At 58.7% G+C, this 112127-nt stretch carries 113 protein-coding genes, 1 tRNA gene, 1 other RNA gene, 6 pseudogenes and 1 riboswitch (2 of these 122 only partly in view); of the genes and pseudogenes, 55 read left to right on the top strand and 66 right to left on the bottom strand.

Annotated features, from left to right (window positions below; all coding sequences use genetic code 11):
* Together GT756_RS12250 and GT756_RS12255 are read left to right on the top strand one after the other, a co-directional pair.
* On the top strand, positions 1-28 hold the final stretch of the coding sequence (locus tag GT756_RS12250; protein WP_049092420.1) for an NAD(P)H-binding protein. Its footprint begins 620 nt before the window's first position; only the last 28 of its 648 coding nucleotides appear in the window; its start codon lies off the left edge, out of view; the stop codon is at positions 26-28.
* Positions 29-103: 75 nt separating this feature from the next.
* Positions 104-1144, top strand: a complete 1041-nt coding sequence (locus GT756_RS12255; RefSeq protein WP_160124824.1) for a permease — start codon at positions 104-106, stop codon at positions 1142-1144.
* 121 nt (positions 1145-1265) lie between these two features.
* Here the strand turns inward: GT756_RS12255 and dolP are convergent, their stop codons facing one another.
* Genes dolP through GT756_RS12275 form a run of 4 tightly spaced genes read right to left on the bottom strand, consistent with a single transcriptional unit; the run spans position 1266 to position 4919 of the window.
* The gene (gene dolP / locus GT756_RS12260) at positions 1266-1841 is read right to left on the bottom strand and encodes a division/outer membrane stress-associated lipid-binding lipoprotein (protein ID WP_002918214.1); all 576 of its coding nucleotides are present in this window, start codon (positions 1839-1841) and stop codon (positions 1266-1268) included.
* Positions 1842-1850: 9 nt separating this feature from the next.
* Positions 1851-2441 (bottom strand): DnaA initiator-associating protein DiaA, encoded by a 591-nt coding sequence (gene diaA / locus GT756_RS12265; protein WP_002918211.1) that lies wholly within the window; start codon positions 2439-2441, stop codon positions 1851-1853.
* Positions 2442-2466: 25 nt separating this feature from the next.
* Positions 2467-2853: a YraN family protein gene (locus GT756_RS12270; RefSeq protein ID WP_004206155.1), complete on the bottom strand. Its 387-nt coding sequence runs from the start codon at positions 2851-2853 to the stop codon at positions 2467-2469.
* Positions 2811-4919 carry a penicillin-binding protein activator gene (locus tag GT756_RS12275; protein WP_064187864.1) on the bottom strand — a complete coding sequence of 703 codons (2109 nt, stop codon included), beginning with the start codon at positions 4917-4919 and terminating at the stop codon, positions 2811-2813. Before GT756_RS12275 ends, GT756_RS12270 begins: the two co-directional genes overlap by 43 nt.
* A gap of 63 nt (positions 4920-4982) precedes the next feature.
* Between GT756_RS12275 and rsmI the strand changes: the two genes are divergently transcribed.
* Complete coding sequence (gene rsmI, locus GT756_RS12280; protein WP_004144878.1) at positions 4983-5846, top strand: 16S rRNA (cytidine(1402)-2'-O)-methyltransferase; 864 nt, start codon at positions 4983-4985, stop codon at positions 5844-5846.
* A gap of 200 nt (positions 5847-6046) precedes the next feature.
* Here rsmI and garD read toward each other — a convergent pair whose 3' ends face one another.
* Positions 6047-7618, bottom strand: a complete 1572-nt coding sequence (garD, locus tag GT756_RS12285; RefSeq protein ID WP_043520972.1) for a galactarate dehydratase — start codon at positions 7616-7618, stop codon at positions 6047-6049.
* A 564-nt stretch (positions 7619-8182) separates the two neighbouring features.
* On the opposite strand from garD, the gene garL reads away from it, so the two are divergent.
* The 4 genes and pseudogenes from garL (at position 8183) to rnpB (ending at position 10500) form a co-directional block, all read left to right on the top strand.
* Entirely contained in the window at positions 8183-8953 is a 771-nt protein-coding gene (gene garL / locus GT756_RS12290) for a 2-dehydro-3-deoxyglucarate aldolase (protein WP_048295626.1), read from the top strand.
* Between the two features lie 26 nt (positions 8954-8979).
* Positions 8980-9870 (top strand): 2-hydroxy-3-oxopropionate reductase, encoded by an 891-nt coding sequence (garR, locus tag GT756_RS12295; RefSeq protein ID WP_004206137.1) that lies wholly within the window; start codon positions 8980-8982, stop codon positions 9868-9870.
* A 93-nt stretch (positions 9871-9963) separates the two neighbouring features.
* Positions 9964-10085: pseudogene (locus tag GT756_RS12300) on the top strand (glycerate 2-kinase); the annotation flags it as partial.
* A 32-nt stretch (positions 10086-10117) separates the two neighbouring features.
* An RNA gene (rnpB, locus tag GT756_RS12305) (RNase P RNA component class A) lies at positions 10118-10500 on the top strand.
* A gap of 341 nt (positions 10501-10841) precedes the next feature.
* Here rnpB and GT756_RS12310 read toward each other — a convergent pair.
* Positions 10842-11306, bottom strand: coding sequence for an OB-fold putative lipoprotein (locus tag GT756_RS12310; RefSeq protein WP_049093399.1), 465 nt, complete (start codon positions 11304-11306; stop codon positions 10842-10844).
* Positions 11307-11620: 314 nt separating this feature from the next.
* On the opposite strand from GT756_RS12310, the gene GT756_RS12315 reads away from it, so the two are divergent.
* A complete protein-coding gene (locus GT756_RS12315; RefSeq protein WP_049093398.1) occupies positions 11621-12031 on the top strand; it encodes a Spy/CpxP family protein refolding chaperone in 411 nt (136 codons plus the stop codon).
* Between the two features lie 73 nt (positions 12032-12104).
* On the opposite strand, the gene GT756_RS25880 is transcribed toward GT756_RS12315, so the two are convergent.
* Complete coding sequence (locus GT756_RS25880) at positions 12105-12272, bottom strand: hypothetical protein (RefSeq protein WP_004206134.1); 168 nt, start codon at positions 12270-12272, stop codon at positions 12105-12107.
* Between the two features lie 24 nt (positions 12273-12296).
* Positions 12297-12998, bottom strand: coding sequence for a pirin family protein (locus GT756_RS12320; RefSeq protein ID WP_064183238.1), 702 nt, complete (start codon positions 12996-12998; stop codon positions 12297-12299).
* Positions 12999-13102: 104 nt separating this feature from the next.
* Here GT756_RS12320 and GT756_RS12325 point away from each other — a divergent pair, with 104 nt between their 5' ends.
* Positions 13103-13999, top strand: coding sequence for a LysR family transcriptional regulator (locus tag GT756_RS12325; protein WP_004144865.1), 897 nt, complete (start codon positions 13103-13105; stop codon positions 13997-13999).
* Between the two features lie 40 nt (positions 14000-14039).
* On the opposite strand, the gene GT756_RS12330 is transcribed toward GT756_RS12325, so the two are convergent.
* The 11 genes from GT756_RS12330 to GT756_RS12380 form a co-directional block, all read right to left on the bottom strand.
* Complete coding sequence (locus GT756_RS12330) at positions 14040-14408, bottom strand: DUF805 domain-containing protein (protein WP_017900662.1); 369 nt, start codon at positions 14406-14408, stop codon at positions 14040-14042.
* 126 nt (positions 14409-14534) lie between these two features.
* On the bottom strand, positions 14535-15521 hold the full coding sequence (locus tag GT756_RS12335) for a glutathione S-transferase family protein (RefSeq protein WP_043520970.1): 987 nt from the start codon (positions 15519-15521) through the stop codon (positions 14535-14537).
* Between the two features lie 76 nt (positions 15522-15597).
* Positions 15598-15990, bottom strand: coding sequence for a DoxX family protein (locus GT756_RS12340; RefSeq protein ID WP_002917920.1), 393 nt, complete (start codon positions 15988-15990; stop codon positions 15598-15600).
* Between the two features lie 351 nt (positions 15991-16341).
* The gene (locus GT756_RS12345; RefSeq protein ID WP_017900664.1) at positions 16342-16638 is read right to left on the bottom strand and encodes a YqjK-like family protein; all 297 of its coding nucleotides are present in this window, start codon (positions 16636-16638) and stop codon (positions 16342-16344) included.
* Positions 16635-17033, bottom strand: a complete 399-nt coding sequence (locus tag GT756_RS12350) for a phage holin family protein (RefSeq protein WP_023291093.1) — start codon at positions 17031-17033, stop codon at positions 16635-16637. Before GT756_RS12350 ends, GT756_RS12345 begins: the two co-directional genes overlap by 4 nt.
* Positions 17034-17035: 2 nt before the next feature.
* Positions 17036-17341 carry a YqjD family protein gene (locus GT756_RS12355; protein ID WP_002917916.1) on the bottom strand — a complete coding sequence of 102 codons (306 nt, stop codon included), beginning with the start codon at positions 17339-17341 and terminating at the stop codon, positions 17036-17038.
* 45 nt (positions 17342-17386) lie between these two features.
* A complete protein-coding gene (locus GT756_RS12360) occupies positions 17387-17755 on the bottom strand; it encodes a DUF1090 domain-containing protein (protein ID WP_004206124.1) in 369 nt (122 codons plus the stop codon).
* Positions 17756-17904: 149 nt separating this feature from the next.
* Positions 17905-18282, bottom strand: coding sequence for an EnvZ/OmpR regulon moderator MzrA (mzrA, locus tag GT756_RS12365; RefSeq protein WP_074186567.1), 378 nt, complete (start codon positions 18280-18282; stop codon positions 17905-17907).
* Between the two features lie 8 nt (positions 18283-18290).
* A complete protein-coding gene (yqjA, locus tag GT756_RS12370; RefSeq protein WP_004206121.1) occupies positions 18291-18953 on the bottom strand; it encodes a DedA family general envelope maintenance protein YqjA in 663 nt (220 codons plus the stop codon).
* Positions 18954-19294: 341 nt separating this feature from the next.
* On the bottom strand, positions 19295-20071 hold the full coding sequence (gene exuR, locus GT756_RS12375; RefSeq protein WP_004206120.1) for a transcriptional regulator ExuR: 777 nt from the start codon (positions 20069-20071) through the stop codon (positions 19295-19297).
* A gap of 130 nt (positions 20072-20201) precedes the next feature.
* A complete protein-coding gene (locus GT756_RS12380; protein WP_004206119.1) occupies positions 20202-21503 on the bottom strand; it encodes an MFS transporter in 1302 nt (433 codons plus the stop codon).
* A gap of 480 nt (positions 21504-21983) precedes the next feature.
* Between GT756_RS12380 and uxaC the strand changes: the two genes are divergently transcribed.
* From uxaC to GT756_RS12395, 3 genes are all read left to right on the top strand, one after another.
* Entirely contained in the window at positions 21984-23396 is a 1413-nt protein-coding gene (uxaC, locus tag GT756_RS12385) for a glucuronate isomerase (protein WP_004206118.1), read from the top strand.
* A gap of 18 nt (positions 23397-23414) precedes the next feature.
* Complete coding sequence (locus GT756_RS12390) at positions 23415-24902, top strand: UxaA family hydrolase (protein ID WP_017900666.1); 1488 nt, start codon at positions 23415-23417, stop codon at positions 24900-24902.
* Between the two features lie 129 nt (positions 24903-25031).
* Entirely contained in the window at positions 25032-25586 is a 555-nt protein-coding gene (locus GT756_RS12395) for a YgjV family protein (RefSeq protein WP_004206116.1), read from the top strand.
* Positions 25587-25601: 15 nt separating this feature from the next.
* Here GT756_RS12395 and sstT read toward each other — a convergent pair whose 3' ends face one another.
* The 5 genes from sstT to GT756_RS12420 all read right to left on the bottom strand — a co-directional run bounded on the left by sstT (position 25602) and on the right by GT756_RS12420 (position 30546).
* Positions 25602-26849 (bottom strand): serine/threonine transporter SstT, encoded by a 1248-nt coding sequence (gene sstT, locus GT756_RS12400; protein ID WP_004206115.1) that lies wholly within the window; start codon positions 26847-26849, stop codon positions 25602-25604.
* A gap of 267 nt (positions 26850-27116) precedes the next feature.
* Complete coding sequence (locus tag GT756_RS12405; protein ID WP_004188496.1) at positions 27117-28088, bottom strand: TerC family protein; 972 nt, start codon at positions 28086-28088, stop codon at positions 27117-27119.
* A gap of 272 nt (positions 28089-28360) precedes the next feature.
* Positions 28361-29350, bottom strand: a complete 990-nt coding sequence (locus GT756_RS12410) for a Gfo/Idh/MocA family protein (RefSeq protein WP_049093396.1) — start codon at positions 29348-29350, stop codon at positions 28361-28363.
* 73 nt (positions 29351-29423) lie between these two features.
* Complete coding sequence (locus tag GT756_RS12415) at positions 29424-29924, bottom strand: M48 family metallopeptidase (protein WP_023319188.1); 501 nt, start codon at positions 29922-29924, stop codon at positions 29424-29426.
* Between the two features lie 19 nt (positions 29925-29943).
* On the bottom strand, positions 29944-30546 hold the full coding sequence (locus GT756_RS12420) for an XRE family transcriptional regulator (protein ID WP_049093395.1): 603 nt from the start codon (positions 30544-30546) through the stop codon (positions 29944-29946).
* A 43-nt stretch (positions 30547-30589) separates the two neighbouring features.
* On the opposite strand from GT756_RS12420, the gene GT756_RS12425 reads away from it, so the two are divergent.
* The gene (locus tag GT756_RS12425) at positions 30590-31297 is read left to right on the top strand and encodes a B3/4 domain-containing protein (protein ID WP_087770955.1); all 708 of its coding nucleotides are present in this window, start codon (positions 30590-30592) and stop codon (positions 31295-31297) included.
* Between the two features lie 85 nt (positions 31298-31382).
* Positions 31383-32513, top strand: coding sequence for a 23S rRNA (guanine(1835)-N(2))-methyltransferase RlmG (gene rlmG, locus GT756_RS12430; protein ID WP_065802869.1), 1131 nt, complete (start codon positions 31383-31385; stop codon positions 32511-32513).
* A 107-nt stretch (positions 32514-32620) separates the two neighbouring features.
* Here rlmG and GT756_RS12435 read toward each other — a convergent pair whose 3' ends face one another.
* The 3 genes from GT756_RS12435 to lsrR form a co-directional block, all read right to left on the bottom strand.
* Positions 32621-34642, bottom strand: a complete 2022-nt coding sequence (locus tag GT756_RS12435; RefSeq protein WP_160124825.1) for an NADPH-dependent 2,4-dienoyl-CoA reductase — start codon at positions 34640-34642, stop codon at positions 32621-32623.
* A 364-nt stretch (positions 34643-35006) separates the two neighbouring features.
* Positions 35007-36605: an autoinducer-2 kinase gene (gene lsrK, locus GT756_RS12440; RefSeq protein ID WP_017900671.1), complete on the bottom strand. Its 1599-nt coding sequence runs from the start codon at positions 36603-36605 to the stop codon at positions 35007-35009.
* 37 nt (positions 36606-36642) lie between these two features.
* Positions 36643-37614 carry a transcriptional regulator LsrR gene (gene lsrR, locus GT756_RS12445; RefSeq protein WP_087770953.1) on the bottom strand — a complete coding sequence of 324 codons (972 nt, stop codon included), beginning with the start codon at positions 37612-37614 and terminating at the stop codon, positions 36643-36645.
* A 218-nt stretch (positions 37615-37832) separates the two neighbouring features.
* Between lsrR and lsrA the strand changes: the two genes are divergently transcribed.
* From lsrA to lsrG, 6 genes are read left to right on the top strand one after another with little or no spacing between them, the layout of a single operon-like run.
* Positions 37833-39320: an autoinducer 2 ABC transporter ATP-binding protein LsrA gene (gene lsrA, locus GT756_RS12450; protein ID WP_160124826.1), complete on the top strand. Its 1488-nt coding sequence runs from the start codon at positions 37833-37835 to the stop codon at positions 39318-39320.
* A complete protein-coding gene (gene lsrC / locus GT756_RS12455; RefSeq protein WP_004206103.1) occupies positions 39317-40351 on the top strand; it encodes an autoinducer 2 ABC transporter permease LsrC in 1035 nt (344 codons plus the stop codon). Before lsrA ends, lsrC begins: the two co-directional genes overlap by 4 nt.
* Positions 40352-41356, top strand: coding sequence for an autoinducer 2 ABC transporter permease LsrD (gene lsrD / locus GT756_RS12460; RefSeq protein ID WP_117263783.1), 1005 nt, complete (start codon positions 40352-40354; stop codon positions 41354-41356). It begins immediately after the preceding gene.
* A complete protein-coding gene (lsrB, locus tag GT756_RS12465; protein WP_004206101.1) occupies positions 41353-42366 on the top strand; it encodes an autoinducer 2 ABC transporter substrate-binding protein LsrB in 1014 nt (337 codons plus the stop codon). The genes lsrD and lsrB overlap by 4 nt, the downstream gene beginning before the upstream one ends.
* 11 nt (positions 42367-42377) lie before the next feature.
* Positions 42378-43265 (top strand): 3-hydroxy-5-phosphonooxypentane-2,4-dione thiolase, encoded by an 888-nt coding sequence (gene lsrF / locus GT756_RS12470; RefSeq protein ID WP_004206100.1) that lies wholly within the window; start codon positions 42378-42380, stop codon positions 43263-43265.
* A complete protein-coding gene (lsrG, locus tag GT756_RS12475) occupies positions 43262-43558 on the top strand; it encodes a (4S)-4-hydroxy-5-phosphonooxypentane-2,3-dione isomerase (RefSeq protein WP_004181386.1) in 297 nt (98 codons plus the stop codon). Before lsrF ends, lsrG begins: the two co-directional genes overlap by 4 nt.
* A 70-nt stretch (positions 43559-43628) precedes the next feature.
* On the opposite strand, the gene ygjG is transcribed toward lsrG, so the two are convergent.
* Together ygjG and GT756_RS12485 are read right to left on the bottom strand one after the other, a co-directional pair.
* Entirely contained in the window at positions 43629-45008 is a 1380-nt protein-coding gene (gene ygjG, locus GT756_RS12480) for a putrescine aminotransferase (RefSeq protein ID WP_160124827.1), read from the bottom strand.
* 257 nt (positions 45009-45265) lie between these two features.
* Complete coding sequence (locus tag GT756_RS12485; protein WP_043520961.1) at positions 45266-45820, bottom strand: PadR family transcriptional regulator; 555 nt, start codon at positions 45818-45820, stop codon at positions 45266-45268.
* A gap of 240 nt (positions 45821-46060) precedes the next feature.
* Between GT756_RS12485 and GT756_RS12490 the strand changes: the two genes are divergently transcribed.
* A complete protein-coding gene (locus tag GT756_RS12490) occupies positions 46061-46837 on the top strand; it encodes a siderophore-interacting protein (protein ID WP_072140370.1) in 777 nt (258 codons plus the stop codon).
* Between the two features lie 163 nt (positions 46838-47000).
* On the opposite strand, the gene GT756_RS12495 is transcribed toward GT756_RS12490, so the two are convergent.
* The 5 genes and pseudogenes from GT756_RS12495 to GT756_RS26365 all read right to left on the bottom strand — a co-directional run bounded on the left by GT756_RS12495 (position 47001) and on the right by GT756_RS26365 (position 52228).
* Positions 47001-48650 carry a glycerone kinase gene (locus GT756_RS12495; protein WP_043520960.1) on the bottom strand — a complete coding sequence of 550 codons (1650 nt, stop codon included), beginning with the start codon at positions 48648-48650 and terminating at the stop codon, positions 47001-47003.
* Between the two features lie 74 nt (positions 48651-48724).
* Positions 48725-50146 carry a dihydroxyacetone kinase phosphoryl donor subunit DhaM gene (gene dhaM / locus GT756_RS12500; RefSeq protein ID WP_064183230.1) on the bottom strand — a complete coding sequence of 474 codons (1422 nt, stop codon included), beginning with the start codon at positions 50144-50146 and terminating at the stop codon, positions 48725-48727.
* A gap of 10 nt (positions 50147-50156) precedes the next feature.
* Positions 50157-50789 carry a dihydroxyacetone kinase subunit DhaL gene (gene dhaL, locus GT756_RS12505; protein ID WP_017899726.1) on the bottom strand — a complete coding sequence of 211 codons (633 nt, stop codon included), beginning with the start codon at positions 50787-50789 and terminating at the stop codon, positions 50157-50159.
* Between the two features lie 10 nt (positions 50790-50799).
* Positions 50800-51870, bottom strand: a complete 1071-nt coding sequence (gene dhaK, locus GT756_RS12510) for a dihydroxyacetone kinase subunit DhaK (protein WP_049093385.1) — start codon at positions 51868-51870, stop codon at positions 50800-50802.
* A gap of 173 nt (positions 51871-52043) precedes the next feature.
* Positions 52044-52228: pseudogene (locus GT756_RS26365) on the bottom strand (hypothetical protein).
* Between the two features lie 251 nt (positions 52229-52479).
* Between GT756_RS26365 and GT756_RS12515 the strand changes: the two are divergent.
* Together GT756_RS12515 and dhaR are read left to right on the top strand one after the other, a co-directional pair.
* Positions 52480-53577 carry a glycerol dehydrogenase gene (locus tag GT756_RS12515; RefSeq protein ID WP_049004695.1) on the top strand — a complete coding sequence of 366 codons (1098 nt, stop codon included), beginning with the start codon at positions 52480-52482 and terminating at the stop codon, positions 53575-53577.
* A gap of 101 nt (positions 53578-53678) precedes the next feature.
* Positions 53679-55604, top strand: a complete 1926-nt coding sequence (gene dhaR, locus GT756_RS12520) for a dihydroxyacetone kinase operon transcriptional regulator DhaR (RefSeq protein WP_017899728.1) — start codon at positions 53679-53681, stop codon at positions 55602-55604.
* Here the strand turns inward: dhaR and GT756_RS12525 are convergent.
* From GT756_RS12525 to GT756_RS12535, 3 genes and pseudogenes are all read right to left on the bottom strand, one after another.
* Positions 55582-55680: pseudogene (locus GT756_RS12525) on the bottom strand (cobalamin adenosyltransferase); the annotation flags it as partial. The gene dhaR and the pseudogene GT756_RS12525 overlap by 23 nt on opposite strands.
* Before the next feature lie 113 nt (positions 55681-55793).
* On the bottom strand, positions 55794-56099 hold the full coding sequence (gene hdeB / locus GT756_RS12530) for an acid-activated periplasmic chaperone HdeB (protein ID WP_004206087.1): 306 nt from the start codon (positions 56097-56099) through the stop codon (positions 55794-55796).
* Positions 56100-56125: 26 nt separating this feature from the next.
* Positions 56126-56701: an HdeD family acid-resistance protein gene (locus GT756_RS12535; RefSeq protein ID WP_004206086.1), complete on the bottom strand. Its 576-nt coding sequence runs from the start codon at positions 56699-56701 to the stop codon at positions 56126-56128.
* Positions 56702-56940: 239 nt separating this feature from the next.
* Between GT756_RS12535 and GT756_RS12540 the strand changes: the two genes are divergently transcribed.
* The gene (locus GT756_RS12540) at positions 56941-57603 is read left to right on the top strand and encodes a YfdX family protein (RefSeq protein ID WP_072140371.1); all 663 of its coding nucleotides are present in this window, start codon (positions 56941-56943) and stop codon (positions 57601-57603) included.
* An 89-nt stretch (positions 57604-57692) separates the two neighbouring features.
* Here GT756_RS12540 and GT756_RS12545 read toward each other — a convergent pair whose 3' ends face one another.
* Positions 57693-60935: a transporter substrate-binding domain-containing protein gene (locus GT756_RS12545; RefSeq protein WP_160124828.1), complete on the bottom strand. Its 3243-nt coding sequence runs from the start codon at positions 60933-60935 to the stop codon at positions 57693-57695.
* Positions 60936-60939: 4 nt separating this feature from the next.
* Positions 60940-61554 (bottom strand): acid-sensing system DNA-binding response regulator EvgA, encoded by a 615-nt coding sequence (evgA, locus tag GT756_RS12550; RefSeq protein ID WP_004205283.1) that lies wholly within the window; start codon positions 61552-61554, stop codon positions 60940-60942.
* A 300-nt stretch (positions 61555-61854) separates the two neighbouring features.
* Here evgA and GT756_RS12555 point away from each other — a divergent pair, with 300 nt between their 5' ends.
* Positions 61855-62220, top strand: a complete 366-nt coding sequence (locus GT756_RS12555) for an HdeA/HdeB family chaperone (RefSeq protein WP_075201815.1) — start codon at positions 61855-61857, stop codon at positions 62218-62220.
* A gap of 68 nt (positions 62221-62288) precedes the next feature.
* On the opposite strand, the gene GT756_RS12560 is transcribed toward GT756_RS12555, so the two are convergent.
* Entirely contained in the window at positions 62289-62561 is a 273-nt protein-coding gene (locus GT756_RS12560) for a hypothetical protein (RefSeq protein WP_004205279.1), read from the bottom strand.
* A 951-nt stretch (positions 62562-63512) separates the two neighbouring features.
* Between GT756_RS12560 and GT756_RS12565 the strand changes: the two genes are divergently transcribed.
* From GT756_RS12565 to GT756_RS12585, 8 genes and pseudogenes are all read left to right on the top strand, one after another.
* The gene (locus GT756_RS12565) at positions 63513-64004 is read left to right on the top strand and encodes a hypothetical protein (protein WP_160124829.1); all 492 of its coding nucleotides are present in this window, start codon (positions 63513-63515) and stop codon (positions 64002-64004) included.
* Between the two features lie 658 nt (positions 64005-64662).
* Complete coding sequence (locus GT756_RS26210) at positions 64663-65001, top strand: major capsid protein (protein ID WP_243817578.1); 339 nt, start codon at positions 64663-64665, stop codon at positions 64999-65001.
* 130 nt (positions 65002-65131) lie between these two features.
* Positions 65132-65380, top strand: a complete 249-nt coding sequence (locus tag GT756_RS26215; RefSeq protein WP_243813560.1) for a hypothetical protein — start codon at positions 65132-65134, stop codon at positions 65378-65380.
* The gene (locus GT756_RS26220) at positions 65337-65684 is read left to right on the top strand and encodes a major capsid protein (RefSeq protein WP_243813593.1); all 348 of its coding nucleotides are present in this window, start codon (positions 65337-65339) and stop codon (positions 65682-65684) included. The genes GT756_RS26215 and GT756_RS26220 overlap by 44 nt, the downstream gene beginning before the upstream one ends.
* A gap of 111 nt (positions 65685-65795) precedes the next feature.
* The gene (locus tag GT756_RS12575; protein ID WP_227668971.1) at positions 65796-66047 is read left to right on the top strand and encodes a head decoration protein; all 252 of its coding nucleotides are present in this window, start codon (positions 65796-65798) and stop codon (positions 66045-66047) included.
* 13 nt (positions 66048-66060) lie between these two features.
* On the top strand, positions 66061-66186 hold the full coding sequence (locus tag GT756_RS26330) for a hypothetical protein (protein WP_260204930.1): 126 nt from the start codon (positions 66061-66063) through the stop codon (positions 66184-66186).
* Between the two features lie 33 nt (positions 66187-66219).
* Entirely contained in the window at positions 66220-66564 is a 345-nt protein-coding gene (locus GT756_RS12580) for an AlpA family transcriptional regulator (protein WP_203558998.1), read from the top strand.
* Positions 66565-66846: 282 nt separating this feature from the next.
* Positions 66847-67334 (top strand): annotated as a pseudogene (locus GT756_RS12585) (terminase small subunit).
* Between the two features lie 198 nt (positions 67335-67532).
* On the opposite strand, the gene GT756_RS12590 reads toward GT756_RS12585, so the two are convergent.
* Positions 67533-67608, bottom strand: a tRNA-Ile gene (locus tag GT756_RS12590).
* A 124-nt stretch (positions 67609-67732) separates the two neighbouring features.
* Between GT756_RS12590 and mug the strand changes: the two genes are divergently transcribed.
* Entirely contained in the window at positions 67733-68239 is a 507-nt protein-coding gene (gene mug / locus GT756_RS12595) for a G/U mismatch-specific DNA glycosylase (RefSeq protein ID WP_004205266.1), read from the top strand.
* Between the two features lie 99 nt (positions 68240-68338).
* Here mug and rpoD read toward each other — a convergent pair whose 3' ends face one another.
* The 3 genes from rpoD to rpsU form a co-directional block, all read right to left on the bottom strand.
* Positions 68339-70180: an RNA polymerase sigma factor RpoD gene (rpoD, locus tag GT756_RS12600; RefSeq protein ID WP_004174339.1), complete on the bottom strand. Its 1842-nt coding sequence runs from the start codon at positions 70178-70180 to the stop codon at positions 68339-68341.
* Between the two features lie 219 nt (positions 70181-70399).
* A complete protein-coding gene (gene dnaG, locus GT756_RS12605; RefSeq protein WP_048295607.1) occupies positions 70400-72145 on the bottom strand; it encodes a DNA primase in 1746 nt (581 codons plus the stop codon).
* Between the two features lie 111 nt (positions 72146-72256).
* Complete coding sequence (gene rpsU, locus GT756_RS12610) at positions 72257-72472, bottom strand: 30S ribosomal protein S21 (RefSeq protein WP_001144069.1); 216 nt, start codon at positions 72470-72472, stop codon at positions 72257-72259.
* Between the two features lie 237 nt (positions 72473-72709).
* Between rpsU and tsaD the strand changes: the two genes are divergently transcribed.
* A complete protein-coding gene (tsaD, locus tag GT756_RS12615; protein WP_002916879.1) occupies positions 72710-73723 on the top strand; it encodes a tRNA (adenosine(37)-N6)-threonylcarbamoyltransferase complex transferase subunit TsaD in 1014 nt (337 codons plus the stop codon).
* A gap of 44 nt (positions 73724-73767) precedes the next feature.
* Here tsaD and GT756_RS12620 read toward each other — a convergent pair whose 3' ends face one another.
* The 8 genes from GT756_RS12620 to GT756_RS12655 all read right to left on the bottom strand — a co-directional run bounded on the left by GT756_RS12620 (position 73768) and on the right by GT756_RS12655 (position 80478).
* Positions 73768-75375 carry a cytosine permease gene (locus GT756_RS12620; RefSeq protein WP_004205264.1) on the bottom strand — a complete coding sequence of 536 codons (1608 nt, stop codon included), beginning with the start codon at positions 75373-75375 and terminating at the stop codon, positions 73768-73770.
* Positions 75376-75527: 152 nt separating this feature from the next.
* Positions 75528-76145: an urease accessory protein UreG gene (ureG, locus tag GT756_RS12625; protein WP_002916877.1), complete on the bottom strand. Its 618-nt coding sequence runs from the start codon at positions 76143-76145 to the stop codon at positions 75528-75530.
* Positions 76146-76153: 8 nt separating this feature from the next.
* Positions 76154-76828, bottom strand: a complete 675-nt coding sequence (locus tag GT756_RS12630) for an urease accessory protein UreF (protein ID WP_017899735.1) — start codon at positions 76826-76828, stop codon at positions 76154-76156.
* 1 nt (position 76829) lies between these two features.
* Positions 76830-77306 (bottom strand): urease accessory protein UreE, encoded by a 477-nt coding sequence (gene ureE, locus GT756_RS12635; RefSeq protein ID WP_017899736.1) that lies wholly within the window; start codon positions 77304-77306, stop codon positions 76830-76832.
* Between the two features lie 9 nt (positions 77307-77315).
* Positions 77316-79019: an urease subunit alpha gene (gene ureC / locus GT756_RS12640; RefSeq protein WP_004205260.1), complete on the bottom strand. Its 1704-nt coding sequence runs from the start codon at positions 79017-79019 to the stop codon at positions 77316-77318.
* Entirely contained in the window at positions 79012-79332 is a 321-nt protein-coding gene (locus GT756_RS12645) for an urease subunit beta (RefSeq protein ID WP_017899738.1), read from the bottom strand. The genes ureC and GT756_RS12645 overlap by 8 nt, the downstream gene beginning before the upstream one ends.
* A gap of 9 nt (positions 79333-79341) precedes the next feature.
* On the bottom strand, positions 79342-79644 hold the full coding sequence (locus tag GT756_RS12650; protein WP_002916871.1) for an urease subunit gamma: 303 nt from the start codon (positions 79642-79644) through the stop codon (positions 79342-79344).
* Between the two features lie 9 nt (positions 79645-79653).
* A complete protein-coding gene (locus tag GT756_RS12655) occupies positions 79654-80478 on the bottom strand; it encodes an urease accessory protein UreD (protein ID WP_160124830.1) in 825 nt (274 codons plus the stop codon).
* On the opposite strand from GT756_RS12655, the gene GT756_RS25885 reads away from it, so the two are divergent.
* A complete protein-coding gene (locus tag GT756_RS25885) occupies positions 80468-80614 on the top strand; it encodes a hypothetical protein (protein ID WP_032447021.1) in 147 nt (48 codons plus the stop codon). The genes GT756_RS12655 and GT756_RS25885 overlap by 11 nt on opposite strands.
* Positions 80615-80624: 10 nt before the next feature.
* On the opposite strand, the pseudogene GT756_RS26370 reads toward GT756_RS25885, so the two are convergent.
* A pseudogene (locus GT756_RS26370) lies at positions 80625-80726 on the bottom strand (hypothetical protein); the annotation flags it as partial.
* A gap of 149 nt (positions 80727-80875) precedes the next feature.
* The gene (gene plsY, locus GT756_RS12665; protein WP_004205257.1) at positions 80876-81493 is read right to left on the bottom strand and encodes a glycerol-3-phosphate 1-O-acyltransferase PlsY; all 618 of its coding nucleotides are present in this window, start codon (positions 81491-81493) and stop codon (positions 80876-80878) included.
* A 107-nt stretch (positions 81494-81600) separates the two neighbouring features.
* Between plsY and folB the strand changes: the two genes are divergently transcribed.
* Both folB and bacA read left to right on the top strand, forming a co-directional pair.
* On the top strand, positions 81601-81984 hold the full coding sequence (gene folB / locus GT756_RS12670) for a bifunctional dihydroneopterin aldolase/7,8-dihydroneopterin epimerase (protein ID WP_004150923.1): 384 nt from the start codon (positions 81601-81603) through the stop codon (positions 81982-81984).
* Positions 81985-82182: 198 nt separating this feature from the next.
* Positions 82183-83004: an undecaprenyl-diphosphate phosphatase gene (gene bacA / locus GT756_RS12675; protein ID WP_004205255.1), complete on the top strand. Its 822-nt coding sequence runs from the start codon at positions 82183-82185 to the stop codon at positions 83002-83004.
* 11 nt (positions 83005-83015) lie between these two features.
* On the opposite strand, the gene GT756_RS12680 is transcribed toward bacA, so the two are convergent.
* Both GT756_RS12680 and GT756_RS12685 read right to left on the bottom strand, forming a co-directional pair.
* The gene (locus tag GT756_RS12680) at positions 83016-84257 is read right to left on the bottom strand and encodes a multifunctional CCA addition/repair protein (RefSeq protein WP_017899740.1); all 1242 of its coding nucleotides are present in this window, start codon (positions 84255-84257) and stop codon (positions 83016-83018) included.
* A gap of 61 nt (positions 84258-84318) precedes the next feature.
* On the bottom strand, positions 84319-84939 hold the full coding sequence (locus tag GT756_RS12685) for a TIGR04211 family SH3 domain-containing protein (protein ID WP_004205252.1): 621 nt from the start codon (positions 84937-84939) through the stop codon (positions 84319-84321).
* A 214-nt stretch (positions 84940-85153) separates the two neighbouring features.
* On the opposite strand from GT756_RS12685, the gene GT756_RS12690 reads away from it, so the two are divergent.
* From GT756_RS12690 to hldE, 3 genes are read left to right on the top strand one after another with little or no spacing between them, the layout of a single operon-like run.
* A complete protein-coding gene (locus GT756_RS12690; protein WP_160124832.1) occupies positions 85154-86452 on the top strand; it encodes an inorganic triphosphatase in 1299 nt (432 codons plus the stop codon).
* A gap of 20 nt (positions 86453-86472) precedes the next feature.
* Positions 86473-89310 (top strand): bifunctional [glutamate--ammonia ligase]-adenylyl-L-tyrosine phosphorylase/[glutamate--ammonia-ligase] adenylyltransferase, encoded by a 2838-nt coding sequence (gene glnE, locus GT756_RS12695; protein ID WP_174562439.1) that lies wholly within the window; start codon positions 86473-86475, stop codon positions 89308-89310.
* 58 nt (positions 89311-89368) lie between these two features.
* Positions 89369-90802: a bifunctional D-glycero-beta-D-manno-heptose-7-phosphate kinase/D-glycero-beta-D-manno-heptose 1-phosphate adenylyltransferase HldE gene (gene hldE / locus GT756_RS12700; protein WP_064187774.1), complete on the top strand. Its 1434-nt coding sequence runs from the start codon at positions 89369-89371 to the stop codon at positions 90800-90802.
* An 80-nt stretch (positions 90803-90882) separates the two neighbouring features.
* Here hldE and GT756_RS25890 read toward each other — a convergent pair.
* Positions 90883-91029, bottom strand: a pseudogene (locus GT756_RS25890) (hypothetical protein); the annotation flags it as partial.
* Between GT756_RS25890 and glgS the strand changes: the two are divergent.
* On the top strand, positions 91021-91218 hold the full coding sequence (glgS, locus tag GT756_RS12705) for a cell surface composition regulator GlgS (RefSeq protein ID WP_004205248.1): 198 nt from the start codon (positions 91021-91023) through the stop codon (positions 91216-91218). The pseudogene GT756_RS25890 and the gene glgS sit on opposite strands and share 9 nt — an antisense overlap.
* A 34-nt stretch (positions 91219-91252) precedes the next feature.
* Here glgS and GT756_RS12710 read toward each other — a convergent pair whose 3' ends face one another.
* Positions 91253-91525, bottom strand: coding sequence for an accessory factor UbiK family protein (locus GT756_RS12710; RefSeq protein WP_048295602.1), 273 nt, complete (start codon positions 91523-91525; stop codon positions 91253-91255).
* Between the two features lie 120 nt (positions 91526-91645).
* A riboswitch (FMN riboswitch) is annotated at positions 91646-91797 on the top strand.
* Positions 91798-91902: 105 nt separating this feature from the next.
* On the opposite strand from GT756_RS12710, the gene ribB reads away from it, so the two are divergent.
* A complete protein-coding gene (ribB, locus tag GT756_RS12715; protein ID WP_017899745.1) occupies positions 91903-92556 on the top strand; it encodes a 3,4-dihydroxy-2-butanone-4-phosphate synthase in 654 nt (217 codons plus the stop codon).
* Positions 92557-92619: 63 nt separating this feature from the next.
* Here ribB and zupT read toward each other — a convergent pair whose 3' ends face one another.
* A complete protein-coding gene (gene zupT, locus GT756_RS12720; RefSeq protein WP_049093666.1) occupies positions 92620-93390 on the bottom strand; it encodes a zinc transporter ZupT in 771 nt (256 codons plus the stop codon).
* A gap of 186 nt (positions 93391-93576) precedes the next feature.
* Between zupT and ygiD the strand changes: the two genes are divergently transcribed.
* Positions 93577-94368 (top strand): 4,5-DOPA dioxygenase extradiol, encoded by a 792-nt coding sequence (gene ygiD / locus GT756_RS12725; protein WP_004205244.1) that lies wholly within the window; start codon positions 93577-93579, stop codon positions 94366-94368.
* Between the two features lie 44 nt (positions 94369-94412).
* On the opposite strand, the gene GT756_RS12730 is transcribed toward ygiD, so the two are convergent.
* The 3 genes from GT756_RS12730 to tolC all read right to left on the bottom strand — a co-directional run bounded on the left by GT756_RS12730 (position 94413) and on the right by tolC (position 97878).
* Positions 94413-95573, bottom strand: a complete 1161-nt coding sequence (locus tag GT756_RS12730; RefSeq protein WP_017899748.1) for a glutathionylspermidine synthase family protein — start codon at positions 95571-95573, stop codon at positions 94413-94415.
* A 5-nt stretch (positions 95574-95578) separates the two neighbouring features.
* Positions 95579-96250, bottom strand: coding sequence for a DUF1190 family protein (locus GT756_RS12735; RefSeq protein WP_002916849.1), 672 nt, complete (start codon positions 96248-96250; stop codon positions 95579-95581).
* A 167-nt stretch (positions 96251-96417) separates the two neighbouring features.
* Positions 96418-97878: an outer membrane channel protein TolC gene (gene tolC / locus GT756_RS12740; protein WP_004205242.1), complete on the bottom strand. Its 1461-nt coding sequence runs from the start codon at positions 97876-97878 to the stop codon at positions 96418-96420.
* Between the two features lie 196 nt (positions 97879-98074).
* Between tolC and nudF the strand changes: the two genes are divergently transcribed.
* Genes nudF through parE form a run of 5 tightly spaced genes read left to right on the top strand, consistent with a single transcriptional unit; the run spans position 98075 to position 102479 of the window.
* A complete protein-coding gene (gene nudF / locus GT756_RS12745; protein ID WP_004205241.1) occupies positions 98075-98707 on the top strand; it encodes an ADP-ribose diphosphatase in 633 nt (210 codons plus the stop codon).
* Entirely contained in the window at positions 98704-99126 is a 423-nt protein-coding gene (locus GT756_RS12750) for a DUF1249 family protein (RefSeq protein WP_004205239.1), read from the top strand. The genes nudF and GT756_RS12750 overlap by 4 nt, the downstream gene beginning before the upstream one ends.
* A gap of 24 nt (positions 99127-99150) precedes the next feature.
* Positions 99151-99978: a 3',5'-cyclic-AMP phosphodiesterase gene (gene cpdA, locus GT756_RS12755; RefSeq protein ID WP_004205237.1), complete on the top strand. Its 828-nt coding sequence runs from the start codon at positions 99151-99153 to the stop codon at positions 99976-99978.
* On the top strand, positions 99978-100553 hold the full coding sequence (gene yqiA / locus GT756_RS12760; protein ID WP_004205236.1) for an esterase YqiA: 576 nt from the start codon (positions 99978-99980) through the stop codon (positions 100551-100553). The genes cpdA and yqiA overlap by 1 nt, the downstream gene beginning before the upstream one ends.
* 30 nt (positions 100554-100583) lie before the next feature.
* A complete protein-coding gene (gene parE, locus GT756_RS12765; RefSeq protein ID WP_080936050.1) occupies positions 100584-102479 on the top strand; it encodes a DNA topoisomerase IV subunit B in 1896 nt (631 codons plus the stop codon).
* Positions 102480-102552: 73 nt separating this feature from the next.
* On the opposite strand, the gene GT756_RS12770 is transcribed toward parE, so the two are convergent.
* The 4 genes from GT756_RS12770 to qseB all read right to left on the bottom strand — a co-directional run bounded on the left by GT756_RS12770 (position 102553) and on the right by qseB (position 105642).
* Entirely contained in the window at positions 102553-102867 is a 315-nt protein-coding gene (locus GT756_RS12770; RefSeq protein WP_004205233.1) for a putative quinol monooxygenase, read from the bottom strand.
* An 81-nt stretch (positions 102868-102948) separates the two neighbouring features.
* Positions 102949-103530, bottom strand: coding sequence for an NAD(P)H-dependent oxidoreductase (locus tag GT756_RS12775; RefSeq protein ID WP_023319164.1), 582 nt, complete (start codon positions 103528-103530; stop codon positions 102949-102951).
* 106 nt (positions 103531-103636) lie between these two features.
* Positions 103637-104986: a quorum sensing histidine kinase QseC gene (gene qseC / locus GT756_RS12780; RefSeq protein ID WP_048295599.1), complete on the bottom strand. Its 1350-nt coding sequence runs from the start codon at positions 104984-104986 to the stop codon at positions 103637-103639.
* Positions 104983-105642, bottom strand: coding sequence for a quorum sensing response regulator transcription factor QseB (gene qseB / locus GT756_RS12785; RefSeq protein ID WP_023319162.1), 660 nt, complete (start codon positions 105640-105642; stop codon positions 104983-104985). Before qseB ends, qseC begins: the two co-directional genes overlap by 4 nt.
* Positions 105643-105791: 149 nt before the next feature.
* Here qseB and GT756_RS12790 point away from each other — a divergent pair, with 149 nt between their 5' ends.
* From GT756_RS12790 to GT756_RS12815, 6 genes are all read left to right on the top strand, one after another.
* Positions 105792-106199, top strand: coding sequence for a YgiW/YdeI family stress tolerance OB fold protein (locus GT756_RS12790; RefSeq protein WP_004205226.1), 408 nt, complete (start codon positions 105792-105794; stop codon positions 106197-106199).
* 77 nt (positions 106200-106276) lie between these two features.
* Positions 106277-107146, top strand: a complete 870-nt coding sequence (locus GT756_RS12795) for a GyrI-like domain-containing protein (protein WP_053809950.1) — start codon at positions 106277-106279, stop codon at positions 107144-107146.
* 120 nt (positions 107147-107266) lie between these two features.
* On the top strand, positions 107267-109525 hold the full coding sequence (gene parC / locus GT756_RS12800; RefSeq protein WP_004205224.1) for a DNA topoisomerase IV subunit A: 2259 nt from the start codon (positions 107267-107269) through the stop codon (positions 109523-109525).
* A gap of 191 nt (positions 109526-109716) precedes the next feature.
* Positions 109717-110454 (top strand): 1-acylglycerol-3-phosphate O-acyltransferase, encoded by a 738-nt coding sequence (gene plsC, locus GT756_RS12805; RefSeq protein ID WP_004205223.1) that lies wholly within the window; start codon positions 109717-109719, stop codon positions 110452-110454.
* Between the two features lie 83 nt (positions 110455-110537).
* A complete protein-coding gene (gene ftsP, locus GT756_RS12810) occupies positions 110538-111950 on the top strand; it encodes a cell division protein FtsP (RefSeq protein ID WP_004205222.1) in 1413 nt (470 codons plus the stop codon).
* Positions 111951-111983: 33 nt separating this feature from the next.
* Positions 111984-112127 carry the 5' portion of a YgiQ family radical SAM protein gene (locus GT756_RS12815; protein ID WP_072140373.1) on the top strand. It continues 2130 nt past the right edge of the window, so the window shows 144 of its 2274 coding nt (coding positions 1-144); its start codon is at positions 111984-111986; the stop codon falls past the right edge of the window.

Raw genomic sequence — 112127 nt, forward strand, 5'->3', positions numbered from 1 at the left:
GGAGCGTGCCGCGCGGCAGGCGGAATAGCGGTTTGCAAACGCAGGCTTCCGGCGTAGTATTCACGGCTTCAATTCATATCCACATTTCTTGCTGGGGAATGCTATGGCTGGTCAGTCTTCATCTCAGGCGGCGTCACCATTTCAATGGTGGAAGCCCGCGCTTTTCTTTCTCGTCGTGATTGTCGGCCTGTGGTTCGTCAAATGGCAGCCATACTACGGGAAAGCCTTCACCGCTGCGGAAACCCACAGTATCGGTAAATCCATTCTCGCCCAGGCCGACGCTAACCCGCTGAAGGCGGCGTGGGACTACGCGGTGGTTTACTTCCTTGCCGTCTGGAAAGCGGCGGTGCTCGGTGTGCTGCTCGGGTCGCTGATCCAGGTGCTGATCCCGCGCGACTGGCTGCTGCGCACCCTGGGACAATCGCGTTTTCAGGGGACGCTGCTGGGGACGATTTTCTCGCTGCCAGGCATGATGTGCACCTGCTGCGCCGCGCCGGTCGCGGCCGGGATGCGCAAACAGCAGGTGTCGATGGGCGGGGCGCTGGCGTTCTGGATGGGCAACCCGCTGCTCAACCCGGCGACGTTGGTGTTTATGGGCTTCGTGCTGGGCTGGCAGTTTGCGTTGGTTCGCCTGGTGGCGGGCCTGGCGACGGTGTTGATTGTCGCGACGCTGGTGCAGAAATGGGTAAAAGAGGCGGCGACGCAGCCTGCCGTGGTGCCTGAAGCGCAAGCGAAAGCGGCCCAGGGCGGCTTCTTTAGCCGCTGGCTGCGGGCGCTGTGGACGCTGTTCTGGAACACCATCCCGGTTTATATCCTCGCGGTACTGGTGCTGGGGGCGGCGCGCGTCTGGCTGTTCCCGCACGCCGATGGCGTGGCGGATAATACCTTGTTCTGGGTCATCGCGATGGCGATTGCCGGCTGTCTGTTTGTGATCCCTACCGCGGCGGAAATTCCGATTGTCCAGACGATGATGCTGGCGGGGATGGGCGTTGCGCCGGCGCTGGCGCTGCTGATTACGTTGCCGGCAGTGAGCGTGCCATCGTTGATTATGCTGCGCAAAGCCTTTCCGGCCAAAGCGCTGTGGCTGACTGGCGGGTTGGTGGCGCTGTGCGGGGCGATTGTCGGTGCGCTGGCGCTGGTGTAGTTTGCCGTAAACGTACGGATAGCCGGATGGGGTGTCGGGCGGCGGCTACGCCTTACCCGGCACACAACGGACAGGGGGCGGTGGCCCGGCTAAGCGTAGCGCCAGCCGGGAAATTGCAGCTTTATTTAATGTAGGTAAAGGCGGTGGTCACCCGGGACACACCGCTCACCCGGCTGGCGATATCCGCCGCCGCGCGGCCTTCACGGTCGGTCACCAGTCCCATCAGGAAGACTTCGCTGTTTTCCGTGGTCACCTTCACGTTCGATGATTTGACCTGATCGGTGCTCAGCAGCTGCGAACGCACCTTGGTGGTAATCCAGGTATCAGAAGAGGCGGTGCCTAAACCAATCGGCTGGCCCTGGCGCACTTCGTTAAACACTTCCGTGGTTCCTTCCACACCCATGGCGATTTGCTTGGCGCGGGCAGAGAGATCCGGCGTCGGCGACTGACCGGTCAGCAGGACTTTGCCCTGATAAGCGGTAACGTTGATGCGGGCCTGTTTCTTAATCTGTTCATCTTTCGACAAGGCGCTATTAACGCGCAGTTCCAGGGTGCTGTCATCGACCTGGGTTCCCACCGTACGCGGGTCCGTTGCGGCTTTAGTGCCGACTGCTGCCGTTCCGACTACCGCGGCGGCAACGCAGCCCTGCAGCAGTAGTGCTGAAAGCAGGATGGCGAGGGGCGAGAGAGCCTTCATGTGTTCTCCTTAATCGTCCTGGTGTGGAAAAAGAGTGTTATCTATCAAATCGCACAGACAGTTGACGGTCAGCATATGCATCTCCTGGATACGCGCGCTGCGGTGTGAGGGGATGCGGATTTCGACATCCTGCTGACCTAACAGGCCCGCCAGCTCACCGCCGTCATAGCCGGTTAACGCGACGATGGTCATGTCGCGGGTCACGGCGGCTTCCACCGCCTTGACGATGTCCCGACTGTTACCGCGCGTGGAGATTGCCAGCAGCACATCGCCAGCGTGTCCCAGGGCGCGCACCTGCTTGGCGTAAATCTCGTCATGCAGGCGATCGTTAGCGATGGCAGTTAAGACCACATTATCGGTGTTTAGTGCAATGGCGGGTAAACCAGGGCGTTCCGTTTCAAAACGATTAATCATGCTGGCAGCAAAATGCTGTGCGTTGGCGGCGGAAGTGCCATTACCACAACAGAGGATTTTGTTGCCGTTGAGCAGGGACTGCACGAGCGTCATCGCCGCCCGGGAGATGGCGTCCGGGAGTGCTTCTGCTGCGGCAATTTGGGTTTGAATGCTTTCGGTAAAGCAGGCTTTGATTCTGTCGAGCACGGGATCCCTTACTTCTGGTATTACGCTATTCGCCAAAGGCGTTTTTTAGCCATTGGATGTCGTTTCCGGTGAAGGCTACCACATCGAAACGGCAATCCACAGTCTCAAAGCTCCCATTCTGTCGGCAGAGCCACAAACGGGCGGCTTTAAGCAGGCGTTGCTGTTTTTGCGGGGTGACGCTGGCCGCCGCGTCACCGTACAGAGCGCTGCGGCGGTAGCGTACCTCGACAAAGACGGTGACGGCGCCGTCGCGCATAATGAGGTCAATTTCGCCGCCACGCTCGCGAGCATTGGCTGCAATAAAACGCAGGCCCTGGCTTTCCAGCCAGCGGCGAGCACGGTTTTCCCATGCATCGCCGGTCTGTTTGCTTAGCTGGCCGGGACGATTTGTCCCTGCTGGTATTTGAGCCATGACAGTTTCCTGGTAATCACGCAGTCCTGAGTCGCCGTCAGATCGCCGGTATTCCCGTTCAGCTCGAAGCCCGGCGTCTGGCGCATTTGCGTGAAGTGGTTTGCCAGCGACCAGGCGTCAGCGCCCATCGCATACAGACGCGCCAGCGAGTAGTCATTGCGCACCGCAGACAGCGCCTGCTGCATCAACGCCGGGTTGCTGCCAGCCAGCATCGGGATTTCGCTATACTGCAGGCCTTCCATCTCCAGACGGAAATCCGGACCTGCGGTGCCCTGTGCGCTGCGCGAGCTGGCGTACAGGGTGACATTGCTCTGGCTGCCGTTGCGCATCGCGATCATGGGTTTGATATAGCCAATCTGTTCCGGGGTGGCGAGGATATAGGCCGCGTCGACGCTGCCGCCGCTGCTAACCGGCATTTCATCCGCCGTGCCGAGGACGCTGTTCTGCGCTGATGGCAGGGTGGAGACTGGGGTGCCGCTCAGCGCAATGCCCCCTCCGCCGTTAACGCCGGCGCGCAGCTCCGCCGTGGAGCCAAAACGCTGCTGCAGGACGCTGGCGCCGCCCAGCTTCAGCCACTCGTCGGCAAACGCGTTGACCACACGATCGCCCAGCGCGCCGCGCGGAACCAGCAACAACGGCGTCTGTTTGCCCTGTTGATGGATGTGTCGGGCGGCGTCACGCGCTTCGTCTTCCGGTGACAGCGCGAAATAGCAGATATTAGCGCGGCCTTCGACCTTCTCCGGCTGGTTGAGCGCCAGCACGTTGAGCGGCGTATTGCTCTTGAGAACATCTTCGACATTCTCTTTTAGCAGCGGCCCGACGACGAGGGTGGCGCCGTCCTGCTGAGCCTGGGCAAGGAGCTGGCCGATCGGCTGGCTGGTGGTATCGTAAATTTTCAGTTCCGCAGAGGGATTGGCGGCGGTGGCGACCACTGGCTGCGGCTGTGCGGCCGGGGCGGTGACCGGCTGGGTGACCGGGGACGCGGTGGTCTGCGGCGTGGTGGTCGCTTCCGGCGCCTGAGCCGCCGGCTCCGCCGCTGGCGTTGCCTGAGTTTGCGCCGGGGCCTGCACCGGTTCGGCGCGACTTCCGGCAGCCGTCAGATCGCTAATTTCCGCCTGCGACGGGCTTACCACGTCATCGTTACCGGACGTGTTCGCCGCCTGAGCGACCTGAGCGGGAACCGCGCTGCCCGTCACCGACGGCGCGCCGTTTTTGGCGGCTTCGAAGCCCTGCTGGATGGTGCGGCCGAAGATCGAGGCCTGGCCGTTCAGCGGCAGGAAAAGCGCAATCTTGTTGATGGAGGCGGGCTTATAGTTTTGCATGTTCACCAGCGCCGTTGGCAGCATTTTGGCGCCAGGGTTTTGCGGGTAGCGCGTCTGCCAGTCTTTGACGCCGGCTTTCAGCAGCGTGGGATCGTTGCGGTTGTCAAACCACATCCGCTGCAGATCCAGCCAGCCCTGGAGGGTGTTTTCATCGGCATTGATCACCAGCGCATTGGCCTGATCCTGGGTCATCGCAGTCAGCGCTTGCCAGGTCGCGTCAATATTTTGCTGGCGCTGTTTGGCATCGCTCAGCAGCGGCTGCTGGGCGATTAAGGCGCGCAGCAGAGTCACCGAGGGTTTGCCCTGGCTGGCATCGATTTGCGCCTGCCAGTAGCGCGCCTGCTGAGGCTGCTCCAGGCTTGCCGGGTCAAGCTTAGCCAGCAGAGTACGGGCCCCCTGATAGTCGTTCTGCGCCAGCTTTACTTCTATTGCCAGCAGTGACTGTTCACGGGCCTGGGTGCTGTCCAGGTTTGACGGCAGCTGGTTAAACAGGTCGATGGCCTGCTGCTGCTTTCCTTCCTGCAGCAGTGCACGAATGGCGAGTAATTGCCAGTTGGTCTTGCTATCATTCGTGCTTTGCTGCATCTGCTGCAAGTAGAAACTGGAGTTGGCCTGCGACGTACCCTGCATAAACGCCGTGCTTTGATCCTGCGTGTGGGTGCCGCAGCCAGCAAAAAGAAGAGTCGCCAGCAATACGGGCAGACAGCGCGCGGGCTTAGAACGAAGAAATGTTGACGGTACCATAAGTGTCCAGTGATATTTTTTTGGCTCAATGCTCAATATTAAATCGGCAATACGGACGAGACAATGAAACAACACGAATCAGCGGATAATTCTCAGGGGCAGCTCTATATTGTGCCCACTCCGATAGGAAATCTGTCTGATATCACGCAGCGCGCACTGGAAGTGTTGCAAGCCGTTGATTTAATTGCTGCGGAGGATACCCGCCACACCGGTTTGCTGCTGCAACATTTTGCGATTAACGCCCGTTTATTTGCGCTTCACGACCATAACGAGCAGCAAAAGGCGGAAACACTTCTCGCTAAACTGAAAGAAGGGCAAAACATCGCGCTGGTCTCCGATGCGGGCACGCCGCTGATTAACGACCCAGGCTATCATCTGGTGCGTACCTGCCGCGAAGCCAATATCCGCGTCGTGCCGCTGCCGGGTCCTTGTGCGGCTATCGCCGCCCTGAGCGCCGCTGGCCTGCCTTCCGACCGTTTCTGTTATGAAGGCTTCCTGCCGGCGAAATCGAAAGGCCGTCGCGATACCCTTAAAGCGCTGGAAGAAGAGCCGCGCACCCTTATCTTCTATGAGTCGACCCACCGGCTGGTGGAGAGTCTGGAAGATATCTGCGCGGTACTGGGAGAATCTCGCTATGTGGTGCTGGCCCGCGAGCTGACCAAAACCTGGGAATCGATCCACGGCGCGCCGATTGGCGAGCTGGTGGCGTGGGTCAAGGAAGACGAAAACCGTCGCAAAGGCGAGATGGTGCTGATCGTCGAAGGTTTTAAGGCGCAGGAAGAGGCGCTGCCGGCAGCCGCGCTGCGGACTCTGGCGCTGCTGCAGGCGGAACTGCCGCTGAAGAAAGCCGCCGCGCTGGCCGCGGAAATCCACGGCGTGAAGAAAAATGCGTTGTATAAGTATGCCCTGGAGCAGCAGGGGGAGTGATCCTGTAGACCCAATTGAAGTCTGGCAAGCAGCCCTTCAGATAGTGAAGAGCTGCTTGAGCGTCATCCGACATGTCGGAAGAAATGTCGGAAGAAATGTTGGATGAAAAGTGCAGCCCCGCCTTCCTTGCCGCACAGCATTCCTAGCCAACAAGCCCGGATAAATCCGGGCTAAAAATGGTTAAAGCCTTACGCTCTCGATCAGGTCACCGGCGCCGGGTTGAATACCGCCAGTTGGTTATGCAAGCCCCACTGATCGGAGAAGGTTTTCTTGCGTCCGCTGGCGACGTCGAGAATAAATTCGAACAGCTTCAGCCCCACCTCCTCAATCGTCTCTTCGCCGGTGGCGATGGTGCCGGCGTTAATGTCCATTAAGTCATACCAGCGGTTAGCCAGCTCGGTGCGAGTCGCCATTTTTATCACCGGTACCGCCATCAGTCCGTAAGGCGTGCCGCGGCCGGTGGTGAACACCTGCACCGTGATGCCAGAGGCCACCTGCTGGGTGCCGCAGACAAAATCGCTGGCGGGGGTGGCGGCGTAAATCAGGCCACGTTTGGTCGGGCGCTGCCCGGGGGAAAGCACCTCAACGATGGCGCTTTTTCCTGATTTGGCAATCGACCCCAGCGCTTTTTCCACCACGTTGGCCAGGCCGCCTTTCTTGTTACCGGGTGAAGGGTTGGCGCTGCGGTCGGTTTTGCCCATATCGAGATAGTTATCGTACCAGGCCATCTCTTCCAGCAGGCGTTTACCCACCTCTTCGTTGATCGCCCGCGGCGTCAGCAGATGGATAGCGTCGCGGACTTCGGTCACCTCTGAGAACATCACCGTCGCGCCGCAGCGCACCAGCAGATCGGAAGCGTAACCCACCGCCGGGTTGGCGGTCACGCCGGAGAAAGCGTCGCTGCCGCCGCACTGCATACCCACCACCAGTTCAGAAGCCGGGCAGGTTTCCCGCTGACGCTGGTTGAGTTTCGCCAGATGGCGCTCGGCGACCTGCAGAATGTCATCGACCATCGATTTAAAGCCCACGTGCTTTTCATCCTGCAGGCTGACGATACTGGCGCTGTCCACCGGGATGCTTTTGACATCTTCCGTCCCCTGCAGCAGCCGCTCGGGCTGCAGCTTTTCACAGCCAAGGCCAATGACCATCACTTCGCCGCCGAAGTTCGGGTTAAGGGCGATATTGTGGATGGTGCGTATCGGCACCACCGCCGCTGGCGCATTAATCGCAACGCCGCAGCCATAGAGGTGATTCAGACCCACCACGCCGTCGACGTTGGGATATTTCGGCAGCAGGTCGCGTTCAATGAGTTTCACCACGTAATCGACCACGCCCGCAACGCAGTGCACGCTGGTGGTGATACCCAGCAGATTTTTGGTGCCCACGCTGCCGTCGGCATTGCGGTAGCCTTCGAAGGTGTAGCCTTCCAGCGGCGGCAGCGGGGCGGGCACTTTGGTGGCCAGCGGCAGGGTGTTCAACGGCGGGGCGGTGGGCAACGCCACTAACGACTCGTCAATCCAGCTTCCCTGGGGGATGTCGCGCACCGCGAAGCCAATGACTTCTCCGTAACGGATAATTTCACCGTGGGCTGGGATATCCACCAGGGCGACTTTATGACCCTGTGGAATGTGCTCGATGAGCGTCAGGCCGTCCGGGAAACGCGTTCCGGCGGTTAATCCCCGATCGTTGACAATAATCGCCACATTATCTGTCGGGTCAACTTTTATATAAAACGCGGTAGGCGATTGTTGTCGAATTGAAATATCAGCCATTGTCCAGTTATCTCCAAACAGGTGCTAAAAATATCATTAAATGGTAATTCTGGCGCTGTTAAGCGGAATAATGAAATAAAGCATGTCAGGTGTGTCGGCGTGAAGATGTGATCTGAATCACTCCTTGTCGCCATGGACGCGCGCGGAGGGTGGGGAATCGTAAGAAGTGTGGATTAGCGCCCATAGCTTAAGGCGATTGCCCAATTAAGGCTTTAAAAAATGTGTTTATATTGTGTTTATGCATAGTGTCTGGCGAGTGGGAGCTGACTATACTGAGTCGTGTTTTTGTGACGTCCGATATGCGCATGGTTTGCCTTTTAATCGCGGGTTAATAATTTAGCAGTCACCTAACGAATATTAAAAGATGGTTAATTTGCGATGGGCTTACATTTTCCAGACTCAAGGGCAGGAAATAAAAAAGGACACCCATTCGCTGGTTTATTCTGCGGATAATATTTGGGGTCAGGCGATACGCTTTTCCAGCCTAATGGGGCTCTCTCGCCGGGCTGGTGATATAACGAATGAATTGCAGAAGTTAGCAACGATTAACGCAAGGTAAAAATCATGGATAACGCAATTTTCCCGAACAAATTTAAGGCCGCGCTGGCGGCTCATCAGGTGCAGATTGGCTGCTGGTGCGCGCTGGCCAATCCGATCAGCACCGAGGTGTTGGGTCTGGCGGGTTTCGACTGGCTGGTACTGGACGCGGAACACGCGCCGAACGACGTCACCACGCTTATCCCACAGCTTATGGCGCTGAAAGGCAGCTCCAGCGCTCAGGTGGTGCGCGTGCCGACCAACGAGCCCATCATCATTAAGCGCATGCTGGATATCGGCTTCTATAACTTCCTGGTGCCATTTGTCGAGACAGCGGAACAGGCGGCGCAGGCGGTGGCTTCTACTCGCTACCCGCCGGAAGGGATCCGCGGAGTCTCCGTTTCCCATCGCGGCAATATGTTCGGCACCGTGCCGGACTACTTCGCCCAGTCCAATAAAAACATTTCCATTCTGGTACAGATTGAGAGCCAGACCGGGGTGGACAACGTCGAGGCGATTGCCGCGACCGAAGGTGTCGACGGCCTGTTCGTCGGCCCGAGCGACCTGGCCGCCGCGTTAGGTCATCTGGGCAATGCCGCCCATCCTGAGGTGCAGCGCGCCATCCAGCATATCTTCGCCAGCGCGAAGAAGCACGGTAAGCCAAGCGGCATTCTGGCGCCGGTAGAGGCCGATGCGCGGCGCTACCTGGAGTGGGGCGCCACTTTTGTCGCCGTCGGCAGCGATCTGGGGGTCTTCCGTTCCGCAACCCAGAAACTTGCTGATGCCTTTAGAAAATAATCACCAGGATGAAGAGAGAGAACAATATGACAATCAAAGTGGGTTTTATCGGTCTTGGCATTATGGGCAAGCCGATGAGCAAAAATTTGCTGAAGGCGGGTTACTCGCTGGTGGTGTCTGACCGTAATCCGGAAGCGATTGCCGACGTGATTGCCGCGGGCGCAGAGACCGCGGCCACGCCGAAGGCGATTGCCGAGCAGTGCGATGTGATCATCACCATGCTGCCGAACTCGCCGCATGTCAAAGAGGTGGCGCTGGGGGAAAACGGCATTATTGAAGGCGCGAAACCGGGCACCGTGGTGATCGACATGAGCTCTATTGCGCCGCTGGCCAGCCGGGAAATTAGCGAAGCGCTGAAGGCCAAAGGTATTGATATGCTGGACGCGCCGGTAAGCGGCGGCGAACCAAAAGCGATCGACGGCACCCTGTCGGTGATGGTCGGCGGCGACAAGGCGATCTTCGACAAATATTACGATCTGATGAAAGCGATGGCCGGCTCCGTGGTGCATACCGGCGACATTGGCGCGGGCAATGTGACCAAACTGGCCAATCAGGTGATCGTCGCCCTGAACATCGCTGCCATGTCCGAAGCGCTGACCCTGGCCACCAAAGCCGGCGTCAATCCGGATCTGGTTTATCAGGCGATCCGCGGCGGTCTGGCGGGGAGTACCGTGCTGGATGCCAAAGCGCCGATGGTGATGGATCGTAACTTCAAGCCGGGCTTCCGGATCGATCTGCATATTAAAGATCTGGCCAATGCGCTGGATACCTCCCATGGCGTGGGCGCTCAACTGCCGCTGACAGCGGCGGTAATGGAGATGATGCAGGCGCTGCGTGCGGACGGTCTGGGCACCGCTGACCATAGCGCGCTGGCATGCTACTACGAAAAGCTGGCGAAAGTGGAAGTGACTCGCTAACAAGAAGAGCCCCTGCGCGGCCTGGTGGTTATGCCTGGTGCAACAGTGCCAGACTGCTACGGGGGGCTAGCATGGACGCGGTATTGATGCCGTTTCCGCGTGTTAACCTCAGTTGTGACGCAGGAAGCGGCGTTTCGCGCGCGTTGGACAATATTTATCATGCATCGCGCAATATCGCCGCCACCCTGCTGGTCGGGATGACGACAGAGGGATGACAACGGGCGGTAAACCCACTATACTGCGCGCCGAAGCTGACCAGACAGTCGCCGCTTCGTCGTCGTCCTCCTTCGGGGGGAGACGGGCGGAGGGGAGGAAAGTCCGGGCTCCATAGGGCAAGGTGCCAGGTAACGCCTGGGGGGTGTCACAGCCCACGACCAGTGCAACAGAGAGCAAACCGCCGATGGCCCGCGCAAGCGGGATCAGGTAAGGGTGAAAGGGTGCGGTAAGAGCGCACCGCGCGGCTGGTAACAGTCCGTGGCAGGGTAAACTCCACCCGGAGCAAGGCCAAATAGGGGTTCATAAGGTACGGCCCGTACTGAACCCGGGTAGGCTGCTTGAGCCAGTGAGCGATTGCTGGCCTAGATGAATGACTGTCCACGACAGAACCCGGCTTATCGGTCAGTTTCACTCCTTAGAAAACCCCGCTTCGGCGGGGTTTTTGCTATCTGAATACCGGACGCAGGATGAATGACTGTCCACGACGCTATACCAAAAGCACGCGGCTTACCGGTCAGTTTCACCTCTTTATGTCAAAACCCCGCTTCGGCGGGGTTTTTGCTATCTGAATACCGGACGCAGGATGAATGACTGTCCACGACGCTATACCAAAAACACGCGGCTTATCGGTCAGTTTCACCTCTCTATACCAAAACCCCGCTCCGGCGGGGTTTTTGCTATCTGAATCCGTGACGTGAATGAATGACTGTCCACGACGCTACACCAAAAACCCGCGGCTTACCTGTCAGCTAGCGTTATTTAACCACCTTAGGATTCTGTAGCGTCGGTATCCTGGAATCTTGCACCTGATGAACCTGGCCGATAATCGTGGCGATGCTGCCGTTGCTTAAAGACTCGACGTCTGCGCTGTTATGCGATCCAAAATTAAAGGTCAGACGTTTATCCGTTTTATTCTGCTCATCGCGCATGGTCACGATAAAATAGTAGCTGCCGGCGATGCCGCTCATTCTGCGAATGTCGACAATCACGCCGCGCACCTTAACCCATTTACCCAGATAATCGCTGCTGGCCTTCGCCGGATTGAGAGTAAACGGCTGCAGAAACTGCGCGACGGAATACGTTTGCATCGAAGCGACGGCGTCATCTCCCGGCTGAAATAATTTATCGCCTGCGGAATAAAAGGCTTTAGAGGCCAGGCCGCAGCCGCTTAACAACAATATGAAAAATACCAACGGTAATACACGAAAGCGTAATAACATACCTATCTCCTTATTTATTTTTTTAATGATATCCCTGATTCACTGGATAACGTGATGTGCGCTGATTAAATTAAAGAAAAAGTCACCACTGTCAACTATTTGATCTGCTTCTTTAATTGAAAGTAATGAGTTAATGTTGTTGTATGGAGTGTACGAATTAACATAGTGACCTCATTCATGTAATTAATGTGTTTGGTGTTTTTATTCTTATCACGAATGAAAATAATCTTTAGGTATTATTTTTTACAATTATTCACTCCCGGCTGTAAAATAATAAACCGCTATTTCTGGCAATTTCACATCAGGATAAGACAATGAAATTAATAACCCGTATTGCGTTCGCCACCCTTCTGACCAGCGGTTTCTCTCTGACGGCACAGGCCGCGGACGTGCAGGCGGCGCCAGCGCCAGCGCAGGATCCTATTGTCCAGCACTTAAAACTCACCAGCGATCAGGTGGCGAAAATTAAAAGCCTGCATCAGCAGCTGGAAAATAATATGCAGCAGATTTCACAGCAAGACATTAAAGATGGCGCGCTGATTAACGTGATTGATTCCGGTAAATGGAATGAGAAAGCGGTGAAGGATCAGCTGGCGGCTTTCAGTAAAATCGATCAACAGGTACGTTATTATCGCGTGAAGTACTATTTTGATGTGAATCAGGTACTGACACCCGAGCAGCGTACCCAGGTGAAAAAAGATCTTGCCGACGCGCTGAGTGAATAATGCCATCGGCCCCTTTCGGGGCCGATATAAGTGGGAAGTCATCAAGGATAGCCGAATAATCCATACTGCAGGTTCAGGCGAGACTTTCTTCATCCCGCAGGCGAATCTCCGCCTCGGCAACAATGGCTTCCAGTTCGCTAAGCATCTCATCATAACCAAAGCTGACGACGCCGACGGTTTCCGGCGGCGTCGGGGCTAGCGGCGTCGGAGACGCCTTTTTTCTGTTTTTCTTCTTACTCACTGACAGACTCCATCACTTCCGTTGTTACACCGGTAAATCTATCAGCAAAGCGCGCAGCGGCGTATCGGCGACGAGGGTAATGTTAGCTTCGTCACGAATAAATGCCCCATCACCACAGGTGAGAGCCTGTTTTGATTGTTCCTGCGCGACGGCATGGACCGTGCCGTGGATCGACTGCAGGTAGGCGCGTGGCCCATGCAATTGCACGTTGATCTGCTCACCTTTTTCCAGCGCGATATGATAGACCCAGGCTTGCTGGCGAAGCTGGAGGCTATTATTCCCCCCATCCGGTGAGGCCAGCAGCTGTAGCGGCGCGTTGGCGACCTCGATTTTCTGCTGCAACGGGTTTTCCCGCTGCGGGCAGGCATCAAGCCACAGCTGCATCCGCGTTAACGACTGCTCTTTGCTCAGATTATGCTCGCTATAGCTCACGCCAGGCTGGGTGGCGATCAGCAGTGCTTCACCGGCTTTGGCCTGCACGTGGTTGCCGTCGCTGTCGCGATACTCCGCTTCGCCTTCCAGAATCAGGTTCAGGATATCGACTTTTGGGTACGTTCTGGCCTGGAAGGAAGCGCCTGGCGCCAGCACTTCCTGATTGAGAACGCGTAAGGACGCGAAGCCCAGTAATTTCGGGTCGAAGTAGTGGCCAAAGGAGAAGGTGTAGCGGGCCTGCAGCCAGCCGAAGTCTGCTTGTCCGCATTGTTTGGCTGTTCGGGTAGTAATCATGTTCTTGACCTCTCTTTACACTAAATCAATGGTAAAGGTATGGACGCTGTATTGTTAGCCAGATATTCTGCCCGGTATGTTCAAATTTCCTGAATGAGAAAGCGATGGCCAAAGAGAGAGCATTAACGCTGGAAGCGTTACGCGTGATGGATGCGATCGACCGTCGCGGGAGCTTCGCTGCCGCGGCTGATGAGCTGGGACGCGTGCCTTCCGCCCTGAGCTACACCATGCAAAAACTGGAGGAGGAGCTGGACGTGGTGCTGTTTGACCGCTCAGGTCATCGCACAAAGTTCACCAATGTCGGACGGATGCTGCTGGAGCGCGGGCGCGTGCTGCTCGAGGCGGCGGACAAGCTCACCACCGATGCCGAAGCCCTGTCACGCGGCTGGGAAACTCACCTGACGATCGTCACTGAAGCGCTGGTGCCCACGCCGGATCTGTTTCCGCTGATTGAGAAACTGGCGACCAAGTCTAACACTCAGCTGTCGATTATCACCGAGGTGCTGGCCGGCGCCTGGGAGCGGCTGGAGCAGGGGCGGGCGGATATCGTTGTCGCGCCGGATATGCATTTTCGTTCCTCCTCGGAGATTAACTCGCGCAAACTCTATTCGGTGCTCAGCGTGTACGTCGCGGCGCCGGACCACCCGATCCATCAGGAGCCTGAACCGCTCTCTGAGGTCACCCGTGTGAAATACCGTGGCGTCGCGGTGGCGGATACCGCGCGCGAGCGGCCCGTTCTCACCGTTCAGCTGCTGGATAAACAGCCGCGCTTAACGGTGAGCACCATTGAAGATAAGCGCCAGGCGCTGCTGGCCGGGTTAGGCGTGGCGACCATGCCCTATCCGCTGGTGGAGAAGGATATTGCCGAAGGACGCTTGCGGGTGGTCAGTCCGGAATATACCAATGAAATTGACATTATCATGGCCTGGCGACGGGACAGCATGGGCGAAGCGAAGTCCTGGTGCCTGCGCGAGATCCCTAAGCTTTTTGCCGGCAGATAGTCGAGGACGCTCCTCCCGCTAGCGGGAGGAGCAGGAAGATTTAGTATGAAAAGGGTTTTGGATCGGGCCCGAATCGGTTGTTGCCTTCCGTTCCGCGCTGGCAGTTAAAGATCAGAATCACCAGCCAGCCGATGACCGGGATCAACAGCAGCAGCAGCCACCATGCCGAGCGGTCGGTGTCGTGCAGACGCCGAAACTGCACCGCCCACCACGGTAAAAAGACCAGTATGCCATAGATGGTCGTCAGAATGCCTTCGCCGCCCGCCCGCTGCCAGCCCAGCATTTTATCGATGATGCTCAATACGCCGGTCAGGATGAGGTTGACCAGAATAAACATCCAGTACTCTTTGCGCCGCGCACGGCCGCCAAATCCTATATAGTTTTTTAATACCTTGAGATACCAGTCCATTTCTACGCCTCAATTAACCGTCAATCACTTGTTTTTTAAGCGATCGCAATAAGAATAGACGTGAATGAATGGTGGGTAAATATCTGTTTTCTGAATTATTGGGCGCCATCACTGGCGCCCGACGGATCAACGGAAGCGCTGGTCGCGACCGTGTGGTTCGCTGAGATCCTGCTGCGGCCCAATGGAGATGATGCCGGTAGGGTTAATGGTTTTATGGCTGCGGTAATAGTGGTGACGAATATGCGGAAGACTCACCGTCTCCGCGATACCCTGCATCTGGTAGATGTCGCGCAGGAAACCGTAGAGATTGAGATAATCGCTGATGCGTCGTTTGTCGCATTTAAAATGGGTCACATACACCGGGTCGAAGCGTACCAGCGTCGTCCACAGGCGAATATCCGCTTCCGTCAGCTGATTGCCCGTCAGGTAACGATGCTGACCGAGGATCTGCTCCAGCCGCTCCAGTGAGGTAAACACCGCATCCACCGCTTCGTCGTAAGCCTGCTGACTGGTGGCAAAGCCGGCTTTATACACGCCGTTATTGACGTTGTCGTAGATCCAGCCGTTCAGCTCATCAATTTGTTCCCGCAGCGCCGGCGGGTAGTAATCCCCGGCTCTGGCGCCCAGGCCATCGAAGGCGGTATTAAACATACGGATGATTTCTGCCGACTCATTGCTGACGATGGTCTGCTGTTTTTTATCCCAGAGTACCGGGACGGTGACGCGGCCGGTGTAGTGCGGGTCGGCGTGCAGATACAGCTGATAGAGAAAATCGTGCTGATAAAGGGTGTCACCGGTGGCTTCCGGGAAGCTGTCGTCAAAGGTCCAGCCGTTTTCCAGCATCAGCGGATGGACCACGGAGACAGGAAGAAAGGGCTCCAGTCCTTTCAGCTTACGCATAATTAACGTGCGATGCGCCCACGGGCAGGCGAGAGAGACGTACAGATGATAGCGATCTTTTTCCGCCGCAAATCCCCCTTCGCCACTCGGGCCGGCCGCGCCATCGGCGGTGAGCCAGTTACGGAAGGCGGAAACGGAACGCTTAAAACGCCCACCGGTGGATTTTGTGTCATACCAGGTATCCTGCCAGACGCCGTCGACTAATTGTCCCATCTTTGTTCCTCCTTCAGACTTCAGATAGCAAAAGCGAGGAGTGGTCTCCTCGCTTTTTTTATTCAGTATAGTGCGCTTACCATTTCTTATTCAGTACACGGTCGATGCTGAATGCGCCCGGTCCGGTAATGGCCAGCAGCAGGTAACCGCCAGCGATGGTCAGGTTTTTCATGAACATCAGAGAGTTCACGCCTTCCGCAAAGTTGCTGTGGAACAGGAACGCGGTCAACAGGGTAAAGCCTGCGGTGAACAGCGCGGTGGTCCGGGTCAGGAAACCGAACAGAATCGCCAGTCCGCCGCCGAATTCAAGGAGGATGGTCAGCGGCAGCAGCGCACCCGGTACGCCCATGGCTTCCATATACTGCTGGGTTCCCGCATAACCGGTGATTTTGCCCCATCCTGCAGTGATAAACAGAATCGGCATCAGAATGCGCGCTACCAGTACACCAACATCTTCTAATTTTTTCATTTCTTACTCCAGAAAACCCAAAGGGCGGCGGTTTTGTTTTTTAGCGCAATCCCGCGTAGTTACACGGTGTTGCTGTCGATGGAGAGGATAGTAGCGAGGCGGAGAGGGAATTGTTAGCAAGGAAAACTGTAGATCTAGTTCAAAGTTTCTGAGTAATCGTCAAGAGGGGGGGCGAAAGATTCCTGAACGCGATGGATCACTACCGCTCCTGGTATAGGCCTGGCCAGGCGGGTAAGAGGACTGGCTGACCGCGGATGGCGGCCAGGAGGCAAGCTGTTACGAACGGCGTTGCGTATCGGGCGGGGAAGTGGCAGAGCGGGACGCCGGGAAAAGCGCCCGCGCTCCGGGCGGCTAGCGGACTGTCGACTGGCGCAGGATCCCGCGGACCAGCCGCCAGGTACTCCATAAACCCAGTCCGCGTTTGGTCCAGCGCATTAAAAAATGCGGGTGCCGTACGGACCACACGGCCATCAGACCGCTGCCTACCATCAGCCACGAACGTAAACTGAGCAGCGTATGCCAGCCTCGGTCTAAGGGCGCAGTCGCATCCAGCCAGTGGCGGCGACAGGCGCTCAGCTCCAGCCGTTGCTGCTGGATCTGGCGCAGCAGTTGCGCCTTTTGCCGTTCACGCTCCTGTCGGCCATTCATGGTTTATCTTCCTCCAGAAGGGCACGGTCGTTCTCCAGCTCTCTTCGCGTGAGGCGCAGCAGCGTGGAGCGTCGCGCCTTACGTAAGGTAAGGATTCCGACAATCGCGGCGGCGAGTAGCAGCACGACGGTGGTGGCGATCATGACGTGCAGGCGGTACTGAGCGTCAACGGCCCAGATAACCAGCACCAGCAGACTCATGAGGCCAAACGCGGCAAACAGCAGCGTCAGTCCGGTCATGATCAGCAACTGGAAGAGGTTGGCTTTCTCCTCCTCCAGCTCCACGACGACCAGGCGCAGCCGTGTTTCCACCATTTCGACCAGCAGCGTAACGATACGCTGGCCAATGGAGAAGACGCGCTGACCCGGCCCCTGCGTGTGTTGTGTATTCGCCATAATCAGCGACGCGACAGCAGGACACCCAGCACCAGCCCGACGGCGGCGCCAATCCCGACCCCAGTCCACGGATTTTCGCGAACATAATCATCCGCTCGCGCGGCGGTCTCACGAGTTTGACGCAGAATCGCTTCGCTGGTCTCACCCAGGCGGGCGCGGCTCTCTTTCAGCGCGCTCTCCGCTTTACTGCGCAGTTTACCCATCTCTTCTTTCGACTTGTCCGCCGAGGAATTCAGTACTTCCTCCAGGGTGTCCGCCAGCGTTTTCAGTTCTGCACGAAGGTCGTCAGTCACATTCTCTTTAGCCATGTCGTTCTCCTGTAGCGTGGTCCGTATTGCGAAAGTTAATGGTGATTAGTAATCCCGAGACTCCAGCGTTTTCAACTCCTGTTGCGCTTCATTGAGTTTATGCTGGCGTTTGTTGATTTTGTCCGCATCGCCTTTCTTCCGGGCTTCCTGCAGATCGCGCTGACGTTCAGCGATCTCTTCCCGCTGTTTGGCAATTTTTTGCTGATGATCGGCTTTGAGTTTACTGTCGCTGCAGTTCTCCCGTACCTGACGTAGCGCGGTATTTAGCCCATCAATGCGACTTTGATTGTGATGCTTTTCGGCATAGCTGATCTCTCGTTGAATATCCTGCTCTTTTTCCTGGCAGGGAGAGGCGGCTATGGCGCTGGCGCTAAGTGAAGACAGGGCCAGAAGCAGAGCGATGCGGTGTTTCATGGATAGTACCTTCCATTGTCTTAGGGTATACCCGGAGGATAAACCCGTTCCCGTTGGTAAACGTGAATGCGTTGATTCACGCAGGTTTAAGCATAGTAACAAATGCGGGAAACCACCAGACTGCGTTGAAAACGCAGTCTGGTGGCCGTTTACCCGAGCCGATGCGGCGCGTCACGCAGGCGGGATAACCAGGCGGTGGGCGAGTTATCGTCCTCCAGCAAGGCGATAATATAACCATGTGGCAGAGCGCGACCGAGAACCTCTTTCGCCGCCGCGCCCTGGGCGGTGGAATCAAACTTAATCAGCAGGCCATCCTTTTGCGGCGTAATGCTCTTGAAGCGGATACCGTTAGCGTCGAGGTGATGCCAGACGGAGAAACCATCCGGCATACTGACGCCCTGGCCAACCGGACGGATCGCCAGCGTGGCCTCCTGCTGCTGCACCGCCAGCCAGAGCCAGAACAGCGAGCAGAGCAAAAGAGAGCCACCCAGCAGCCAGCTGAGCTGGCGCAGGGAAGGGCGTTTTATGACCATCATCAGCCCCGGCTTCTGTATTTTTTCTTCCACAGCACCACCAGCGAGCCGATCAGTCCGAAGACCAACAGCGCAACCGGCAGGAGCATCAGGCAGGACATCAGCTGATCTTCATACTTAAGGAATACCGGGGTTTTGCCCAGCAGATAGCCCAGCGAGGTCAGGATGAGCACCCACAGTAGGCCGCTCATCCAGTTAAAGAACTGAAAGCGGGCGTTATTGAGACCGGAAAGCCCGGCGATGGTCGGCAGCAGCGTGCGCACGAAGGCGATGAAGCGGCCGATCAGCAGCGCGGAGAGGCCATGCTTATGAAACAGGTGATGCGCGCGCTGATGATAGTGAGAGGGCAGATGCGACAGCCAGTTTTGCACGATCCGTGTGTTGCCTAGCCAGCGCCCCTGGATGTAGCTCAGCCAGCAGCCGAGGCTGGCGGCGGCGGTGAGCAGCAGCAACGTTTCCGGAAAGCCCATCGCCCCTTTGGCGATCAGCACGCCTACGAGCACAAGCAGGCTGTCCCCCGGCAAAAACGCGGCAGGCAGTAACCCGTTCTCAAGGAACAAAATCATAAACAAGACAAAATACAGCATGCCAATCATGGAGGGATTCGCGAGCGTTTCGTAATCCTGAGCCCATAAGGCATTCAATAACTGGGTTAATAGTTCCATTCACGATTCCTGGTACATCGGTTAACGGCACGTCTGAGCGCGTGGCATGTAGGGCGACAAGATTTTTATGAGATTATGGTCGCTGCTTCGGCGCTCTGAACGCTTCCCTGTATAAAACTGAAGTAAGTCAATACCTACTCCCAGAACGGCAAAATGCATCTAATTGTAACAAATCGCCTGACTTTCCGTCAGAGAAATTGCAAGGTGTTGCTCGTTGATTTTGCTGATTGCGGCGATGTGAGGCGAGAGGATTTACACAGGCTGACACTATATATGTTTTGCTTACCTCAGCCTGCCTGGGGAACAGGCGCGCAGGGGCCGCGCGCCGGGGGGATAAAGGCTTATTTCGCGCCGTTGGCCGCCGTATCGAGATGAACCACCGGGTTTTCGGCAAATAAGTAGCGATCGGCATTAAATTCAAAGTCGTCGCTGGTTTCGTTAAACAGCATTTGCTTGGTATTTTCCAGATGCTGCCACATCGCCAGTTTGGCGGCGTTCGGATCTTTTCGCAGCAGCGCCTTCAGGATCTGATCGTGGTCGTCGCACCAGTTATCGACGGTGCGCAGGTCGATATGCTCATGCAGCTTTTTCCAGTACGGGTTATGCACGCGCTGGGTCCACATTTTTTCCACGATCGCCGCCAGGGCGCTATTCTGCGTGGCCAGCGCCACCTGGACGTGAAACTGCAGATCCCACTCGGAGTCGCGGAAACACTTCTCGTTGCGCGCTTTCTCCTGAATCTCCATCAGCTTCATGATGTCCTGCTTGGTCACCTGAGTGGCCGCGAATTCGGCGATATTGCTTTCAATAAGCTGCCGCGCCTGCAGCAGCTCAAAGGGGCCATAGTTGGCGAACTCAAGGCTTTCATCGGCCACTTGCTGGTATTTCGGATGGTTGGAGATAACGTGAATGCCCGACCCTTTGCGGACTTCGACATACCCTTCCACTTCCAGCATGATAATGGCTTCACGAACCACGGTGCGGCTAACGTTTTTTTCATCGGCGATAAAGCGCTCGGCGGGCAGCTTATCCCCTACAAGGTAGACACCTTGTTCGATGCGCGTCTTCAGCTCAGCGGCAAGCTGCTGATAAAGACGGCGTGGTTCAATGATTTCCATATTCGCTCCCGCAAGATGGCGACAATATTCGATTTGTTATACCACTTTTACGCGATTTCCACCACTGGCAGGGATGAAAAAGCCGCCTGAGAAGGCGGCTTGGCAGGCGATCACCTCAGCATAAGCGTCTCTAACTCTGGGTGGCCGGTTTGCGGCTGCTAAGCGGCGGCGTGTCATCGTCAGCCGGTTTGTTTTTCAGCACCGTCCAGATGACCAGCGCGCCCAGCAGGTCAAAGACCGCCAGTACGGCAAACAGCGGGCTGAAGCCGATGGTGTCTGCCAGCGCGCCGACGACCAGGGCGAACATGGTGCTCGCCAGCCAGGCGGCCATCCCGGTCAGACCGTTGGCGGTAGCGACTTCGTTACGGCCAAAGACGTCGGAAGAGAGGGTAATCAACGCCCCGGACAGCGCCTGGTGAGCGAACCCGCCGATGCACAGCAGGGCAATCGCCACGTACGGGCTGGTGAACAGGCCGATCATCCCCGGGCCAATCATCAGCAGGGCGCCCATGGTGACCACCATTTTACGCGACACGATCAGATTGACGCCGAACCAGCGCTGGAACAGCGGCGGCAGGTATCCACCGACGATGCAGCCGAGGTCGGCGAACAGCATCGGCATCCAGGCGAACATGGCGATCTCTTTCAGGTTAAAGCCGTAAACCTTAAACATGAACAGCGGGATCCAGGCGTTAAAGGTACCCCAGGCCGGCTCGGCGAGAAAACGCGGCAGGGCGATACCCCAGAACTGACGGTTGCGCAGGATCTGCCACGGCGACATTTTCTTCGCGTTATTGGTCTGGTGTTGAGACTCCTGGCCGCCAATGATGTAGTCGCGTTCTTCGTCAGATAATTTCTTCTGATCGCGCGGGTGTTTGTAGAAGATCAGCCAGGCGATGGCCCAGGCGAAGCTCAGCACCCCGGAGATAATGAACGCCATCTGCCAGCTGTGCATGACAATCGCCCACACCACCAGCGGCGGCGCGATCATGGCGCCGATAGAGGAACCCACGTTGAAGTAGCCCACCGCGATAGAGCGCTCTTTCGCCGGGAACCATTCGGAGCTGGCTTTCAGCCCGGCGGGGATCATCGCTGCTTCCGCCGCGCCCACCGCGCCGCGGGCCAGCGCCAGGCCACCCCAGCTGCCGGCGAGGGCGGTCGAGCCACAGAATATCGCCCAGGCGATAGCGAAGAAGGCATAGCCGACTTTAGTCCCCAGAATATCAAGGACATAGCCTGCGACAGGCTGCATGACGGTATAGGCAGCGGAATAGGCTGCAATGATATAGGAGTACTGTTGGGTCGAGATGTGTAACTCTTCCATCAGCGTCGGCGCGGCCGCCGCCACGGTGTTACGGGTCAGGTAGCCCAGCACGGTGCCCAGCGTCACCAGTGCGATCATGTACCAACGTAACCCTTTAATTTTACGCATGTAAACCTCATCGTCTGTAATTTCTCCGCACCAGGTGCGGCCTCTCCTGACGGCGATACGCGGTCGGGAAAGCGAAACGGAGGGTTCAGGAGGGCGGTCCCCTCTGGCCCGAACCTTACCATCAGTTGTTATGTAAAAAGTCGGTATCCATTCCGTATAAGCCGATGCCATCAACACCGGTAAAGCATTCCGTCGGTTTATATGTTGCGACGGCAGAAAGATAACTTGTCATACAACTTTAAAAGTTGAGTGCTGTCACAAAAGTGGGAAAGTTAGTGTGGTCTTTATGACTGGCGAGGAAAGCCAGATACGGCGCGCCCTGGCGAGACGTTTGCCGTGGAGAGGCGGTTTTTTTTATCAGCGTTTATTGATCTAACTCACGAAAAACAGTTCGGTCTGTGGAAATTGGTGTGATAACTTTGTCAGCATTGTAGTCAATCATCTGAAAGGCTCCTGTTCCGGAGCGAAGAGGACACACGAATGACACCGTTTATGACCGAAGATTTTCTACTCGATAGCGAATTTGCCCGCCGCCTGTACCACGATTACGCGAAAGATCAGCCTATTTTCGACTACCATTGTCACCTTCCGCCGCAGCAGGTTGCCGAAAATTATCGTTTCAAAAATCTGTATGACATCTGGCTGAAAGGCGATCACTACAAATGGCGCGCGATGCGCACTAACGGCGTGCCGGAGCGTCTGTGTACCGGGGATGCCTCCGATCGCGAGAAATTTGACGCCTGGGCAGCCACCGTGCCTCACACAATTGGCAACCCGTTATACCACTGGACCCATTTAGAGCTGCGTCGCCCATTTGGTATTACAGGTAAGCTGCTGTCACCTTCCACCGCCGATGAGATCTGGGAACAGTGCAATGCGTTACTGGCGCAGGACGCCTTCTCCGCCCGCGGGATCATGAAGCAGATGAACGTGAAGATGGTCGGCACCACCGACGATCCGATTGATTCCCTGGAACACCATGCGGTTGTCGCCAAAGACACTTCATTTGATATCAAGGTGTTGCCGAGCTGGCGCCCGGATAAAGCGTTCAACATCGAGCAGGCGACCTTCAATGACTATATGGCTAAGCTGGGTGAAGTGTCCGACACCGATATTCGCCGTTTTGCGGACCTGCAAAGCGCGCTGACCAAACGTCTGGACCACTTTGCCGCTCACGGTTGCAAAGTCTCCGACCACGCCCTGGACGTAGTGCTGTTTGCGGAAGCGACCGACGCCGAGCTGGACGCCATTCTGGCGCGTCGCCTGGCTGGTGAAACCCTTAGCGAACGCGAAGTGGCGCAGTTCAAAACCGCGGTGCTGGTGTTCCTCGGCGCAGAGTATGCTCGTCGCGGCTGGGTGCAGCAGTACCACATCGGCGCGCTGCGCAATAACAACCTGCGTCAGTTCAAACTGTTAGGCCCGGACGTGGGCTTTGACTCGATCAACGATCGCCCGATGGCTGAAGAGCTGTCTAAGCTGCTGAGCAAGCAGAACGAAGAGAACCTGCTGCCGAAAACCATTCTCTACTGCCTGAACCCGCGCGATAACGAAGTGCTGGGCACCATGATCGGTAACTTCCAGGGCGAAGGGATGCCGGGCAAGATGCAGTTCGGCTCCGGCTGGTGGTTCAACGATCAGAAAGACGGCATGGAGCGGCAGATGACCCAGCTGGCGCAGCTCGGCCTGCTGAGCCGCTTTGTCGGGATGCTGACCGACAGCCGCAGCTTCCTCTCCTACACGCGCCACGAATACTTCCGCCGCATTCTGTGCCAGATGATCGGCCGTTGGGTGACGGCCGGCGAAGCGCCTGCGGATATCGCGCTGCTGGGCGAGATGGTGAAAAACATTTGCTTTAACAATGCGCGTGACTATTTCGCCATTGAACTGAACTAAGACCAGAGGTCGGTTGATATGCAATACATCAAAATCCATTCGCAGGATAACGTCGCGGTCGCGCTGGCGGATATGACGGCCGGTAGCGTGGTGACGATCGACAATGACCCGGTCACCCTCGGTCAGGATATCGTTCGCGGACACAAGTTTGCACTGCGCGCTATCGCGAAAGGGGAAAACGTCGTTAAGTATGGGCTGCCGATTGGCCATGCGCTGGCGGATATCGCGCCGGGCGAGCATGTCCATGCGCACAATACGCGCACCAATCTCAGCGACCTTGACGCGTATCGCTATCAACCGGAGCAGGTTGCCCAACCGCCGCAGCCAGCGGATCGCGAAGTGCAGATTTATCGTCGCGCCAATGGCGACGTCGGCGTGCGCAATGAGCTGTGGATCCTGCCGACCGTCGGCTGCGTCAACGCCATGGCCCGCCAGATGCAGAACCGTTTTCTGAAAGAGGCAAACGGCGCTGAGGACATCGATGGAGTGCATCTCTTCAGCCATACCTATGGCTGCTCGCAGCTCGGGGACGATCACCTCAATACCCGCACCATGCTGCAGAATATGGTTCGCCATCCGAACGCCGGGGCGGTGCTGGTGGTGGGCCTTGGCTGTGAAAACAACCAGGTGGAGGCCTTTCGCGAAACGCTGGGCGAGTATGATCCGCAGCGCGTGCACTTTATGGTTTGTCAGCATCAGGACGATGAAGTGGAGGCGGGAGTGGCGCATCTCCACCAGCTGTATGACGTGATGCGTCAGGATAAACGTCAGCCGGGTAAGCTGAGCGAGCTGAAGTTTGGCCTCGAGTGCGGCGGGTCTGACGGCCTGTCCGGTATTACCGCCAACCCGATGCTGGGGCGCTTCTCAGACTACGTGATCGCCAACGGCGGCACCACCGTGCTGACCGAAGTGCCGGAGATGTTCGGCGCTGAACAGCTGCTGATGAGCCACTGCCGCGACGAAGCGACCTTCGACAAGCTGGTGACTATGGTCAATGACTTTAAGCAGTACTTTATCGCGCACGACCAGCCTATTTACGAAAACCCCTCGCCGGGCAACAAGGCCGGGGGGATCACCACCCTCGAGGATAAGTCGCTGGGCTGTACCCAGAAAGCGGGCTCCAGCCAGGTCGTGGATGTCCTGCGCTACGGCGAACGTCTGAAGGTTCATGGTCTGAACTTGCTGAGCGCGCCAGGCAATGATGCCGTCGCCACCAGCGCGCTGGCCGGCGCCGGCTGCCATATGGTGCTGTTCAGCACCGGCCGCGGCACACCGTACGGCGGCTTTGTGCCGACGGTGAAGATCGCCACCAACAGCGAGCTGGCGGCAAAGAAAAAGCACTGGATCGACTTCGATGCCGGACAGCTGATCCACGGCAAAGCGATGCCACAGCTGCTGGAGGAGTTCGTGGATACCATTGTGGCTTTCGCCAACGGCAAACCGACCTGTAATGAGCAGAATGACTTCCGCGAGCTGGCCATCTTTAAAAGCGGTGTTACCCTGTAAAGGCGCATTCATATTGGCGCCCGGGCGGCGTTGATCGCGCATTGGCCTGATAGCGCAGCGTCATCGGGTAAGCAGCAGCGGCGTTTCAGCCTGTGAAGCGCCGTTTGTTTTTTCTCTCAGGGAGCTTTCATGACCGCGTATTGGCTGGCTCAGGGCGTCGGCGTCATCGCCTTTCTTATCGGCATTACCACCTTTATCAACCGCGACGAACGTCGCTTCAGGCTTCAGCTGGCGGTCTATAGCGCCGTTATCGGCGTCCATTTTTTCCTGATGGGCGCCGCGCCTGCCGGGATGAGCGCCGGGCTTAATGCGCTCCGCACGGTCATTTCCCTGCGCACCCGCAGCCTGTGGGTGATGACAGTCTTTATCCTGCTGACGTTGATCCTCGGCCTTGGCAAGCTGCAGCATGCTATGGAGCTGCTGCCGATTATTGGCACTGTCGCCAGCACCTGGGCGCTGTTTCGCTGTAAAGGGCTGACCGTCCGCTGCGTGATGTGGTGCTCCACCGCCTGCTGGGTGACGCATAACCTGTGGCTGGGTTCGATTGGCGGGACGCTGATTGAAGGCAGTTTCCTGATCGTCAACGGCCTGAATATCATTCGCTTCCGCCGGATGCAAAAGCGGGGTATCGATCCGTTCAGGGTTGAAAACGCGGTGCAGGAAGAGAGCCCCTCCGCGCGGTAGCGGAGGGGAAAGGCATTAACTGCGCAGGGCGTTTTTCGCCAGCTGGTCGTCTTCCGCCATGCAGGCGGCGGCGGTAAACAGGGCGTCGGTGGAGGAGTTCAGCGCGGTTTCGCAGGAATCCTGCAGCACGCCGATGATAAAGCCGACGGCAACCACCTGCATCGCCACATCGTTCGGAATACCAAACATATTACAGGCCAGCGGGATCAGCAGCAGCGAACCGCCCGCCACGCCGGAGGCGCCGCAGGCGCACAGCGAAGCGACCACGCTCAGCAACAGCGCCGTCGGCAGATCCACCGGAATGTTCAGCGTATGGACCGCCGCCAGCGTCAGCACGGTAATCGTGATTGCCGCGCCCGCCATATTGATGGTCGCCCCCAGCGGAATGGAGACCGAATAGGTATCGCGATCCAGGTTCAGCTTCTCGCATAGCGCCATATTCACCGGAATATTGGCGGCGGAGCTGCGGGTGAAAAACGCGTAGACGCCGCTTTCGCGCAGGCAAGTCAGCACCAGCGGATAGGGGTTACGGCGAATCTTCCAGAACACCAGCAGCGGGTTAATCACCAGCGCCACCAGCAGCATACAGCCCACCAGTACCAGCAGCAGCTGGGCGTAGCCCCACAGCGTTTCAAAACCGGTGGTCGCCAGGGTGGAAGAGACCAGGCCGAAGATCCCCAGCGGCGCAAAGCGGATCACCACTTTAACGATAAAGGTCACCGCGTGGGAGATATCGTTGATCAGGTTTTTCGTGGTGTCGTTACCATGGCGCAGGGCGAAGCCAAGCCCCACCGCCCACACCAGAATACCGATATAGTTGGCGTTCAGCAGGGCGTCGACCGGGTTGGACACCATGCTCATCAGCAGACTACGCAGCACCTCAACAATCCCCGACGGCGGCGTGATGCTGTCGGCGGCGGTGGTTAAGTGCAGAGTCGACGGAAAGAGAAAACTGAACAACACCGCAGTCAGCGCCGCGCTAAAGGTGCCCAGCAGATAGAGAAACAGAATAGGGCGAATACTGGTTTTTTGTCCGTGCTGATGGTTGGCGATCGAGGCCATGACGAGCATCAATACCAGCACCGGCGCTACCGCCTTTAACGCGCCGACGAACAGGGTCCCCAGCAGGCCGACGGCGATAGCCGCTGGCTTAGAGACCAGCGCCAGCAGCACGCCAAGCACCAGGCCGATTAAAATTTGTTTCACCAGGCTGCCTTGCGCCAGGCGGGAGAGCCACCCTGATGGGGGAGTGCGTGTTGTCATAATTCATTCCTTCCAGTGATGTAGCAAGCCATCCCAGCCACGTATTATTTGTTACGTTTATGTCAGGATGTAAATAGATGTTTGCATAGCCGAGTATACGGAAAGAAAGCCTGGCGGGAAGCGTAAAATACTGTGATTTTAATCTGGATCTTATTTTTTAACTACGCAGTAACATAATTGTGACATGAGCAGGCATTCTCGTTATGAGAAGGTCTGCTATAGCCGATTACCGCGCCGCCAGCGGGAGCCGACGGCGCGCCAGGCAGGTTATTCAGGCAGTTTGCGCTGCTTGTCGTGCTGCTTGTTGACCCAGGCGTTAATCAACAGCGTGACGGTCAGGATGCCGCCCACGACCCCCAGCGAGATGGCGACCGGGATATGGTAGAAGTCGACGATCAGCATCTTCACGCCAATAAACACCAGGATCACCGACAGGCCATATTTGAGCATCGAGAAGCGCTCAGCGACCCCCGCCAGCAGGAAGTACATGGCGCGCAGGCCGAGAATGGCAAACAGGTTCGAGGTCAGCACGATAAACGGGTCGGTGGTGACCGCGAAGATCGCCGGGATACTGTCGACGGCGAATATCACATCGCTCAGCTCGACCAGAATCAACACCAGCAGCAGCGGCGTGGCGAACAGCACCCCGTTTTTACGGGTGAAGAAGCGCTCGCTCTCGATTTTATCGGTCATTCGCAGATGGCTGCGGATCCAGCGCACCAGCGGTTTGTCGCCGATGCCGGAATCATCCTCTTTCGCCAGCGCCATCTTCACGCCGGTAAACAGCAGGAAGGCGCCGAAGACGTACAACAGCCAGTCGAACTGGGAGATAAGCCAGCTGCCGGCGAAGATCATAATGGTGCGCAGAACAATCGCCCCGAGGACGCCATACACCAGCACCCGGCGCTGCAGAGCAGGCGGCACGGCGAAGTAGCTGAACAGCATCAGCCAGACGAAGACGTTATCGACCGCCAGCGCTTTTTCAATCAGATAACCGGTGAGGAAGGCCAGGGCCTGCGGATCGGCGACGGCGCGGCCCTGGGTTTGCACCAGATACCACCAGAACGCGGCGTTGAACAACAGAGAAAGTGTGACCCAGAGGATAGACCAGCCAGCGGCCTGCTTCATGGTCATGCTATGCGAACCGCGTCGTCCCTGAAGCAGCAGGTCGATCGCCAACATGATCGCGACGACGACAGCGAATCCACCCCATAGCAACGGCGTGCCGACAGTATTCATTTGATATTCCTTACATAAAAACAAAAACGGCTGACGTCGGAAGACGGCAGCCGCTGCGCTTTTATGCATAGACCTCGCCTTCCGGCAAGGTCTCACTTACAACAACCAAAGTTCATCGCGATGGGCTTTGGTGATTGCCCGGCGACCGGATGCGGTATTACACGCATCGTAATGACGATCGGCCGGCAAGGAAGTTACTCCCCTTTGCTCGTAACAAAATATGTCACGAGGCGGTTTTCGTCAATGGCGGCCAGACGGGCCTTTACACTCTTTTACGCCAGCGGCTGCGTATCGGCCGGGAAGATCACCCCGGTCTGGCGACGAATTTCGCTCGACAGTTTCGCCGTGATACGGCTCACAGCCAGGCCCGGATGGTCGACATCCTCTGTTTCCACCAGCCGCGCGAAGGTCTCCGCCTCATACAGCATAGTATTGATATGCTGCGGCTGCGTCAGGTCCTGGGCTTTGCCGCCGCGCGGCACAAACGCCAGCTTCTGGCACTCGGAGATTTTTTCGATCACCAGTACCCCCTCTTCCCCCTGAATTTCGCTGGGGATCGCCGAGTCGCTCACCTTGGAATGATGCAGCGTCACGTCGAAGTCGCCGTAGCTCAGCACCACGGTGCCCTGGGCGTCCACGCCGCTGTCCAGCAGGCTGGCGGTGGCATGAACGGCCCGCGGTTCGCCCCACAGCGCCACAGCGGACGCCAGGCAATAGAAGCCGATATCCATAATCGAACCGTTGGAGAACGCCGGATTAAAGGTGTTGGGGTTTTCCCCGTCGAGGTAGCGCTGGTAGCGCGAAGAGTACTGGCAGTAGTTAATGAAGGCTTTACGCAGTTTACCCACTTTGCCGAGGGTTTCCTTCAGCAGCAGAAAGTTGGGCAGGCTGGCGGTTTTGAAGGCTTCAAACAGCACCACGTGGTTGGCTTTCGCCACCGCGATGGCCGCCTCGACCTCCTGTAGATTCGACGCCAGCGGTTTTTCGCAAATGACGTGCTTCTTGTGGCTCAGGAACAGCCGCGTCTGCGGGAAGTGCAGGGAGTTCGGGCTGGCGATATACACCGCATCAATGGCGTCGCTTTGCGCCAGCGCCTCCAGCGAGGTATACAGATGCTCGACCGGATAGTCATTGGCGAAGGCTTGCGCCTGTTCGAGGCTGCGGGAGTAGATGGCGGTAAGTTTATATTTGCCGGTTTCATGGGCGGCATCGACAAACTGCTTAGTGATCCAGTTTGTGCCAACAACTGCGAAACGTATCATAAACGGTGACGAACTCCATTAAAGGGAACCTGTCGCCACTCTATCATGCCCCCATGACAAAACCAGTGCGTGACTACGCAGAACGCTTCAACGAAAGGTGCGTCAGCCACAGGCGGGTGTCGAACTCCAGCTGGTGGTATTGCGGCTCCATATGGCAGCACAGCTGATAGAAAGCCTTGTTGTGATCCTTCTCTTTCAGATGCGCCAGCTCATGAACCACGATCATGCGCAGAAAGGCCTCCGGCGCGTCGCGAAATACCGTCGCCACGCGGATCTCCGCTTTGGCTTTCAGCTTGCCGCCCTGAACGCGCGAAATGGCGGTATGCAGGCCGAGCGCATTGTTCAGCACGTGGATCTTACTGTCATACATCACTTTGTTGATCGGCGCCGCGCCGCGCAGAAAGCGGTTTTTCAAGTCCTGGGTGTACTGATATAGCGCTTTATCGCTGTTAACGTCGTGCCCTTGCGGATAGCGCTTTTGCAGCACCTCGCCGAGGCGGTCTTGCTCGATTAACGTGGTCACCTGCGCCAGCAGCGATTCAGGATAGCCCTGTAAATAAATGAGTTTTGTCATCGTCTTATCATTACGTCTGTCAGGAGGGCAGTTCAGCCACGGTCATGGTAAAGACCAGCGGCGCAGTACCCTCATTGCGGTAACCGTGCTCTATTTCGGTGCGGGCCACCGCGGATTCTCCGACCGCCACCGTGCGGCAGGTCTCGCCAAGCGTCAGCGTCAGCGCGCCGGCTTCCACGTGCAGCAGCTCGAAGGTCGTCGCCGGGTGGCCGGGCGAGGTAAAGGCTTCGCCGGGCTGCATCTCCCAGCGCCACAGCTCAATCATATTCGGCCCGGCGGTGCCGGCGAGAAGCCTGGCGCTGCCTCCCAGCGGGCCTTGCCAGAGGGTGGGGATCTGCTCGGCGGGAATAATATGCAACGCGGGTTCGCTTGCCACATTGACGATATCCGCCACCGAAACGCCCAGCGCGGCGGCGAGTTTGCAGAGGATCGCAATGCTGGGGTTGGCGGCCTCTTTTTCCATCTCGACCAGCATACCTTTGCTGATGCTGGCCCGGCGCGATAGCTCGTCCAGCGACATTTTTTTCGCTTTACGGTAGGCCTTCAGCCGCGTGGCGACGGCGCGACTTACCTGGTCGACATCAGATCCTGAATCGGTCGTTATATTGACTTTTACGTTCATTGGTCACTATGATGAAACAAATTGGTCATTACAGGATTATCGAATGCGTAGCGTAACGCCGTCAATCGAATCTGCGGTCAGCCGCCTGGCGCCGGGCTTTCGGGCATTAAGTATTGTGGTGGAGAGTGCGCCGGTGGCCAACCCCGCCATCGCGGAGCAGGCGCTGGCCGAGGCCTGCCAGGCGGTGCAGCAGGATGATGTGCCCTGGGCGCAAGCGCACCTGGCGGCATGGGATGAAGCCTTCAGCGCCTTCGGCGCGAAGGCGAAACGTACCCCCTGTTCGGCGCAGGCGCTGCGCAAGCGGGTGCTGAAAGAGGGGAGCCTGCCGGCCATCGATCCGGTAGTGGATATCTACAACGCGATCAGCATTGGCTATGCCGTCCCGGTCGGTGGGGAAAATCTGGCCGCCTACCGTGGCGAACCGCGGCTGGCCATTGCCCGCGGCGATGAGCCATTCGATACGCTAAAATCGGCAGAGCCGGTGGTGGAATATCCGGAGCCGGGCGAAGTCATCTGGCGGGATGATATAGGCGTAACCTGCCGACGCTGGAACTGGCGACAGGGCGTACGTACCCGGCTGGACAGCGGCGCGCATACGATGTGGTTTATTCTCGAAAGCCTGCCGGCGATGCCGTTGTCGGCCCTGCAAGAGGCGGGAGAGCGGCTGGTAGGCTATCTGCAGCAGCTGATGCCCGGTGCCCGTGCGTCGATAACGCTGCTGCAAGCCGATGGCGAGGGCGATCTACGCTGAGCGGCGATGATCAGCGATCTCTCTTCAACTGGACAGGATTTGCGTATAAACTCGCGGGTTTTACTATTCCGGAGGCGGAGAGGCGATGAGCCAGGCAGAGTTAAACGGTGAGTTATTCACATTAGAGCGGTTCCCACCTAACGCTGAAGAAGAAGCGCTTCAGGCGTGGGAAGCGGCGGATGAATATCTGCTGCAACAGGTGAATGACGTCGACGGCCTGACGCTCATCTTCAACGACGGCTTCGGCGCGCTCGCCTGCGCGCTGGCGGAGCGCAACCCCGTCAGCATCAACGATTCCTTTATTTCCGAGCTGGCGACCCGCCACAACCTGCGGATGAACGGCATTGATGAAGAGAGCGTGCGCTTTCAGGATAGCCTGAGCCCGCTGCCGGCCTCGCCGGCGCTGGTGCTGATTAAGGTGCCAAAGCAGCTGGCGCTGCTGGAACAGCAGCTGCGCGCCCTGCGCCAAGTGGTGACGCCGGAAACCCGTATTATCGCCGCGGCGAAAGCCCGCGATGTGCATAACTCGACGCTGGCGCTGTTTGAAAAAATTCTCGGTACCACCACCACCTCGCTGGCATGGAAAAAAGCGCGTCTGATCCACTGCGTTTTCACCGCCCCTGAGCTGGCCGATGCGCCGCAAACCTACAGCTGGAAGCTGGACGGCACGCCGTGGACCATCCACAACCATGCCAACGTTTTTGCCCGCAGCGGTCTGGATATCGGCGCGCGCTTCTTCCTGCAGCATTTACCGTCTAATTTAGAAGGCGAGATCGCCGATCTCGGCTGCGGCAACGGGGTGATTGGCCTGCAGGCGCTGGCGCAGAACCCGAACGCGCGGGTCATGTTCACCGATGAGTCGCACATGGCGGTGGCTTCCAGCCGGTTGAACGTCGAGCACAACCTGCCGAACGATATCGACCGCTGTGAATTTATGGTCAACAACTCGCTCTCCGGCATTGAGCCGGACCGCTTTACGGCGATCCTGTGCAATCCGCCGTTCCATCAGCAGCACGCCATTACCGACCATATTGCCTGGCAGATGTTTAACGACGCCCGCCGCAGCCTGAAATACGGCGGCGAGCTGTACGTCGTCGGCAACCGCCACCTCGATTACTTCCGTAAGCTGAAGCGCGCGTTTGGTAATTGCACGACGATTGCGACGAACAATAAGTTCGTCATTTTGAAAGCGACCAAGGTGCGTAAGCAGCGCTGATTCGTGTTGCTGTTTCCCCGGCTACCGGCTGACGCCTTCGCCGGGCTAGCGTGCGGGATTATCGTGGTAGCCCGGGGAAGGCGCATCGCGCCGCCCCCGGGACACGGCTAAATCGTCAGCGCCAGCTTCGTGCCCTGGGCAATCGCCCGGCGCGCATCCAGCTCCGCCGCCACGTCGCAGCCGCCGATCAAATGCACCGTTTTCCCTGCCGCGCGCAGCGGTTCCGCCAGCTCGCGGCGCGGCTCCTGACCGGCGCAGACAATCACATGATCCACCGCCAGCAGCTGGCGTTCGCCGCCGATAGTCACATGTAACCCCTCATCATCGATCTTCTCATAGCTGACCGCCGGGATCATTTTCACGCCGCGCGCCAGCAGCGTCGCGCGATGGATCCAGCCGGTGGTTTTGCCGAGCCCTTCGCCCGGTTTGCTCGCTTTGCGCTGCAGCATCACAATCTGTCGCGGGCTTTGACTCAGCTGCGGGCCTTCAGGACGCAGCCCTCCCGCCGTTTGCAGGCTGGTATCGATACCCCATTCGCGACAGAACTCGCCGATATCCTGGCTGGTGGCCACGCCCGACTGGCTTAGGTACATCGCGGTGTCGAAGCCGATGCCGCCGCAGCCGATGATCGCCACCTTCGCGCCAACCGGCGCTTTGTCGCGCAAGACATCCAGGTAGCTGAGCACCTTGGGATGATCGATCCCGGCGATCGCCGGCAGGCGCGGGGCGATACCGGTGGCGAGGATCGTCTCATCGAAAGCCAGCAGATCATCTGCCGTAACGCGGGTGTTCAGGCGCAGATCGACGCCGTTAAGATCGAGCATGGTGCGGTAGTAACGCAGCGTCTCGTGGAACTCCTCTTTGCCAGGGATCTGTTTGGCGATATTAAACTGGCCGCCGATCTCCAGCAGCGCATCGAACAACGTGACCTGATGGCCACGGGCGGCGGCGTTAACGGCAAAGGCCAGACCGGCCGGCCCGGCGCCGACCACCGCCAGCCGTTTAGGCGCGTTGGCAGGCAGGACCGGCATCAGGGTTTCATGACAGGCGCGCGGGTTGACCAGACAGGAGGTGACTTTGCCGACGAAGATCCGATCGAGACACGCCTGGTTGCAGCCGATGCAGGTGTTGATCTGATCGGCACGATCGTTCTGCGCTTTTGACATAAATTCGGCGTCGGCGAGGAACGGGCGGGCCATCGATACCATATCGGCATCGCCGCGGGCGAGAATATCCTCCGCGACCTGCGGATCGTTGATGCGGTTGGTGGTGAGCAGCGGGATCGACACCGCGCCTTTCAGCTTGCGGGTGACCCAGCTAAAGGCGCCGCGCGGTACCGGCGTGGCGATGGTTGGAATGCGCGCTTCGTGCCAGCCGATCCCGGTGTTGATGATGGTCGCTCCCGCCGCTTCAATCGCTTTGGCCAGTTCAGTGACTTCCGCCAGCGTGCTGCCGTCGTTGACCAGATCGAGCATCGATAGGCGGTAGATGATAATGAAATCGTGACCGGCGCGCTGGCGCACGGCCTTGACCACTTCAACGGCGAATCGCATACGGCGCGCGTAATCGCCGCCCCATTGATCGCTGCGCTGGTTAGTGCGCGCGGCGAGGAATTCGTTAATCAGATAGCCCTCAGAGCCCATCACCTCGACGCCGTCATAGCCCGCTTCCCGCGCCAGCTGGGCGCAGTGGGCAAAATCATCGATCAGCGTGAGGATCTCGTCGTGGCTCAGCTCATGAGGGGTGAACCGGTTTATCGGCGCCTGCAGAGGCGAAGGGGCGACCAGCGCGGGCTGGTAGCTGTAGCGCCCGGTGTGCAGGATCTGCAGGGCGATTTTACCGCCTTCCTGATGTACCGCGTCGGTGATCTGGCGATGATGCGCCAGATGGCTGGCATCGTTGAGCACCGCGCCGCCGGCCATGGTCACCCCGGACGGGGCGGGAGCGATGCCGCCGGTGACGATCAGCGCCACGCCGTGACGCGCGCGCTCGGCGTAAAAGGCCGCTAACCGCTGCGCGCCGTCGGGCAGTTCTTCCAGACCGGTATGCATGGAGCCCATCAACACGCGGTTTTTAAGGGTGGTGAAGCCCAGCTCAAGCGGGGCGAAAAGCGACGGATAGCGGCTCATAATGGCTTCCAATGTAAAATTATTGTTATGTGGTCGGATGAGTTACTAATTTAGCCGTCGTGGAGAAAAAGGGAAAAGGGGAGTGCGGTGATTGTGATGGGATTCAAAGAACGGCGAAGCGTTGCCCCTCACCCCGGCCCTCTCCCAAAGGGAGAAGGAGAAAGGCGGACCAGCACTGGTATTCAGGTCAGCGCCAGACGGTTCCTTCTCCCGCCGGGAGAGGGTTAGGGTGAGGGCGAAGACGGGCACCGATATCCAGGCCAGCGCCAGACGGTTCCCTCTCCCTCCGGGAGAGGGTTAGGGTGAGGGCGAAGACGGGCACCGATATTCAGGCCAGCGCCGGACGGTTCCCTCTCCCACCGGGTTAGGGTGAGGGGGAAGACGCAACGCGCTGGCGGCGTTCCAGACCCGGCGCCTGCCACATCGATGTTGTCAGCCCGCTATCGACAAGACCAAGCTGATCGGCATACACCGACTGCCATTTACTCATCATCTCCTGATAAAGCTCGCGATGTTGCGGATTAGGGCTGAATTCGCGGTGCCAGCTCACTAACTTTTCTCCAGCGCTGGCCATATCGCCGTACAGCCCGGCGCCAGCGCCGGCGGCAATGGCGCAGCCGAGGGCAGTGGCTTCGCGGACCACCGGTACCCGCACCGGCAGGCCGGTGACGTCGCTGAGGATCTGGCTCCACAGCGCGCCTTTAGAGCCGCCGCCGGCAAACACCAGGCTGTCGAAAGTCACCCCGGAAAACTGCGAAATCTGCGCCAGGTTGCAGGCGGAGACAATCGCCGCGTTCTCCTCCAGGGCCCGGAACAGGGTGGCTTTATTGCACTTCTCCGGATCGATGGAGAGGTTAATAAACGATGGCGCAGCGTGGTACCACTGCTTAAAGTGCATGGCGTCGGAAAAAATAGGCATCACGCCGTGGGAACCGGCGGGTACGCGGCTGGCCATCTCCTCCAGCAGCGAATAGGCATCGACGCCGAGACGCTCGGCAATCAGCTTTTCTTCAGCGCAGAAGGCGTCGCGGAACCAGCGCATGGTCAGTCCGGTAAAGAAACTGATCGATTCCGCCTGCGCCATGCCGGGGATCACGTGAGGATTGACGCGGATATTCATCTGCGGGTCGGTGCGCACCTGCGGCAGATTGACCACCTGCTGCCAGAAAGTGCCGCCGAGTACCGCGCTTTGCCCGGCGCGTACCACCCCGAGCCCGAGGCAGCCGAGCTGCACGTCGCCGCCGCCCATCACCACCGGCGTCCCGACGCGCAGGCCGCTCTGCTGGGCTGCTGCTTCGGTGACGGCGCCCAGCAGCGTGCCGGTCTCTTTCACCGGCGAGAGCATATCGGCGCGCAGCCCGGCCATATCCAGCAGCGCCGGACGCCAGTCGCGGCTGAACAGATCGAGCATGCCGGTGGTGCCTGCGTTTGACGGGTCGACCGCCAGCTCGCCGGAAAGCTTCGCCGCCAGCCAGTCGCTGATCATGGTGATAGTCGCCGCCTTGCGGTAGATATCGGGACGATGGTGCGCCAGCCACAGCAGGCGTGGCATGGCGCTGAGCGCCAGCGTTTGCCCGGAGACCTCGTACACCTCGGATTCAAAACGATAGTCGTGGATCTCCTTAAGCTCCGCCACTTCGCGGCTGGCGCGGGCATCAACGTTGGCGCAGGCCCAGATGGCCTCGCCGTTGCGGTCATAGAGGACGATCCCTTCGCGCATCGAACAGCAGGCGACGGACTGAATATCGGCGGCAGAGAGCCGGGCGGCGTCGAGCGCCTGGCGAATGCACTGGCAGGCCAGCTGCCAGTTGGTGGTAAGGTCGAACTCCATCGAGCCGGGGACGTTATCGACGCTCAGGTGTTTCCATTCGGCCTGGCCCACCGCCAGCTGGCGGCCATTAAGATCGAAAATGACCGCCCGTATGCTGCCGGTCCCGGCATCTAACGCTAACAGGTAACTCATGACATGCGCCTCGCTGTTGTCGCGCGGCGCCGGGCCGTCAGGAGGCCAGGGTAAGCACCGCGCGTGCTGTTGTCTCTTCCGTTACCAGGCCATTAATGCGCTTGCCAATCAGAGCGGCATGAATCGCCTGCGCTTTTTGTTCTCCCCCGGCGACGCCGACGATGGTCGGCAGCTGCGCCAGCTCATCAAGGGTCACGCCGAGCAGTTCCCGATGGATCTCCAGTCCTTCTACCGGCCGGCCGTCGGCCTGCAGGAAATAACCTAAAATGTCGCCGACCGCCCCTTTGCGGGCGTACATCAGCTGTTCGCCCTCGCTGATATAGCCGGAGCGCAGAATGGTCGCGTCGCGCCGCTGATCGATAGCGCCAATGCCAACCACCGCCGCGTCCGCCGCCGTCGCCGCCAGCATCACATCGCGCACGCTGGATTCGCGGCGCAGGATCTCAGCGACCTCCGCCGACGAGACCCGCAGCGGCGCCGGAATAATACTGACGCTGCAGGCGGCATCCAGTTGGCCGATGCCGGTCATATAGGGGCCGACGCCGCCGGAGAGAGTGACCAGTCGCACCTGCTGTGAGCCGATAAAGCCGCTGAGATGCTGCAGGCAGCTCATGGTGGCTTCGCCGAAGCCGACCGCCAGCAGCTGTCCCGGTTGCAGAATGCCCATCAGCGACTGCGCGGCACCGATCCCCAGCCGGGTATTCATCGGCGGGGTGTTGAGCGCCGGCAGCACACGGGCAATCTTGAGGCCAAAGCGCTGCTGGAGTTCACTTTCCAGCGCCAGACAGCCCTCATAGCGCGAGTTGATCTGCACGCGAATCACCCCGGACTGGCGGCCTTTCTCCAGCAGGCGGGAAATCTTCAGCCGCGGCAGCCCCAAACGCTCGCCGATGTCGTTTTGCGTCAGGCCGTCGTGGTAGTAACACCACGCCACCCGCGCCACCAGCTCTTCCTCGGCTAACGCCAGCCCGGCATAGCGATGGTCTTCCGTAATGCGTTTTTCGCTCATAAATTGAACTCTTATAAAAATTTAGATCATATGTTCGCTATTGCGCGGCCGGAAAGTGTGAGCCGACTGGCAAAACGGATCTTTCATCTCTGGCCGCTTTTTTCCGGACGATCTAAAGCGCCAAACTGTGATCTTCGCACGGTTGTAAATATAGTTCACCGTCTACGCTTTTGAACATTATTAAATTTAAAAATCATTTGTTCAAACGAGGCGCGACGATGAAGCCACTGCTTGAAGCTCGCCAGATCCGCAAACAGTTCTCCGGCGTTGCCATGCTGAAGGGCATCGACTTTACGCTATGCGCGGGCCAGGTGCATGCGCTGATGGGGGGCAACGGCGCGGGTAAATCGACGCTGATGAAGATCATCGCCGGCGTCGAAACCCCGGATAGCGGTGAACTGACGATCGGCGAACGCGCGTTTGCGCGCCTTAACCCGGCGTTGGCCCACCAGCTGGGCATCTATCTGGTGCCGCAGGAGCCAATGCTGTTTCCCAACCTCAGCGTGCGCGAGAACATTCTCTTTCGTCTGCCGAAGCGGGCGGATACCACCGCGCGGCTGCAGGAAAAACTGCAGCAGCTGAACTGCCAGATCAACCTCGATGCCAGCGCCAGCACGTTGGAAGTGGCCGATCAACAGATGGTCGAGATCCTGCGCGGCCTGATGCGCGAGGCGCGGATCCTGATCCTGGATGAACCCACCGCCTCTTTAACGCCGGGTGAAACCGAGAGACTGTTTAGCCAGATCCGCGCGTTACAGGCGCTGGACGTTGGGATCGTCTTTATCTCGCACAAACTGCCGGAAATCCGCCAGCTGGCCAGCCATGTGTCGGTGATGCGCGACGGGGCAGTGGTGCTCAGTGGCGAAACGGCGGGCTACGGCGACCAACAGCTTATCAGCGCCATGACGCCGGCCAGCCGCGACCATGCGCTGAGCGACACGCAAAAGCTGTGGCTGGCGCTACCGGGCAACCGCCGTACCCAGGCGCAGGATTTTCCCGTGCTGCGGGTGGAGGATCTCACTGGCGAAGGTTTTATCGATCTCAGTCTGGAGATCCGCGCCGGGGAGATCGTCGGCCTTGCCGGGCTGGTGGGATCCGGGCGCACCGAATTTGCCGAAACCTTATACGGCCTGCGTCCGCCGCGCGCCGGGAGGATCTGGCTGGAGAACCGCGAGATTAGTCAGGAGAGCACCCGCGCCAGGTTGGCCAGCGGGCTGGTCTATCTGCCGGAAGACCGCCAGGTCTCCGGGCTGTTTCTCGATGCGCCGGTGCGCTGGAACACGGTGATGTTCAATCAGCCGTCGTGGTGGCAGCAGGGGAAACGGGAGGCGGCGGTGGTCGAGCGCTATCACCGGGCGCTGGGGATCAAGCTGGCCGATGGCGACCAGCCGGTACGCACTCTCTCCGGCGGCAACCAGCAGAAGGTGCTGCTGGCGCGCTGTCTGGAAGCTAATCCGTTGCTGCTGATTGTCGATGAGCCGACGCGCGGCGTGGATGTCTCCGCCCGCGCCGATATCTATCAGCTGCTGAAAAGCGTCGCCGCGCAAAATGTGGCGGTGCTGATGATCTCTTCCGATGTGGAGGAGTTCGTCGGCCTGGCCGACCGGGTGCTGGTGATGCATCAGGGCCGCCACAGCGGCGAGCTGGCGCAGCAGGCGGTGACCGTCGATCGTATGATGACCCTGGCCTTCGGAGGGCAGGCATGAAAACGTTATTCAAGAATCGCGAACTGAGCGCCTTTTTTGCCATCGTGGCGCTGTTTGCCGTGCTGGTGGCGCTCAATCCGGCCTATTTCAGCCTGCAGACGCTGGCGATGATTTTCGCCAGCTCACAAATCCTGTGCCTGCTGGCGCTGGGGGCGACGCTGGTGATGCTGACCCGCAATATCGACGTGTCGGTGGGCTCCACCGTTGGCCTGAGCGCCATCGCCGTTGGGGTAGCGCTGAACAACGGCTACGGGCTGGCGACGGCGATCGCCTTCGCGCTGGCGATAGGCGCGCTGGCCGGGGCTTTTAACGGCCTGCTGGTGGTGGGGCTGCGCATTCCGGCGATCGTCGCGACGCTCGGCACGCTGGGGTTGTATCGCGGGGTGATGCTGCTGTGGACCGGAGGGAAATGGATCGAAGGCTTGCCCGACAGCCTGAAATCGCTTTCGGAGCCCGCGTTTATCGGCGTCTCGCCGCTGGGCTGGCTGGTGCTGGCGCTGCTGCTGGCGGGCGGCTGGCTGCTGTCGCGCACCGCCTCTGGACGTGATTTCTATGCCGTTGGCGATAACCTCGCCGCTGCCCGCCAGCTGGGCGTGGCGGTCAATCGCACGCGGATGCTGGCTTTTACCCTCAACGGTATGCTGGCGGCCTGCGCCGGGATCGTCTTCGCCGCGCAGATTGGCTTTGTCCCCAATCAGACCGGCAGCGGCCTGGAGATGAAAGCCATCGCCGCCTGCGTGCTGGGCGGAATATCGCTGCTCGGCGGCACCGGTACGCTGCTCGGCGCGTTTCTCGGCGCCTTTTTCCTCACCCAAATCGACACCGTGCTGGTGCTGTTCCGCCTTCCCGCCTGGTGGAATGACTTTATCGCCGGCCTGGTGCTGCTCGGGGTGCTGGTGCTTGATGGCCGCCTGCGCCAGGCGCTGGCCCGCCATCAGCGGGCGCTGAAGTACAGTCGTTTCCAGCCCGGCAACAAAGGGGGCAAACAGGTTGCCCGCTTTCCCGAACGCAAAAGCAAAGAGGTGGCTTAAATGAAGCTGAAGCTTAACTGGGAAAGCGCGCTGCTGGCGTTATTAGTCGTGGAAATCCTGCTGTTCGGCGCGCTGAATCCGCGCATGCTGGATCTCAATATGCTGCTCTTTAGCACCAGCGACTTTATCTGCATCGGCATCGTCGCGCTGCCGCTGACGCTGGTGATTATCAGCGGCGGGATCGATATTTCGCTGGGCTCGACCATCGGACTGTGCGCCATCGCCCTCGGGGTGATGACCCAGGCGGGCTGGCCGCTGTGGCTGGCGGTGTCGCTGACGTTGCTGCTGGGGCTGCTGTGCGGGCTAATCAACGCCGCGCTGATCCACTACACCGGCATCAGCCCGCTGGTGATCACCCTCGGGACGCTGTATCTGTACGGCGGCGGCGCGCTGCTGCTTTCCGGCATGGCCGGCGCCACCGGTTATGAGGGGATCGGCGGCTTTCCCGACAGCTTCACCGCCTTCGCCAATTTAACTCTGGGCGGGCTGCCGCTGCCGCTGGTGCTGTTCGCGGGTATCACCTTTCTCTTCTGGCTGCTGGCCCATCGCGGGCGCTTTGGCCGCCACCTCTTTTTACTCGGGCAAAACCCGCGCGCCGCGCGCTATGCGGCGCTGTCGGTGAACGGCATCCCGTATGTGCTGTATGGCCTGGTCGGTATTGCCTCGGCGGTCGCGGCGCTGGTGATGGTCTCCTATTTCGGCTCGGCGCGTTCGGATTTAGGCCGTGACCTGCTGATGCCGGCGCTGACCGCGGCGGTGCTCGGTGGGGCCAATATTTACGGCGGCTCGGGATCGATACTGGGTACCGCGCTGGCGGCATTGCTGGTGGGGTATCTGCAACAGGGTTTACAGATGGTCGGCATCCCCAACCAGGTGTCGAGCGCGCTGTCAGGGGCGCTGTTGGTTGTGGTGGTGATGGGGCGTTCGCTGAGCCTGCACCGTGAATGGGTGCGCACGACCTGGCGGCGTCTTTTCTCGCGTAAAACAATCGGAGCACAACAATGAAAACAAAACGTATCCTGCAGGTCAGCGCGCTGGCGCTGGCGATGAGCGTGGCAACCGCGCAAGCGGCGGACCGTATCGCCTTTATTCCTAAGCTGGTCGGCGTCGGCTTCTTTACCAGCGGCGGCAACGGCGCGAAAGAGGCGGGGAAAGCGCTGGGCGTGGATGTCACCTATGACGGCCCAACCGAGCCCAGCGTCTCCGGCCAGGTGCAGCTTATCAACAACTTCGTCAACCAGGGCTACAACGCGATTATCGTCTCAGCCGTCTCACCGGACGGCCTGTGTCCGGCGCTGAAGCGGGCGATGCAGCGCGGGGTGAAAGTCCTGACCTGGGATTCCGATACCAAGCCGGAGTGCCGCAGCATCTATATCAATCAGGGCACGCCGCAGCAGCTCGGCGGCCTGCTGGTGGAGATGGCGGAAAAGCAGGTGACGAAGCCCGCTGCCAAAGTGGCGTTTTTCTACTCCAGCCCGACGGTGACCGACCAGAACCAGTGGGTGAAGGAAGCCAAAGCCAAAATCGAAAAAGAACATCCGCAGTGGCAAATCGTCACCACCCAGTTTGGCTATAACGATGCCACCAAATCGCTGCAAACTGCCGAGGGGATCTTAAAAGCGTATCCGGATCTCGACGCCATTATCGCGCCGGATGCCAATGCCCTGCCGGCGGCGGCGCAGGCGGCGGAGAACCTCAAGCGTCAGGGCGTGGCGATCGTCGGCTTTAGTACCCCCAATGTGATGCGCCCCTACGTGGAGCGCGGCACGGTGAAAGCCTTTGGCCTGTGGGATGTGGTTCAGCAGGGCAAAATTGCGGTTAACGTCGCCGATCGATTACTGAAAAAGGGCGATCTTAACGTCGGGGATAGCGTTGAGGTGAAAGATATCGGCTCGCTGAAGGTCGAACCGAATAGCGTGCAGGGCTACCAGTATGAGGCGAAGGGCAACGGTATCGTGCTGCTGCCGGAGCGCGTGGTGTTCAGCAAAGAGAACATCAACAACTACGACTTCTGACGGAGGAAAAGATGGCTGATTTAGACGATATCAAAGAGGGTAAGGACTTCGGCCTCGACCGCCCGCAGCAGAACACGCTGTACACCCTGAAAGGCTGCGGCTCGCTGGACTGGGGCATGCAGTCGCGGCTGGCGCGCATTTTTAATCCGCACAGCAACCGCACGGTCATGCTGGCCTTCGACCACGGTTACTTCCAGGGGCCAACCACCGGGCTGGAGCGTATCGACCTGTCGATTGCGCCGCTGTTCGAGGAGACCGACGTGCTGATGTGCACCCGCGGCGTTTTGCGCAGCCAGGTACCGGCGGCGACCAATAAACCGGTGGTGCTGCGCGCCTCCGGCGGTAACTCGATTTTAAGCGAACTCTCCAACGAATGCGTGGCGGTGGCGATGGAAGACGCGCTTCGTCTCAACGTTTGCGCGGTGGCGGCGCAGGTCTATATCGGCAGCGAATACGAACATCAGTCGATCAATAACATCATCAAACTGGTGGACGCCGGCAACCGCTACGGTATGCCGGTCCTGGCGGTCACTGGCGTCGGCAAAGAGATGGCCCGCGACGCGCGCTACTTCTCGCTGGCCAGCCGGATTGCCGCCGAAATGGGGGCGCAGTTTGTGAAGACTTATTTTGTTGAGGACGGTTTTGAGAAAGTGACCGCCAGCTGCCCGGTACCGATCGTCATCGCCGGGGGCAAAAAGCTGCCGGAGCATGAGGCGCTGGAGATGTGCTGGCGGGCGATCGACCAGGGGGCGTCCGGGGTGGATATGGGACGCAATATCTTCCAGTCCAGCGCCCCACGGGCGATGCTGAAGGCGGTGAAAAAGGTGGTGCATGAGAATCTGAACGCGCGCGAAGCGTACCAGTTCTGGCAGGAAGAGAAACAGGGAGAGCGGAAATGAACGTGACGCTGGTGGAGATCAATATCAAACCGGAGCGGGTCGACGAGTTTCTCGAGGTATTTCGCGCCAACCACGAAGGCGCGCTGCGGGAGCCGGGCAACCTGCGCTTTGATGTCCTGCAGGATCCGGAAGTGAAGACCCGCTTTTTTATCTACGAAGCCTATAAAGACGATGAGGCGGTGCTGGCGCACAAGAAAACCCCGCACTATTTAGCCTGCGTCGAAAAGCTGGAGGAGATGATGTCGCAGCCGCGGCAGAAGCGCAGCTTTATCGGCCTGCTGCCGCAGGTGTGAGAGAAAACCAGAGGAGAAGGTAACCCCGGCCCTCTCCCATGGAGAGAGGGTCGGGGGGAGGGGCAGTGTATTACGCCTCTGCAACCGAGACGCGCAGGGCCGCCAGCGCCTTACGCGCCGCCTTCAGCACCTGCTCGCACTGCTCAAGGGTGAGCGTCAGCGGCGGTTCAACGCGGATCGTCTTGGCGTTGTTTAACGTCCCGGCGACCAGCACCCGCTGTCTGAACATCTCGCTGGCAAAGTCGTAGCCAATCTCGTTATCGACAAACTCGATGGCCATCAGCATGCCTTTCCCGCGCACTTCATTCACCAGGTCCGGATACTCCTGCGCCAGCAGGCGGAAACCGTCCAGCAGCATATCGCCTTTCTGCGCCGCCTGCGCCGGCAGGTTTTGCGTCAACAGCACGTTGATGGTCGCCAGCGCCGCCGCACAGGCCAGCGGGTTGCCGCCGAAGGTGGTGGTGTGCAGGAACGGGTTGTCGAACAGCACCGAGAAGACCTCCTCCGTCGCCACCGTCGCGCCGATCGGCATCACGCCGCCGCCGAGCGCTTTCGCCAGACACAGGATGTCGGGCTGAACGTTCTCATGCTCGCAGGCGAACATCTTGCCGGTGCGGCCCATACCGGTCTGCACTTCGTCGAGGATCAGCAGGGCGCCAAACTCGTCGCACAGTTTGCGCACCGCCGGCAAATACCCCGTCGGCGGCAGGATCACCCCCCCTTCGCCCTGAATCGGCTCAAGGATCACCGCTGCGACGTCGTCACCGGTTTTATTGCACTCGCTCAGCATGGTGCGCATGGCGTTGATATCGCCGAACGGCACATGGCGGAAGCCCGGCAGCAGCGGCATAAACGGTTTGCGGAAAGTCGACTTGGCGGTGGCCGACAGCGCCCCCAGCGATTTGCCGTGGAAGGCGCCGCTGGTGGCGATGAAGGTGAATTTACCTCGCGGCGACTGATAGGCTTTCGCCAGCTTGATGGCCGCCTCTACCGATTCGGTACCGCTGTTGCAGAAGAAGCTGTACTTCAGTTTGCCGGGCGTTAAGGCCGCCAGGGTTTTCGCCAGCATCGCGCGTAGCGGGTCCAGCAGTTCCTGACTGTGAAGCGGTTGTTTCGCGAGTTGATTCTCGACGGCGGATACCACAACTGGATTACGGTGCCCTACATTGAAGATGCCAAACCCGCCAAGGCAGTCGATAAACTCCTGTCCCTGGGTGTCGACAAGCGTATTTAACCCTCCCGCTTGCCACTCTACGGCTCCGTAATCCCCGCCGGCTGTGACCGATTTTCGATACTCTAAAAACCCCGGATTCACATGCTCTTTAAAGTATTCTCTAACCTCCTGGTTAAGTGCTTTCATTTCCTCATGGTCAAGCGTGCGCTTTTCAATGAGATTCAGTGCGTGTGCGCTGCAGGCCAGAGCCGATGCGCTGGAAGGTAACCTGTTCAAAATGTGCTCCTGGGGCGGACGTATCACACGATACTGGATTAAGTATTGCAGGGATTACGCCAGTTCGGCAGAAGCGGTGAAAATCGGGATAAATGCAAAGTAAAAGACGAAATGTGTAAAATTTAATCTCATGGCGCCATTATTGGCACGTTTTATTCCTGAGCTGGCGAGATTTTCTGCCTTGTGGACTTTAGCGGGACGATCCGTCGTGGTGCGGGCTGCCCCAGCGCGGGGCAACCGATGGTGAGAAAAGAGGCTTAGTCTAGCTGGGAGATCTCCATCGCCGCTCGGTCGATAATGCCGATGATCTGCTTGAGCTGGGCGGCGCTGCTGGCCTGCTGGTTCACTTTCAGGTCGAGGACCGCTTTGAAATTCTCCAGCGCGCGCTTCATCTGCGGATCTCTGCGCAGCTCGCAGCCGACCATCCGCGCCTGCAAACGCTCCTGGATATGGGCCAGGTGCTCCTGGTTCTCCGCGTGCAGCTGTTTCCCCTCTTCGCTGATGACGATTTTTTTGCGTCCGTTGTCGTCTTCCACGCTGATAAGGCCCTGGTCCTGGAGCAGATCCAGCGTCGGGTAGATCACCCCCGGGCTGGGGCTGTAGTTCCCCTGGGTGAGGGTTTCGATCTCTTTGATCAGCTCATAGCCGTGGCTGGCGCTGCGACTGAGGATGTCCAGAATAATCAGCCGCAGTTCGCCGTGGCCAAAGAAACGCTGGCGACGTCCGCCGCCGCGGCGGCCATGTTCGCCGTGTTCGCTGGGATCGCTGTGGCGCCCGCGTGGCCCACGCCCCTCTTCATGATGATGTCGCATGGTTACCTCTCGTTGTTTTTTTTGATATATCTAATTTATATCTAAAAAGTGAATATTCGCAATGCAACTTACGATTTATTTTTTAATGCTTTGATATTTATATATTTATTTTTGATATGCGTATTTTAATGCGGTTTGTTTTGACTATATCAAAAAAAGACTTGCATTCTTTTTAGTTGGCAATCATTATCATTTGCATCGAGTTTAGATATATCTATTTACTGTTCACGAAGGCGATCGATGATGACAAAAACCAAAGCAGACAAGTACCCGCAGCGTGTCCGCAATGAGCTGCGTTTCCGTGAGCTGACGGTGCTGCGCGTGGAGCGCGCAGGCGCGGCCTTCCAGCGCATCGTGCTGGGAGGCGAGGCGCTGGAAGGTTTCGTTTCCCGCGGCTTTGACGACCACACCAAGCTTTTCTTCCCGGAGCCGGGCGCGGCGTTTGCGCCGCCGCAGGTGACCGAGGAGGGGATCGACTGGGGTGAGGGCGTGCGGCCTGCTACCCGCGACTATACGCCGCTGTACGATGCCGAACGCCATGAGCTGGCGTATGACTTCTTTATCCACGATGGCGGAATTGCCAGCCGCTGGGCGCTGGAGGCAAAAGTGGGCGATAAGCTGGTGATCGGCGGTCCGCGCGGCTCGCTGGTGGTGCCGGAGGATTACGCCTGGCAGTTATATGTCTGCGATGAGTCCGGTATGCCGGCGCTGCGTCGTCGCCTGCTGGGATTGCGTCAGCTGGCGGTGACGCCGCAGGTGACGGCCATCGTCACTATCGCTGATGCGTCATATAAAGATTATTTGGCGGATCTCGACGGCTTTAACATCGAGTGGGTGGTGGGCCACAATCCGGCGTTCGTCGCCGAGCGTCTGGCCCAGGTGAAGGTGCCGGCGGAGGATTATTTCATCTGGCTGACCGGTGAAGGCGCGGTGGTGAAATCGCTGCTGGCGCGCTTTGAAGATGAGAGCATCGATCAGCAGCTGGTGCGTTCGCAGGCGTACTGGCACAGCAAGTAAAGCAAGTAAAAAGCCATCGTGGTAAAACCCGGATAGCGGCGCGTAGTGCCTTATCCGGGCTAACCGCGATGCCGTTTTTTGTCGGGTGTCGGCTAACGCCTTACCCGACCTACCCTTCGGCGCTGTGACGTTGCCCCGGTAAGCGCAGCGCCACCGGGGAGGCTTATCGTTCCGCCAGCGCCTTAAACACCATCGCCACCGCGTGGGCGCCTGGGTCCATGTTGCCGAGCAGGCTGTCGCTGTTGAGATAGGACGCTCGTCCGGCGCCGGCTTTGCTCGACTGGCAGGTGCGATCCGCGCCGGCCTGCGCCGCGGCAAAAGCGGCCTGCAGGTTCTCCGGTTCGGCCAGCAGCGCCGTCAGCGCCGGCTGCAGAGCATCGATCATTGTCCGGTCGCCTTCATCGGCGCCGCCGTAAAATTTCATCTGCTCCAGACCAGCGTTCAGCGCCTCGGCCACGCTGGCGCCTTGCTCCAGTTTCTGCCCGGCAGCGGTGAAGAAGATCGACATCAATACCCCGCTGGAGCCGCCCATCACCACCGTCAGGCGTTCGCCCGTCAGCGCAAACAGCGTGGGCAGGTCGTTCAGCGGCAGCTGCTGGCGCTGCAGCAGGTCGGCAATCTCACGCGCCCCGGCGGCGAAGGTGGAGCCGGTATCGCCATCGCCCACTTTGGCATCCAGCGCGTTGAGATGATCTTCAAGCCCGACGAGGGTGCTGGTCACCTGCGCGACGTAATCGCCCACCTGCGGGTTGGCAGAGGGCGTAAAGTCGACGCGTGCGCTGGCGAGAGTGGAGGGCATGATGTTAACTGTCCGCGGCTGCACTGGCCGTGGCCAGCCGGCGGTTTCCACATCCGCCAGCAGCGCTTTCTCAATACTCTCTTCCAGCACGATGGCGCTCAGCGAGAAACCCTTCATATCCAGGGCCGTCACCAGCGAGGCCGGGCCAATCAGCCAGTCAACGCGTGCCTGCAGCGGCGTGTTAGCCAGTTCGCGGGTCAGGATCGCCATTTCGGCCACCGACACGCCGCCGAGGTTATTGAGCATCACCGCCAGACGGCCGGTTTCCGGCAGGGCGGCGGTCAGTTTTTCCACCATCAGGTTGATGATGTCCGCACTGTTTTGCGTGGCGATGGTGGAGGCGCCAGGCTCGCCGTGGATGCCCATTCCCAGCTCGGCGTGACCGGCCTGATGGCGCGGCGCGCTGTCGGCCTCCTGTGGCAGATGGCAGCTGGCCAGCGCCACCCCGATGCTGGCGGTGTGGTTGGCGGCGTACCGCGCTTCGCGCAGAACGGTGGCGAGGTTGTAGCCGCGTTCGGCAAAATAGCCCGCCACCTTATGGACGAACAGCGTACCGGCGATGCCCCGCGGCTGTTTGTTATCCGGCAGCGAAATGTCGTCGCCAACGATCAGCATTTCCACGTTGTAGCCCAGACGGCGCGCTTTCTCCGCCGCCAGGCCAAAGTTCAGCCGGTCGCCGGTATAGTTTTTTACGATCAGCAGGCAGCCCGCCTCGCCGGTCACCGCCTGAATGGCGGTAAGCACCGCGTCGACGCTCGGCGAGGCGAACAGATCGCCACAGACTGCGGCGGTCAGCATGCCTTTACCAATAAAGCCGACGTGCGCCGGTTCGTGGCCGGCGCCGCCGCCGGAGATCACCGCCACGTTGTTTTTATTCAGGTCGCGACGGACCACCACCCGGATCGCCGGGTCGCTCTCCAGCCGGGCGAGGTTATTCCACGGACTGGCGATGATGGTTCCCTCAATCACGTCGTTGACGAGGCTGGCGCGCTGGTTAAAAAAGAATTGAGACATAGTGGTTCCTGAAGAGTAAGCGAAAACTCACCCTCCGGAGGCAGACCTCCGGAGCGGTAACGGTCAAAGTGGATTTAGTGGCGGATAAGGCGCTGGTGGCGCATATCGAGCGCGATGGGCTCGCCGGGCTGCACGCTGTTCAGCGCCTCGCCCTGTTGGCACAGCCAGGCGATCCCCGCCGCGCGGGCGATAATCGCGCCGTGGGCCTGTTCGCTGCCGTCGCGCAGGCACAGGCCTTTGACTCGACTGGCATCCAGTTGCAGGACGGTCGACGGGAACATGTTGTCGGCGATAATAATGGTCGGCTCGCCGGGCGTCGGCAGCGTCTCCTGAACGTCCTGCAGATGGCGCAGGGTGCGCTGCAGAATATCTTCGATATCGATATAGCGCGCCTGCAGATAGGGATCATCCAGCTGGCGATACTGCTGGCTGAGCTCCATCAGCACCTGATGCCACGCCCATTCCGCCGAGCACGGCTCGGTGAGCAGACGATCGTTGGCGGCATCAAACAGATCCTCATCGTCGAGCAGGGTGTGGTGCCCGGCGAAAATCGCCGCGATGTCGGCGTTAAATTTATTCTCCGCCAGCTCGGTCAGGGCGGTGAGCTCCGCCAGCGTCTGGTCGATGGCCCGGCGCAGTCGCTGCTGCTCGCGGGCGACATCGGCGGCGGCTGGACGCACCGGTTGGATCAGGGCCAGCGAATAGCGCAGCGCGATGCCTTCGACGCGCCCGGAGGTGGCCGGGGCCGCTGCCGGTTGCGCCGCAGGCGATTCGCCGAAGTTATCGGCGGCCAGCGCCTGAAACGCCGCCAGCGCCGCATCGGCCTCTGGCCCACGGGCCAGCAGGCGCAGCTTGTCGTTGCGTCGCACCTGCAACAGGGCGATTTGGTTGAGGCTGTCCGGTTTGACGCACTTCCCGTTTTTCTCCAGCATCAGATCGGCGTTAAAGCCTGCCAGCGCGGCGACCAGCTTCGACGCCGGACGCACGTGCAGGCCGTTGTGGTTCTGTATGACCACCGCAAGCGATTTGCTGTCGCCATCGTCGGCAAGCGTCGGCGTCGGGGCGGCGTCAGGGGTTGGCGAAGGTAAACCCAGCTGGATCCGTTTGGCCTCCAGGGCGTTCATGGCGTCGGCGATCACTTTGTCGATCCCGGCGCCGGAGGCGGCGCTGACGGTGGCCGCCAGCGTCCCCTCCACCAGCGGCGCGGCGCACAGCCGCACCTTCGCGGCAATCGCCGGATCGAGCAGATCGAGAGCGGTCTCGGCGCTGAGCAACGCGCTGCCGATATCCATCATCACCAGCACGTGGTCGGTGTCGGCGACGGATTCGATCGCTTCCATGACCTTGATCGGGTCGGTGCCGATCGGGCTGTCGGGGTCGTCGATCCCGGCGGCGATCGCCAGCTTGCAGCCGTCGTTGATTAACATCTGCCGGGCCAGTTCTCCGACACCTTCGCCCAGCCGGGCGCTATGAGAAACAATAACCAGGTTTACCATCGCGATTTCCTTACTCTTTGGCCGCGGCGGCCAACATCTGCATCATAAACATCACTGACGTGGCGCCCGGATCCTGATGGCCGATGCTGCGTTCGCCAAGGTAGCTGGCGCGGCCTTTGCGCGCCTGCATGGTGATGGTACTGTGGGCGCCGGCTTCCGCTGCTTTGCAGGCGGCATCCAGCGCGGCGGCGATCGACAGGTGCTGCTCGCTGGACTGGCGCAGGGAGTCCACCACCGGCAGCCAGACGTCGCACATGGTTTTATCCCCCGGCTCCGCTTTGCCGCGGTTGACGACGCCGTCCGCGCCTTCGCGGATCATCAGGTACAGTTCGTCGAGCGTCAGGCTCTGGTGAGCCTGAGTGACCTGCGCGGCGCGAATGAAGAAGGTGCCGAACAGCGGGCCGCTGGCGCCGCCGACGTTGGAGAGCAGCGTCATGCCGGTGTTTTTGAGGATAAAGCCAATATCTTTATCGGCAATCGACGGCAGCTTTTCCACCACCTTGCTGAAGCCGCGGTGCATGTTCAGGCCGTGATCGGCATCGCCGATCTCTTTATCGAGGCCGGTGAGAAAATCGCTCTCTTTGGTGAAGATATCGCCGCAGCGGTACAGCCAGTCGACGATTTGCGTTCTGTTCAGTGACATGTCGTGCTCCTTAGTTTCCCCAGTTTAGCGCCGGGGTATGAACCGGGGCGTCCCATAGCGCCAGCGTCTCATCATCCACTTTCAGCAGAGTGATGGAGAAGCCCGCCATATCCAGCGAGGTACAGTAGCTACCGACGAGGTTGCGTTCGATGATGATGCCGGACGCTTCGCAGCGCTGGGCGAGACGGTGATACACACCGTACAGTTCGGACAGCGGGGTGGCGCCGAGGTTATTGACCAGCGCGATGACCCGGTCGCCGTTTTGCAGCGCGGTTTTGCTCTGCTTCACTTCCTGCCACGCGCCCTTGACGGTATCCCACTGGCGCAGCGTGCGGCTGTAGGCGCCATTCTCCAGCAGGGTATCGAACATCTCATCGACGGTTTGGTTCAGCGAGCTGAAGCGACGGCGGTCGATGCCCGGCTCGCCGTGAATGCCGACGCCGAACTCCATTTCATCGTCCTGCAGGGTAAAGGAAGGTTGTCCGGCGGCCGGTACGGTGCAGGCGCCGAGGGCGATGCCAATGGAGTGACCGAGATTATTCAGGCGGCGCCCCAGTTCAGCGCAGGCCTCCAGCGAATCGCCGCGCTCGGCGGCGGCGCCGACCAGTTTTTCGATCAGTACGGTATTGGCGACGCCGCGGCGGCCTGCGGTATAGAGACTGTCCTTCACCGCCACGTCGTCGTCGACCACCACGGTGGTGACTTTAATGCCGCTCTCATGCAGCAGCTCGGTGGCGGTTTCGAAGTTCAGGATGTCGCCGGTGTAGTTTTTGATAATCAGCAGGACGCCTTCGCCGCCGTCAATCTGCATCGCGCATTCGAACATTTTATCTGGCGTCGGCGAGGTGAAGATTTCCCCCGGGCAGGCGCCAGAAAGCATCCCCTGGCCGATATAGCCGCAGTGCATTGGCTCATGGCCGCTGCCGCCGCCGGAGAGGAGGGCGACCTTGCCGGCCACCGGCGCATCGGCGCGGGTGACGTACAGCGGGTCCTGATGCAGGGTAAGCTGCGGGTGGGCTTTAGCCAGCCCCTGTAATTGTTCATTCAGTACATCTTCAACACGGTTAATCAGCTTTTTCATTATTCAGTGCTCCGTTGGAGAAGGTTCGATGCGGCCTCTCTGCTGGCGGAGGCGGTCATCGCGTAGGGGTATCGTCTGACGGTGCAGCGTGCCTGGCGATATGATGATTCTGGCTGAGCGGACGAAAAAAAGAATGCCCCGGCGATCGGGTTTCATTACGAAACATCGCCTGCTTATTTTGTTTCTTTATGGAACGTTTTTGCTGAGAAAACGGTGAAAATGCGAGCTGGCGCGCTTTTTTTCACCTGCTTTAAGCCCCGGTCATCGCAGCCGGCACAGTAGGCGGAAAAAATTTTTCGCTGATTTTCACGCAGCTGCGCGGGAAAAGCCTGCCGCTAAAGGGGGATGGTAGGGGAATTATGCGGCAGAGGAGCGGATCGGGATCGCAATCCTGACGGAGAACAGGGCTTTTTGTTCCAATATGGAACGTAAAAATTTAACCTGTGTTTCATATCAGAACAAAAAGGCGAAAGATTTTTTTGTTCCCTGCCGGTCCTACAGTGATCGCACTGCTCCGGTACATTCCGTTGAGGCCGCGCTTTACCGGCCGGCGCGGATAACGCCAGGGCTCATCATGTCTACATGCGCACTTATTTGAGGGTGAAAGGAATGCTAAAAGTTATTCAATCTCCAGCCAAATATCTTCAGGGTCCTGATGCTGCTGTTCTGTTCGGTCAATATGCTAAAAACCTGGCGGAGAGCTTCTTCGTCATCGCTGACGACTTCGTGATGAAGCTGGCGGGGGAGAAAGTGGTGAATGGCCTGCAGAGTCACGATATTCGCTGCCATGCGGAACGGTTTAACGGCGAATGCAGCCATGCGGAAATTAACCGCCTGATGGCGATTTTGAAAAAACAGGGCTGCCGCGGCGTGGTCGGCATCGGCGGCGGTAAGACCCTCGATACCGCGAAGGCGATCGGGTACTACCAGAAGCTGCCGGTGGTGGTGATCCCGACCATCGCTTCGACCGATGCGCCGACCAGCGCGCTGTCGGTGATCTACACCGAAGCGGGCGAGTTTGAAGAGTATCTGATCTATCCGAAAAACCCGGATATGGTGGTGATGGACACGGCGATTATCGCCAAAGCGCCGGTACGCCTGCTGGTCTCCGGCATGGGCGATGCGCTCTCCACCTGGTTCGAGGCTAAAGCCTGCTACGATGCGCGCGCCACCAGCATGGCCGGGGGGCAGTCCACCGAGGCGGCGCTGAGCCTGGCCCGCCTGTGCTATGATACGCTGCTGGCGGAGGGCGAAAAGGCCCGTCTGGCGGCGCAGGCCGGGGTGGTGACCGAAGCGCTGGAGCGCATCATCGAGGCGAACACCTACCTCAGCGGCATTGGCTTTGAAAGTAGCGGCCTGGCCGCCGCCCACGCGATCCACAACGGTTTCACCATTCTGGAAGAGTGTCACCACCTGTATCACGGCGAGAAAGTGGCCTTCGGCACCCTGGCGCAGCTGGTGCTGCAGAACAGCCCGATGGACGAGATTGAAACCGTGCTGGGCTTCTGCCAGCGCGTCGGCCTGCCGGTGACCCTCGCGCAGATGGGCGTCAAAGAGGGGATCGACGCGAAAATCACCGCGGTGGCAAAAGCCACCTGCGCGGAAGGGGAGACCATCCACAATATGCCGTTCGCGGTGACCCCGGAAAGCGTGCACGCCGCTATCCTCACCGCCGATCTGTTAGGCCAGCAGTGGCTGGCGCGTTAATTCGCGGTGGCTAAACCGCTGGCGCCGGTCAGCGGTTTCTCTTTCTCCCCTCTGGCAGTGGCTGCCGGAGGGGTTCTCTATGGTAAAACGCGGAAAACAGTATGACTGTTCAGACTCAGGATACCGGGAAGGCGGTCTCTGCCGTCATCGCCCAGTCATGGCATCGCTGCAGCAAGTTTATGCAGCGCGAAACCTGGCAAACGCCGCACCAGGCTCAGGGCCTGACTTTTGACTCTATCTGTCGGCGTAAAACCGCGCTGCTGACCATCGGTCAGGCGGCGCTGGAGGACGCCTGGGAGTTTATGGACGGTCGCCCCTGCGCGCTGTTTATTCTTGATGAGACCGCCTGCATCCTGAGCCGCTGCGGCGAACCGCAAACGCTGGCGCAGTTGGCTGACCTGGGATTTCGCGACGGCAGCTACTGCGCGGAGAGCATTATCGGCACCTGCGCGCTGTCGCTGGCCGCGATGCAGGGGCAGCCGATCAACACCGCCGGCGATCGGCATTTTAAGCAGGCCCTGCAGCCATGGAGCTTTTGTTCGACGCCGGTGTTCGATAACCACGGGCGCCTGTTCGGCTCTATCTCGCTTTGCTGTCTGGTGGAGCACCAGTCCAGCGCCGACCTTTCCCTGACGCTGGCCATCGCCCGCGAGGTGGGCAATTCCCTGCTCACCGACAGCCTGCTGGCGGAATCCAACCGCCACCTTAATCAGATGTACGGCCTGCTGGAGAGTATGGACGACGGGGTGATGGCGTGGAACGAACAGGGGGTGCTGCAATTTCTCAATGTTCAGGCGGCGAGTCTGCTGCATCTTGATGCCCAGGCCAGCCAGGGGAAAAATATCGCCGATCTGGTGACCCTTCCGGCGCTGCTGCGCCGGGCCATCAAACACGCCCGCGGCCTGAATCACGTTGAAGTTACCTTTGAAAGCCAGCACCAGTTTATCGACGCGGTGATCACCTTAAAACCGATCGTCGAGGCGCAAGGCAACAGCTTTATTCTGCTGCTGCACCCGGTGGAGCAGATGCGGCAGCTGATGACCAGCCAGCTGGGCAAAGTCAGCCACACCTTTGAGCAGATGTCAGCCGACGATCCGGAAACCCGGCGGCTGATCCACTTTGGCCGCCAGGCGGCGCGCGGCGGCTTCCCGGTGCTGCTGTGCGGTGAAGAAGGGGTAGGGAAAGAGCTGCTGAGCCAGGCCATCCACAATGAAAGCGAGCGGGCGGGCGGCCCCTATATCGCCGTCAACTGCCAGCTGTATGCCGACAGCGTGCTGGGTCAGGACTTTATGGGCAGCGCCCCCACTGACGATGAAAATGGCCGCCTGAGCCGCCTTGAGCTGGCCAATGGCGGCACCCTGTTTCTGGAAAAAATTGAGTATCTGGCGCCGGAGCTGCAGTCGGCCCTGCTGCAGGTGATTAAGCAGGGAGTGCTTACCCGCCTCGACGCCCGCCGCCTGATCCCGGTGGATGTGAAGGTGATCGCCACCACCACCGTCGATCTGGCCAACCTGGTGGAACAGAACCGCTTTAGCCGCCAGCTGTACTATGCGCTGCACTCCTTCGAGATTGTCATCCCCCCGCTGCGCGCCCGGCGCAACAGCATCCCGTCGCTGGTGCATAACCGGCTGAAGAGCCTGGAGAAGCGTTTCTCTTCGCGGCTGAAAGTGGACGATGACGCGCTGGCCCAACTGGTGGCCTACTCGTGGCCGGGAAATGATTTTGAGCTTAACAGCGTGATAGAGAACATTGCCATCAGCAGCGACAACGGCCACATTCGGCTAAGCAACCTGCCGGAATATCTCTTTTCCGATCGGCCGGGGGTCGATAGCGGCTCATCGCTGCTGCCGGCCAGCCTGACCTTTAGCGCCATCGAAAAAGAGGCCATCATTCACGCTGCCCGGGTGACCAGCGGGCGGGTGCAGGAGATGTCGCAACTGCTGAATATTGGCCGCACCACCCTGTGGCGCAAAATGAAGCAGTACGATATCGACGCCAGCCAGTTCAAGCGCAAGCATCAGGCCTAGCCTCCTCGATACGCGCCATGGAGAACAGGGCGTCCGACAGACGATTGCTGTAGCGTTTGAGCGCGTCGCGCAGTGGGCCAAATTGGCCATCCTCTGCCGTGCGAATGCGCTAGCGATGAGTGTGACGGGGCCCGCCGCATAACGGCGGGTAACGAGGTTAACTTTCCCCGGCGAGCGCCGGGGGAAGGCTTATTTTTTAATAACCGAGTTGAGGTCGCCGAGTTTAGCGGCGGGGTTCTTGTGGCACTGCTGCAGCATTTTCGGCACCGAGACGGTCTCGACTTCATGCCAGTCGACATAGTCCCCGCCGCTGAAGTCGGTGTTGCGATTCACTACCCAGAAGGCCACCGGGGTCATGCTTTTCGGGTTCATATCCATAAATTCCTGACAGGTCATATTCTGCGGTGTGGTTTCCTGTACCGCGAATGCCGGGCTGGTCATCAGACAGAATGTGGTCGCCGCCACGGTCAATACGAGTGCTTTAGGTAAATTCATTTTCTTCTCCAGTCATAAAATACGGCTTAAGCCCGAGCATGCTTCATCTTATTTCTCAGGACCAGAAAGCCGATGGCGCTAAATATCATTTCAACGCCGATAAATGCGGTAATAAATAACCAGCTTTGCTGCGGGTTCATTGCCAGCCACAGGCAGGCGATAATTAAATCCAGCAGGCCGATAAAAATATTCCAGCCAGCGCCGCTTTGTTTTCGGGTTTTACATCCGCTGACGATGCGGGAAATACCGCCGAGAACAAATAAAAAGCCGAATAAAAAGGCCAGACTGCTCATGCCGTTGAGGGGATTGACGACAAAACTCAGGCCGAGCACGATCCAGGCGATGGCGAAGATCAGCGCCACCAGGCGTGATTTCCAGTGCTGCTGACGGAAAACAATCAGGCTGTATAGTGAATAGAAGCCGCAGATCATGAACAACATGCCGGTCACCGTGGCGAGATACCAGCCGGCGACCAATGGCCAGGCCAGACAACAGGCTCCGCAGATAAACAGCAGGGCGGCCATCATGCCGGCATGCCGTTTATATCGAATGAAGACGCGTGGGCTAAACGCATTTAAGGTGTAATTGCTAAACATAAACATAATTGCTCCGCAGATCCGGTTGGCGGCCTGACGCTGAATAAAATACGTTATGCTTTATTCAGCGGGCCAAAAGAAATGTCTGAGGAAAATAGTAGGCCGTGCCATCGCCAGGCGTAAATAAGAGTGCTGAGGTCACTTTATACGCCTTATCTGACAGCTGTCAGACAAGGCCCGCAATATCGATTCCGGGCTCTGATTCTCAATAACTACGATATTTTTTAAGCTGGCTGCGTTTGGTGATGCTTACCGATTTTAATCAGGAGTTAACGATGAAAAAAGTCATTCTGGCGAGCCTGCTGGCAACCATGATGGGTACCTCTCCGGTGTGGGCAGCAGATAACGCGACGGCAGCGCCTGCCGCGGCAGCCACAGCGCAGGTGCAGAAAGAAGCCGCCGATGTGTTACAGGTGGCGGTTCAGGGCGCGAACGCGATGCGCGACGTCCAGTTCGCCCGTCTGGCGCTGTTTCACGGCCAGCCGGAGAGCGCCAAAAAACTGACAGACGACGCCGCCGCGCTGCTGGCCGCCGATGACGCCAGCTGGGCGAAGTTCGTGAAAACCGACGCGACAGCCAAAATGATCGCCGATCGCTATGTGGTGATCAATGCGACCATCGCCTTGTCTGAAGACTATGTGGCCACCCCGGAAAAAGAGAGTGCCATTAAATCTGCCAACGAAAAACTGGCGAAAGGCGATCAGAAAGGGGCTATCGATACCCTGCGCCTGGCCGGTATTGGCGTGATTGAGAACCAGTATCTGATGCCGCTTAACCAGACCCGTAAGGCGGTGGCGCAGGCGCAAAAACTGCTGAAAGCCGGGAAGTATTACGAAGCGAATCTGGTGCTGAAAGGCGCTGAAGAGGGCATCGTGGTGGACAGCGAGATGCTGGTGGCGGGTAACTGATCCTCGTTCCACCCTGAGAGAGCGCAGAGGAAGAGACTGACAAGGATGTCCCCTTAACGGTCGGGCAGCGGACTGCCCGACCGGAACGGCTAGCGGCCGATGAGGGCGTCGATTTCGCCATCGATCTCGCACAGGATGCCGGTGATGTGCTGTACCACCTCCAGACAGCTTGCCGGCGTCAGCGAATCAGGTCGCTTAGCCTCAAAAGGGGCGCACAGTTGTTGTAGCGCAGTAATCCCCAGGATTTGTGCTGAACCGTGCAGACGGTGCAGCGCCCGCAGAAAGGTCTGCGGTTCATGCCGGGCGATAGCCTGTCCGGCGGCCTGTAAATCTGTGGCCGACGCATCGCGGAACGTCTCCAGCATCTCAGCCATCAGCGCCTGGTCTCCCCCCGTATTTTCGGTCAGCACGCTGAGCTTCAGATGCCGGGCGGCGTTAGGTGATGCGTGGCCCACCGCTAAGCGGCTGAGCTCATGGCTCAGCGTCTGAACCGACACTGGCTTAAACAGACACATATTCATGCCGCTGGCCAGACATGCCTCCCGCGACTGCGGCAGCGCACTGGCGGTCACTCCCCAAATCACCAGGCTCGGGTAGCGTCGGCGTAACGACGCCGCCAGCGCCAGGCCATCTTTCTTCGGCATATTGAGGTCCGTGATCAGCAGATCGTAATGTTTGCCGGCGAGCTTATTCTCCGCTTCTTCACCGTCGCAAGCTTCATCGACACTGTAGCCGATAGTGTTAAGCTGGCGTTTGAGCAACAGCCGGTTGGTGGGGTGGTCGTCCGCTATCAATATCGACAGCCCGGGCAGGGCCTGCGGCCTGGCGGGCAACGCCTGTGGCGCGTGAATCGCGCAGCGACTCACCCTGGCCGGCAGCGTGATGGTGAAAGTGGTCCCCACACCCGGACGGCTGACCATCTCCAGCCGGCCCTGCATCAGCGTAACCAGCTCCTGGCAAATGACCAGCCCCAGCCCGGAGCCGGTCTGCTGGCGTCCCTGGCGCGCCTGGGCATAGCGATGAAAGAGGGTGGCCTGCTCAGCTTCACTGATCCCGCAGCCGCTGTCGCTAACGATGAGGGTCAGCTCTCCCTGTGTCTCATCCGCCTGCGCCAGCCGGCAGGAGATCTGAATCGCGCCCTCGGCGGTAAACTTCAGCGCATTGCCGATGAGATTATTGAGAATTTGCCGCAGCGCCTGAGGGTCGACCCACAGCGCGATCCCCTCCTGCAGAGGGAGATGGCAATGCAGCGCGATCCCCTTCTGCTGCGCCAGCGCGCCGAAGGTGTGGCACTGCTGCGACACCACCTGCGCCACATCGCTCCACTGTGGGGTGATCTGGTATTTTCCCGACTCAATCTTGTCGATATCGAGAATATTGCCGATAAGTCCCAGCAGGGTTTGCGCCGTCGACCCCGCCAGCTCGATCGCCTCTTTACGCTGACCGACGTTCAGCTCCGGTTTCGCCAGCAGTTCCAGAAAGCCGACGATGGCGCTCACCGGCGTGCGCAGCTCGTGGCTCATGCTGGCCAGAAAGCGACTCTTGGCTTTTGTCGCTTGAATCGCTTTGTCTTTTTCCCGCTCCAGCGCGCAGGAGAGGGCTTCCTTCTGCGCCAGCTCCTCTTCCAGCCGCTGCTGAGAGTCTTTGCGTTTGCGTACTTCCCGGCACAGGGAGAGTCCCCAGCCGAGGCTGATGGCGATCAGCACCAGCGCGAAGGCGATCAGCTGGTAAAACTGGCGGCTGTACTGGCTCCAGTTCTCTATTTGCTGGCTGGAGATTTTCGACCACTTCTCGGTCATCTGCAGAATGTCCCGCGGCGGAATGGCCTGCAGCGCTTTGTTGAGCACGGCGGCCAGCACCGGTTCATCGCGTGGGATCGCCAGCCGAATGGCGGCGACCGGGAGTCCATCGATGCGGGTGTAGTGAAGATCTTGCGGATAGTAGTGATCGATCATATAGCGGGCGGAAAGCTCCGAGGCCACGGCGGCATCCACCTCGCCTTCCTCCACCATCTTCATGGCGACACCAACGTTATCCGTCTCCACCCAGTTAACCTGCGGAAAGCGCGCTTTCAGGTCGTGGGCGGCGATCGGCCCCACCGGCAGGGCGATCCGTGCCGGGCGCGTCAGCAGATGCGGGTCGGGCGCGCTGCCGCGGGCGACCAGCACAAAGGCCACGTTAATGAGCGGCTCGCTGAGGGTGACGTAAGCCTGCGGCTGCGGGGTCAGGGTCGCGGCGGGCATGATCGCCCAATCCTCTTTTTCCATGCGCTTTGCCAGATCCTGACGATTGCGCACCAGAATAGGGTCAAACTGCAGCCCGGTCTGTAGTGAGAAAATATTCAGCATATCGGCCATGATGCCGCGCAGCTCATCTTCGTCATCCACCAGGGTAAAAGGTGGAAAGTAGGGGTTAACCAGCAGGCGGATGTGACGATGCTTCCGCAGCCAGCGCTGCTCCTCAGCGGTAAAAGGCAACGGGGTATTAAGAAACGACAGATCGCCGCGGTTGAGCCAGTTTTGCATGATCCGCATCGCGGTATCGCTGTCGATGGCGTGGATAAAACGGTCAAGGAGCTGGTGCAGCGCCGGTCGATCTTCACGGGTGACAAAGCGGTTGTGCTGCTCCTGCTGACGAAAATAGTGCGTGATGACCAGCGATTGCGAGAAATATTTCGAGATGCAGTGGCCGGTGGTGATGTTATTGCCGATGAAATACTGATTCTCGCCGCTGACCACCGAGGCGAGGGCCTGATAGTCGCTATCATAAAGGGTGATTTTGGCGTTGGGAAACGCCTGTTGAATAATATCGAAAAAGGCGCAATCGCGGGTGCAGGCTAGCTTGACGCGGCGGTCGGTGGTTAGCGGCGGCAGGGGGGATTTTAGCGAGGTGACCAGCGTCGGCCAGGTTTTGATCAGCGGTGCGGATTGAACCAGGCCCGGGGCGAGCGCATCCCGGTGCGCCACCTGAGTGAGCAGGGTATCGACCTGGCGGTCGGCCAGGGCGGCCAGCGCCTGCTGCTCGGTGTCATATTGGCGGATAACCACCTTTAGCCCGAGGCTGTGCGCCATCAGCGCCAGATAGTCGGCGTTAATCCCCTGATAGCTTTCTTCGTCGCTGTCGTAGACGACGGGCGTCATCTCAGGGAGCCAGGTGCCGACGATCAGCGTTGGCTGGGCGGCCAGCCAGGCCTTTGCCTTATCGTTGAGCGGAATGTCGATCGCCGCAATGTGGGCATGGCTTTTCAGCTCCAGTTGCTTCATGGCAAACGCGGAGGGAGAGAGACTCAGCGCCAGCCCGACAATCAGGGATAAAATAAGATGAACGACCATGCCATCACCCTATTTTATTGCGTTGCGCAAAGTCATAAAGCTCAAGCAGGGAGCTGCAGCCTAATTTATCCATCAGACGGACCTTATAGGTGCTTACCGTCTTATTGCTGATATTCATTTTGCTGCCGATGGTGGTGTAGTCGATGCCGCTGAGAATATAGCGGAAGACCTTCATCTCCTGCGTTGACAGCGTATCCAGTCGGTCCTGATCGGTGATGCCGTGGGTGCAGAAGCGCTCCAGTGAAAAAGGGAAATAGCTGTAGCCATTATTGGCCGCGTCGATCGCGGCGAGGATATTATTCATTCCCTCTTTTTTACTCACAAAACCATTGGCCCCGCAGTCGGCGCTACGTTTGCCGTAAAACAGTTCATTCTTGGCGGAAATGACGATGATTTTTCCCCGGTAGCGGCGTTTTCGCAGCTGCTCCAGAACGTCTATGCCGCTGAGTTCCGGAATATCAACGTCGACGATCAGCAGGTCAGGCTGCATGGTTTCGGCGGTCTGTACCGCATGGGCGCCGCTGTCGAGTTCCGCTGCGACGGTAATGCCGTTGCTGTCGAGAAGGTTGCGAATGGCGATACGTGCCAATGGATGATCGTCAATGATTATCGCATTCATGGGGGCGTAAATCCTGATATGAAAAAAGAGGGCGATGCCTGATGCAGGTGCGGCGGGGGTTATTTTTATCGGTGCCGTAATAAGGCGCAATTGTAACACAAATCGTTTTCGGCCGGGAAAATATTGTCGATGTGTGCCTGCCGAATATATTTGCATATCGGGATGACAGCTGTAGGAAAAGGCGTTCGCTTGCTTCAGCGCTGTCTGCTGTTAAAAAAAATGCAAACGATTAATCTGCGCTTTTTAAGGTGAGGTGCCGGGAATATCGTCCGGTGACAGCTGCCAGGTAAAATAATAACAATGGTAAAAGCAAAGCGCCCCCTCTGGCGAAAATGTGCTTGGAAACGTCTGATGGCAGGAATAATCGTCCTGGCAATAAGTAACGCCGCGGTGGGAAAGGACGTGACGACCACTGAGGCGCGGACGCGCGATATGATGCGCTGTCAGGATTATCTGCAGCTGGATCCGCGCACCTGGACGCCGATGGTGATCTGGCTGATGAACGATCCTTTTTCCCTGCAGCCGCCGGAGTGGACCGACTTCCATGAAGCCGAGCTGGTGCTGACGCCGATCCTCACCGAAATCTGCCGTCAGGAGCCAGATGCCTGGCTGACTTCGCTGCGGGAACGGCTCAATTCTTATCAGCAGGTGCGGTCGCTGAACTAAGCGACCGCGGTAAAGCGGCAGAAAAAGTGACTAAACGTGCAGTTAGCGGCCAATTTCTGCGCCGAAGATCAGCAGCGGCCCGCTTTTTTCGACAGGGCGTCGCAGGTTTTGCTCGCTGGCGTCGGGTTGGCGCCGGCACAGATGGCATCCGAGACGGTGCTACTGCCGCCCAGCGGGATCAGTCCATACAGTTTCGGCTCGGCGGCTTTAGTCACATAGCAGCGATGGCGGGTGTTGCCGATGGTCGCCACAAAGTTGGTTTTCACATCCTGCTGCTTCGCATCGGAAATGGTCACCTGCGAAACATCGACATTAAAGGCAAAAGCGGCGGCTTCTTTCATTTCGCTTTCCGTCGCCATCGGTGGTTTAGCTACGCAACCCGTTAATAACAGTGCCAGACAGGTACTGACTGATATATCCCGTATTTTCATATTTTCATCCTTTTGTGTGAGTCAGCGGGTTGTATATATGAGCGACGGGAGGGGGGCGTTGATTTTGATCAGCTGGTACAGGGAAGGGGTATTTTTCGGAAATTGGCCTGAATTGTTAAAGTTATCGTGAGCAGTATGAATTCCAGCGTTGCGGGAATGAAAGGTGTTTTATGCCGACCTTGCGTAGTAAGACAGAGTAAACAGGAACGCGGCAATGATGGACTGGCTTCGGGAGGTGGGCAACGCAGATGGCCTGCGCAAACTTTTGCCAGGATAACCGTTCTGTCCTGCGTGACGACATGATCGCCTTGCTAGGAGAGAACGGGCGGAAGGGTTTTAACCGCTGGCTGGAGAAGTTAGTACGTGATGGGGTGATTAAGGTGGATGTAATGGGTGAAGTCACCACACTGAAATCCAAATAAGTGCGTTATGAAATGCGCAGTGTGTGCGGATTGACTTAATGCTGTACTGCTGGCGCATTTCTTCCAAGTATACCTGGAATATGTGCGCGGCACGGGTTTTACAAGCCTGAAACGCACGCCATTACTGGGTTTTTAGCCTTGCGCGTGGATATCCGTTTTGCGCGTCTCGGTGCGCGGGATAAAAATGCGGCAAGAAGTGCGCGAGTATGGGATAGATAACAGGGGGAATTCGACAACATCATGTACACTACTAGGTATACTTTGCTGCTCCCATGCTCATAACACATCATTGCTACTCACTCCAAGCAACTCCACTTCACAATGCCCCGTCAATCCTAAAGATCTTTAAAGATCTTGTGTGTTGTGATCTTGCGCGGCTTGGATTGTTGTGCCATTATGACTGTATGTTGAGCTCTACTAGCTTAAGGAGGTTAGAGTTATGGACTTGTCCAAAGCTAACTTTTACAGATTTATTGACCAGTATGCTGAGATTACTGGGGCTTCACCAAGTACCGCAGGTAACGTTCGTAGCGTCTGCTATCTGGTCAAAGATTTAATATCTGATGATCAGCCAGCAGAGCAGTGGGATGCCGTCGATATTATCGATACTTACGTCATGATCAATGGTATTGCAGATGATACTCATAAATCTTACATCAGTCGCTTTAACGGAGCGGTAGCAAAATTTATCGCTCATGAGAAAGGTGAAGACGTGACGGTTAAACAGCGCAGATCGCCAGTAAAAACTACGCAATCTCCTATGGCTAATTCAATGAGTAATGCAGCTAAAACGTTTGAATTGCCTATTCCGCTCCGTGAAGAGCTGATCGTTATGATTAGTAATCTGCCTCGTGATCTGACTAAAGACGAGGCGAAAAGAATCAGCAACATTGTTGAGTCGTTTGCTTTACCAAATTCAGCAAGCGACTAAACAAAAAAGCCCTGCTTTTCAGCAGGGCTTTAGGGGGAAGAAAACGGATTTTCTTCCAGAGTGCAGGTTAACCGCATCTCTTTTGCGTAGGAACTTAAGAATAGCGGTTAACCGGGGCATACACAAGGCTGGATAGGATTACAGCTGTGTATATGAACAGGATGAACGTCATGGCTACTGGATACTGCCCACGTTGTGGTAATTCTTGTGAAGTTATTTTCCGTGCTTCCAAGAAAGACCCATCAGGCAAAATCATTTACCCTAAACGCGGTAAAGTATTTGTCATCCCTCTCTGCACTATGTGCAGCTGAGAAAACCGCTAATCAAACCCAGCTTCGGCTGGGTTTTTTCGTCATATACATACCCTTTCTCATAGGTTCTCCCGGGTGAAATGAAAACCACGGGGCGGCAACAGCGCGGAAAAAAACTAATTTTTGCATTTTTTTTCAGCGTCACCATTGCTGTAATTGACTGTTAATTAAAAAATAAAAAATTCACAGTGGTGAAAATGTCTGTTTTTTGTTCACCACTGAGCGCCACTCGTAACGAGTAATTTTAACGCTGATGCACTATGACAAAGCGAATCCCCGCGCCCGTATTTTCACCCCGGTACACCCTGATTAGACTTTCCCCACTCTTAACTTTGTGAGAAACAACAGTGGCAGAAATTATCCCCTACACCCCCTCAGAATTGATCTCCGTAATCACTACGGTGGATAAAACTAAAACCAACCTTTTCCTGAGCCTGTTCTTTCGTCAGGAGGTGACTTCACCGGCGCGTGATATCGCTTTCGACCTGATTGATTCCTCTGACGTGCCTATGGCGGCGTTCTGTTCGCCTATGGTTGGCAGCCTTGTAATGCGTGACAAAGGGTACGAGACTAAATCCTTTACCCCGGGTTATCTCAAACCCAAAAAAGAGATCGACGTTTCGAAACTTGTTCCACGCTGGCCGGGCGAGGTTATATCTGATATGTCAGGCAACCTGACGCGCTGATCGCAAAAGCGCTGGGCGAACAGCAGGGCGCTATCGATGCGCGTAAAGAATGGCTGGCCGTGCAGGCGATCACCACCGGGAAAAACGTCATTTCAGGTGACGGTTTGAGAAGTACGAAATTGACTGGAAGATGAGTGCTACGAACCGTATCACTCAGACCGACGGCACCGCCTGGTCGATCCAGGACAAAGAGACCTACGATCCGAATGACGATCTCGAAAACTATGCGGAAGCGGCTCAGGCGCCGATTAACGTGATCATTTTCGGCAAAAAGGTACCGCTCATTCAAATCCGTAAAACAGTCTCTGGAAAGCCGCCGCGGCTCTTACAGCCGTCTGGAAACCACCCTGCAGAACCTGGGCGAGTTTGTCAGCCATAAGGGCTATGTGGGTGACGTTGCGATTATCGTCTACACCGGGAAATACAAAAACGAGGACGGCACCGAAGAGTATTACCTCGATCCGATGACCATCGTTATGTGGAACTCCTCGCATAAAGGGCTGGTGGCCTACGGTGCGATTCAGGATCCAGCTGCCGCGAGCGAGGGTATGACCGAAGCGAGCCTGTACCCGAAAAATTATGTCGTGCCTGGCGATCCGGAAATCGAATACGTCCAGACGCAGTCAGCGCCGCAGCCGATCCCGGCAGGCATTGATAAATTCGTTACCGTATTTGTTAAGTGAGGTGACTATGGAAACCCCATATTTACAGCTTTTATCCGGCACGCAGCAGGTTGCTACAACCATGGTGGCATTGCTGGCGGTCAGGGAGAAATCCCGGCTTACACGCCTCTCATGGTTGATGCAGCGCAGGGGCTTTTTAAGGTGTGGGACGGCGCCGCGTCGGGTAATGCGGTTTATCTCACAGCGTCGGTTATTGATGCCACTGATGAAGCGAACGCGCAGGTGTACAAATGCGGCACGTTCAACATCGATGTTATCAACTGGCCGACCGTCACGACCGAAGACGCCACCACCGAACTTACCCAGGCGCAAGAGCTGGCGGCGTTCTCTGGCAGTGCTGTATCAGCCCAACCCCTGATTTGAGAGTGAGAAGAAAATGAATTTATTAGAACGAGCAGAAGCGGGCCAGCTGTCCGACTTCGAAATCAGCAAATTACGTGAAATTATTATTTTGCACATCAACACGGATGCAGCCGACGAAGCGATCCGTACACTGCCGTAAAACGCAGACGACTATCGCGCACTGAAAGACCGAGTGGCCACTCGTCAGTATCGTTTCCTTTCAATGGCCCAAACCATCAAAAAAACAGGCCTGTCACGTTCCACGCTCGAGCGTATGGAGAAAGAGGGCACATTCCCGCAGCGCCTGACTATCAGCGAGGGCCGTAAGGGCTGGCACTCTAAAGACGTGAATCTGTGGATGGAAGCGCAGGAGTGGGCGATCGTTATCCGAAACAAACCGGAGCTGGACGATGAAGAGCGTAAGAACAGACTGAAGTTCCCCCGCCTCATCCGCACAAACCGTCTGTATAAGGCTGCAAAGCGTCTTCCAGAGCGCACCTGTGGCTGCTACGAGCCTGACGACGGCGAAGAGGAATAATCGAGCCACGACAGCGAAAGCCAAGGCCAGCCCCACGCTGGCTTTTTTACGGCTTCACCGCCAGCTTTCACAGGTCCTTTCCAGAGGTTTTGGCGCCACGGGGGCGCTTACCCGCAGGTTTCCGCTATATATGACCTTTTTCTGGGAGAGGTGGTGGTAGTTTTGTGGTTGCCGTTAACGTGATGATTTAAATAAATAATTCCGCTTCAATACAACAACCTGCACAAAAAATAACGTTATGAAGGTGTGAAAAAAGATGCAGCATTTACTTAACAAAAAACGATGGCTAAAAGCTGTGGTGTCAGCGTCAGCGCGTTTGATAAATGGGGCGTGGAGCCTGCCCGGCGAGAGGGCCGGGAAGCATTCTACGATGTGGCCAGCGTGCTGTGAAACCGGCTGCTGAATGCGCAGTTGCGCCAGGCTGAACCAGAGCCCGTGGACGCTGACGACGAGGAGCTGCTTAAGGCTCGAATCCGGCTGACTAACGCCCAGGCTGATATGCAGGAGCTGCAGACCAAGCGTAAGAACGGGAAGGTTATCGACACAGAGTTTATCATCTGGGCGCTTTCCCGGCTGGCCGGGGAAATCTCCTCAATTCTGGACGGTCTGCCGCTGACCTTGGACCGCGCTTTCCGCAAATGCCGGATAACCAGCTCGAGAGGCTGCGCAAAGAAATAGCCAAAGCGTTGAACCGCGCCGCGGGTGTGGGCGAACGTCTGCCGGAGCTGGCTGCCGAATACATCGCTACATATCAGAGTGAGCAAGCTTAAAGTGTGAATCAGCTTGCAAGTTGTCAGATTTATTTAAGCCGCGTTTGCGGCTTTTTTATGTTTAGGTTCTATGGCGTCGTCAGAACGACCAATCGATTTTAACCCATTGGTCACTAAGTTTACCTGTAGAAAGTATCCCCGAAGTATCCCCAAGAAAAGCAAAAGGGCCAGAGATTTCTCTCCAGCCCTTGCTGTATCTGGTGGCCCCTGTTGGGTTTGAACCAACGACCAAGCGATTATGAGTCGCCTGCTCTAACCACTGAGCTAAGGGGCCGTGGCGAGGGATTATAAAGTAACTGACGGTTGCAATCCAGCGTAAAGCGCGCAGCTGCTGTTTTTATAAACAATGCATTTTCAATCCTTTATAATCATGTTTTAGCCATACAGCCGGAGAAAACATGATTAGCGATATCCTTGCGCCGGGCCTGCGCGTCGTCTTTTGCGGTATCAACCCGGGGAAGTCTTCCGCCCATACCGGCTTTCATTTTGCCCATCCTGGCAACCGCTTCTGGAAGGTCATCCATCAGGCCGGCTTTACCGATCGGCAGCTCAGGCCGGAAGAGGAGCTGCAGCTGCTGGATACGCGCTGCGGCATCACCATGCTGGTTGAGCGTCCGACGGTGCAGGCCAGCGAGGTCGCCCTGCAGGAGCTGCGCAGCGGCGGCCGTGAACTGGTGAAGAAGATTGAGGAGTATCAGCCGCAGGCCCTGGCGGTGCTCGGCAAGCAGGCCTTCGAGCTGGCCTTTAACCAGCGCGGGGCGAAGTGGGGGAAACAGGCGATGACCATTGGCACGACCCAGGTGTGGGTGCTGCCCAATCCCAGCGGTTTAAACCGGGCGACGCTCGATAAGCTGGTGGCGGCCTATCGTGAACTGGATGATGCCCTGGCGACCCGCGGTCAGTAGCGGAGAGCGGCGGCTTTCCCCGAGCGGCCAGCGAAACGCCATAAAAAAAGCTCCCCGCAGGGAGCTTTTTAACCGGCTTTGGACGCTGTTCCGCGACGATTAATCGTCGAGGAAGCTACGCAGCACTTCAGAACGGCTCGGGTGGCGCAGTTTACGCAGCGCCTTCGCTTCGATCTGACGGATACGTTCGCGAGTAACGTCGAACTGTTTACCCACTTCTTCCAGCGTGTGGTCGGTGTTCATGTCGATACCGAAACGCATACGCAGGACTTTCGCTTCACGAGCGGTAAGGCCGGCCAGCACGTCGTGCGTTGCCGCACGCAGGCTCTCGGTGGTCGCGGAATCCAGCGGCAGCTCGAGGGTGGTATCCTCGATGAAATCCCCCAGATGCGAATCTTCATCGTCGCCGATCGGCGTTTCCATGGAGATAGGCTCTTTGGCGATCTTCAGCACTTTACGGATTTTGTCTTCCGGCATCAGCATGCGCTCAGCCAGCTCTTCCGGGGTCGGTTCACGGCCCATCTCCTGCAGCATCTGACGGGAGATACGGTTGAGCTTGTTGATGGTCTCAATCATATGCACCGGAATACGGATGGTGCGCGCCTGATCCGCGATGGAGCGGGTGATCGCCTGACGGATCCACCAGGTAGCGTAGGTCGAGAACTTGTAGCCGCGACGGTATTCGAACTTATCCACCGCTTTCATCAGACCGATGTTGCCTTCCTGAATCAGGTCGAGGAACTGCAGACCGCGGTTGGTGTATTTCTTGGCGATCGAGATAACCAGACGCAGGTTCGCTTCCACCATCTCTTTCTTCGCACGGCGGGCTTTCGCTTCACCGATGGACATGCGACGGTTGATATCCTTCACCTGCTCGATGGTCAGGCCGGTCTCTTCTTCGATCTGCTGCAGCTTCTGCAGGCCGCGCTGCACGTCTTCTTTCACTTCCAGCAGCTTCTCGGACCACGGCTTGTTCATCGCCACCGCGGCGTTGAACCAGGTTTCGCTGGTTTCGTTGCCGGTGAACAGGGTGATGAAGTTTTTCTTCGGCATTTTGCACTGCTCAACGCACAGCTTCATGATGATACGTTCCTGAGTACGAACGCGATCCATCATGCTACGCATGCTGTTGACCAGGTAATCGAACTGCTTCGGCACCAGGCGGAACTGCTTGAAGACTTCAGACAGCTTCAGGATCTCTTCCTGGGCGGCGGCATGGCTACGACCTTTGGCTTTGATAGTGTCGCGCGTCAGCTCGTACTGGGTACGCAGCTCGGCGAACTTCTCACGGGCCAGCTCAGGGTCGATGCTGTTGTCGTCATCGCTGTTGTCGTCGGCGTCTTCATCTTCGTCTTCGTCTTCGTCGTCATCCATCTCTTCCTGAGACAGCTCGGAGCCAACGTGGGTGGCGGTCGGCGCCATATCTTCTTCGGCGTTCGGATCGACGAAACCGGTGATCAGATCGGACAGACGGGCTTCTTCCGCTTCCACGCGGTCGTACTGCTCAAGCAGGTAGGTGATCGCTTCCGGGTATTCGGCAACGGAGCACTGCACCTGGTTGATGCCGTCTTCAATGCGTTTGGCGATGTCGATTTCGCCTTCACGGGTCAGCAGCTCTACGGTACCCATTTCACGCATGTACATGCGCACCGGGTCGGTCGTACGCCCGATTTCGGATTCCACGCTGGAGAGCACCTGCGCGGCGGCTTCGGCAGCATCTTCATCCGCGGTGTTTTCGGCAAGCATCAGATCATCGGCATCCGGTGCTTCTTCCATCACCTGAATGCCCATGTCATTGATCATTTGGATGATGTCTTCGATCTGATCGGAATCGACGATATCTTCCGGCAGATGGTCATTGACCTCGGCATAGGTCAGATAGCCTTGCTCCTTACCACGTTGGACAAGAAGCTTCAGCTGTGACTGCGGGTTTTGCTCCATAAGACGGTATCCACACTTAATTCGTTTGATTGGTGTCGGCAGGCGGGCTGTCGACATTTAAAGCGAGGGCGTACTTATATTATTGCCGCTGCGCCTCTGCGCGGCTGTCGGGGGCTTCCCGATCGATACTCGGCACTTAAGCCGTTAAATACGGTGTCCTTCACGTTGCTCTGCGTTCTGCTGCTGCATCAATGCAACGTGAATGACTGAGTCTGTCATTTATTTTTTCGCCAGCTCCTGGCTGATGGTCCAGAGCTCCCGGCGTTCCTCACTGCTTAAACCGTGTGTGCGATCGCGAGCAATCAACTCTTCCTGTCGCAGTTCCAGCAGTGAATCAAACATATGGTTGAGCGAGTCGGTGAAGGTTTGTTCAGCGATATCTTTATCTGCTATATCGTCCCACATCGACAGTTTTTCAAGGGTTGCGGCCTCTTTTGTGCCGCGATATTGCTCTAAAAGTTGCCCGGTTGTCAGACCAGGCTGCGCCAGACAGCTCTTCACCAGCTCGCCGAACAGGCTCAGCCCCGGCATTTTGCGCGAGTCCAGCCCCTCCAGCGGTGGGACTAACGGCGCCAGATCCGGGTTTTGCACCAGCAGTCCTATCAGTATACGCATGGTCGTGCGTTTTAGCTGTGGTGCGGGGCGCGGGGCGCCATTTTCCGCCTGTTTTGGCATTAAACGTTCAAGCTGGGCGTCATCTAAAATGCCCAGCTTGTTGCCCAGCTCCTGACGCAAATAGATGCGCAGGGTTTCGCCCGGCACCTGGGTTATCAGCGGCAGCGCCAGCGTGCTCAGCTGCGCGCGCCCGTCCGGCGTGCTGAGGTCGACCTGCGGCAGCAGGCTGTTAAACAAGAACGTGGAGAGCGGCTGAGCCTGCTCCATCCGCGTCTCGAACGCCGCTTTGCCCTCTTTACGCACCAGCGTATCCGGGTCTTCGCCGTCAGGCAGAAACATAAAGCGCAGCTGGCGACCATCGGTCATGTACGGCAGCGCCGTCTCCAGCGCGCGCCAGGCGGCATCGCGGCCGGCCCGGTCGCCGTCGTAGCAGCAGATGACGTTATTGGTCACCCGGAACAGCAGCTGGATATGATCGGCCGTGGTCGAGGTACCCAGCGAGGCGACAGCATAATTGATGTCGTACTGCGCCAGCGCCACGACGTCCATATAGCCTTCGACAACCAGCAAACGCGGTGGTTCGGGGTTGTCCTGCTGCGCTTCATACAGGCCATATAGCTGACGGCCTTTATGGAATATGTCGGTTTCCGGGGAGTTGAGATACTTCGGCAGGGCATCGCCCAGCACCCGTCCGCCAAACCCAATCACCCGGCCTCGCTTATCGCGGATGGGGAACATCACCCGTTCGCGAAAGCGGTCGTAACTGCGTCCCTGATCGTTGGTGACCAGCATGCCGGCATCAATAAGCGACTGGCGGTTTTCCTGATTGCCGCCAAAACGTTTTAAAACGTTATCCCAACCTGGGGGAGCATAGCCGATGGCAAAGCGCGTAATCACCTCGCTGCTTAACCCCCGTTTTGCCAGGTACTGGCGCGCAGGGTCTGCGGCGGGCTGCATCAGAGACTGTTGATAAAACGTATTCAGACCATCCAGTAACTGGTAGAGGTTCTGCCGTTGATGGCGCTCTATCTGGCTGGGTCCGTTGCCTGCTTCATAAGGCACTTCGAGGTTGTGCATGGCGGCCAGCTCTTCGACCGTTTCCACGAACTCGAGCTTGTCGTAGTTCATCAGGAAATCGATAGCATTGCCGTGCGCCCCGCAGCCGAAGCAGTGGTAAAACTGTTTTTCACCGTTGACGGTGAAAGAGGGGGTTTTTTCGTTATGGAACGGACAGCACGCGTGAAAATTTTTGCCCTGCTTTTTCAGCTTTACCCGCGCATCGATCAGATCGACGATGTCGGTTCTGGCAAGCAGATCGCTAATAAATACACGTGGAATTCGTCCAGCCATAAGCCCCGTTATTTCTGATGACTATAAACGAAAATAAGCCGCGCATTCCTTTCGGAAGCACGGCCTTACAACTACAACTCGGTCTGAATTGAGAGCGTCGCTCTCAACAGATTAGTACAGACGAGTACGGCGTGCGTTTTCGCGAGCCAGTTTCTTCGCGTGACGTTTCACTGCAGAAGCTTTAGCGCGCTTACGTTCGGTAGTCGGTTTTTCATAGAACTCACGACGACGAACTTCCGCCAGAACACCTGCTTTTTCGCAGGAACGCTTGAAGCGACGCAGAGCTACGTCGAACGGCTCGTTTTCACGTACTTTAATTACCGGCATGTGCCTCTCACCTTTGATTAATTCGGTTTGCCGCTGGCCGCAATGCCAGCTTATTTCAAAATGGTGCGGAATTTTACTGCAACTACTGCTGCTTTGTAAAGCACCTGCGCCTTTTTTGAAAGGGACTTTTATAAGGGTGAGGAGTATACACGAAGAGAACACCAGGGGTGAGCAAAGTTTTACATCGCCGGTCATTGGACCTACACTGCGCGGTATTGAAGCGAGGTAAAACAACTCATGCGTGTACTGGGCATTGAAACATCCTGCGATGAAACCGGCATCGCGATTTATGACGACCAGCAAGGTCTGTTAGCCAACCAATTGTATAGTCAGGTGAAACTGCATGCGGACTACGGCGGCGTGGTGCCGGAGCTGGCATCGCGCGACCACGTGCGCAAAACGGTGCCGCTGATCCAGGCGGCGCTGAAAGAGGCCGGCCTGACGGCGAAAGATATCGACGCCGTCGCCTATACGGCGGGTCCTGGCCTGGTCGGCGCGCTGCTGGTCGGGGCGACCGTTGGTCGGTCGCTGGCCTTCGCCTGGAACGTGCCGGCGATCCCGGTACACCATATGGAAGGGCACCTGCTGGCGCCGATGCTGGAAGATAACCCGCCGGCGTTCCCGTTCGTCGCGCTGCTGGTTTCCGGCGGCCATACGCAGCTGATCAGCGTCACCGGTATCGGCCAGTACGAACTGCTGGGCGAGTCGATTGACGATGCGGCGGGCGAAGCCTTTGATAAAACCGCGAAACTGCTGGGGCTGGATTATCCCGGCGGGCCGATGCTGTCGAAAATGGCGTCCCAGGGTACTGAAGGCCGCTTCGTCTTCCCGCGTCCGATGACCGACCGTCCGGGGCTGGACTTCAGCTTCTCCGGACTGAAGACCTTCGCCGCCAACACCATTCGCAGCAACGGCGACGATGAACAAACCCGCGCCGACATCGCCCGCGCGTTTGAGGATGCGGTTGTCGATACGCTGATGATTAAATGTCGCCGCGCGCTGGAGCAAACCGGCTTTAAGCGTCTGGTGATGGCGGGAGGCGTGAGCGCCAACCGCACCCTGCGGGCGAAGCTGGCGGAGATGATGCAAAAACGCGGCGGTGAGGTATTCTACGCCCGCCCTGAGTTCTGTACCGATAACGGCGCGATGATCGCCTACGCCGGCATGGTGCGTCTGCAAACCGGCGCCAAAGCTGAGCTCGGCGTGACGGTCCGCCCGCGCTGGCCGCTGGCCGAACTACCTGCCGCCTAAAGCGTCCTGAAACAGGCCGACGTCACGTCGGCCTGCCTACCTGACTACTCCATACTTTTACACAGTGAGCAGATGGCACCCTGATGCTTATGTGAATGCATCACGTCCGGGCGCTCGTACTCTTCCTCACAGCTAACGCATTGATACACGGTGGTCGAGGCGTTCCCCGCCGCGTCATAGCGCGGTTCGGCGATCCCGTCATCCACCTGCTTAATATAGTAGCGCCCGCGGGTGAGGATCCCCATCAGCGGGGTCATGACAAAGGCGACGACCAACGCGATCAGCGGCGAGAACGGCGCCAGCGTCGTCCCCAGCAGGCCGAAGAAAGCGCAGATCGACAGCCCGGCGGCCAGGCCAAAGGAAACCACGCCCACCGGGTTAACGTTGTAGATCATGCCGCGACGATATTCCGGCTGCGCCGGGGCCAGCTTGAGCAAGCCTTTATTAAAGGTGATGTCGGTCGCCACCACCACGACCCAGGCGATAGCGAAGTTGGAGTAAAAGCCGAGGATCCACGACAGGGCGCTGAACATATCGCCTTCCATCAGCGCCAGGGCAATCGCCAGATTGACCACCACAAAAATAATCCGCCCCGGATAGCGTTTGGTGGTGCGGGTCCAGGCGCTGGTCCACGCCAACGAGCCGGAGTAGGCATTGGTGACGTTAATTTTGATCTGCGAGATCACCACCAGCACCACCGCCAGCGTCAGGGCCAGCCAGCCGGGCACCAGATTATCGAAGACGCTGACGAACTGCTGCACCGGTTCGGTATTGTGCACCGCCGGAAAACGGGTCAACAGATAGAAGCCGAGGAAGGCGCCGATGATCTGTTTGATCGCGCCTAGCACCACCCAGCCCGGGCCTGCGGAAAAGACCGCCAGCCACCAGCTTTTACGGTTCTCCGCGGTTTTAGGCGGCATAAAGCGCAGGTAATCAATTTGCTCGCCAATTTGCATGATCAGCGACAGGCATACCCCGGCGCCGAGCATGATGGCGGTGATATCCACCGTCGACGCGCTGTTTTTACCAGCGAAATGCAGGAAGCCGTCCACCAGCTGCGGATCTTTGACAATCAGCCACACCACCGGCACCACCATCAGCACCAGCCACAGTGGAGTGGTCCATACCTGCAGGCGGGTCAGGGCTTTCATGCCATAGACCACCAGCGGGAGCACCATCAGGGTGGCGATCAGATACCCCATCCACAGCGGTATCCCGAGGCCCACCAGCAGCCCCTGGGCCATGATCGAGCCTTCGAGGGCGAAGAAGATAAAGGTGAAGCCGGCAAAAATAATGCTGGTGATCACTGAGCCGAAATAGCCGAAGCCGGCGCTGCGGGTGATCAGGTCAAGGTCAATGTTGTAGCGCGCGGCAGTGATCGCCAGCGGAATGCCGGTGAGGAAGATCACCAGCGCCGCCACCAGGATCGAATAGATGGCGTTGCTGGTGCCCCAGGCCATACCGATGCTGGCGCCGATGGAAAAGTCCGCCAGATAGGCGATGCCGCCCAGCGCCGTGACCGCGACGACGCCCGGTCCCCAGCGGCGGAAGCTCAGCGGGGCGTAACGTAAGGTGTAATCTTCTAAGGTTTCCCGGGAGCCGGAAGTCCGCGCTGTCGCGGGTAATTCAGGGTTGAGATCCAGTGATGACATAGTCATTCCTTAATGGTTAGGCATGACTTGAATTAGCAAACCTTATGCCATATTGCAGGGCAGGCGTGGCGGGGAGGGGAGCGCAGGGTGATAGAAGAGAGAGCAGGGGTTGCACCAGCCGGACGCGTCTGCGCCCGGCTGGTGCAACAGGCCTATTTGCCGAGCATGCCTTTGTCTTCGAGGAAGGCGATAATGGTGCTCAGGCCGTCTCCCTGCTTCAGATTGGTGAAGGTCCACGGGCGATCGCCGCGCATACGCTGGGTATCGCTGGCCATCACCTCCAGCGAAGCGCCGACATAGGGGGCAAGGTCGGTTTTATTGATCACCAGAAAATCGGATTTGGTGATCCCCGGCCCGCCTTTGCGCGGGATCTTCTCCCCTTCGGCCACGTCAATGACGTAGATGGTCAGATCCGCCAGCTCCGGGCTGAAGGTGGCGCTCAGGTTATCGCCGCCGCTTTCCACGAAGATAAGGTCGAGGTTACCGAACTTTTCACTCAGCGCTTCCACGGCGGCGAGGTTCATCGAGGCATCTTCGCGGATCGCCGTGTGCGGGCAGCCGCCGGTTTCTACACCGACAATGCGTTCAGGGGCCAGCGCGCCCGCTTCGGTGAGGATGCGCTGATCTTCTTTGGTATAGATGTCGTTAGTGACCACCGCCAGCTGCCAGGTATCGCGCATCGCTTTGCACAGCGCTTCCAGCAGGGCGGTTTTACCAGAGCCGACCGGGCCGCCGACGCCGACGCGCAGCGGGTGTTTATAAGAATTCATGGCTTCTCCTAGGAACGGAATAATCGGGAGTATTGGGTTTCATGCCGGGCAGAGGCGATGGCGGCGAGCGGCGTGGCCGATCCGATATCGCCGTCCGGCGCGGCCAGTGCGCGGGGCATCGCCGCCGCGTAGTGGTCGCAAAGACGTAAAATGAGCTGCTGGGCGGCCTGCTGGCCGAAGGGCACCAGCTTGACGCCGGCCATTACGGCGCTCTCAATCCAGCTGTAGCCCAGGCTTAAGGCCATCTCGGGCAGCGCGATGCGCCAGCGCACGCCGAGCCAGGCCATCCCGGCGAGCTGGCTTTGCTGGCACAGCGTGCGCCACGGCGGCGGGCAGTCCGGCTGCCAGTCGCTCAGCAGGCGGGCAAACGCCGCGCCGCGGTTGCGCTCTTCCTCCCGCAGTTCACGGGTCTCCCGGCAGGCCAGCAGATAAGCCGTCCAGCGCCGGGCCGCGGCGATATCGCCTTGTTCGCAGGCGCGGTACAGGCGGGCGAACAGCGGCAGGTCAACGGTAAAAAAGCCTTCCGTCATCTGCCGTCGCTGCCAGCGCTCGAAGGCCGCGACGTCCGGCACCCAGCCGGCTTCCACAGCCCACTCCAGCCCCTGGGACCAGCTGTAACCTCCTACCGGCAGGTTGCTGCTGGCCAGCTGCATCAGCCGCAGGCGTTGTTCCGCTGTCGACATGCTAGTGGCTGTGAGCGTGGTGGTCATGATGAGCATGATGATGACCGTGGCTTTCGCTGGCGTAAGCGCCGGCTTCCGGCTCGAACGGCAGCTGGCCAAAGGTCACCGTCAGGCCGAACTGGCGCAGCATATCGTCCAGCACGTGATCGTGATGGTAGCGCAGCTCGCCCGGCATAATCTGCAGCGGTACGTGACGGTTGCCGAGGTGATAGCAGGCCTTCGCCAGCATAAACGGGTCGTCGCAGCGCACCACCGACACCCCTTCATCAGCGGCAATCACCTGCACAAATTCGGTGCCGTCTTCGTTACTCAGCACATCGCCGCCGCGCAGCAGCAGGCCGCGGGGCAACAGCAGACCGGCTTCCCGGCCATCGTTGAGGGTAACTTTTACCCGGCTTTTGACGCGAACATCAATCGGCAGCGTAACGCTGGCGGTCGCGGCGGCGGGGGTCTCCAGACGTTGAGTTAAATAAAGCATCCGCACTCCTTAAAACAGAAAATAACGTTGCGCCATCGGCAGAACCTCTGCCGGCTCGCTGGTGATGAGTTCGCCATCCACTCGCACCTCATAGGTCTGCGCGTCGACGGTGATGTTAGGCTGCAGGCTGTTGTGCACCATGTCGGCTTTCTGCACCGTGCGGCAGCCTTTCACCACGGCAATCGCGCTGCGCAGGTTCAGCCGCTCGGCTACGCCATGGTCCGCCGCTGCCTGCGACAGGAAGGTGAGGCGGCAGTGATGGCGGGCGCTGCCCAGCGCGCCAAACATCGGACGGTAGTGTACCGGCTGCGGGGTCGGAATAGAGGCATTGATATCGCCCATCGGCGCGATGGCGATCATGCCGCCCTTGATCACGGTGGCCGGTTTCACGCCGAAGAAGGCAGGCGACCAGACCACCAGGTCCGCCAGCTTACCCACCTCAATGGAGCCGACTTCGTGCGCGATGCCGTGGGTCAGCGCCGGGTTGATGGTGTATTTGGCGATGTAGCGCTTCACGCGGAAGTTGTCGTTATCCCCGGTCTCCTCCGCCAGCGCGCCGCGCTGCACCTTCATGCGGTGCGCCACCTGCCATGTGCGGAGAACCACTTCCCCGACGCGGCCCATGGCCTGCGAATCGGAGGAGGTGAGCGAGAAGGCGCCAAGGTCGTGCAGCACGTCTTCTGCGGCGATGGTTTCCCGGCGAATGCGCGACTCGGCAAAGGCCACGTCCTCGGCGATGTCCGGATCCAGATGGTGGCAGACCATCAGCATATCGAGATGTTCGTCGATGGTGTTGAGGGTGTAGGGCAGCGTTGGGTTGGTGGAGGACGGCAAAATGTTCGGGTGGGCGCAGGCGGTGATGATGTCCGGCGCATGGCCGCCGCCGGCCCCTTCGGTATGGAAGGTGTGGATGGTGCGCCCGCCGATGGCGGCGAGGGTATCTTCCACAAAACCGGACTCATTGAGGGTGTCGCTGTGCAGGGCGACCTGAATATCCATCTCATCGGCGACGGTTAATGCGCAGTCGATCGCCGCCGGGGTGGCGCCCCAGTCCTCATGGATCTTCAGGCCAATAACGCCCGCCGCCACCTGCTCGCGTAGAGCGTCCGGCTGAGAAACGTTGCCCTTGCCCAACAGGCCGACATTAACCGGCAGGCTGTCGGCCGCCTGCAGCATGCGTGAGATATACCAAGGCCCCGGGGTGCAGGTGGTGGCATGGGTACCCGCCGCCGGGCCGGTGCCGCCGCCGACCATGGTGGTCACGCCGGAGACCAGCGCCTCTTCCGCCTGCTGCGGACAGATCCAGTGAATATGGGTATCGATCCCGCCGGCGGTGACGATTTTTCCTTCGGCGGCAATCACTTCCGTCGCGGCGCCGATGGGGATGGTGACGTTGGGCTGGATGTCGGGGTTGCCGGCTTTGCCGATGGCGAAGATCCGGCCGTCCTTCACGCCGATATCGGCCTTAACGATGCCCCAGTGATCGACGATCAGCGCGTTGGTGAGCACCAGGTCAACACAGTCGGCGGCCAGCATCTGTCCCTGGCCCATCCCGTCGCGGATCACTTTGCCGCCGCCGAATTTGACCTCTTCCCCGTAGGTGGTCAAATCGTCCTCCACCTCGATCCACAGCTCGGTATCGGCCAGGCGCACCTTATCGCCGACGGTGGGGCCGAACATGTCGGCATAGGCCTGGCGTGAAATATTACTCATCGTTTGCCTCCAGTGGGCCCATGACTTCGCCGCGGAAGCCGAAGACGGCGCGGTGACCGGCGAAGGCCACCAGCTCAATCTCGCGTTTCTGGCCAGGTTCAAAGCGTACCGCCGTGCCGGCCGGGATATTCAGGCGATAGCCGGTGGCCTGCTGACGGTCGAACTTCAGAGCCGGGTTGACCTCGGCGAAATGGTAGTGCGAACCGACCTGAATCGGACGATCGCCGTGGTTTTCAACGACCACGCGACAGGTCGCCCGGCCGGTGTTGAGGGCTATCTGGCCGGGCTTAACGTGATATTCACCAGGGATCATGGCGCTGCCTCAGATAATCGGGTTGTGAACGGTGACCAGCTTCGAGCCGTCCGGGAAGGTGGCTTCGACCTGGATATCCGGGATCATTTCCGGGACGCCTTCCATCACTTGCTCGCGGGTCAGGACGTGACGACCTTCCTCCATCAGCGAGGCCACGCTTTTGCCGTCGCGGGCGCCTTCCATAATAAAGGCGCTGATCAGGGCCACGGATTCCGGATAGTTGAGCTTCAGGCCGCGGGCCAGGCGGCGTTCCGCCACCAGCGCGGCGGTAAACAGCAACAGCTTGTCTTTTTCTCGGGGGGTCAGTTCCATAACGTTCTCTTAAGTCAGCCAGATTCGGGGGAGTACGGGGGACTTGCCGGTGAGATGAGGACGCAGAAACTGCCAGACGTCGCGCATCACCTGCTGGCAAATCAGATTATCGTCACTGAGGAAGCGCACCGTCAGCAGGCGGTCGGTCAGGCTGGCGCCGGCGTAGAGGCCGAGCGGCGCCAGCGCGTCGCGCACCCCGTCGAGCAGGGCATCGGTTGCCGGATAGCACAGCAGCGTGCCGACCCAGGGACGTCCAGCGATGCTGGAGAGCTCTCCCTCCTGCAGGTGCAGGCGCTCGACCAGCAGCGGCTCATCGTCCACCCATACCTCCAGCCGGTTGCTGAGGGTGCCGTGGCTGAAGGTTTCGCCGATCACCGGGCGGCCAAGGCAGAGCAGATCCCAGGCCAGCAGGGTGCTGGAGGCACACAGGTGAAAGGTGGTGGACAGTCGGGCGTTCGCCCCGGGAAAGAAGATGGCATCCTGCGGGAACCACTCCAGGGTCGCCTGCGGGGCGAGGGTCAACTGCTGGCGCAAAAGCGCTTGCGCGCCGCTGCTGCGGTAAAACTTGCTGGCGCCAGGCATGGTGATCAGGGTATGGCAGCCGGGATCAAGGTGGGCGCTAATCGTCAGTTCATCACCGCCGACGATGCCGCCGGGGGGGTGAAGCAGATAGAGGTGACAGGTCTCTTCTTCCGGGTAAAACGGGCGCTGGACGGTCAGCGGGCCGACGTGTTGGGCGCTGGCGAGAACGGTCTTGCCGCCGGCCTGCTGAAAGCGCAGATCCAGCGTGGCCTGCCAGCCTTTTTTGAGTGGTGGTAACACGGTGCCGTGCAATGTTGCGCCCCTGCAAAATCAAGATAAAACAGCAGCAATGAGTATTGATCGGCGGGAGATTATCCCGGTCATACGAAACGCTTATGTCATCTGTTACCCGCAGCGTCGCATTGGGCGCAAGGGGAAAGCGGCATAACCGCTCAGGATTATTCACCCGGATAATCATTGGCGTCAATATCCTGATCCGCTGCCTGGCCGCGGCGGAAAAGGTGCCAGCGGGGGGAACGCCGCGCCGCTGGTCGCTGGCGTGATTTTTGCTGTGGGTCACCGCTAACGCATTGTTACAAAAGAGGGATGTGGTGAAGATCGCCAATCATGACGACGTAAGGCGAAAAGGCGGGTGAGACAGGTAAATAGAAGCGGGGATCCCTCCGGCTGGCGGGGCCGGGAGGGGAGATTACTTCTCTTCTGGCGTTTTTTTCTTCTTCACACGCGTCCAGATTTTGCTCTCCTGGCGGCGCCACAGACGCTGAATGTTGTCGTGATGGCGCAGGAGGATCAGGCAGGAGAGCATCGACACCGGGAAGGTGTACTGCGGTTTAAACCACCAGACGTAGAACGGAGCGATCAGCGCGCTGACGATAGCGCCAAGGGAAGAGTAACCGCTGAGCAGGATGGTCAGCAGCCAGGTCCCGGCCATCACGCCGGTCAGGTCGAGGCCGATGGGGGCGATAGCGCCGAAGGCCGTGGCGACGCCTTTACCGCCGCGGAAATGAAAGAAAACCGGCCAGATATGGCCCACGCAGGCGGCAATCGCCACTAAACCCAGCCAGAACGGCGTCAGGCCCAGCGCCCAGGCGCCCCATACCGGCAGCATGCCCTTCAGCACATCAAAAATAAGTACCGCTACGGCCGCCCCTTTTCCGCCAATTCGTAGTACGTTAGTGGCCCCGGGGTTGCCTGAGCCGCTGTCGCGTGGGTCGGGCAGGCCAGCAAGGCGACATACCAGAATGGCGCTGGAAATGGAGCCGCAGAGGTAGGCGAGGAGTACCAGTCCAGGCGCGATTGCACTCATAACGCTGTTCCGTTTTGAAAATGTCGTTGTATTCTCTGCATCTGTGGATAATACGCATAATTCGCCGGAAGTGGTATCCGGTTTAGCTAAAAAGCAGGCAGGGCGTGATGGATATTGTATTTATAGAGCAACTTTCGGTAATCACCACCATTGGTGTTTATGACTGGGAACAAACCATTGAGCAGAAGCTGGTGTTCGATATCGAAATTGCATGGGATAACCGCAAGGCGGCCGCCAGCGATGATGTCAGCGATTGCCTCAGCTATGCTGATATCAGCGAGCGCGTCATCGCGCATGTTGAGGGGGGAAAATTCGCGTTAGTGGAGCGGGTGGCGGAAGAGGTGGCCGACCTGCTGCTGGAGACATTCCAGTCGCCATGGGTGCGCATTAAAGTCAGCAAACCTGGCGCCGTGGCTCGCGCGGCAAACGTCGGGGTGATTATTGAACGTGGCCTTAATCTGAAACAAAACTTTTCAGGTCATACTTGTTAAACAAATTGCGTTTATACCGGTCATAGCATCCGGTCATCAGGCAATTTTACTGGCGATCTTCTACCAGAACGGCAGGCGAATCCTTGTGTACGCCGTGTATGCTGCGGATTGCGCGCCCTCTGGCAGTCGGGTTGTGCCTGTTGAACGATACCGTGTTCCTGGTTTTTTTCATTTTACTTTTTTAAAGGGTTTAATTGGATGAGCGATATACACTCGCTGCTGGTGGCGGCAATATTGGGTGTGGTTGAGGGGTTGACAGAGTTTTTACCTGTTTCCAGTACCGGTCATATGATTATTGTTGGTCACCTGCTGGGGTTTGAAGGTGATACGGCAAATACCTTTGAAGTGGTTATTCAGCTAGGCTCGATACTCGCCGTGGTGGTCATGTTCTGGCGTCGCCTGTTCGGCCTGATCGGCATCCATTTCGGCAGGCCGCCGGAGCACGAAGGTAAAGGCAGCGGTCGCTTGTCGCTTATCCATATCCTTCTCGGCATGATCCCCGCGGTGGTGATGGGGCTTATTTTCCACGACACCATTAAATCTTTGTTTAACCCGGTAAACGTGATGTACGCCCTGATTGTCGGCGGTGTGCTGTTAATTGCGGCGGAAGTGCTGAAGCCGAAACAGCCGCGCGCGGTCGGGATTGACGATATGACCTATCGTCAGGCGTTCGTTATCGGCTGCTTCCAGTGCCTGGCGCTGTGGCCGGGCTTCTCCCGCTCAGGGGCGACCATCTCCGGCGGCATGCTGATGGGCGTCAGCCGCTACGCGGCGTCGGAATTCTCATTCCTGCTGGCGGTACCGATGATGATGGGCGCCACGGTGCTGGACGTCTACAAGAGCATCGGCTTCCTCAACATGGGCGATGTCCCGATGTTTGCCGTCGGCTTCGTGATGGCGTTTATCGTGGCGCTGATTGCGATTAAAACCTTCCTGCAGCTGATCAAACGGATCTCGTTCATTCCGTTCGCTATCTACCGCTTTATCGTCGCGGCAGCGGTTTACGTGGTCTTCTTCTAAGGCCTGCGCCCTCAGCCTTGCGGCTGGGGGCAACGCTGTTCCTTCCACTGCGCCACCGCCGCAATTCTCCGCCGCGTCAGCTCCTCGCGAATTTCCGCCCCTTTAAACCCCGCCGCCACCACCTCTTTGGTGGAGACCGACCTCGCCACTTCCCAGGCCTCTAATAGCAGGCGCCCCTGCGGATAATCGCTAGCCTCGAAACCGGTGCGCCCGCGAACGTCGGCTTCGCTGGTGAGGGCGATCTGCTGCACGCGCTGCGGTTTACGCCAGGCGTCAATGCTGTCGAAGAGTTTGACGAGGGTTTTCGGCTGCAGGATCGGCAGGGTGTGGATCAGATCATGATACTCCGCCACCAGTTTCGCGAGATCGCGGATATCGTTCGGCACCCGCAGACGCGCGCAGAGCTGTTCCACCAGCTTGACTCCCGCCGGGCCATGGCCGTGGTGACGCGGCCAGAGCGCTTTCGGCGTCAGCCCTTTGCCGAGGTCATGGCATAGGGTGGCGAAGCGCACATCGACGTCCGGCGACAGCATCGCGGCCATCGTGACGGTCATCAGGGTGTGCAGGCCGGTGTCGATTTCCGGGTGCCATTTGGCTGGGGCCGGCACACCGTACAGGGCGTCAATCTCCGGGAACAGCACCTTGAGGGCCTGGCAGTCGCGCAGCGTCTGAAAAAAGACCTGCGGGTTGCGGGTGGTCAACGCGCTTTCCGTCTCTTTCCACACCCGCTCCGGCGTTAAATGGGCCAGTTCGCCGGCCTCAACCATGGCGGCCATCAGGGTCTGGGTCTCTTCGGCAATGCGAAAACCGAGATGGGCATAGCGGGCGGCAAAGCGCGCCACGCGCAGCACGCGCAGCGGATCTTCGCTAAAGGCGGGGGAGACATGGCGCAGCAGACGCTGGCGGAGATCGTTTTGTCCGCCGTAGGGGTCGATAATTGCGCCGTCGGCGTCCTGGGCGAGGGCGTTGACCGTCAGGTCACGGCGCAGCAGATCCGCTTCGAGGGTGACGTCCGGGGCGGCATAGCAGGTAAAACCGGTATAGCCTGCGCCGGATTTGCGCTCGGTGCGGGCCAGGGCATACTCTTCCCGGCTTTGCGGATGAAGGAACACGGGAAAGTCGCGGCCTACCTGCTGATAGCCCGCGTCAAGCATCTGTTGCGGGGTGGCGCCCACCACCACCCAGTCTCGGTCTTTGACCGGCAGTCCTAACAGCGCGTCGCGCACCGCACCGCCGACCAGATAACTCTTCACGCCTGATTCTCCCGTATCTGTTTTTTGCAAGATGATACGTAAGTCTGGCAGAGAAGACGAATTAGTTCATCCACCGGTCTTTACGTTTGCGGCTTGGCACCAGATGCGGCAGCACCAGACCCAGCAGCAGACCGACGCCCAACACGCCGCCGCCGTACATAAACCACTGCATGATAATGGTGCGCTGTTTGTCATCAAGCTGCAGATTCGCCGCATTCACCTTCTTCTGCGCGACAACCAGCTCATTTTTCAACTTTTGGTTCTCGTCTTTCAGCGCGTTGATCACGCTGTCGCTGCCGGCGACTTTCTTCTGCATATCCGCCGTGCGCTGGTTCCAGGTGGCGTCGATATTATTCAGTTTATCGGTCAGCGTTTTGACCTGGTTTTCCAGATCCGGGACGCGGGTGCGCAGGCTGGGCTCGTTGCTCAGCTCTTTCAGCGGGATCCAGGCGGTACGCCCATTGGCGTCGCGGATCTGCGCGTAACTGGTGCTGTCGTTGGTTTGCAGCACCGCCACTTCTTCCCCGGCGTTGATGGTGCCGACCAGACGATAATTATCGCCCGGGCCGCTGCGAACCCAGGTGTTCAGCTCATCGGAAACGTAGCGCTTTTCTTCTGCGTGAACCGCCGTGGCGGCGCTAAGCGCGAGCAAAGTAAAAGTAATCAGGCGTAATTTTGGCATCAGGTCATCGTTTGGTCATAAAAAGTGGAACGATAGTAGAGGCATCGCCAGAGCGACGCAAAGTTTTCCGCCACAATCGGAATCATCCAGGAGGTGGCCCGGCAAAAAGCGCGTTGCATGGCGATTCGCCGCAAAATACTATCTACTGACAAAAAATATCGTCGTAAGTTCGCCGCAATTTGTCGGCGCAGCACAGAAGCGGAAGAATTCAGTCATGGCTCAAGAAATCGAACTTAAGTTTATCGTCGCTCAGGATGGGGTAGAGACGCTGCGCGAGCAGCTCAATGCGCTCGAGGCGAAACATACGCCCGCGGGCCAGTTGCTGAACATTTATTACGAAACCGCCGATAACTGGCTGCGTCGTCACGACATGGGGCTGCGCATCCGCGGCGATCAGGGGCGTTATGAAATGACGCTGAAAATCGCCGGTCGGGTGGTGGGCGGCCTGCACCAGCGCCCGGAATACAATATTCCCCTGGATAAACCGGAGCTGGCGCTTGAGCGCCTGCCGGCGGAGGTTTGGCCGCAAGGGGAACTTCCGACCGCGCTGGCGGAGCATGTCCAGCCGCTGTTCAGCACCGATTTTTCCCGTGAACGCTGGGTGATCCAGGAAGGAAAGAGTGAGATTGAGATTGCTCTCGATCGCGGCGAAGTGAAGGCGGGCGAGCATCAGGAGCCGATCTGCGAGCTGGAGCTGGAGTTGCTCGCCGGGGAGACCGCCGATCTGCTGCGCTTCGCGCAGCGTTTGCTGGAGAGCGGCGTCCTGCGTCAGGGGAGCCTGAGCAAAGCCGCGCGCGGGTATCATCTGGCGCAAGGCAACAATGAGCGCCCGGTGGCCCGGCTGGCGGTGCTGCCGGTGGCGGCGAAGGCCAGCGTGGAGCAGGGGCTGGAGGCGGCGCTGGAGAGCGCCCTGGCGCACTGGCTGTATCACGATGAGGTCTGGCTGCGCGGCAACGCGAAAGCTAAAGCGGAAATCCTGCTGGCGTTGGCCCGCGTGCGCCATGCCCTCGTGCTGTTCGGCGGCATCGTGCCGCGGAAGGCGACCACCCACCTCCGTGTCTTGCTGAACGACGCCGAAGCCGCGCTGCTGGCCGCGGACACCGCCGAGGAGGCGTTATTCTGCACCGAGGTCGTCGCCGCCAAACTGGCGCTGACCGAATGGCTGGTCCAGCGCGGCTGGCGTCCGTTCCTCAACGAGGCGGGAGAGAAAAAAATAGCCGGATCGTTCAAACGGTTTGCCGATATTAACCTCTCGCGGGTGGCGGCCGAGCTGCGCAGCGCCGTGCAGCATCTGGCGGTTGAAGATGCCGCCGACCAGTTGCCGAAGCTGTCCCGCGATATCGACAGCGTCCAGCTGCTGGCGGGCGCCTATGGCGACGCCGTCGCGCCGTGGCTGGAGAACTGGCAGGAGCTTCAGCGTGCGATAGAGCATGACGACCGCAGCGTCTTTGAATATTTCCGTCGCCAGGCGCTGGCTGCCGAGCCGTTCTGGCTGCATAGTGGAAAACGATAATTACAGGCCAGGGAGCCCCTATGATGCCGCTTTCTTCGCAGTTACAGCAGCACTGGCAGACGGTCGCTGACCGCCTGCCAGCGGATTTTCCCGTCGCCGAACTGAGCCCGCAGGCCCGGTCGGTGATGGCGTTCAGTGATTTTGTCGAACAGAGTGTGATCGCCCAGCCAGGCTGTCTGAACGAGCTTGCGGACTCCTCGCCGGAGGCGGAAGAGTGGCGGCATTACGAGACCTGGCTGCAGGATCGCCTGCAAGCGGTGGCTGACGAAGCGGGGTTGATGCGAGAGCTGCGTCTTTTCCGCCGCCAGATGATGGTCCGCATTGCCTGGGCGCAGGCGCTGTCGCTGGTAAGCGAAGAAGAGACGCTGCAGCAGCTGAGCGTCCTGGCAGAGACCCTGATTGTCGCCGCTCGCGACTGGCTGTATGCCGCCTGCTGTAAGGAGTGGGGAACGCCCTGCAACGCCGAGGGCCAGCCGCAGCCGCTGCTGATCCTCGGGATGGGAAAGCTGGGCGGCGGCGAGCTGAACTTCTCTTCCGATATCGATCTGATTTTTGCCTGGCCTGAGCATGGCGCCACCCGCGGCGGCCGCCGCGAGCTGGATAACGCCCAGTTCTTTACCCGCCTGGGGCAGCGGCTGATCAAGGCGCTCGACCAGCCGACGCAGGACGGCTTTGTCTATCGGGTGGACATGCGCCTGCGACCGTTTGGCGACAGCGGGCCGCTGGTGCTCAGCTTTGCGGCGCTGGAGGATTATTACCAGGAGCAAGGCCGGGACTGGGAACGCTACGCGATGGTGAAAGCGCGGATCATGGGCGATAACGACGACGCCTACGCCAGCGAGCTGCGCGCGATGCTTCGCCCCTTCGTCTTCCGCCGCTATATCGACTTCAGCGTGATCCAGTCGCTGCGTAACATGAAAGGGATGATCGCTCGCGAAGTGCGGCGTCGCGGGCTGAAAGACAACATCAAGCTCGGCGCCGGCGGGATCCGTGAAATTGAATTTATCGTGCAGGTCTTTCAGCTGATCCGCGGCGGTCGCGAACCTGCGCTGCAGCAGCGGGCGCTGCTGCCGACGCTGGCGGCGATTGATGAGCTGCATCTGCTGCCGGAAGGCGACGCGGCGCTGCTGCGCGCGGCCTATCTGTTCCTGCGCCGGCTGGAAAATCTGCTGCAGAGTATCAACGATGAGCAGACCCAGACTCTGCCGCAGGATGAACTGAACCGCGCCAGGCTGGCGTGGGGGATGCATACCGATGACTGGGCGACGCTGAGCGCGCAGCTGGCGAGCCATATGGCCAGCGTGCGGCGGGTGTTTAATGAGCTGATCGGCGATGATGAGGCTCAGTCGCCGGATGAGCAGCTCGCCGAGTACTGGCGCGAGCTGTGGCAGGATGCGCTGGAAGAAGATGACGCCAGCCCGGCGCTGGCGCATTTAAACGACGCCGACCGCCGCAGCGTGCTGGCGCTGATAGCCGATTTCCGTAAAGAGCTGGATCGGCGCACCATCGGCCCGCGCGGCCGCCAGGTGCTGGATCAACTGATGCCGCATCTGCTGAGCGAAATCTGCTCGCGCGCCGATGCGCCGCTGCCTCTGGCGCGGATCATGCCGCTGTTGACCGGGATCGTCACTCGCACCACCTATCTTGAACTGCTGAGCGAATTCCCCGGCGCGCTGAAGCACCTGATTACGCTCTGCGCCGCGTCGCCGATGGTCGCCAGCCAGCTGGCGCGCCACCCCCTGCTGCTTGATGAGCTGCTGGATCCCAACACCCTCTATCAGCCGACGGCGACCGATGCCTATCGCGATGAGCTGCGTCAGTATCTGCTGCGGGTGCCGGAAGAGGATGAAGAGCAGCAGCTGGAGGCATTGCGCCAGTTCAAGCAGGCGCAGCAGCTGCATATCGCCGCGGCGGATATCGCTGGCACGCTACCGGTGATGAAGGTTAGCGATCACTTAACCTGGCTTGCCGAAGCCATCCTCGACGCGGTGGTGCAGCAGGCATGGGGACAGATGGTGGCCCGCTACGGCCAGCCGACCCATCTGCACGATCGCCAGGGGCGCGGCTTCGCCGTCGTCGGCTACGGCAAGCTCGGCGGCTGGGAGCTGGGCTACAGTTCCGATCTCGACCTGGTGTTCCTCCATGACTGCCCGCCGGAGGTGATGACCGACGGCGAGCGGGAAATCGACGGCCGTCAGTTCTACCTGCGGCTGGCTCAGCGGATCATGCATCTGTTCAGCACCCGCACTTCGTCCGGTATTCTCTACGAAGTTGACGCCCGGCTGCGCCCTTCCGGCGCGGCGGGGATGCTGGTCACCACCGCCGACGCGTTTGCCGACTATCAGCAGAACGAAGCCTGGACATGGGAGCATCAGGCGCTGGTGCGCGCTCGCGTGGTCTATGGCGACCCGGCGCTGCAGGCGCGATTTGACGCCATTCGGCGCGATATTCTGACCACCGTGCGGGATGGTGCGACCCTGCAGACCGAGGTTCGCGAGATGCGCGAGAAGATGCGTGCCCACCTTGGCAACAAACATGCCGATCGTTTTGATATCAAAGCCGATGCCGGTGGGATCACGGATATTGAATTTATTACCCAGTATCTGGTCCTACGCTATGCCAGCGACAAGCCAAAGCTGACCCGCTGGTCTGATAACGTGCGTATTCTCGAGCTGCTGGCGCAGAACGACATCATGGACGAGGAGGAAGCGCGAGCTTTAACGCACGCGTACACCACCTTGCGTGATGCGCTCCATCACCTGGCCCTGCAGGAGCTGCCGGGACACGTGGCGCCGGAGGCATTCAGCCGGGAGCGTGAGCAGGTCAGCGCCAGCTGGCAGAAGTGGCTGATGGCTTAACTATAAAATCGGGTGTGCTATTATCGCGCGCAAAGTTTGCGTCTCGCAGGAGAGAGTCATGAAAGTAACGCTGCCGGAGTTTGAACGTGCAGGAGTGTTGGTGGTGGGTGATGTGATGCTGGACCGCTACTGGTACGGCCCCACCAGTCGTATTTCCCCGGAAGCCCCGGTGCCGGTGGTGAAGGTGGAAAATATCGAAGAACGTCCTGGCGGCGCGGCAAACGTAGCGATGAACATCGCCTCCCTGGGGGCGACGTCGCGCCTGGTGGGATTGACCGGGATTGATGACGCCGCTCGCGCGCTGAGCCAGGCGCTGGCCAACGTCAATGTGAAGTGCGACTTCGTCTCCGTCCCGACTCACCCGACCATCACCAAGCTGCGGGTGCTGTCGCGCAACCAGCAGCTGATCCGCCTCGACTTTGAAGAGGGCTTCTCCGGCGTTGATCCGCAGCCGATGCACGAGCGCATTCAGCAGGCGCTGGGCGCCATTGGCGCGCTGGTTCTCTCGGATTACGCCAAAGGGGCGCTGACCAGCGTCCAGACGATGATCAAGCTCGCCCGTGAAGCAGGCGTGCCGGTGCTGATCGATCCGAAAGGTACCGATTTCGAACGCTATCGCGGCGCAACGCTGCTCACCCCGAACCTCTCTGAGTTTGAAGCGGTGGTGGGCAAGTGCCAGGATGAAGCGGAGATCGTTGAGCGCGGCATGAAGCTTATCGCCGAATTCGAACTGTCAGCGCTGCTGGTGACGCGCTCAGAGCAGGGGATGACGCTGCTGCAGCCGGGGCGTCCGCCGCTGCATATGCCGACCCAGGCTCAGGAAGTGTACGATGTCACCGGCGCCGGCGACACGGTGATTGGCGTACTGGCGGCGACCCTGGCGTCCGGCAACACCCTGGAAGAGGCCTGCTATTTCGCTAACGCCGCGGCGGGCGTGGTGGTCGGTAAGCTGGGTACATCCACCGTTTCCCCTGTCGAGCTGGAAAACGCGGTCCGCGGCCGGGCTGAGACCGGCTTTGGCGTGATGAGCGAAGAAGAACTCAAACAGGCGGTTGCGGCGGCGCGCAAGCGCGGCGAGAAAGTGGTGATGACCAACGGCGTCTTCGACATTCTGCACGCCGGCCATGTCTCCTATCTGGCGAATGCGCGCAAACTGGGCGACCGTCTGATCGTGGCGGTCAACAGCGATGCCTCCACCAAACGACTGAAAGGCGAAACCCGCCCGGTAAACCCGCTGGAGCAGCGGATGATCGTGCTGGGGGCGCTGGAGGCGGTCGACTGGGTGGTCTCCTTCGAAGAAGATACACCGCAGCGCCTGATTGCCGGGATCCTGCCGGATCTGCTGGTGAAAGGCGGCGACTACAAACCGGAGCAGATCGCCGGCAGTGAAGAGGTCTGGGCGAACGGTGGCGAAGTGCTGGTGCTCAACTTTGAAGATGGTTGCTCAACCACCAACATTATTAAGAAAATACAAAAAGATAGCGAAAAATAACCGTTTCGCTATTCCCCCGCCATAACGGTGCGGCATCACGGCCTGCGATAGCGATATCGCGGGCCGTTTTTATTTAATGATGTGGAAAATGATTTGGCGCAATAAATAATCATATTAAGCGCATTTTTCGTACAGATGGCGTTAAGGTAAGCGTAAATACTGAAGTGAGTAAAAGGCATATGACTGATCAGAACATCCACCGCTGAAGGAGTATGCGCATGAACCATAACGACATGTATTCAATGAAGAATTTTGATTTTTTGGCACGGAGTTTCGCCAGAATGCACGCCCAGGGCCAGCCAGTTGATCTTCAGGCCATTGTCGGCAATATGGATGAAGAACATCGTGAATGGTTTTGCCAGCGCTATGAACTGTACTGTCGTCAGGTGAACAGCCCGGCGGAAGCCGCACACTAAGCCAACGCAAACGGGCCCCTGAGGGCCCGTTTTTTTACTGCTGCTCTTCGCTGTCAGGCGTCGTCGCCGGGCGGTTTTCGAGGTCATTCAGGCGCTGTTCCAGCAGCGCCAGTTTTTCGCGGGTCCGCAGCAGAACCTGAGTCTGCACGTCAAACTCTTCGCGGCTAACCAGGTCCAGACGGGTCAGCTGCGACTGCAGCGCCTGGCGGATTTTCTTTTCAACATCCTCACCCAGATCGCGAAGTCCTTTTGGCATCGACTCATGGACCTGGCGGGCGATTTGTTCAATTTTTTTCGGGTCAATCATGGTGGTTTCCTGCTCGGGTCGGATGATTGATCATTGTAGTGCGAACCAGGCCGCCTATAAACCAGAAATGTTTGAAGCTTATGCATTGCCGAGGATAGTCAATAGCGTTATAGTTATCTCGCTTATTCTCAGGGCGGGGCGAAATTCCCCACCGGCGGTAAATCAACCATGGCGTTGAAAGCCCGCGAGCGCTTCCCGTGACTACGGGAAGGTCAGCAGATCCGGTGTAATTCCGGGGCCGACGGTTAAAGTCCGGATGGGAGAGAGTAACGGCACAGTCGGGCCCAGGCCCGCTCGCGTTGACTTTTGCCGCTAAACCGGCGCTCCTAAGACTGCCCTGATTCTGGTAACCATAATTTTAATGAGGTTTTTTTACCATGAATCAGACGCTCCTTTCTTCTTTTGGTACCGCTTTTGAACGTGTGGAACACGCTTTGGACGCCCTGCGCGAAGGCCGCGGCGTGATGGTGCTTGACGATGAAGACCGTGAAAACGAAGGCGATATGATCTTCGCCGCCGAAACCATGACCGTAGAGCAGATGGCGCTGACCATTCGTCACGGCAGCGGCATTGTGTGCCTGTGCCTGACCGAAGATCGCCGCAAACAGCTGGATCTGCCGATGATGGTGGAGAACAACACCAGCGCCTACGGCACCGGCTTTACCGTAACCATCGAAGCGGCGGAAGGCGTGACCACCGGCGTTTCCGCTGCTGACCGCGTGACCACCGTCCGCGCGGCGATTGCCGACGGCGCGAAACCTTCCGATCTCAACCGTCCTGGCCACGTTTTCCCGCTGCGGGCGCAGCCGGGCGGCGTACTGACCCGCGGCGGCCATACCGAAGCCACTATTGACCTCGTGACCCTCGCTGGCTTCAAACCGGCAGGCGTGCTGTGCGAGCTGACCAATGACGATGGCACCATGGCGCGCGCGCCGGAGTGCATCGCGTTCGCTCAGCAGCACAATATGGCGGTGGTCACGATTGAAGATCTGGTGGCCTATCGTCGCGAACATGAGCGTAAAGCCAGCTAATCAGCGGCTGACAACGCCAGTGAAAACAGCCCGCTTATTAGTGGGCTGTTTTGTTTCTGTGCCTTAACCGATGCCCATCGTCTGGAGCACCACCAGACTCAGCCCCATCACCGACATCCCGCACAGAACGCCATAGCTCGGGTTGCTTTGCGGATCGATCTCTTTCGCCAGCGGCATCAGTTCATCGACCGACAGCGCCACCATAATCCCGGCGACGGCGGCCATGATCGCGCCCATGACCATCGGCGAGACCAGGCTACCCAGAATCAGCCACGCCAGCACGCCGCCCAAAATCTCCGCCATGCCGGAAAGACCGGCCCAGAGCACCGCCTTACTGCGCGATCCGGTGGCGGCATATACCGGCCCGGCAACGGCCAATCCTTCAGGAATATTGTGCAGGGCGACGGCAAGCGCCACTCCCATGCCAAGCTCGAGGTTGTTGCTGGCCGTGACATAGGTGGCGATCCCTTCCGGAAAGTTATGCAGGCTGATACCCAACGTCAGCAGAATGGCGGTGCGGCGTAAATTGCGCGGGCGCGGCGCGGCGGGGGTCATCAAATCCTGCGGGTGGGCATGCGGCAGCAGGCGATCGAGACCAAAGTAGCCCAGCAGGCCGAAAACAAACATTCCGTAGCCGAGCAGCGGCGACATGCCCTCGGCGGCCAGCGCGGCAGGCAGCATTTCCATCAACGAAATCAACAGCATGATCCCGGCGGCAAAGCCGAGGGAGAAGCCCAGCAGGCGGTTAGAGGGTTTCTGGCCAATCACGCCGAAAATGGCGCCTATAAAGGTTGCGCTACCGGCTAACAGCGTCAATATTAAGGGTGATGACATCGCTTCTCTCCCTGCGAAAATAAGTGCATAGGAGTATATTGCCTGAGGATGCGCGTACGGGACAGCTCCCTTTACCGCGAATTACATTCAAATTTTCTGACGATCATCATCATGGTTATCTGAGTTTATCCTGGCGCAAAAGCGCGTAATGTGAGCACATCACATTGACACCCTAAGGATATCATCATGTCCCGTACCCGAATGCCCGCGTTGTTTCTCGGCCATGGCAGCCCAATGAACGTGCTGGAAGACAACCGCTATACCCGCGCCTGGGCTCACCTGGGCGAAACCCTGCCGCGTCCGAAAGCGATCGTGGTGGTCTCTGCGCACTGGTTCACGCGCGGTACGGGCGTGACGGCGATGGAGGCCCCGAAGACCATTCACGACTTCGGCGGTTTCCCGCAGGCGCTGTATGACACCCATTACCCGGCGCCGGGCTCCCCGGCGCTGGCGCAACGGCTGGTGGAGCTGCTCTCGCCGGTGCCGGTCACTCTCGATAAAGAAGCCTGGGGATTTGACCATGGCTCGTGGGGCGTGCTGATCAAGATGTATCCGCAGGCGGATATCCCGATGGTTCAGCTGAGCATCGACAGCACCAAACCGCCGGCCTGGCATCTCGAAATGGGGCGAAAGCTGGCCTCGCTGCGTGATGAAGGGATTATGCTGGTGGCCAGCGGCAACGTGGTGCACAACCTGCGTACCGCCCGCTGGCATGGCGAGAACACGCCGTATCCGTGGGCGGAGTCCTTCAACAACTACGTGAAGGCGAATCTGCAATGGCAGGGCCCGGACGATCAGCACCCGCTGGTTAACTACCTGGCACACGAAGGGGGCTCGCTCTCCAACCCAACGGCGGAGCATTTCCTGCCGCTGTTATACGTGCTGGGGGCATGGGATGGCGTGGAGGCGATTTCGACCCCGGTCGATGGCATCGAGATGGGCTCGCTGAGTATGCTGTCGGTGGTGGTTGGCGCCTGATAAAAATTGAGCTCCGGCGGCGGTATCGTCGCCGGAGCGCGACATTATTCGACGAAAATGTGCGGATAGAAACGCGACAGATCCTGGGTTATCAGCGCCCGGTCTTCACGAATGCCGATCCCGGCGGGCTGATCGTTGATGAGCCAGCTGCCAATCAGCGTGTAGCTGTCACCAAACTTCGGCAGCGGGTAAAATTCCTGCACGATAGTGCCTTCTTCCCCATACGGACCTTCCACCGACTCCACCACCTTGCCCTGTTCAACGATCGACACGTTGGCGCCTTCGCGAGAGAAGATCGGCTTAATGACGTACTTCTCCATCTCCGGATGGGCATCTTCGCTGAAGTAAGCCGCCAGCAGATTTGGGTGATTGGGGAACATTTCCCACAGCATCGGCAGCAGCGCTTTGTTGGAGATGATGCTCTTCCACGCCGGCTCCAGCCAGCGGACGCCAGCGTCTTCCAGCTTGGTGGAGAACATCTCCCGCAGCATAAACTCCCACGGATAGAGCTTGAACAGGTTGCCAATCACCTGATCCTGGAGATCGGTAAACTGGCCTTTTTCACCCAGTCCAATATCTTCGATGTAGAGGAATTCCGTCGCCAGCCCCGCCTCGGCGGCGCAGTCCTGCAGATATTGCACGGTGCCGCGATCTTCAACGGTATCGCGGCAGCAGGCCATATGCAGCAGCTGGAAGCCAAACTGCTCGCGCAGCTCACCGAAGCGATCGATCAGCTTCTCCTGCAGGCTATTGAACTGGTCGCTGCCCGCCGGCAGCTTGCCGGCGTTGAGCTGGTCTTCCAGCCAGATCCACTGGAAGAAGGCCGCTTCATACAGCGAGGTCGGCGTGTCGGCATTGTTCTCCAGCAGCTTCGGCTCGCCGACGCCATCCCAGGCCAGGTCGAGACGTGAGTAGAGTGACGGCTGGTTGGTTTTCCACGACTGGCGCACAAAGCCCCAGGTGTGTTTAGGGATGCGGAATTTGGCCATCAGCTCATCGCTGGCGATCACTTTTTCCACCACCTGAAGACACATCTGATGCAGCTCGGCGGTGACCTCCTCCAGCTTTTCCACCTGGGCGAGGCTCAGCTTGTAATAAGCCTCTTCGCTCCAGTAGGGCTCGCCGTACATGGTGTGGAAGTTGAAGCCGTATTCGGTCGCTTTCTCGCGCCAGTCCGGGCGCTCGGTAATGCTGACTCTTTCCATGTTGCTTAGCCGCCCATTGAGCGAGAAGAAGAGGTTGAGCCTGCGGCGCTACGCTGCATGGTCGACTGCTTCGCCACCGACTCGCCGAAGCCCCCGCGGGTGACGGTCGTGGTGGTTGCCGGTTTCGGCGCCATCGCGGTTTTCGGCACGTTCATGGTGCGGCCCGGCTGGGCGGCGCCATAGCTCTTACCGCTGGCGTCAGTGTACTGACCGTAGGCCGGGCTGGCAGGGTTTTTGGAGCTGAACAGCGGCTGCTGTTGCGCCATGCCGCCGCCCATCAGGCGGCCCATCATGTAGCCGGCCATCAGCGGCATCCAGAAGCTACCGCTGCTTTGCGCCTGCGCCTGGTTTTCCGGGGCGACGCCCGCCTGGGCAGGCGTTTGCTGGCACTGACCTTCGCCAAACTCGGCGACGCAGTCTTCGCGGGTGGCATATTTCGGCGCGGTGCGCTCTGCCTCTTTCACCGCGTTGGTGTAGGCCGTGGTGCATTCGGCTGCTTTGCCCGGGTTGGCGGCGGAGCAGTCATCGGCGTTCTGGTACAGCGAGACCGTTTCGTCGCTTTTTTCACAACCGGCAAGCATAAAGACCGCGGTGACGGCCAGGGCGACCGGCGTCAGGTGGCGTGCGCTCCAGCTTTTGCGGAACGACGAATGATTAATATTTTTTGTCCGTTTCATATTTGTCTTCCAGGACCCAGTGGTATGGCGTGTGTTAACGCTCAGGATAGAGGATGAGTGGTGGAAAATGAAGCGAAGAGGGGCGCTAAGCGGGGGATCTTTACGTTGCCTTACGTTTAACGCATCGCCTGTCCGACGGACAGGCGATGCGCGTCACAGTATGAAAATTACTGACGGAACGGATTGCTGCCGCTGCTATGGGTCGTCGTCCGTGCGGACGCCGGCTTCATAGCCGCAGTCGTGTTGCCGTAACCATCGGCAGTGGCATCCTGCTGCGGATTTTCCGGCGCGACGCTGTCGGCAGAGGTCGAGATCGGTTTGCCCAAGGTGTTGTTCAGGGCGATCAGATCCTGCTCGTTCAGCGTACCTAACGCCGACTTGATGTTCAGCTCGTTGATCAGGTAGTTGTAGCGCGCATTAGAGAGCTGCTGTTTGGCGTTGTACAGCGTGGTGGTGGCGTCGAGGACGTCAACGATAGTACGGGTACCCACCGAGTAGCCAGCTTCCATCGCATCCAGGGAGCTTTGCGCAGAGACCACCGCCTGTTTGTAGGCGTTGATGCTGCTGATAGAGGCATTCACGTTGTTAAACGAAGAACGCACGGTCTGGACCACGCTGCGGTGAGCGCTTTCCAGCTGCTCGCTGGCGCCGACGAAATTGTACTGCGCCTGTTTGACCTGCGAGTTAACCATCCCGCCCTGGTACAGCGGCAGGGAGAAGCTCAGGCCGATTTTATTCTGACCGATATCAGCATCTTGCGAGATGCTTTTTGAGCCGCTGTAGCGGTTGTTGGAAACGCCAGACGAGGCGTTTAAATCCAGGGTCGGCAAATGGCCGTCCTGCGCCTGGCGAATCTGCTCGCGGGCCAGGTCCTGATTCAGACGCGCCTGCAGCAGCGACAGGTTGCGGTTCTCCGCTTCCTTCAGCAGGGCGTTCACCGCCTGCGGTTTGCTGGTTTTGAAGCCGTCTACGTTCAGGGAGGCCAGCTCCGGGTAGTAGTTGCCGGTAACCTGGCGCAGCTCTTCCACGGCGTTGTCGAGATCGTTACGCGCGGTCACTTCGTTCGCCAGCACGGCGTCGTATTGTGAGCGGGCGTTCTGCACGTCGGTGATCGCCACCAGACCGACGTTAAAGCGCTGGGTGGTTTGATCCAACTGACGGTAAATAGCCTGTTTCTGCGCTTCGGTATAAGAGAGCGTGTCGATGGCGGCCAGCACTTTGAAATAGGCCGTCGCGGTATTCAGAATCAGCGTTTGCTGATCGGTCTGATACGTGACATCCTGAATGCCTGCCGCTTTTTCCTGCAGCGTCAGGGCGCGCCATTTCGACATATCAAACAGAACCTGCGTTAACTGCAGCGAGCCGCTGGTGACGTTAGAATTCTGGTCTTTATAATCACGGAAGCCGCTGGTATAGGTATAATCCGCTCCCAGCCCGAGCTGAGGCAGTAATGGACTGCGCGCTTCGTTGATCTTTTCGAATGCGGCGTCACGATCGGCTGCCGATTTACGCAGATCGGGGTTGCTGATGCGCGCCTGCTGGTAAACCTGAAGCAGGTTTTCCGCCTGGCTCATGGCGCTGAACCCGGTCAGGCTCAGGCCGATAAGAATGGGGAGCAATTTCTTCATTTGCATTCCTTGTTGTGAAGCATTTAGCGCTGGTCTAATTCTAAGAAAAATTCCGCTGATTGTATCGATTCTGCCGCCGTAAAAAGTTGGCGTTACGTGCCATCCGGCGGTAATTTGCACCAATCTAACATACGGACCGTAAAACGGTAGCCAAACGGTCTGGAAATCCCTCATTTCGGATTAGCAGGACATAACAATGAGCAAACCCATCCACCAGGGAATTACCTTCTCCAAAAATGATGTAGAAATTATTGCACGCGAAACGCTGTATCGTGGTTTTTTTTCACTCGATTTATACCGTTTTCGCCACCGCCTGTTTAACGGCGGCATGAGCGGCGAAGTCACCCGTGAAATTTTTGAGCGCGGGCATGCCGCCGTCTTGCTACCCTTTGACCCGGTGCGGGACGAAGTGGTGCTGGTCGAACAAATCCGTATCGCCGCCTATGATACCAGCGAGAGCCCGTGGCTGCTGGAAATGGTCGCCGGCATGATCGAGGCGGGTGAGACGGTGGAAGATGTCGCCCGTCGGGAAGCGCTGGAAGAGGCCGGGCTTGAAGTTGGGCGGACGAAACCAATATTAAGCTATCTGGCCAGTCCGGGCGGCACCAGTGAACGGTTATCGATCCTGGTGGGCGAAGTTGATGCATCGACGGCAAAAGGCATTCACGGCCTGGCCGAGGAAAATGAGGATATTCGGGTGCATGTGGTAAGCCGGGAGCAGGCTTACCAGTGGGTAGAAGAGGGGAAAATCGACAACGCAGCCTCTGTCATCGCCTTGCAATGGCTGCAATTGCATTATCACAATTTACGAAACGAGTGGACAAAATGAAGCGTTATACACCTGACTTCCCTGAGATGATGCGCCTGTGCGAGACCAATTTCGCCCAGTTGCGCCGCCTGTTGCCGCGAACGGATGCAGCGGGTGAGAAGGTGAGCTATCAGGTGGGAAGCGCGCAATATCGGTTAACGATAACGGAATCAACCCGCTACACTACTCTGGTGGCGATAGAGCAGACTCTGCCAGCGGTGAGCTACTGGAGTCTGCCATCCATGACCGTTCGCCTCTACCATGACGCCATGGTGGCCGAAGTGTGTTCGAGTCAGCAGATCTTTCGCTTCAAAGCGCGATATGATTATCCTAATAAAAAGTTGCATCAACGCGACGAAAAGCATCAAATTAACCAGTTTCTGGCCGACTGGCTGCGTTACTGTTTAGCACATGGAGCGATGGCGATTCCGGTTTGTTAGCGTCGTTAAACCTAAGGACACCATTTGGAAAGCCTGTTAAACCTACCTCTGGCTGGTGAGGCCAGAGTCAGGATCTTACAAATTACTGATACTCACCTGTTTGCTGAAAAACATGAAACGTTGTTAGGCATCAATACCTGGGAAAGCTATCAGGCCGTACTGTCGGCCATTCATGCCTCACAGCGTCCATGCGATTTGATTGTCGCAACAGGCGATTTGGCGCAGGATCACTCCTCCGCGGCCTACCAGCATTTTGCTGAGGGCATCGCGAGTTTCGCTGCACCCTGCGTCTGGCTACCGGGCAACCATGATTTCCAGCCGGCGATGTACAGCACCCTGCAGGAGTCGGGCATTTCCCCCGCCAAGCGCGTGTTTCTCGGCGACCACTGGCAGATCCTGCTGCTGGACAGCCAGGTGTTTGGCGTTCCCCATGGCGAGCTGAGCGACTTCCAGCTGGAATGGCTCGAACATAAGCTGGCGGAGGCGCCGGAGCGTTATACCTTACTCCTGCTGCATCATCATCCGCTGCCGGCCGGCTGCAGCTGGCTGGATCAACACAGTCTGCGCAACGCCGGCGCGCTGGACAGCGCGCTGAGCGCCTGGCCGCGGGTGAAGCATCTGCTGTGCGGCCATATTCATCAGGAGCTGGATCTCGACTGGAATGGCCGACGTATGATGGCGACGCCGTCGACCTGCGTTCAGTTCAAGCCGCACTGCGCCAATTTCACCCTCGATACGGTGTCGCCGGGCTGGCGCTGGCTGGAGCTTCACCCTGACGGAACGCTGACCACCGAAGTGTGCCGCCTGGAAGGCGCGGCGTTTCATCCGGATATTGCTTCAGAAGGCTACTGATGGCGACGCTCCTTTATCTGCACGGCTTTAACAGTTCTCCACGCTCGGCGAAGGCGACGGCGTTAAAGACTTGGCTGGCGCAGCACTATCCTGAGATCGCCATGGTGGTGCCGGAGCTGCCGCCTTACCCGGCGGAAACGGCGGAGCTGCTGGAGTCCATCGTGCTGGAGCACGGCGGCGAGCCGCTGGGGGTCGTAGGGTCGTCGCTGGGCGGCTACTACGCCACCTGGCTGTCGCAGTGCTTTATGCTGCCAGCGGTAGTGGTTAACCCGGCGGTGCGGCCGTTTGAGCTGCTGAACAATTTTCTCGGCCACAATGAGAATCCATACACCGGGCAGCAATATGTGCTAGAGTCTCGCCATATTTACGATCTCAAAGTTATGCAAATCGACCCGCTCGAAGCGCCGGATTTACTCTGGCTGCTGCAGCAGACCGGGGATGAAGTGCTTGATTACCGCCAGGCCGTTCATTACTACGCCTCCTGCCGGCAGACGGTGGAGGAGGGCGGTAATCACGCATTTGTCGGCTTTGACGATCATTTCACTCAGATTATCGAATTTCTCGGCCTGCGCTAAACGGCCCTGAACGACCTACGAATACACACCATGACGCAATCTTCATATAACGCTGATGCCATTGAGGTACTCACCGGGCTAGAGCCGGTGCGCCGCCGTCCGGGCATGTATACCGACACCACCCGTCCTAACCATCTTGGTCAGGAAGTGATTGATAACAGTGTGGACGAAGCGCTGGCAGGCCACGCCAAACGCGTGGAAGTGATCCTGCACGCCGACCAGTCCCTCGAGGTGATTGACGACGGGCGCGGGATGCCGGTCGACATTCATCCGGAAGAGGGGGTGCCGGCGGTTGAGCTGATCCTCTGCCGACTGCACGCGGGCGGTAAGTTTTCCAACAAAAACTACCAGTTTTCCGGCGGCCTGCACGGGGTGGGGATTTCGGTGGTCAACGCCCTGTCTAAACGCGTGGAGGTCAACGTGCGTCGCGACGGTCAGATCTACAGCATCGCCTTTGAGAATGGTGAGAAAGTAGAAGACCTGCACGTCACCGGCACCTGCGGTAAACGCAACACCGGGACCAGCGTCCATTTCTGGCCTGACGAAAGCTTCTTCGATAGCCCGCGCTTCTCCGTTTCGCGTTTGACCCACTTGTTAAAAGCGAAAGCGGTGCTGTGCCCGGGCGTGGAAATTGTTTTCCGCGATCAGGTCAACAACAGCGAGCAGAGCTGGTGCTATGCCGATGGCCTTAACGACTACCTTAGCGAAGCGGTGAACGGCCTGCCGCTGCTGCCGGAAAAACCCTTCGTCGGCACCTTCTCCGGTGAGACGGAGGCGGTGGACTGGGCGCTGCTGTGGCTGCCGGAAGGCGGCGAGCTGCTGACCGAGAGTTATGTCAACCTGATCCCGACCATGCAGGGCGGGACGCATGTCAACGGCCTGCGCCAGGGGCTGCTGGACGCGATGCGTGAGTTCTGCGAGTACCGTAATATTCTGCCGCGCGGGGTGAAACTGTCGGCGGAAGATATCTGGGATCGCTGCGCCTACGTGCTGTCGGTGAAGATGCAGGATCCGCAGTTCGCCGGGCAAACCAAAGAGCGCCTGTCGTCGCGTCAGTGCGCGGCGTTCGTCTCCGGCGTGGTGAAAGACGCCTTCAGCCTGTGGCTGAACCAGAACGTGCAGGCTGCGGAGCTGCTGGCGGAGATGGCCATCTCCAGCGCCCAGCGTCGTCTGCGCGCCGCCAAGAAAGTGGTGCGCAAAAAGCTGACCAGCGGTCCGGCGCTGCCGGGTAAGCTGGCCGACTGCACCGCCCAGGATCTGAACCGTACCGAACTGTTCCTCGTCGAAGGGGACTCGGCGGGCGGGTCAGCCAAGCAGGCGCGCGATCGTGAATATCAGGCGATCATGCCGCTGAAAGGCAAGATCCTTAATACCTGGGAAGTCTCTTCCGATGAAGTGTTAGCTTCGCAAGAAGTGCACGACATTTCGGTGGCGATTGGTATTGACCCGGATAGCGATGATTTAAGCCAGCTGCGCTACGGCAAAATTTGTATTCTGGCGGATGCGGACTCCGATGGCCTGCACATTGCCACGCTGCTGTGCGCGCTGTTCGTGAGACATTTCCGTACTCTGGTGAAAGAGGGGCACGTCTACGTGGCGCTGCCGCCGCTGTACCGTATCGACCTCGGCAAAGAGGTTTACTACGCGCTAACGGAAGAAGAAAAAACCGGCGTGCTGGAGCAGCTAAAGCGCAAGAAAGGCAAGCCAAACGTCCAGCGCTTTAAAGGTCTCGGCGAGATGAACCCGATGCAGCTGCGGGAAACCACCCTCGACCCGAATACCCGCCGCCTGGTGCAGTTGGTGATCAGCGATGAGGATGAGCAGCAGACCACGGCGATGATGGATATGCTGTTGGCCAAGAAGCGTTCTGAAGACCGTCGCAACTGGCTGCAGGAGAAGGGCGATATGGCGGACCTGGAAGTGTAAGACCGCACGCTGCGCCAGACGTAAAAGGGAGCCTCAGGCTCCCTTTTCTTATTCCGTTTCAGCGTCGGCGGGCTTAGACGCCGGCCTGCAGGATACGGATGGTGGTCTCCAGCACATCGCCTTTGACCGCTTCCGACCAGGCTTTCATGTGCGGGGTCTGCAGGTGCGCTTCAAGATGCGCGACGCTTTCCCACTGCTCCACCATGACGATAGAGTCAGGAGCGGTGGTCTGGAAGCTGACGCCAGCGGCATGATCCACCATAGGCGCATAGCCGTGGCAGCCGGCTTCCTGCAAAACGGTCGGAATAATTTTCGCGAACTGATCGAGAACCGCCTGGCGGTGGTGCTGGCCCGGACGGGTACGGATTTCTGCAATCACTGTTAACATGGTTAACTCAACTCCTTCTGTGTGGATCTTGTCATACTCCAGGTTCCAATAACTCGAAATATGTAGAGCATAGACCCCTAGTTAACCAAAAATTTCCGCCAGATGCTTGCGATATTCTGCGATATACCGTGGGACATCAGGCATTTTTATCACGTCGTTGGCGATAAAGGTTGGCAGCGCCTCCATACCCAGGAACTGGTTGGCTTTATGGAACGGCAGGTAAACGCCGTCAACGCCAACGCCGTGGAAGAACTGCTCTTTGTCGGTGAAGGCCTCCATTGGCGCGTTCCAGGTCAGGGAGAGCATATATTTTTTCCCCTGCACCAGGCCGCCGGAGCCATATTTTTTGCTGGCGTCGGAGCGGGTACGGCCGTCGCTGGCGTACAGCGAACCGTGGCCTTCGGTAAAGACGTCATCCATATATTTTTTCACCGTCCACGGGGCGCCCATCCACCAGCCCGGCATCTGCCAGATCACCACATCGGCCCAGAGGAAATTCTGCACTTCGGCTTTTACGTCGTACTCGCTTTCGGCGCGAACGCTTTTAACATCGTGCCCGGCGTCGCGCAGATAACTCTCCGCGACCTCGGTCAGGGTGTCGTTCAGTTGGCCATTCGAGTGGGCGAATTTTTTTGCGCCATTGATAATCAGGATGTTGCTCATCATTTGTCCTCAATCTTGAAAATTTGCCGACGATCTTACCCCGCGAAGCGGGGCAGTAAAATGAGCAAAATGTGCAAAGTCTTTTGCTAAATGAGCAATAATCCCGCTACCAGCCAACGCGGGCTTCGAAGCCGCCGTCGCGGGCGTTGGCAAACTCGACGCGCATGCCATGCAGCGAGGCGATGCGCCGGACGATAGACAAGCCCAGGCCGCTGCCCGGAGCATCCTGACCCGGTGGGCGATAGAAACGCTCGCCGATGCGCGCCAGCGCCTGCGGGCTGATGCCGGGGCCGTTATCGCGGACCCGAAACTCGCGGGCGTTGAGGGTGATATCGACCTGGCTGCCGCGCGGGCTGTAGCGCACCGCGTTATCCAGCAGATTGCGCACCAGCAGGCTGAGGAGCAGCGGCTGGCCGGTGCGGGAGATGCCAGAGGCATTAAGATGCAGGCGCAGCTCAATCCCGGACTGCTGCGCCGGGTGGTACATCTCCATTACCGCCGACTGCAGCAGGTCGTCGAGGGCGACCGGCTGCAGGTCGTCCAGCTGGGCGAGCGAGTCCAGCCGCGACAGCGTCAGCAGCTGATCCACCAGACGGGTGGCGCGATCGATCCCCTGATGGAGCTGAGCCAGGGCTTTCTCCCGCCCTTGTGGATCGTCCAGAGAGAGCTGGGCGACTTCAGTCTGCACCTTCAGCGCCGCCAACGGGCTGCGCAGCTCGTGGGCGGCATCAGAGGTAAACCGACGCTCGCGCAGCATGACGTCGTGGGTGCGCTGGAACAGCTGATTCAGCGCTTCGACCAGTGGGCGGACTTCAGGGGGGATCTTCTCCACGCTGAGCGATTCCGCCGAGTCCGGCGCGCGCAGACGCAGCGTGCGCGCCAGATGTTTCAACGGCGCCAGTTCGCGGCTTAACAGCACGATGAGCAGCACGAACATCAGCGGCAGGGCGACCATCCACGGAGTGAGCTGCGAGGTGACAATGTCCATCGCCATTTCGCGGCGATAATCCCACTCCTGGCCGACGGCGATGCGGTGGCGGCCATCGGCGGTGGTTAACCACAGGAAGCGCCACTCGTCATCATCGCCGCGCAGGTAGCCATCGCTAAAGCCCTCACGCTGCGAGTGCCACTGTATATCCTCTCCGTTCTCGCCGTCGTTAAGCACCATTTTGCCGTCGCGGGTGAAGATGGCGAACGCTAGCGCATCGTCGTCGATATGCCCGTGGCGCACCTTTTTCTTTTCCCCGAGCGATGCCGGCGGGGCGCGCAGTTCATCGAAATGCATGGCGCTCAGGCGGCGGGCGAACAGCAGCTGCTGGGTATCAAACAGCTTATCCAGCTTTTTACTGGTCTGCTGCCAGGCGATCACGCTGGCCACGCCCCAGGCAGCGGCGGTCAGCACGGCAAACAGCAGCGTCAGGCGCAGGCGCAGGCTCAGGCGGGCAAGTCGTTTCATGCGTCACCCAGGGTATAGCCGATGCCGTGGACGGTGCGGATAAATTCACTGCCGAGTTTGCGCCGCAGATGGTGGACGTGAACTTCCACGGCGTTGCTGGAGACCTCGTCGTCCCAGTTGTAGAGCTTTTCTTCAATAAGCTTACGCGGCAGCACGCGCCCGGCGTTACGCAGCAGCAGTTCCAGCAGGGCGAACTCCTTCGGCTTCAGCGTCAGGCTTTCGCCGTCGAGGCTGGCGGTTAAGCGGTTCGGGTCAAGGCGTACCTTGCCGTGGCGCAACTCGCTGCTGCTCTGGCCGTGGGCACGGCGGATCAATGCTTCGAGGCGGGCCGCTACCTCAATCAGGGCGAAAGGTTTGCACAGATAATCATCGGCGCCCAGGCGCAGCCCCTCCACCCGCTGGCTGAGCGCATCGCGGGCGGTGAGGATCAGCACCGGTTCATGGCGGCCTTTGTCGCGCCACTCGCGCAGAATATCGAGGCCATCAACGCCAGGAAGAGTGAGATCAAGAATTGCCGCGTCGTAGGGGGCGCTGTATAGGGCGTTTTTGCCCTCCAGCCCGGCGGTAAACCAGTCGATGCTGAAGCCCATTTTGCTCAGCCCGGCCTTGATGCCATCGCCGATTAACTTGTCATCTTCCACCAATAATATGCGCATGTTTCCCTCTGACGATCCTGATTCTTTGCGCAGTAAACCGCGTTGAAGCGGGTGATGTACAGCATTAAAATTTCTTTTTTCCGCTTAAGAAGTCGTTAAGTTTTGTCGGGCGTAATAGGAGCCATATCAACACGAAGGGAGAACACATCATGAAGAAAATTGCTGCGATGACCGCGATCGTTGCCCTGGTTTCCATGCCGGCGCTGGCTGCCGGACAGGGCGGGTATACCGGTCCTTCTGCGACCACGCCGGCAAGTTCAACCACCCAGGGCGGCGGCTTCACCGGCCCGAGCGGCGCGGTCACCACCGTCACCAATGTCAAATCGCTGCGGGACGATACCTGGGTGACCCTGCGCGGCAAAATCACCGAGCGCGTTTCCGACGATCTGTATAAGTTCCAGGATGCTACCGGAGTGATCAATGTCGATATCGACCACAAACGCTGGAACGGCGTCACCGTCGGCCCACAGGACACGGTAGAAATTCAGGGGGAAGTCGATAAGGACTGGAACTCGGTGGAAATCGACGTTAAACAGATCCGTAAAATCGCGCCATAAGTCTCCGTCGGATAAGCGCAAGATCGGTCAGGCATCGCTATCCTCGCTCTGTCAGAGTATGTCGCGAGGAGGAGACGATGAACGATATTAAGGCCAGCCCGGCGTATGTCGGGCGCTTTCAGCGCGTCTGTAGGTACATTGCGCACCATCTTGATGAGCCGCTGTCGCTGGAGATGCTGAGCGCGATAGCGCACAGTTCGCCTTACCATTTTCACCGGCAATTTAGCGCTTATACCGGCATTCCCTTGTACCGGTATATTCAGTGGTTGCGTCTGCGACGCGCCTGTTGGCGCCTGGCGTTCAACCCCCGCGATAAAGTCATCGATATTGCCCTTGATGCCGGATTTCAGAATGCGGAGTCGTTCAGTCGTGCCTTCCGTACCGCGTTTGACCAAAGCCCGACCCAGTTCCGTCAGCAACCGGACTGGGCCGAGTGGCATCGGCGCGTACCGAAACATACGCTACAGGAGCAAACGTCGATGGACGTCAACATTATTTCGTTCCCCACCACCCGGATAGCCGTACTGCAACATCGCGGCAGCCCGGACCTTGTCAACGCCACCGCCGCGCGTTTTATTGCCTGGCGTAAAACGAGCGGATTATCGCCCATCACCACCTGCGATACCTGGGGGATCGCCTGGGACGATCCGCAGACCACCCCGCAGGGGGAATTTCGTTTTGACATCTGCGGTACGGTCGCACGGCCGGTCGGTGAAAACGCCTTTGGCGTGATTAACGGCGAAATCCCCGGCGGACGCTGCGCCGTCGTGCGCCATCACGGCTCGCTGGACACGCTGGCGAACAGCGTTTGGTTTCTCTATCGCGACTGGTTACCCGCTTCAGGCGAGACGTTACGGGATTTTCCGGTGTACTTCCGTTACCTCAATTTTGTCCATGAGGTGGCTGAGCATGAGCTGCAAACCGATATTTATCTGCCGCTGGCCTGATTAAGGTGACGGAATCCTCAACCGATCTCACGGCCTGTGACTCAGGGCGTGAGATCGGGTATTATCGCGGGTAGTTTTGCCGTCCGAACGGTCGGTACCCAGATTGAGGATCCACGATTAATGAGCGATATGGCAGAGCGCCTTGCGCTGCATGAATTTACGGAAAATGCTTACCTGAACTACTCCATGTACGTGATCATGGACAGGGCATTACCGTTTATTGGCGATGGCTTAAAACCGGTCCAGCGTCGCATCGTCTATGCGATGTCCGAACTGGGGCTGAACGCCAGCGCCAAATTCAAAAAGTCCGCCCGCACCGTCGGCGACGTGCTGGGTAAATATCACCCGCACGGCGACAGCGCCTGCTATGAAGCGATGGTGCTGATGGCGCAACCCTTCTCCTATCGCTATCCGCTGGTGGATGGCCAGGGGAACTGGGGGGCGCCGGACGATCCGAAATCCTTCGCCGCCATGCGTTACACCGAATCCCGCCTGTCGAAGTATGCCGAGCTGCTGCTCAGCGAGCTGGGGCAGGGGACGGTCGACTGGGTGCCAAACTTTGACGGCACGCTGCAGGAGCCGAAAATGCTGCCGGCGCGCCTGCCAAACATTCTGCTCAACGGCACCACCGGCATCGCGGTGGGCATGGCGACCGATATTCCGCCGCACAACCTGCGTGAAGTAGCGAAAGCGGCGATTACGCTGATTGAGCAGCCGAAAACGACCCTCGACGAACTGCTGGATATCGTCCAGGGGCCGGATTTCCCGACCGAGGCGGAGATCATCACTTCGCGGGCGGAAATTCGCAAAATCTACCAGAACGGACGCGGCTCTGTGCGCATGCGCGCGGTGTGGAGCAAAGAGGACGGCGCGGTAGTGATCAGCGCGCTGCCGCACCAGGTCTCCGGCGCCAAAGTTCTGGAGCAAATTGCGGCGCAGATGCGCAATAAAAAGCTGCCGATGGTGGATGACCTGCGCGACGAATCGGACCACGAAAATCCGACCCGTCTGGTGATCGTCCCGCGCTCCAACCGGGTGGATATGGAGCAGGTGATGAACCATCTGTTCGCCACCACCGATCTGGAGAAGAGCTACCGCATCAACCTCAATATGATCGGTCTCGACGGCCGCCCGGCGGTAAAAAACCTGCTGGAGATCCTCAGCGAATGGCTGGTGTTCCGTCGTGATACCGTACGTCGCCGTCTGAACCACCGGTTAGAGAAGGTCCTTAAGCGCCTGCATATCCTCGAAGGTTTGCTGGTGGCGTTCCTTAATATCGATGAAGTCATTGAGATCATCCGCACGGAAGATGAGCCGAAGCCAGCTCTGATGTCGCGCTTTGCCATCAGCGAAACCCAGGCGGAAGCGATTCTGGAACTGAAGCTGCGCCATCTCGCCAAACTGGAAGAGATGAAGATCCGCGGCGAGCAGAACGAGCTGGAAAAAGAGCGCGATCAGCTGCAGGCGATTCTGGCCTCTGAACGTAAGATGAACAATCTGCTGAAGAAAGAGCTGCAGGCCGATGCCGATGCTTTCGGCGACGATCGCCGCTCGCCGCTTCACGAGCGTGAAGAAGCGAAAGCGATGAGCGAGCATGACATGCTGCCGTCTGAGCCGGTGACTATCGTTCTGTCGCAGATGGGCTGGGTGCGCAGCGCCAAAGGGCACGACATTGACGCCCAGGGCTTAAGCTATAAGGCGGGCGACAGCTGGAAAGCCTCGGCGAAGGGCAAGAGCAACCAGCCGGTGGTGTTTATCGATACCACCGGGCGCAGCTATGCCATCGATCCGATTACTCTGCCCTCGGCGCGTGGCCAGGGTGAGCCGCTGACCGGTAAGCTCACGCTGCCGCCGGGCGCGACCGTGGAACATATGCTGATGGAAGGCGACGATCAGAAACTGCTGATGGCCTCCGACGCCGGCTACGGTTTTGTCTGCACCTTTAACGATCTGGTGGCGCGCAACCGCGCCGGTAAAGCGTTGATCACCCTGCCTGACAACGCGCATGTGATGCCGCCGCTGGTCATTGAGGACGAGTCCGATATGCTGCTGGCCATCACCGCCGCCGGGCGGATGCTGATGTTCCCGGTCAGCGATCTGCCGCAGCTGTCGAAAGGCAAGGGCAACAAAATCATCAACATTCCCGCGGCGGAAGCCGCCGCCGGACAGGACGGTCTCGCACATCTGTTTGTCCTGCCGCCGCAGAGTACGCTGACCATTCACGTCGGCAAACGGAAGATCAAACTGCGTCCGGAAGAGCTGCAAAAAGTCACCGGCGAGCGCGGCCGCCGCGGTTCGCTGATGCGCGGGCTGCAGAAAATTGACCGTGTTGAAATTGACTCGCCGCGCCGTGCCGCGGCAGGCGATAGCGAAGAGTAAGCGCTTCTCCTCCCGTCTTTGACGGGAGGAGGCGAAAAAATGCCGCAAAATCGTTGTTTATTCAGGCGTTGCGATTAACAATGTCCATCATCAGGGACCCAGGAAGAACGGTCCCGGCCTGCGCAGAACTCGTGAGCCTGCCTTCTGCCAGCAGCGAATAATTCTAAGCGGTTTGGGTTTTAGAGGTAGCTATGCTATTCATTTTTCGAGTAATTTTCGTGGTCATTTATTGCATCGTGGTGTGCATACTTGGCTGTCTGTACTGCTTGTTCAGCCCGCGTAATCCAAAACACGTTGCCACTTTCGGCCATCTGTTTGGCCGCTTATCCCCGGTGTTTGGCCTGAAGGTGGAGCTGCGCAAACCTGCCGACGCGGAAAGCTATGGCAACGCGATCTACATCGCTAACCACCAGAACAACTATGATATGGTGACGGCGTCTAACATCGTGCAGGCCCCGACGGTTACCGTGGGGAAAAAGAGCCTGCTGTGGATCCCGTTCTTTGGCCAGCTGTACTGGCTGACCGGTAATCTGCTGATTGACCGTAATAATCGAACCAAAGCGCACGGCACCATTGCCGAGGTCGTTAACGCCTTTAAAAAGCGTAAAATTTCGTTCTGGATGTTCCCGGAAGGGACCCGCAGCCGCGGCCGCGGTCTGCTGCCGTTTAAAACCGGCGCCTTCCATGCGGCTATTGCCGCCGGAGTGCCGATTATTCCGGTGTGTGTCTCGAATACATCGAATAAAATAAAGCTCAATCGCTGGAACAACGGTCTGGTGATTGTGGAAATGCTGCCGCCGGTGGATACCAGCCAGTTCGGTAAAGACAACGTGCGCGCGCTGGCGACGCATTGCCGCGAGCTGATGGCCGCCAAAATCGCTGAGCTGGACAACGAAGTGGCCGAGCGCGAAGCGGCCGGCAAGCAATAAGACAGGAAACGCCGCCACCGCGCGCGTATTGCTGGCGGGAAACGAATTCCCTTTTTCATTTGTCAGTATGTCATGGAGTTAATATGTCACTCAGTCGGCGTCAGTTTATTAAGGCTTCCGGCGTAGCGCTGTGCGCTGGCGCCGCGCCGCTGAAGGCCCATGCCGCCGGCCAGCAGCCTGCGCTGCCGGTTCCGCCGCTGCTGGAATCCCGTCGCGGTCAGCCGCTGTTTCTGACGCTGCAGCGTTCGCACTGGTCGTTTACGCCAGGCACCCGCGCCCCCGTCTGGGGGATCAATGGCCGCTATATGGGGCCGACGATCCGCGTCTGGAGCGGGGACGACGTCAAGCTTATCTACAGCAACCGTCTGACAGAGAACGTCGCGATGACCATCCGCGGCCTGCAGGTGCCGGGCCCGCTGATCGGCGGCGCGGCGCGCATGATGTCGCCGAACGCCGACTGGGCGCCGGTGCTGCCGATCCGCCAGAGTGCGGCGACGCTGTGGTACCAGGCCAATACGCCGAACCGGATGGCGAAGCAGGTCTATAACGGTCTGGCCGGCATGTGGCTGGTGGAGGATGAGGTGAGCAAGAACCTGCCGATCCCTAACCACTATGGCGTCGATGACTTCCCGGTGATAATTCAGGATAAACGGCTGGATAACTTCGGCACGCCGGAATATAGCGAACCGGGCAGCGGCGGCTTCGTCGGCGACACGCTGCTGGTCAATGGCGTGCAGAGCCCCTATGTCGAAGTGTCGCGCGGCTGGGTGCGACTGCGCCTGCTGAACGCCTCCAACTCCCGGCGCTATCAGCTACAGATGAGCGATGGCCGACTGCTGCATGTCATTTCCGGCGACCAGGGGTTCCTGCCGGCGCCGGTTTCGCTCAAGCAGCTGTCGCTGGCGCCGGGGGAACGGCGTGAAATCCTGGTCGATATGACCAACGGCGATGAAGTGTCCATTACCTGCGGCGAAGCGGCGAGCATTGTCGACCGTATCCGCGGCTTTTTTGAACCGTCCAGCATTCTGGTCTCCACGCTGGTGCTGACCCTGCGCCCGACCGGGCTGCTGCCGCTGGTCACCGACAGTCTGCCGGTGCGTCTGCTGCCGACCGAGCTGCTCTCCGGTACGCCGATCCGCAGCCGGGATATCACCCTCGGCGACGATCCAGGGATTAACGGCCAGCTATGGGATCCGCAGCGTATTGATATTACGGCGCAGCAGGGGACCTGGGAGCGCTGGACAGTGCGCGCCGACCGCCCGCAGTCGTTCCATATTGAAGGGGTGATGTTCCAGATCCGTAACGTCAACGGTTCGACCCCTTTCCCGGAAGACCGCGGCTGGAAGGACACCGTGTGGGTCGACGGGCAGGTCGAACTGCTGGTCTACTACGCCCAGCCGTCGTGGCCGCACTTCCCGTTCCAGTATCTGAGCCAGACGCTGGAGCTGGCCGACCGCGGTTCGATTGGCCAGATGCTGGTGAATCCTGCGCCATAATCTCTTCGACCCTGGCCGGCATACGGTCAGGGTTTGAGAAAATCCTCCTTCATTTCCACTATCATTCCGGCTTATAATCCACGCCCTTTTGGTTATTTTTTTATCATTTTCCCCGGAAGCAATATGAGCGCAATATCCCTGATCCAACCGGATCGTGACCTTTTTTCCTGGCCGCAA

The sequence above is a fragment of the Klebsiella sp. Q2 genome, from assembly GCF_009900705.1.
GTDB lineage: Bacteria > Pseudomonadota > Gammaproteobacteria > Enterobacterales > Enterobacteriaceae > Klebsiella > Klebsiella quasipneumoniae.

What these genes read in the sequence shown, in the direction of transcription:
- GT756_RS12255 (WP_160124824.1), top strand. Translation starts at nt 104, where the DNA reads ATGGCTGGTCAGTCTTCATCTCAGGCGGCGTCACCATTTCAATGGTGG.
- dolP (WP_002918214.1), bottom strand. Translation starts at nt 1,841, where the DNA reads ATGAAGGCTCTCTCGCCCCTCGCCATCCTGCTTTCAGCACTACTGCTG.
- GT756_RS12270 (WP_004206155.1), bottom strand. Translation starts at nt 2,853, where the DNA reads ATGGCTCAAATACCAGCAGGGACAAATCGTCCCGGCCAGCTAAGCAAA.
- GT756_RS12275 (WP_064187864.1), bottom strand. Translation starts at nt 4,919, where the DNA reads ATGGTACCGTCAACATTTCTTCGTTCTAAGCCCGCGCGCTGTCTGCCC.
- rsmI (WP_004144878.1), top strand. Translation starts at nt 4,983, where the DNA reads ATGAAACAACACGAATCAGCGGATAATTCTCAGGGGCAGCTCTATATT.
- garD (WP_043520972.1), bottom strand. Translation starts at nt 7,618, where the DNA reads ATGGCTGATATTTCAATTCGACAACAATCGCCTACCGCGTTTTATATA.
- garL (WP_048295626.1), top strand. Translation starts at nt 8,183, where the DNA reads ATGGATAACGCAATTTTCCCGAACAAATTTAAGGCCGCGCTGGCGGCT.
- garR (WP_004206137.1), top strand. Translation starts at nt 8,980, where the DNA reads ATGACAATCAAAGTGGGTTTTATCGGTCTTGGCATTATGGGCAAGCCG.
- GT756_RS12310 (WP_049093399.1), bottom strand. Translation starts at nt 11,306, where the DNA reads ATGTTATTACGCTTTCGTGTATTACCGTTGGTATTTTTCATATTGTTG.
- GT756_RS12315 (WP_049093398.1), top strand. Translation starts at nt 11,621, where the DNA reads ATGAAATTAATAACCCGTATTGCGTTCGCCACCCTTCTGACCAGCGGT.
- GT756_RS12320 (WP_064183238.1), bottom strand. Translation starts at nt 12,998, where the DNA reads ATGATTACTACCCGAACAGCCAAACAATGCGGACAAGCAGACTTCGGC.
- GT756_RS12325 (WP_004144865.1), top strand. Translation starts at nt 13,103, where the DNA reads ATGGCCAAAGAGAGAGCATTAACGCTGGAAGCGTTACGCGTGATGGAT.
- GT756_RS12330 (WP_017900662.1), bottom strand. Translation starts at nt 14,408, where the DNA reads ATGGACTGGTATCTCAAGGTATTAAAAAACTATATAGGATTTGGCGGC.
- GT756_RS12335 (WP_043520970.1), bottom strand. Translation starts at nt 15,521, where the DNA reads ATGGGACAATTAGTCGACGGCGTCTGGCAGGATACCTGGTATGACACA.
- GT756_RS12340 (WP_002917920.1), bottom strand. Translation starts at nt 15,990, where the DNA reads ATGAAAAAATTAGAAGATGTTGGTGTACTGGTAGCGCGCATTCTGATG.
- GT756_RS12345 (WP_017900664.1), bottom strand. Translation starts at nt 16,638, where the DNA reads ATGAATGGCCGACAGGAGCGTGAACGGCAAAAGGCGCAACTGCTGCGC.
- GT756_RS12350 (WP_023291093.1), bottom strand. Translation starts at nt 17,033, where the DNA reads ATGGCGAATACACAACACACGCAGGGGCCGGGTCAGCGCGTCTTCTCC.
- GT756_RS12355 (WP_002917916.1), bottom strand. Translation starts at nt 17,341, where the DNA reads ATGGCTAAAGAGAATGTGACTGACGACCTTCGTGCAGAACTGAAAACG.
- GT756_RS12360 (WP_004206124.1), bottom strand. Translation starts at nt 17,755, where the DNA reads ATGAAACACCGCATCGCTCTGCTTCTGGCCCTGTCTTCACTTAGCGCC.
- yqjA (WP_004206121.1), bottom strand. Translation starts at nt 18,953, where the DNA reads ATGGAACTATTAACCCAGTTATTGAATGCCTTATGGGCTCAGGATTAC.
- exuR (WP_004206120.1), bottom strand. Translation starts at nt 20,071, where the DNA reads ATGGAAATCATTGAACCACGCCGTCTTTATCAGCAGCTTGCCGCTGAG.
- GT756_RS12380 (WP_004206119.1), bottom strand. Translation starts at nt 21,503, where the DNA reads ATGCGTAAAATTAAAGGGTTACGTTGGTACATGATCGCACTGGTGACG.
- uxaC (WP_004206118.1), top strand. Translation starts at nt 21,984, where the DNA reads ATGACACCGTTTATGACCGAAGATTTTCTACTCGATAGCGAATTTGCC.
- GT756_RS12390 (WP_017900666.1), top strand. Translation starts at nt 23,415, where the DNA reads ATGCAATACATCAAAATCCATTCGCAGGATAACGTCGCGGTCGCGCTG.
- GT756_RS12395 (WP_004206116.1), top strand. Translation starts at nt 25,032, where the DNA reads ATGACCGCGTATTGGCTGGCTCAGGGCGTCGGCGTCATCGCCTTTCTT.
- sstT (WP_004206115.1), bottom strand. Translation starts at nt 26,849, where the DNA reads ATGACAACACGCACTCCCCCATCAGGGTGGCTCTCCCGCCTGGCGCAA.
- GT756_RS12405 (WP_004188496.1), bottom strand. Translation starts at nt 28,088, where the DNA reads ATGAATACTGTCGGCACGCCGTTGCTATGGGGTGGATTCGCTGTCGTC.
- GT756_RS12410 (WP_049093396.1), bottom strand. Translation starts at nt 29,350, where the DNA reads ATGATACGTTTCGCAGTTGTTGGCACAAACTGGATCACTAAGCAGTTT.
- GT756_RS12415 (WP_023319188.1), bottom strand. Translation starts at nt 29,924, where the DNA reads ATGACAAAACTCATTTATTTACAGGGCTATCCTGAATCGCTGCTGGCG.
- GT756_RS12420 (WP_049093395.1), bottom strand. Translation starts at nt 30,546, where the DNA reads ATGAACGTAAAAGTCAATATAACGACCGATTCAGGATCTGATGTCGAC.
- GT756_RS12425 (WP_087770955.1), top strand. Translation starts at nt 30,590, where the DNA reads ATGCGTAGCGTAACGCCGTCAATCGAATCTGCGGTCAGCCGCCTGGCG.
- rlmG (WP_065802869.1), top strand. Translation starts at nt 31,383, where the DNA reads ATGAGCCAGGCAGAGTTAAACGGTGAGTTATTCACATTAGAGCGGTTC.
- GT756_RS12435 (WP_160124825.1), bottom strand. Translation starts at nt 34,642, where the DNA reads ATGAGCCGCTATCCGTCGCTTTTCGCCCCGCTTGAGCTGGGCTTCACC.
- lsrK (WP_017900671.1), bottom strand. Translation starts at nt 36,605, where the DNA reads ATGAGTTACCTGTTAGCGTTAGATGCCGGGACCGGCAGCATACGGGCG.
- lsrR (WP_087770953.1), bottom strand. Translation starts at nt 37,614, where the DNA reads ATGAGCGAAAAACGCATTACGGAAGACCATCGCTATGCCGGGCTGGCG.
- lsrA (WP_160124826.1), top strand. Translation starts at nt 37,833, where the DNA reads ATGAAGCCACTGCTTGAAGCTCGCCAGATCCGCAAACAGTTCTCCGGC.
- lsrC (WP_004206103.1), top strand. Translation starts at nt 39,317, where the DNA reads ATGAAAACGTTATTCAAGAATCGCGAACTGAGCGCCTTTTTTGCCATC.
- lsrD (WP_117263783.1), top strand. Translation starts at nt 40,352, where the DNA reads ATGAAGCTGAAGCTTAACTGGGAAAGCGCGCTGCTGGCGTTATTAGTC.
- lsrB (WP_004206101.1), top strand. Translation starts at nt 41,353, where the DNA reads ATGAAAACAAAACGTATCCTGCAGGTCAGCGCGCTGGCGCTGGCGATG.
- lsrF (WP_004206100.1), top strand. Translation starts at nt 42,378, where the DNA reads ATGGCTGATTTAGACGATATCAAAGAGGGTAAGGACTTCGGCCTCGAC.
- lsrG (WP_004181386.1), top strand. Translation starts at nt 43,262, where the DNA reads ATGAACGTGACGCTGGTGGAGATCAATATCAAACCGGAGCGGGTCGAC.
- GT756_RS12485 (WP_043520961.1), bottom strand. Translation starts at nt 45,820, where the DNA reads ATGCGACATCATCATGAAGAGGGGCGTGGGCCACGCGGGCGCCACAGC.
- GT756_RS12490 (WP_072140370.1), top strand. Translation starts at nt 46,061, where the DNA reads ATGATGACAAAAACCAAAGCAGACAAGTACCCGCAGCGTGTCCGCAAT.
- GT756_RS12495 (WP_043520960.1), bottom strand. Translation starts at nt 48,650, where the DNA reads ATGTCTCAATTCTTTTTTAACCAGCGCGCCAGCCTCGTCAACGACGTG.
- dhaM (WP_064183230.1), bottom strand. Translation starts at nt 50,146, where the DNA reads ATGGTAAACCTGGTTATTGTTTCTCATAGCGCCCGGCTGGGCGAAGGT.
- dhaL (WP_017899726.1), bottom strand. Translation starts at nt 50,789, where the DNA reads ATGTCACTGAACAGAACGCAAATCGTCGACTGGCTGTACCGCTGCGGC.
- dhaK (WP_049093385.1), bottom strand. Translation starts at nt 51,870, where the DNA reads ATGAAAAAGCTGATTAACCGTGTTGAAGATGTACTGAATGAACAATTA.
- GT756_RS12515 (WP_049004695.1), top strand. Translation starts at nt 52,480, where the DNA reads ATGCTAAAAGTTATTCAATCTCCAGCCAAATATCTTCAGGGTCCTGAT.
- dhaR (WP_017899728.1), top strand. Translation starts at nt 53,679, where the DNA reads ATGACTGTTCAGACTCAGGATACCGGGAAGGCGGTCTCTGCCGTCATC.
- hdeB (WP_004206087.1), bottom strand. Translation starts at nt 56,099, where the DNA reads ATGAATTTACCTAAAGCACTCGTATTGACCGTGGCGGCGACCACATTC.
- GT756_RS12535 (WP_004206086.1), bottom strand. Translation starts at nt 56,701, where the DNA reads ATGTTTATGTTTAGCAATTACACCTTAAATGCGTTTAGCCCACGCGTC.
- GT756_RS12540 (WP_072140371.1), top strand. Translation starts at nt 56,941, where the DNA reads ATGCTTACCGATTTTAATCAGGAGTTAACGATGAAAAAAGTCATTCTG.
- GT756_RS12545 (WP_160124828.1), bottom strand. Translation starts at nt 60,935, where the DNA reads ATGGTCGTTCATCTTATTTTATCCCTGATTGTCGGGCTGGCGCTGAGT.
- evgA (WP_004205283.1), bottom strand. Translation starts at nt 61,554, where the DNA reads ATGAATGCGATAATCATTGACGATCATCCATTGGCACGTATCGCCATT.
- GT756_RS12555 (WP_075201815.1), top strand. Translation starts at nt 61,855, where the DNA reads ATGGTAAAAGCAAAGCGCCCCCTCTGGCGAAAATGTGCTTGGAAACGT.
- GT756_RS12560 (WP_004205279.1), bottom strand. Translation starts at nt 62,561, where the DNA reads ATGAAAGAAGCCGCCGCTTTTGCCTTTAATGTCGATGTTTCGCAGGTG.
- GT756_RS12565 (WP_160124829.1), top strand. Translation starts at nt 63,513, where the DNA reads ATGGACTTGTCCAAAGCTAACTTTTACAGATTTATTGACCAGTATGCT.
- GT756_RS26215 (WP_243813560.1), top strand. Translation starts at nt 65,132, where the DNA reads ATGAGTGCTACGAACCGTATCACTCAGACCGACGGCACCGCCTGGTCG.
- GT756_RS12575 (WP_227668971.1), top strand. Translation starts at nt 65,796, where the DNA reads ATGGTTGATGCAGCGCAGGGGCTTTTTAAGGTGTGGGACGGCGCCGCG.
- GT756_RS26330 (WP_260204930.1), top strand. Translation starts at nt 66,061, where the DNA reads ATGAATTTATTAGAACGAGCAGAAGCGGGCCAGCTGTCCGACTTCGAA.
- mug (WP_004205266.1), top strand. Translation starts at nt 67,733, where the DNA reads ATGATTAGCGATATCCTTGCGCCGGGCCTGCGCGTCGTCTTTTGCGGT.
- rpoD (WP_004174339.1), bottom strand. Translation starts at nt 70,180, where the DNA reads ATGGAGCAAAACCCGCAGTCACAGCTGAAGCTTCTTGTCCAACGTGGT.
- dnaG (WP_048295607.1), bottom strand. Translation starts at nt 72,145, where the DNA reads ATGGCTGGACGAATTCCACGTGTATTTATTAGCGATCTGCTTGCCAGA.
- rpsU (WP_001144069.1), bottom strand. Translation starts at nt 72,472, where the DNA reads ATGCCGGTAATTAAAGTACGTGAAAACGAGCCGTTCGACGTAGCTCTG.
- tsaD (WP_002916879.1), top strand. Translation starts at nt 72,710, where the DNA reads ATGCGTGTACTGGGCATTGAAACATCCTGCGATGAAACCGGCATCGCG.
- GT756_RS12620 (WP_004205264.1), bottom strand. Translation starts at nt 75,375, where the DNA reads ATGTCATCACTGGATCTCAACCCTGAATTACCCGCGACAGCGCGGACT.
- ureG (WP_002916877.1), bottom strand. Translation starts at nt 76,145, where the DNA reads ATGAATTCTTATAAACACCCGCTGCGCGTCGGCGTCGGCGGCCCGGTC.
- GT756_RS12630 (WP_017899735.1), bottom strand. Translation starts at nt 76,828, where the DNA reads ATGTCGACAGCGGAACAACGCCTGCGGCTGATGCAGCTGGCCAGCAGC.
- ureE (WP_017899736.1), bottom strand. Translation starts at nt 77,306, where the DNA reads ATGCTTTATTTAACTCAACGTCTGGAGACCCCCGCCGCCGCGACCGCC.
- ureC (WP_004205260.1), bottom strand. Translation starts at nt 79,019, where the DNA reads ATGAGTAATATTTCACGCCAGGCCTATGCCGACATGTTCGGCCCCACC.
- GT756_RS12645 (WP_017899738.1), bottom strand. Translation starts at nt 79,332, where the DNA reads ATGATCCCTGGTGAATATCACGTTAAGCCCGGCCAGATAGCCCTCAAC.
- GT756_RS12650 (WP_002916871.1), bottom strand. Translation starts at nt 79,644, where the DNA reads ATGGAACTGACCCCCCGAGAAAAAGACAAGCTGTTGCTGTTTACCGCC.
- plsY (WP_004205257.1), bottom strand. Translation starts at nt 81,493, where the DNA reads ATGAGTGCAATCGCGCCTGGACTGGTACTCCTCGCCTACCTCTGCGGC.
- folB (WP_004150923.1), top strand. Translation starts at nt 81,601, where the DNA reads ATGGATATTGTATTTATAGAGCAACTTTCGGTAATCACCACCATTGGT.
- bacA (WP_004205255.1), top strand. Translation starts at nt 82,183, where the DNA reads ATGAGCGATATACACTCGCTGCTGGTGGCGGCAATATTGGGTGTGGTT.
- GT756_RS12685 (WP_004205252.1), bottom strand. Translation starts at nt 84,939, where the DNA reads ATGCCAAAATTACGCCTGATTACTTTTACTTTGCTCGCGCTTAGCGCC.
- GT756_RS12690 (WP_160124832.1), top strand. Translation starts at nt 85,154, where the DNA reads ATGGCTCAAGAAATCGAACTTAAGTTTATCGTCGCTCAGGATGGGGTA.
- glnE (WP_174562439.1), top strand. Translation starts at nt 86,473, where the DNA reads ATGATGCCGCTTTCTTCGCAGTTACAGCAGCACTGGCAGACGGTCGCT.
- hldE (WP_064187774.1), top strand. Translation starts at nt 89,369, where the DNA reads ATGAAAGTAACGCTGCCGGAGTTTGAACGTGCAGGAGTGTTGGTGGTG.
- glgS (WP_004205248.1), top strand. Translation starts at nt 91,021, where the DNA reads ATGAACCATAACGACATGTATTCAATGAAGAATTTTGATTTTTTGGCA.
- GT756_RS12710 (WP_048295602.1), bottom strand. Translation starts at nt 91,525, where the DNA reads ATGATTGACCCGAAAAAAATTGAACAAATCGCCCGCCAGGTCCATGAG.
- ribB (WP_017899745.1), top strand. Translation starts at nt 91,903, where the DNA reads ATGAATCAGACGCTCCTTTCTTCTTTTGGTACCGCTTTTGAACGTGTG.
- zupT (WP_049093666.1), bottom strand. Translation starts at nt 93,390, where the DNA reads ATGTCATCACCCTTAATATTGACGCTGTTAGCCGGTAGCGCAACCTTT.
- ygiD (WP_004205244.1), top strand. Translation starts at nt 93,577, where the DNA reads ATGTCCCGTACCCGAATGCCCGCGTTGTTTCTCGGCCATGGCAGCCCA.
- GT756_RS12730 (WP_017899748.1), bottom strand. Translation starts at nt 95,573, where the DNA reads ATGGAAAGAGTCAGCATTACCGAGCGCCCGGACTGGCGCGAGAAAGCG.
- GT756_RS12735 (WP_002916849.1), bottom strand. Translation starts at nt 96,250, where the DNA reads ATGAAACGGACAAAAAATATTAATCATTCGTCGTTCCGCAAAAGCTGG.
- tolC (WP_004205242.1), bottom strand. Translation starts at nt 97,878, where the DNA reads ATGAAGAAATTGCTCCCCATTCTTATCGGCCTGAGCCTGACCGGGTTC.
- nudF (WP_004205241.1), top strand. Translation starts at nt 98,075, where the DNA reads ATGAGCAAACCCATCCACCAGGGAATTACCTTCTCCAAAAATGATGTA.
- GT756_RS12750 (WP_004205239.1), top strand. Translation starts at nt 98,704, where the DNA reads ATGAAGCGTTATACACCTGACTTCCCTGAGATGATGCGCCTGTGCGAG.
- yqiA (WP_004205236.1), top strand. Translation starts at nt 99,978, where the DNA reads ATGGCGACGCTCCTTTATCTGCACGGCTTTAACAGTTCTCCACGCTCG.
- parE (WP_080936050.1), top strand. Translation starts at nt 100,584, where the DNA reads ATGACGCAATCTTCATATAACGCTGATGCCATTGAGGTACTCACCGGG.
- GT756_RS12770 (WP_004205233.1), bottom strand. Translation starts at nt 102,867, where the DNA reads ATGTTAACAGTGATTGCAGAAATCCGTACCCGTCCGGGCCAGCACCAC.
- GT756_RS12775 (WP_023319164.1), bottom strand. Translation starts at nt 103,530, where the DNA reads ATGAGCAACATCCTGATTATCAATGGCGCAAAAAAATTCGCCCACTCG.
- qseC (WP_048295599.1), bottom strand. Translation starts at nt 104,986, where the DNA reads ATGAAACGACTTGCCCGCCTGAGCCTGCGCCTGCGCCTGACGCTGCTG.
- qseB (WP_023319162.1), bottom strand. Translation starts at nt 105,642, where the DNA reads ATGCGCATATTATTGGTGGAAGATGACAAGTTAATCGGCGATGGCATC.
- GT756_RS12790 (WP_004205226.1), top strand. Translation starts at nt 105,792, where the DNA reads ATGAAGAAAATTGCTGCGATGACCGCGATCGTTGCCCTGGTTTCCATG.
- GT756_RS12795 (WP_053809950.1), top strand. Translation starts at nt 106,277, where the DNA reads ATGAACGATATTAAGGCCAGCCCGGCGTATGTCGGGCGCTTTCAGCGC.
- parC (WP_004205224.1), top strand. Translation starts at nt 107,267, where the DNA reads ATGAGCGATATGGCAGAGCGCCTTGCGCTGCATGAATTTACGGAAAAT.
- plsC (WP_004205223.1), top strand. Translation starts at nt 109,717, where the DNA reads ATGCTATTCATTTTTCGAGTAATTTTCGTGGTCATTTATTGCATCGTG.
- ftsP (WP_004205222.1), top strand. Translation starts at nt 110,538, where the DNA reads ATGTCACTCAGTCGGCGTCAGTTTATTAAGGCTTCCGGCGTAGCGCTG.